92 protein-coding genes and 1 riboswitch (1 of these 93 running past the window's edge) are annotated in these 91,510 nt (G+C 55.6%); of the genes, 43 read left to right on the top strand and 49 right to left on the bottom strand.

The window, feature by feature from the left end; all coding sequences use genetic code 11:
- The first annotated feature begins 705 nt into the window (after window positions 1-705).
- Window positions 706-2,211 carry a peptidoglycan DD-metalloendopeptidase family protein gene (locus ACOSDR_RS18070; RefSeq protein WP_420732116.1) on the top strand — a complete coding sequence of 502 codons (1,506 nt, stop codon included), beginning with the start codon at window positions 706-708 and terminating at the stop codon, window positions 2,209-2,211.
- Between the two features lie 139 nt (window positions 2,212-2,350).
- Window positions 2,351-2,971, top strand: a complete 621-nt coding sequence (locus ACOSDR_RS18065; protein WP_420725812.1) for a glutathione S-transferase family protein — start codon at window positions 2,351-2,353, stop codon at window positions 2,969-2,971.
- A gap of 43 nt (window positions 2,972-3,014) precedes the next feature.
- Here the strand turns inward: ACOSDR_RS18065 and ACOSDR_RS18060 are convergent, their stop codons facing one another.
- Both ACOSDR_RS18060 and ACOSDR_RS18055 read right to left on the bottom strand, forming a co-directional pair.
- A complete protein-coding gene (locus ACOSDR_RS18060; RefSeq protein WP_420725813.1) occupies window positions 3,015-4,790 on the bottom strand; it encodes an SLC13 family permease in 1,776 nt (591 codons plus the stop codon).
- Window positions 4,787-5,914, bottom strand: a complete 1,128-nt coding sequence (locus ACOSDR_RS18055; RefSeq protein WP_420725814.1) for a M14 family metallopeptidase — start codon at window positions 5,912-5,914, stop codon at window positions 4,787-4,789. Before ACOSDR_RS18055 ends, ACOSDR_RS18060 begins: the two co-directional genes overlap by 4 nt.
- Before the next feature lie 324 nt (window positions 5,915-6,238).
- Here ACOSDR_RS18055 and ACOSDR_RS18050 point away from each other — a divergent pair, with 324 nt between their 5' ends.
- The 5 genes from ACOSDR_RS18050 to ACOSDR_RS18030 all read left to right on the top strand — a co-directional run bounded on the left by ACOSDR_RS18050 (window position 6,239) and on the right by ACOSDR_RS18030 (window position 10,793).
- Window positions 6,239-7,645 carry an MFS transporter gene (locus tag ACOSDR_RS18050; protein ID WP_420732115.1) on the top strand — a complete coding sequence of 469 codons (1,407 nt, stop codon included), beginning with the start codon at window positions 6,239-6,241 and terminating at the stop codon, window positions 7,643-7,645.
- 45 nt (window positions 7,646-7,690) lie between these two features.
- Entirely contained in the window at window positions 7,691-8,065 is a 375-nt protein-coding gene (locus ACOSDR_RS18045) for a TraR/DksA family transcriptional regulator (RefSeq protein ID WP_420725816.1), read from the top strand.
- A gap of 9 nt (window positions 8,066-8,074) precedes the next feature.
- On the top strand, window positions 8,075-9,331 hold the full coding sequence (locus ACOSDR_RS18040; protein ID WP_420732114.1) for an MFS transporter: 1,257 nt from the start codon (window positions 8,075-8,077) through the stop codon (window positions 9,329-9,331).
- Between the two features lie 23 nt (window positions 9,332-9,354).
- Window positions 9,355-9,783: an EVE domain-containing protein gene (locus ACOSDR_RS18035; protein WP_420732113.1), complete on the top strand. Its 429-nt coding sequence runs from the start codon at window positions 9,355-9,357 to the stop codon at window positions 9,781-9,783.
- Between the two features lie 68 nt (window positions 9,784-9,851).
- On the top strand, window positions 9,852-10,793 hold the full coding sequence (locus tag ACOSDR_RS18030) for an alpha/beta hydrolase fold domain-containing protein (RefSeq protein ID WP_420732112.1): 942 nt from the start codon (window positions 9,852-9,854) through the stop codon (window positions 10,791-10,793).
- Window positions 10,794-10,889: 96 nt separating this feature from the next.
- On the opposite strand, the gene ACOSDR_RS18025 is transcribed toward ACOSDR_RS18030, so the two are convergent.
- The 6 genes from ACOSDR_RS18025 to folE form a co-directional block, all read right to left on the bottom strand.
- Window positions 10,890-11,387 (bottom strand): F0F1 ATP synthase subunit B, encoded by a 498-nt coding sequence (locus ACOSDR_RS18025; RefSeq protein WP_420725820.1) that lies wholly within the window; start codon window positions 11,385-11,387, stop codon window positions 10,890-10,892.
- Between the two features lie 4 nt (window positions 11,388-11,391).
- Entirely contained in the window at window positions 11,392-11,985 is a 594-nt protein-coding gene (locus tag ACOSDR_RS18020) for a F0F1 ATP synthase subunit B' (protein ID WP_420725821.1), read from the bottom strand.
- A gap of 73 nt (window positions 11,986-12,058) precedes the next feature.
- Entirely contained in the window at window positions 12,059-12,283 is a 225-nt protein-coding gene (locus ACOSDR_RS18015; protein ID WP_420725822.1) for an ATP synthase subunit C family protein, read from the bottom strand.
- 147 nt (window positions 12,284-12,430) lie between these two features.
- The gene (locus ACOSDR_RS18010; RefSeq protein ID WP_420725823.1) at window positions 12,431-13,162 is read right to left on the bottom strand and encodes a F0F1 ATP synthase subunit A; all 732 of its coding nucleotides are present in this window, start codon (window positions 13,160-13,162) and stop codon (window positions 12,431-12,433) included.
- A gap of 90 nt (window positions 13,163-13,252) precedes the next feature.
- A complete protein-coding gene (locus ACOSDR_RS18005; protein WP_420732111.1) occupies window positions 13,253-13,672 on the bottom strand; it encodes an AtpZ/AtpI family protein in 420 nt (139 codons plus the stop codon).
- Window positions 13,673-13,931: 259 nt separating this feature from the next.
- The gene (folE, locus tag ACOSDR_RS18000; RefSeq protein ID WP_420725825.1) at window positions 13,932-14,528 is read right to left on the bottom strand and encodes a GTP cyclohydrolase I FolE; all 597 of its coding nucleotides are present in this window, start codon (window positions 14,526-14,528) and stop codon (window positions 13,932-13,934) included.
- Between the two features lie 150 nt (window positions 14,529-14,678).
- On the opposite strand from folE, the gene ACOSDR_RS17995 reads away from it, so the two are divergent.
- The 5 genes from ACOSDR_RS17995 to ACOSDR_RS17975 are packed head-to-tail and all read left to right on the top strand — an operon-like array spanning window position 14,679 to window position 17,725.
- Window positions 14,679-15,137 (top strand): iron-sulfur cluster assembly scaffold protein, encoded by a 459-nt coding sequence (locus ACOSDR_RS17995; RefSeq protein WP_420732110.1) that lies wholly within the window; start codon window positions 14,679-14,681, stop codon window positions 15,135-15,137.
- On the top strand, window positions 15,127-15,375 hold the full coding sequence (yidD, locus tag ACOSDR_RS17990; RefSeq protein WP_420725827.1) for a membrane protein insertion efficiency factor YidD: 249 nt from the start codon (window positions 15,127-15,129) through the stop codon (window positions 15,373-15,375). The genes ACOSDR_RS17995 and yidD overlap by 11 nt, the downstream gene beginning before the upstream one ends.
- Before the next feature lie 6 nt (window positions 15,376-15,381).
- On the top strand, window positions 15,382-16,068 hold the full coding sequence (locus tag ACOSDR_RS17985) for a TIGR04283 family arsenosugar biosynthesis glycosyltransferase (RefSeq protein ID WP_420732109.1): 687 nt from the start codon (window positions 15,382-15,384) through the stop codon (window positions 16,066-16,068).
- The gene (locus ACOSDR_RS17980; protein ID WP_420725829.1) at window positions 16,065-16,673 is read left to right on the top strand and encodes a TIGR04282 family arsenosugar biosynthesis glycosyltransferase; all 609 of its coding nucleotides are present in this window, start codon (window positions 16,065-16,067) and stop codon (window positions 16,671-16,673) included. Before ACOSDR_RS17985 ends, ACOSDR_RS17980 begins: the two co-directional genes overlap by 4 nt.
- Window positions 16,670-17,725 carry a phosphotransferase gene (locus ACOSDR_RS17975; protein ID WP_420732108.1) on the top strand — a complete coding sequence of 352 codons (1,056 nt, stop codon included), beginning with the start codon at window positions 16,670-16,672 and terminating at the stop codon, window positions 17,723-17,725. Before ACOSDR_RS17980 ends, ACOSDR_RS17975 begins: the two co-directional genes overlap by 4 nt.
- Before the next feature lie 5 nt (window positions 17,726-17,730).
- Here ACOSDR_RS17975 and ACOSDR_RS17970 read toward each other — a convergent pair whose 3' ends face one another.
- On the bottom strand, window positions 17,731-18,195 hold the full coding sequence (locus ACOSDR_RS17970) for a MarR family winged helix-turn-helix transcriptional regulator (RefSeq protein WP_420725831.1): 465 nt from the start codon (window positions 18,193-18,195) through the stop codon (window positions 17,731-17,733).
- A gap of 137 nt (window positions 18,196-18,332) precedes the next feature.
- Between ACOSDR_RS17970 and ACOSDR_RS17965 the strand changes: the two genes are divergently transcribed.
- Window positions 18,333-18,758 carry an organic hydroperoxide resistance protein gene (locus ACOSDR_RS17965; protein ID WP_420732107.1) on the top strand — a complete coding sequence of 142 codons (426 nt, stop codon included), beginning with the start codon at window positions 18,333-18,335 and terminating at the stop codon, window positions 18,756-18,758.
- Window positions 18,759-18,933: 175 nt separating this feature from the next.
- Here ACOSDR_RS17965 and ACOSDR_RS17960 read toward each other — a convergent pair whose 3' ends face one another.
- The 3 genes from ACOSDR_RS17960 to ACOSDR_RS17950 all read right to left on the bottom strand — a co-directional run bounded on the left by ACOSDR_RS17960 (window position 18,934) and on the right by ACOSDR_RS17950 (window position 23,067).
- Complete coding sequence (locus ACOSDR_RS17960; protein ID WP_420732106.1) at window positions 18,934-19,752, bottom strand: ferritin-like domain-containing protein; 819 nt, start codon at window positions 19,750-19,752, stop codon at window positions 18,934-18,936.
- Window positions 19,749-20,213 (bottom strand): thioredoxin-dependent thiol peroxidase, encoded by a 465-nt coding sequence (bcp, locus tag ACOSDR_RS17955; RefSeq protein WP_420725834.1) that lies wholly within the window; start codon window positions 20,211-20,213, stop codon window positions 19,749-19,751. The genes ACOSDR_RS17960 and bcp overlap by 4 nt, the downstream gene beginning before the upstream one ends.
- Window positions 20,214-20,316: 103 nt before the next feature.
- Entirely contained in the window at window positions 20,317-23,067 is a 2,751-nt protein-coding gene (locus tag ACOSDR_RS17950; RefSeq protein ID WP_420732105.1) for an Rne/Rng family ribonuclease, read from the bottom strand.
- An 835-nt stretch (window positions 23,068-23,902) separates the two neighbouring features.
- Between ACOSDR_RS17950 and ACOSDR_RS17945 the strand changes: the two genes are divergently transcribed.
- The 6 genes from ACOSDR_RS17945 (at window position 23,903) to ACOSDR_RS17920 (ending at window position 32,238) form a co-directional block, all read left to right on the top strand.
- A complete protein-coding gene (locus ACOSDR_RS17945; protein ID WP_420732104.1) occupies window positions 23,903-25,102 on the top strand; it encodes an N-acetylmuramoyl-L-alanine amidase in 1,200 nt (399 codons plus the stop codon).
- Window positions 25,103-25,270: 168 nt separating this feature from the next.
- Entirely contained in the window at window positions 25,271-27,862 is a 2,592-nt protein-coding gene (locus ACOSDR_RS17940) for a penicillin-binding protein 1A (protein WP_420732103.1), read from the top strand.
- Between the two features lie 155 nt (window positions 27,863-28,017).
- Entirely contained in the window at window positions 28,018-28,998 is a 981-nt protein-coding gene (locus tag ACOSDR_RS17935) for a lysylphosphatidylglycerol synthase transmembrane domain-containing protein (RefSeq protein WP_420732102.1), read from the top strand.
- Between the two features lie 2 nt (window positions 28,999-29,000).
- Window positions 29,001-30,638: a glycosyltransferase gene (locus tag ACOSDR_RS17930; protein WP_420732101.1), complete on the top strand. Its 1,638-nt coding sequence runs from the start codon at window positions 29,001-29,003 to the stop codon at window positions 30,636-30,638.
- Window positions 30,639-30,640: 2 nt separating this feature from the next.
- Window positions 30,641-31,399, top strand: coding sequence for a class I SAM-dependent methyltransferase (locus tag ACOSDR_RS17925; protein ID WP_420732100.1), 759 nt, complete (start codon window positions 30,641-30,643; stop codon window positions 31,397-31,399).
- Window positions 31,396-32,238 (top strand): 23S rRNA (adenine(2030)-N(6))-methyltransferase RlmJ, encoded by an 843-nt coding sequence (locus ACOSDR_RS17920; protein WP_420732099.1) that lies wholly within the window; start codon window positions 31,396-31,398, stop codon window positions 32,236-32,238. Before ACOSDR_RS17925 ends, ACOSDR_RS17920 begins: the two co-directional genes overlap by 4 nt.
- 193 nt (window positions 32,239-32,431) lie before the next feature.
- Here ACOSDR_RS17920 and ACOSDR_RS17915 read toward each other — a convergent pair whose 3' ends face one another.
- The 3 genes from ACOSDR_RS17915 to ACOSDR_RS17905 all read right to left on the bottom strand — a co-directional run bounded on the left by ACOSDR_RS17915 (window position 32,432) and on the right by ACOSDR_RS17905 (window position 36,260).
- Window positions 32,432-34,867: a GcvT family protein gene (locus ACOSDR_RS17915; RefSeq protein WP_420732098.1), complete on the bottom strand. Its 2,436-nt coding sequence runs from the start codon at window positions 34,865-34,867 to the stop codon at window positions 32,432-32,434.
- Between the two features lie 148 nt (window positions 34,868-35,015).
- A complete protein-coding gene (locus ACOSDR_RS17910) occupies window positions 35,016-35,738 on the bottom strand; it encodes a DarT1-associated NADAR antitoxin family protein (RefSeq protein WP_420732097.1) in 723 nt (240 codons plus the stop codon).
- A gap of 3 nt (window positions 35,739-35,741) precedes the next feature.
- Window positions 35,742-36,260 (bottom strand): DarT ssDNA thymidine ADP-ribosyltransferase family protein, encoded by a 519-nt coding sequence (locus tag ACOSDR_RS17905; RefSeq protein WP_420732096.1) that lies wholly within the window; start codon window positions 36,258-36,260, stop codon window positions 35,742-35,744.
- A 213-nt stretch (window positions 36,261-36,473) separates the two neighbouring features.
- Here ACOSDR_RS17905 and ACOSDR_RS17900 point away from each other — a divergent pair, with 213 nt between their 5' ends.
- Window positions 36,474-37,820, top strand: a complete 1,347-nt coding sequence (locus ACOSDR_RS17900; RefSeq protein ID WP_420732095.1) for a M24 family metallopeptidase — start codon at window positions 36,474-36,476, stop codon at window positions 37,818-37,820.
- 74 nt (window positions 37,821-37,894) lie between these two features.
- The gene (locus tag ACOSDR_RS17895; protein ID WP_420732094.1) at window positions 37,895-38,668 is read left to right on the top strand and encodes a class II glutamine amidotransferase; all 774 of its coding nucleotides are present in this window, start codon (window positions 37,895-37,897) and stop codon (window positions 38,666-38,668) included.
- Between the two features lie 7 nt (window positions 38,669-38,675).
- Here ACOSDR_RS17895 and ACOSDR_RS17890 read toward each other — a convergent pair whose 3' ends face one another.
- Window positions 38,676-38,996: an usg protein gene (locus tag ACOSDR_RS17890; protein WP_420732093.1), complete on the bottom strand. Its 321-nt coding sequence runs from the start codon at window positions 38,994-38,996 to the stop codon at window positions 38,676-38,678.
- Between the two features lie 319 nt (window positions 38,997-39,315).
- Between ACOSDR_RS17890 and groES the strand changes: the two genes are divergently transcribed.
- Complete coding sequence (groES, locus tag ACOSDR_RS17885) at window positions 39,316-39,630, top strand: co-chaperone GroES (protein WP_420732092.1); 315 nt, start codon at window positions 39,316-39,318, stop codon at window positions 39,628-39,630.
- A gap of 77 nt (window positions 39,631-39,707) precedes the next feature.
- A complete protein-coding gene (gene groL, locus ACOSDR_RS17880; RefSeq protein ID WP_420732091.1) occupies window positions 39,708-41,366 on the top strand; it encodes a chaperonin GroEL in 1,659 nt (552 codons plus the stop codon).
- Window positions 41,367-41,433: 67 nt separating this feature from the next.
- On the opposite strand, the gene ACOSDR_RS17875 is transcribed toward groL, so the two are convergent.
- The gene (locus tag ACOSDR_RS17875; protein WP_420732090.1) at window positions 41,434-41,985 is read right to left on the bottom strand and encodes a HutD family protein; all 552 of its coding nucleotides are present in this window, start codon (window positions 41,983-41,985) and stop codon (window positions 41,434-41,436) included.
- A 369-nt stretch (window positions 41,986-42,354) separates the two neighbouring features.
- On the opposite strand from ACOSDR_RS17875, the gene ACOSDR_RS17870 reads away from it, so the two are divergent.
- Window positions 42,355-42,996, top strand: a complete 642-nt coding sequence (locus ACOSDR_RS17870; protein ID WP_420732089.1) for a TetR family transcriptional regulator — start codon at window positions 42,355-42,357, stop codon at window positions 42,994-42,996.
- Here the strand turns inward: ACOSDR_RS17870 and ACOSDR_RS17865 are convergent.
- The gene (locus tag ACOSDR_RS17865; RefSeq protein WP_420732088.1) at window positions 42,976-45,636 is read right to left on the bottom strand and encodes an AsmA family protein; all 2,661 of its coding nucleotides are present in this window, start codon (window positions 45,634-45,636) and stop codon (window positions 42,976-42,978) included. The genes ACOSDR_RS17870 and ACOSDR_RS17865 overlap by 21 nt on opposite strands.
- A gap of 114 nt (window positions 45,637-45,750) precedes the next feature.
- On the opposite strand from ACOSDR_RS17865, the gene ACOSDR_RS17860 reads away from it, so the two are divergent.
- The 5 genes from ACOSDR_RS17860 (at window position 45,751) to ACOSDR_RS17840 (ending at window position 49,983) form a co-directional block, all read left to right on the top strand.
- The gene (locus ACOSDR_RS17860) at window positions 45,751-45,927 is read left to right on the top strand and encodes a DUF4169 family protein (protein ID WP_420725851.1); all 177 of its coding nucleotides are present in this window, start codon (window positions 45,751-45,753) and stop codon (window positions 45,925-45,927) included.
- Between the two features lie 48 nt (window positions 45,928-45,975).
- Window positions 45,976-47,559 (top strand): cation:proton antiporter, encoded by a 1,584-nt coding sequence (locus ACOSDR_RS17855; protein ID WP_420732087.1) that lies wholly within the window; start codon window positions 45,976-45,978, stop codon window positions 47,557-47,559.
- Entirely contained in the window at window positions 47,552-48,208 is a 657-nt protein-coding gene (locus tag ACOSDR_RS17850) for a ribonuclease HII (protein ID WP_420725853.1), read from the top strand. The genes ACOSDR_RS17855 and ACOSDR_RS17850 overlap by 8 nt, the downstream gene beginning before the upstream one ends.
- A 176-nt stretch (window positions 48,209-48,384) precedes the next feature.
- Window positions 48,385-49,419: a site-specific DNA-methyltransferase gene (locus ACOSDR_RS17845; protein WP_420725854.1), complete on the top strand. Its 1,035-nt coding sequence runs from the start codon at window positions 48,385-48,387 to the stop codon at window positions 49,417-49,419.
- Window positions 49,420-49,530: 111 nt separating this feature from the next.
- Complete coding sequence (locus tag ACOSDR_RS17840; protein WP_420725855.1) at window positions 49,531-49,983, top strand: BLUF domain-containing protein; 453 nt, start codon at window positions 49,531-49,533, stop codon at window positions 49,981-49,983.
- Here the strand turns inward: ACOSDR_RS17840 and gcvA are convergent.
- A complete protein-coding gene (gene gcvA, locus ACOSDR_RS17835; RefSeq protein WP_420732086.1) occupies window positions 49,980-50,894 on the bottom strand; it encodes a transcriptional regulator GcvA in 915 nt (304 codons plus the stop codon). The genes ACOSDR_RS17840 and gcvA overlap by 4 nt on opposite strands.
- A 128-nt stretch (window positions 50,895-51,022) precedes the next feature.
- Here gcvA and ACOSDR_RS17830 point away from each other — a divergent pair, with 128 nt between their 5' ends.
- On the top strand, window positions 51,023-51,235 hold the full coding sequence (locus ACOSDR_RS17830; protein ID WP_420725857.1) for a DUF1127 domain-containing protein: 213 nt from the start codon (window positions 51,023-51,025) through the stop codon (window positions 51,233-51,235).
- Window positions 51,236-51,317: 82 nt separating this feature from the next.
- On the opposite strand, the gene ACOSDR_RS17825 is transcribed toward ACOSDR_RS17830, so the two are convergent.
- The gene (locus tag ACOSDR_RS17825) at window positions 51,318-52,724 is read right to left on the bottom strand and encodes an FAD-binding oxidoreductase (RefSeq protein ID WP_420725858.1); all 1,407 of its coding nucleotides are present in this window, start codon (window positions 52,722-52,724) and stop codon (window positions 51,318-51,320) included.
- Between the two features lie 218 nt (window positions 52,725-52,942).
- Here ACOSDR_RS17825 and ACOSDR_RS17820 point away from each other — a divergent pair, with 218 nt between their 5' ends.
- A complete protein-coding gene (locus ACOSDR_RS17820) occupies window positions 52,943-53,599 on the top strand; it encodes a DUF2062 domain-containing protein (protein ID WP_420725859.1) in 657 nt (218 codons plus the stop codon).
- A 300-nt stretch (window positions 53,600-53,899) separates the two neighbouring features.
- A complete protein-coding gene (locus tag ACOSDR_RS17815) occupies window positions 53,900-56,116 on the top strand; it encodes a hypothetical protein (protein ID WP_420732085.1) in 2,217 nt (738 codons plus the stop codon).
- Between the two features lie 4 nt (window positions 56,117-56,120).
- Here ACOSDR_RS17815 and ACOSDR_RS17810 read toward each other — a convergent pair whose 3' ends face one another.
- Window positions 56,121-56,915: a tetratricopeptide repeat protein gene (locus ACOSDR_RS17810; RefSeq protein WP_420732084.1), complete on the bottom strand. Its 795-nt coding sequence runs from the start codon at window positions 56,913-56,915 to the stop codon at window positions 56,121-56,123.
- A gap of 54 nt (window positions 56,916-56,969) precedes the next feature.
- On the opposite strand from ACOSDR_RS17810, the gene ACOSDR_RS17805 reads away from it, so the two are divergent.
- Window positions 56,970-57,611 (top strand): hypothetical protein, encoded by a 642-nt coding sequence (locus ACOSDR_RS17805; RefSeq protein ID WP_420732083.1) that lies wholly within the window; start codon window positions 56,970-56,972, stop codon window positions 57,609-57,611.
- Here ACOSDR_RS17805 and ACOSDR_RS17800 read toward each other — a convergent pair whose 3' ends face one another.
- Window positions 57,612-58,310, bottom strand: a complete 699-nt coding sequence (locus ACOSDR_RS17800; protein WP_420732082.1) for a tetratricopeptide repeat protein — start codon at window positions 58,308-58,310, stop codon at window positions 57,612-57,614. It lies immediately after the preceding gene.
- Between the two features lie 70 nt (window positions 58,311-58,380).
- On the opposite strand from ACOSDR_RS17800, the gene ACOSDR_RS17795 reads away from it, so the two are divergent.
- Window positions 58,381-58,536 carry a hypothetical protein gene (locus ACOSDR_RS17795; protein WP_420732081.1) on the top strand — a complete coding sequence of 52 codons (156 nt, stop codon included), beginning with the start codon at window positions 58,381-58,383 and terminating at the stop codon, window positions 58,534-58,536.
- Window positions 58,526-58,978, top strand: a complete 453-nt coding sequence (locus ACOSDR_RS17790) for a hypothetical protein (RefSeq protein WP_420732080.1) — start codon at window positions 58,526-58,528, stop codon at window positions 58,976-58,978. The genes ACOSDR_RS17795 and ACOSDR_RS17790 overlap by 11 nt, the downstream gene beginning before the upstream one ends.
- A 1-nt stretch (window position 58,979) precedes the next feature.
- Here ACOSDR_RS17790 and ACOSDR_RS17785 read toward each other — a convergent pair whose 3' ends face one another.
- Complete coding sequence (locus ACOSDR_RS17785; protein ID WP_420732079.1) at window positions 58,980-59,777, bottom strand: tetratricopeptide repeat protein; 798 nt, start codon at window positions 59,775-59,777, stop codon at window positions 58,980-58,982.
- Here ACOSDR_RS17785 and ACOSDR_RS17780 point away from each other — a divergent pair.
- Window positions 59,776-60,144, top strand: a complete 369-nt coding sequence (locus ACOSDR_RS17780) for a hypothetical protein (protein ID WP_420732078.1) — start codon at window positions 59,776-59,778, stop codon at window positions 60,142-60,144. The genes ACOSDR_RS17785 and ACOSDR_RS17780 overlap by 2 nt on opposite strands.
- A gap of 10 nt (window positions 60,145-60,154) precedes the next feature.
- On the opposite strand, the gene ACOSDR_RS17775 is transcribed toward ACOSDR_RS17780, so the two are convergent.
- The 4 genes from ACOSDR_RS17775 to ACOSDR_RS17760 all read right to left on the bottom strand — a co-directional run bounded on the left by ACOSDR_RS17775 (window position 60,155) and on the right by ACOSDR_RS17760 (window position 64,073).
- Window positions 60,155-60,847 (bottom strand): hypothetical protein, encoded by a 693-nt coding sequence (locus ACOSDR_RS17775; RefSeq protein ID WP_420732077.1) that lies wholly within the window; start codon window positions 60,845-60,847, stop codon window positions 60,155-60,157.
- 315 nt (window positions 60,848-61,162) lie between these two features.
- The gene (locus ACOSDR_RS17770) at window positions 61,163-62,191 is read right to left on the bottom strand and encodes a hypothetical protein (protein WP_420732076.1); all 1,029 of its coding nucleotides are present in this window, start codon (window positions 62,189-62,191) and stop codon (window positions 61,163-61,165) included.
- Complete coding sequence (locus tag ACOSDR_RS17765; protein WP_420732075.1) at window positions 62,184-63,119, bottom strand: IS1595 family transposase; 936 nt, start codon at window positions 63,117-63,119, stop codon at window positions 62,184-62,186. Before ACOSDR_RS17765 ends, ACOSDR_RS17770 begins: the two co-directional genes overlap by 8 nt.
- A gap of 144 nt (window positions 63,120-63,263) precedes the next feature.
- Window positions 63,264-64,073: a tetratricopeptide repeat protein gene (locus ACOSDR_RS17760; protein WP_420725867.1), complete on the bottom strand. Its 810-nt coding sequence runs from the start codon at window positions 64,071-64,073 to the stop codon at window positions 63,264-63,266.
- 80 nt (window positions 64,074-64,153) lie between these two features.
- On the opposite strand from ACOSDR_RS17760, the gene ACOSDR_RS17755 reads away from it, so the two are divergent.
- A complete protein-coding gene (locus tag ACOSDR_RS17755; protein WP_420725868.1) occupies window positions 64,154-64,474 on the top strand; it encodes a hypothetical protein in 321 nt (106 codons plus the stop codon).
- On the opposite strand, the gene ACOSDR_RS17750 is transcribed toward ACOSDR_RS17755, so the two are convergent.
- The 8 genes from ACOSDR_RS17750 to ACOSDR_RS17715 all read right to left on the bottom strand — a co-directional run bounded on the left by ACOSDR_RS17750 (window position 64,449) and on the right by ACOSDR_RS17715 (window position 70,815).
- Window positions 64,449-65,258, bottom strand: a complete 810-nt coding sequence (locus ACOSDR_RS17750) for a tetratricopeptide repeat protein (protein ID WP_420725869.1) — start codon at window positions 65,256-65,258, stop codon at window positions 64,449-64,451. The two genes, ACOSDR_RS17755 and ACOSDR_RS17750, sit on opposite strands and share 26 nt — an antisense overlap.
- A 69-nt stretch (window positions 65,259-65,327) precedes the next feature.
- Entirely contained in the window at window positions 65,328-65,978 is a 651-nt protein-coding gene (gene tenA, locus ACOSDR_RS17745) for a thiaminase II (protein ID WP_420725870.1), read from the bottom strand.
- Window positions 65,975-66,946 (bottom strand): ABC transporter substrate-binding protein, encoded by a 972-nt coding sequence (locus ACOSDR_RS17740; RefSeq protein WP_420725871.1) that lies wholly within the window; start codon window positions 66,944-66,946, stop codon window positions 65,975-65,977. The genes tenA and ACOSDR_RS17740 overlap by 4 nt, the downstream gene beginning before the upstream one ends.
- 30 nt (window positions 66,947-66,976) lie before the next feature.
- The gene (locus ACOSDR_RS17735) at window positions 66,977-67,741 is read right to left on the bottom strand and encodes an ABC transporter permease (protein ID WP_420725872.1); all 765 of its coding nucleotides are present in this window, start codon (window positions 67,739-67,741) and stop codon (window positions 66,977-66,979) included.
- Window positions 67,738-68,562, bottom strand: a complete 825-nt coding sequence (locus ACOSDR_RS17730) for an ABC transporter ATP-binding protein (protein ID WP_420725873.1) — start codon at window positions 68,560-68,562, stop codon at window positions 67,738-67,740. Before ACOSDR_RS17730 ends, ACOSDR_RS17735 begins: the two co-directional genes overlap by 4 nt.
- Window positions 68,559-69,383, bottom strand: coding sequence for a bifunctional hydroxymethylpyrimidine kinase/phosphomethylpyrimidine kinase (gene thiD / locus ACOSDR_RS17725; RefSeq protein WP_420725874.1), 825 nt, complete (start codon window positions 69,381-69,383; stop codon window positions 68,559-68,561). The genes ACOSDR_RS17730 and thiD overlap by 4 nt, the downstream gene beginning before the upstream one ends.
- Complete coding sequence (gene thiE, locus ACOSDR_RS17720; RefSeq protein WP_420725875.1) at window positions 69,380-70,051, bottom strand: thiamine phosphate synthase; 672 nt, start codon at window positions 70,049-70,051, stop codon at window positions 69,380-69,382. The genes thiD and thiE overlap by 4 nt, the downstream gene beginning before the upstream one ends.
- Window positions 70,048-70,815 (bottom strand): hydroxyethylthiazole kinase, encoded by a 768-nt coding sequence (locus tag ACOSDR_RS17715; RefSeq protein ID WP_420725876.1) that lies wholly within the window; start codon window positions 70,813-70,815, stop codon window positions 70,048-70,050. The genes thiE and ACOSDR_RS17715 overlap by 4 nt, the downstream gene beginning before the upstream one ends.
- A 99-nt stretch (window positions 70,816-70,914) precedes the next feature.
- Window positions 70,915-71,036: riboswitch (TPP riboswitch) on the bottom strand.
- 125 nt (window positions 71,037-71,161) lie between these two features.
- Between ACOSDR_RS17715 and ACOSDR_RS17710 the strand changes: the two genes are divergently transcribed.
- Window positions 71,162-72,175 (top strand): DUF6925 family protein, encoded by a 1,014-nt coding sequence (locus ACOSDR_RS17710; RefSeq protein WP_420732074.1) that lies wholly within the window; start codon window positions 71,162-71,164, stop codon window positions 72,173-72,175.
- 22 nt (window positions 72,176-72,197) lie between these two features.
- Here the strand turns inward: ACOSDR_RS17710 and ACOSDR_RS17705 are convergent, their stop codons facing one another.
- Window positions 72,198-73,310, bottom strand: coding sequence for a PA0069 family radical SAM protein (locus tag ACOSDR_RS17705; RefSeq protein ID WP_420732073.1), 1,113 nt, complete (start codon window positions 73,308-73,310; stop codon window positions 72,198-72,200).
- 192 nt (window positions 73,311-73,502) lie between these two features.
- On the opposite strand from ACOSDR_RS17705, the gene ACOSDR_RS17700 reads away from it, so the two are divergent.
- The gene (locus tag ACOSDR_RS17700; protein ID WP_420725879.1) at window positions 73,503-73,838 is read left to right on the top strand and encodes a hypothetical protein; all 336 of its coding nucleotides are present in this window, start codon (window positions 73,503-73,505) and stop codon (window positions 73,836-73,838) included.
- A 57-nt stretch (window positions 73,839-73,895) separates the two neighbouring features.
- Here ACOSDR_RS17700 and ACOSDR_RS17695 read toward each other — a convergent pair whose 3' ends face one another.
- The 5 genes from ACOSDR_RS17695 to ACOSDR_RS17675 are packed head-to-tail and all read right to left on the bottom strand — an operon-like array spanning window position 73,896 to window position 80,484.
- Window positions 73,896-74,483, bottom strand: coding sequence for an amino acid synthesis family protein (locus tag ACOSDR_RS17695; protein WP_420725880.1), 588 nt, complete (start codon window positions 74,481-74,483; stop codon window positions 73,896-73,898).
- A complete protein-coding gene (locus ACOSDR_RS17690) occupies window positions 74,480-75,340 on the bottom strand; it encodes a UPF0280 family protein (RefSeq protein WP_420725881.1) in 861 nt (286 codons plus the stop codon). The genes ACOSDR_RS17695 and ACOSDR_RS17690 overlap by 4 nt, the downstream gene beginning before the upstream one ends.
- Window positions 75,341-75,342: 2 nt before the next feature.
- On the bottom strand, window positions 75,343-76,866 hold the full coding sequence (locus ACOSDR_RS17685) for a 6-hydroxynicotinate reductase (RefSeq protein ID WP_420732072.1): 1,524 nt from the start codon (window positions 76,864-76,866) through the stop codon (window positions 75,343-75,345).
- Window positions 76,859-79,618 (bottom strand): molybdopterin-dependent oxidoreductase, encoded by a 2,760-nt coding sequence (locus tag ACOSDR_RS17680; protein ID WP_420732071.1) that lies wholly within the window; start codon window positions 79,616-79,618, stop codon window positions 76,859-76,861. Before ACOSDR_RS17680 ends, ACOSDR_RS17685 begins: the two co-directional genes overlap by 8 nt.
- A complete protein-coding gene (locus ACOSDR_RS17675) occupies window positions 79,615-80,484 on the bottom strand; it encodes an FAD binding domain-containing protein (RefSeq protein WP_420732070.1) in 870 nt (289 codons plus the stop codon). Before ACOSDR_RS17675 ends, ACOSDR_RS17680 begins: the two co-directional genes overlap by 4 nt.
- Window positions 80,485-80,900: 416 nt before the next feature.
- Between ACOSDR_RS17675 and ACOSDR_RS17670 the strand changes: the two genes are divergently transcribed.
- Window positions 80,901-82,652, top strand: a complete 1,752-nt coding sequence (locus ACOSDR_RS17670; RefSeq protein WP_420725885.1) for a putative bifunctional diguanylate cyclase/phosphodiesterase — start codon at window positions 80,901-80,903, stop codon at window positions 82,650-82,652.
- A gap of 24 nt (window positions 82,653-82,676) precedes the next feature.
- Here ACOSDR_RS17670 and phaR read toward each other — a convergent pair whose 3' ends face one another.
- Entirely contained in the window at window positions 82,677-83,294 is a 618-nt protein-coding gene (gene phaR / locus ACOSDR_RS17665) for a polyhydroxyalkanoate synthesis repressor PhaR (protein ID WP_420732069.1), read from the bottom strand.
- Between the two features lie 143 nt (window positions 83,295-83,437).
- On the opposite strand from phaR, the gene ACOSDR_RS17660 reads away from it, so the two are divergent.
- From ACOSDR_RS17660 to ACOSDR_RS17650, 3 genes are all read left to right on the top strand, one after another.
- Window positions 83,438-84,094: a hypothetical protein gene (locus ACOSDR_RS17660; RefSeq protein ID WP_420732068.1), complete on the top strand. Its 657-nt coding sequence runs from the start codon at window positions 83,438-83,440 to the stop codon at window positions 84,092-84,094.
- Window positions 84,095-84,128: 34 nt separating this feature from the next.
- A complete protein-coding gene (locus ACOSDR_RS17655) occupies window positions 84,129-85,187 on the top strand; it encodes an alpha/beta fold hydrolase (RefSeq protein ID WP_420732067.1) in 1,059 nt (352 codons plus the stop codon).
- 133 nt (window positions 85,188-85,320) lie between these two features.
- The gene (locus tag ACOSDR_RS17650) at window positions 85,321-86,496 is read left to right on the top strand and encodes an acetyl-CoA C-acetyltransferase (protein WP_420725889.1); all 1,176 of its coding nucleotides are present in this window, start codon (window positions 85,321-85,323) and stop codon (window positions 86,494-86,496) included.
- Window positions 86,497-86,638: 142 nt separating this feature from the next.
- Here ACOSDR_RS17650 and pufC read toward each other — a convergent pair whose 3' ends face one another.
- From pufC to bchZ, 7 genes are all read right to left on the bottom strand, one after another.
- Window positions 86,639-87,661 carry a photosynthetic reaction center cytochrome PufC gene (gene pufC / locus ACOSDR_RS17645; protein WP_420732066.1) on the bottom strand — a complete coding sequence of 341 codons (1,023 nt, stop codon included), beginning with the start codon at window positions 87,659-87,661 and terminating at the stop codon, window positions 86,639-86,641.
- Complete coding sequence (gene pufM / locus ACOSDR_RS17640) at window positions 87,661-88,632, bottom strand: photosynthetic reaction center subunit M (RefSeq protein ID WP_420725891.1); 972 nt, start codon at window positions 88,630-88,632, stop codon at window positions 87,661-87,663. The genes pufC and pufM overlap by 1 nt, the downstream gene beginning before the upstream one ends.
- A gap of 13 nt (window positions 88,633-88,645) precedes the next feature.
- Window positions 88,646-89,470 carry a photosynthetic reaction center subunit L gene (gene pufL / locus ACOSDR_RS17635; protein WP_420725892.1) on the bottom strand — a complete coding sequence of 275 codons (825 nt, stop codon included), beginning with the start codon at window positions 89,468-89,470 and terminating at the stop codon, window positions 88,646-88,648.
- Between the two features lie 183 nt (window positions 89,471-89,653).
- Window positions 89,654-89,788 carry a light-harvesting antenna LH1, alpha subunit gene (gene pufA / locus ACOSDR_RS17630; RefSeq protein WP_420725893.1) on the bottom strand — a complete coding sequence of 45 codons (135 nt, stop codon included), beginning with the start codon at window positions 89,786-89,788 and terminating at the stop codon, window positions 89,654-89,656.
- Between the two features lie 12 nt (window positions 89,789-89,800).
- Entirely contained in the window at window positions 89,801-90,010 is a 210-nt protein-coding gene (gene pufB, locus ACOSDR_RS17625; RefSeq protein ID WP_420725894.1) for a light-harvesting antenna LH1, beta subunit, read from the bottom strand.
- Window positions 90,011-90,182: 172 nt separating this feature from the next.
- Window positions 90,183-90,419 (bottom strand): hypothetical protein, encoded by a 237-nt coding sequence (locus tag ACOSDR_RS17620; protein WP_420725895.1) that lies wholly within the window; start codon window positions 90,417-90,419, stop codon window positions 90,183-90,185.
- Between the two features lie 82 nt (window positions 90,420-90,501).
- Window positions 90,502-91,510: the 3' portion of a chlorophyllide a reductase subunit Z gene (gene bchZ, locus ACOSDR_RS17615; protein WP_420725896.1), read on the bottom strand. It continues 452 nt past the right edge of the window; only the last 1,009 of its 1,461 coding nucleotides appear in the window; its start codon lies beyond the right edge, outside the window — the gene reads right to left on this strand; it ends in the stop codon at window positions 90,502-90,504.

Genomic DNA, 91,510 nt, shown 5'->3' with positions numbered 1-91,510 from the left:
ATACCACATCCCCGGGGGGAGACATGGCTGATAACGCGCCCAGATATCATCTAAGCACATCCACCTAAGCTCAAAGGGTATTCTCATTGATCCAATCTCACCACCCAACCAGCACCCTAAAGTACCAGCCAAGCAGCTCAAACGTAACTTGACTATTCATCAAGATACACAATCAACCGCAGCCAAAAGACCACCGCCAACCGCGTATCCCTTCCATATATCAACAATGTCAAATAACCGATATTCTGTTCCGATCCGGGTCGCCGTCGCCGCGTTGGCGTCGGTGTTCCCTCGTCGAGGAGGCGGCTTATACGGGCCATGTCCGGGGGTGTCAAACGGTTTTGAGAAACTTTTTTGAACCCAGTGCGTTTTTTTTAATTCCGACCCCGAGACATCGCGGTTTTCCACCCTCTTTTTCAGGCAAGGCTTTGAAATGCCTTAATTCATCAACTTGACGGTTTTCGCACCAACCAGTATCGATAACGGTGTTAAGGCAAATGACCGACAGATATCAGTCGTTTTTTCTTAAAAACCGCTGTTTTTCGCACGTTCGGCCTGATATTTGCTTAGACGAACTGGCGAATCACGATAGAGAATCGGTTTCTGTCACCGTTTTGACGAGGCGAAACCTATTGTGAATATGGGCATTAACGGGCCTGCATCAATGACGATGGTCTTGATTCAGGGAGATGGGAGCAAGGTTTCGTGGAAGTCGACAAGGCGCATTTTCGGGCCCTGCGGGGATCTGCGAGCAGGGCAAAGGCGAGACTGCTGCGTCGCCTGGGCATCCCATCACACACTGATGACCACTATTTCGTCACCCATCGCGCCGGTCACCCCGTCAGTAAACGGCGGCGCTTTATGACCGGCCTGTTGACACTTTCAGGATTGGGATTGGCTGCGGGCCTGGGCATCACCATGATGTCTGAGCCGTCCATTCCAATGAACCGTGCGGTAGCGACAAACGAATCTTATGATGCGCTGTTGCCATCAGCCAGCGGCACGGTTTCTTCCGTGAAGCTGTCAGAGCAATGGGAACTGGCGGCTTTAGGATCCGATTCGACCGCCCATGACGGGTTATTGTCGCAACCCTATACAGTGCATGTGGAGATCGCGCCCGGAAACACCTTCATGTCCGTCCTGTTGGATGTCGGTCTTGACCGCGCGACCGCTTATTCGCTGGTGCAGTCCCTGTCGGAAGCCTTCGACCCGCGCCATTTGCGCCCGGGTCAGACGATGGACGTCACCATGGTGCCCACGGTCGAAGGATCCATTGGTAAAGTCACGGCGCTGGCCTTTCATCCAGACGGATTGCGCTCCATCCATGTGACAGAATCGGAAGATGGCTATACCGCCGTCGAAGACATGCGTGAATTAAGCGATCACATCGTTCGGGCAGATGGGGAAATTGACAGTTCCCTCTATGTCGCGGCCCGTCATGCAGGTGTGCCCAATGCCGTTCTGGGGTCCTTGATCAATATTTTCTCTTTTGACATCGACTTTCAACGGGAAGTGCAACCCGGTGACCGATTCTCCCTGATGTTCCAAGAACGGCGCACCGATGAGGGTGAGACCGTGGATTTTGGCGATATCATGATGGCAGAAATGACGGTCGCTGGCACAATAAAGCGATTCTATCGCTTTGAAGATGATGAGGGGCGATCCGATTACTATGACAGCAAGGGGCAGTCGGTGCGCCGTGCATTGCTGCGTACCCCGGTCGAAGGCGCGCGCATTTCATCTGGCTTTGGTAAACGCTTCCATCCGATCCTGGGCTATAACAAAATGCATAAAGGATTGGACTTTGCCGCCCCGACAGGAACGCCGATCTATGCGGCTGGCGATGGCGTTGTGGAAATGGCCGGCTGGAATGGGGGCTATGGTCGCTATATCCGCATTCGGCACAATGGCACCTATAAGACCGCCTATGCCCATCTGAGTCGTATTGACAGCCGCATCAAAGCCGGCGCCCGCGTCGACCAGCGTCAGATCATCGGCTATGTCGGCACATCTGGACGCTCTACCGGGCCACACCTGCATTATGAAGTCCATGTGAACAACAAGCAGGTCAATCCACAGGGCGTTAAGCTTCCCACCGGCAAAACCCTGAAAGGGGCGGAACTGGCAAGGTTCGAAAGCCTGCGGGACAAGCTCGAATCCCAATATGCTGCGGTCGAGCCCCGTACTCAGGTCGCCCAGGCCATGGAATGATCCTGTCAGGAAATTTACTGGCGCACATTCACATGCTGGACTAAGTCCCAAAGGTGTCCGATGGTAGCAAACAGGGTCGATCGGGATATCGAGCCTGCGCAGTTCCCATGCTCTTCTCAATCCCGTCGGAGACTGAGTCTTGTCCTACACGCTCTACAGCCACAAAGGCTCTGGTGGATTTGTAATTGAGGCCGCACTGACCCTGGCACAAGCGCCCCATTCAGTTGTCGAAATCGACACTCGCGGTGGCGAGCAGTTTTCAGACGAGTTCCGCGCGATCAATCCCTGGAAACAAGTACCCGCACTGAAATTGCCGGACGGCTCCATCATGACCGAATCGGCAGCGATGGTGATCCATCTGGCCGCCGCCCTGCCCGACGCAAAGCTGGCCCCGGTACCGGGAACAGCCCAGCATGCCGCTTTCCTGCGCTGGATCATCTTCATGACCATCAATATTTATGAAAGCGATCTTCGGGTTTATTATCCTGCCCGCTATACCGATGAAATGAACGGACGTGAAGGCGTCAAGCGCGCCGGAATGGATCATTTCCGTCGAGGCCTGCAAACTATGGAAGACTTGCTGGAGTCCGGCCCCTATATCCTGGGAGAGACATTCAGCTTAGCCGATATCTACCTGGCCATGGTCTATGTCTGGTACCCGGAGGAAATTGACCTGCCCCGGCTGCACGCATTGAAAAAACATATCGCGCGGCATCCTGTTATTGGACCCGTCTGGCAGCGCCACTTCGGATCCCAATGACGCCCCTCACCGCACGGTGTGGTGAAAAAACCTCGCAATCGCGCTATAGGGGCCAGAAAATCATGATTGCCGGCACAGCGACAAGGGCAATGAGGATTTCCAATGGCAAGCCGACCCGCCAATAGTCGCTGAAGCGATAACCGCCCGGCCCCATCACCAGCGCATTGTTCTGATGTCCGATCGGCGTCAGGAATGCGCAGGACGCGCCAACTGCCACCGCCATCAGAAACGGATCTGCCGACAGCCCCAGCTCCCGGGCAATGGCAAGGGCAATAGGGGCCATCACCACCGTGGTCGCAGCATTGTTTAAAACGTCGCTCATCGTCATGGTGGCGACCAGAATAACGCCCAGAATCAGCCAGTTTGGCATCCCGCCCGCAATGGACAGAATGCTGTATGCGATCAACCCGGTTGCCCCCGTCGATTCCATCGCTCCGCCGACCGGGATAAGCGCCCCCAACAGCACGATAACTGGCCAGTCGACACTGTCATAGACCTCTCGCAAGGGGACGACACCGAACAGAACAATAGCCACCACGGCGACGCCGAATGCGATTGGCAAAGACACGTATCCCGTCGCCGCAGCCAAAACGGCCCCGGCAAAACACAGCAGGACCGTTGTCCCACGCCCACGACGGCCCAGGCTTAAATCTCGCTCGCGCAGTGGCAGCGCACCGAATCTGGCAACGGCTTCATTCAATTCTTCCGCAGCACCCTGCAAAAGCAAGATATCACCGGCCTTGAACCGAAAATCCTTCAGACGCCCACGATGCGGTTTACCTTGTCGCGCAACCCCCAACAGGGCGACGCGATATCGCGGCCCAAACCGCAACTGAGCGACTGTGCGTCCATCCAGCGGGGACCCCTGCTGAACAACCATCTCCATTGACGCGGCCTCACCCGATTTCAGAATTTCCTGGGGTGTCGGACCGCCGCCGCTAAGTTTTAAACTGAAGTCCGATACGAAACGATCAATCTCTTCTGCCACCCCTTCCAGGATCAGATGGTCGGTCGCATGCAACGGCTCATGTCGGGGGGGAGAGGGATAATTGCGGCCACGCCGGATCAATTTTACGATCACAACGTCCAGGTCCTCGCTCATCGCCTCGATTTCAGTGATCGTTTTACCGTAAATCTTGCTGTCCTTGGATAGCTTAACTTCTGCGGTATAGACTTCCACCCCGAACCGATCAGTATCCTCCTTACCACTGGCCTTCGGTATCAACCGCCAACCAAAGACAATAAGATAAATCAGGCCGATAATTGCCACGACGCCCCCCACCGGAAGGAAGTCGAACATTGCAAAACTGTCCCCGACTGATCGCTCGCGAATGGCGGAGATCAGAATATTGGGGGGTGTGCCGATCAGTGTCAGCATTCCCCCAAGAATGGAGGCGAAGGCAAGCGGCATCAGCAACAGGCGCACGGGGCGTTCCGCCTTACGCGCCGACTGAATCGCAACAGGCAATAACAGGGCCAAAGCCCCAACATTGTTCATAAACGCGCTGAGTAGAGCGGCTGTGCCGCTGAGTCCCCCAATATGCCCGACCGTGGTGCCAGAGCCGCGCTGAACCAGTCTGGCAATCGGATCAATCGCGCCGGATGCAGACAAGGCCCGACTGAGAATCAGCACCAGGGCCACAGTTATCGTCGCGTCATTACCAAAACCGGAAAAAGCATCTTTGGGATCAATCAACCCCAATAGAGTCACCGCCAACAATCCGATCATTGCAACCAGATCATAGCGAAAGCGCCCCCAGATGAAGAGGCCCAGCAACGCACCCAAAACCCCCAGGATTAACCCCTGATCAAATGTCACAGATCATCCAACACGGAATAGAGAGCATCCAAATGTGCCGCCCCCAGCAGGCGACAGCGCGCGATTGACCAGCCATAAAGCGGGTCGGGCGCATTCGCGTTCTCTTTAAAGGGCATTTCCAGTGTCATGCACAAGGCACCAAAACGCTCTGCCAATTGCGATGTACACATTGCAAGATTGGCTTTACCCGGCGCGGCAGCAGGATATCCCACCTCTGACTGAAAATCAGGATTGGCCCGACACAGTGCGGCCTCATAGCGTTTACGCAGATCAATCAGTTTATCGGTTGCAGAGGGAATCGCATCCGCCCCGGCGATGAAGTTATAGGGCAGTCCTTCATCGCCATGCACATCCAGACAGAAGTCCAGCCCGGCCCGATCCATCGCCTGCAGCGTCAGGTAGACCTCTGGGCTGTTCTCCAGTGTAGGGTTCGCCCATTCGCGATTTAAGTTCATACCCTTGGCATTGGTGCGCAGATGCCCCCGACGGCTGCCATCCGGATTCATGTTTGGAATCGCATAAACCGTCGCACGGGACAGAATTTCACGGCTGACCGGGTCGCTGGTATCCAGCAATCGGGTTACCATCCCTTCCATAAACCATTCCGCCATGGACTCGCCTGGATGCTGACGCGCAATGGTCCAGATGCTTTTCTTTGTTTCATCGCTGTCGCCGATGACCAGTAAGTCCAGTTCTTCCCCATCCGTCGTTTCACCCAGAACCGCATGGCGGCAATTGGGGCGCATTTGACAGGCCGCAATCAGATCACGATGGCGTTCCCTGGAATAGGGTGCGAAATAGGCCACATAAAAGCTGTCGAATTCGGAAGTGTGTTCAATTGTCAGAACCTTGCCGTCAAATTCTGTACTGACCCGAAACCACGTTTCCCGATCATAAGAAAGACAGGCGCGGTAGCCTTCCCACCCTTTGACATAGGAAGCCTCTCCCGCATTCATGATATTCAACCGGACCGGTTGTCCAGCAACACCGCTGACACGAAAATGGAACCACTGAAAGAAACCATCCGGCCCAGCATCCTTGCGAATGCGCAATTGGACATCATCCGATGAATTGGCAGATATCACCTCGATATTACCGGAATCAAAATTGCTGGCGATGTGCATAAACCCTCCAATGTGTAACGCTTTCGACACGACCGTGTGATACCGAACCATAACGACTGGGCGGGATACTCAAAAGCCCTGTTATGACCGAGACGTCGCAAACACAAAAATATTGATCTTTCACACCACACTATTATCTAGCGCTCAGATATAGGAACGTGCATAGCAAGCTGCTAGAGCATCATGGGCACGTATATGCGCGCACATGATGCTCTAGCGAATTGCTGTTTCAGCAAATACATCGCCGTAAACGACTCCGTTTGCTCGGGATTTGCTCTATAGTGATGTGCCTGTGCCCTCCTGACGAATGAAAGACGGGTTTCCATGATAAGCGCCTTAAAAGTCAGTTGGGCACTGTTTCTCGGCCTTGGCCTAATCATGGTCGGTAATGGGCTGGGCGGCAGTCTGGTCGGCATTCGCACCCAGGTCGAAGATTTTGGCAACACGCTAACCGGTTTCGTGGTCGCGGGCTATTTCGCAGGGTTCTTTTTGGGGTCGGCAATTGTGCCAAAGATGTTGGCAAAGGTCGGTCATGTCCGGGTTTTCGCCGCACTAGCCGCGCTGGCCTCTATGACGATATTGGTCTATCCGCTGATTATTGATCCTTATGTCTGGATCCTGATGCGCATCCTGACTGGGCTTGCTTATGCCGGTCTGTATATTGTGGTGGAAAGCTGGCTGAACGAAAAGGCGACCAATGATACACGGGGGCAAATCCTGGCGATTTATCTGGTCGTTTCCATGCTGGGTCTCGCCAGCGGGCAATTGATCCTGAATTTGTATGACCCTGCAAATTTCCAACTGTTCACTATTGTTTCGGTAATGATATCAGTGGCGGCCCTGCCGGTTTTGATTTCCGGTGCCCGCGCGCCCGAATTTACCGCCCCGGAATCTCTGGGCCCGATAAAGCTGTTTAAAATCTCCCCCCTGGGCACGGTCGGCATGGTGATGGTTGGTGCAACCGCGGGCATGTTAATCGGTATGGGCCCAGCCTATGCCTATAAGATGTATGGAACGTCTTTCGCGTCACTGTTCATGGTTGCCATCTTTGTCGGGGGTTTCCTGTTCACCTGGCCGATCGGGAAGCTGTCCGATATTTTTGATCGCAGAAAAGTCATTGTATTATCCGCCAGTGCCTGTGTCCTGATCGGAATATTGGGGCTGATATTTCAAGACCCCGGTAACCTGAACAACCTGCAGACCTATCAGGAATTTTATCCGATTGGCGAGGATCTGTTCAGCAACCGGAATCTGTTGTTGCTGATTGCCCTGCTGTTTGGTGGTGTTGCAATGCCGCTCTATTCACTGTGCATCGCCCATACCAATGATTATCTGAATTCCAAACAGATGGTCGCGGCCAGTTCAACGATGATCATGGGCAACGGCCTTGGGGCGATGTTCGGCCCAAACATCGCTGGTTTTGCTATGGATATGTTCGGAACACCTGGCTACTTCTGGTCCCTGATCGCCATCAATCTGATTTTTGTTGGATTTGGTATCTACCGCATGACGCGCAGACCATCCCTTCCCGCAGAACAGCAGGGTCCCTTTGTGGCAATCGATTCCAGAATGTCCGCAGCAGGTGTAACGGCCCTGCGCCCGGATCTGGAATGGCCGGAAACCGATCAGGAGTCGGATCTGATTTATTGCCATCCAGACTTTGAGGTGGATGAAGATGATGCACCCGAGGCGACCGTTCCAGAGGCGAAACCCGCACCGGAAAACCGCTAATTTTCTGCAAAAGACACAGCGATTTTTGCGTGTTATGTTTTCGACATGTCAGATCAATCTTCCCTGGACCTGGACTTTTTCCGCACGCTGCTGAACGACCGATTGGCGGAAATTGAAGCCCTTGCTCACTCCAGCAAGGAATCGCGTGCGCCCGTAACCCTGGATCAGCAATCCGTTGGTCGCCTGTCGCGCATGGATGCGATGCAGGGCCAGGCCATGGCGCTGGCGACAGAGCAACGCCGCAACACAGAACGCCAACGCATCCGCGCCGCCCTGGCCCGCATCGACAGCGGTGATTATGGGTATTGCCTGAAATGCGATGACGAGATTCCGGAAAAGCGATTGCGGCTTGACCCGGCAACGCCGGTCTGTGTCGATTGCGTATCGGGGCCAGGCCCCGCCGGGTTGGGAACGGGATAAGATTTTACAATGCGTGGTGCGATTGATTTTCTGCGGGCTGATCCGCGGTTGGCCTTTTATGGCCTGTTCATGGCGTTTGGGTCCAGTTTCGGCCAAACCTTTTTCATCTCTCAATTCGGGGGGGAAATACGGCGCGATTTCGCGCTCAGTGATGCCGCCTTTGGCACGATCTATGGTCTAGGCACACTGTTATCAGCAGCGGTCATCGTCTATACGGGGGGCATTATTGACCGCGTCGATCTGCGGCGTTGGACGCTGATCCTTCTGCCCGGCTGTGCCATCGCCTGCGCCCTGATGGGGCTGGCTCAAGGTCCTGTCACCCTGTTCCTGGCGATATTCCTGTTGCGGCAGACCGGTCAGGGATTGATGAGCCATACAATGGGGCACAGTCTGGGGCGCTACAGCCTGGTTGGCCGGGGCAAGGCAATCGCCTTTGGTGGCTATGGGTTCCCACTGGGCGAAGCCCTGTTTCCAGTTCTGGGCGTGGCAGTCATAGCCGCCTTCGGCTGGCGCGAGGCATGGTATGGCCTGTCAGGCCTGTATCTGTTTCTTGGCCTGCCGATTGCGCTGTGGCTGTTGCAGGGGCATGACGGACGCTATGCGCTGTATAAGCAGGATCTGGCGGACCAGGACGCCCAGGACCAATTGGCGGAATCGGATTTGAGCCGCCCCCGCCCCGTTCGAAGCTGGCGGCGCAAAGATGTGGTGCGCGATCCACGCTTTTATCTGGCCCTGCCCGGCCTGATGTGTCCCAGCTATATTGTCACCGGCCTGTTGTTGCACGGCGTGCGGATCGCGGAACTAAAGGGATGGAGTCCGGAACTATGGGCCGGCAGTGTGGTCTTTTACGCGATAGGCAGTATTCCAGCCGGACTGATGATGGGAACCTATATCGACAGGAAGGGGGCGGCCAGAGGATTGCCCTTGTTCCTGGGCCCGCTGATCATCGGGTGTATTGTATTGGCCCTAGGCACTGGGGCCTGGACACCGCCCGTTTTTATGCTGTGCTGTGGCATTACCTCTGGCATGACCGCTGTATTGCTGGTCGCGCTGTGGGTAGAAGCCTATGGTCGCCGGTTCCTGGGGGAGATCAAAGCCATGATGACCGCGCTGGCCGTCTTAGCCAGTGCCGCCGCGCCACCGACCCTGGGCTGGATGCTGAATGCGGATTGGTCCGTCGCCCAGCTGTGCCTGTTCTGTGGTGCATTGGCGATGATCGGTTGCAGCCTTTCCCTACCCGCCGCGCGGCGCTACGCTACACCTTAATATGAGCTGAGAGGGAGCCTGAAATGGCACGGAATTATTGGTTGTTTAAGTCAGAGCCCGGCACATGGTCCTGGGACGATCAGGTCAAACGCGCTGATAAGGGCGAAGGCTGGGACGGCGTTCGGAATTACCAGGCCTCAAACAATATGAAGGCCATGAAAATTGGCGATTGGGGCTTTTTTTATCATTCAGTTAATGAAAAGCAGATCGTTGGCATTGTTGATGTGATCGAGGAATATCATCCCGACCCGACCGATGCGAAAGGACGATTTGGAATGGTCACCGTGCGCGCCATTCGCCCATTTGAAAAACCGGTTACCCTGGCGGATATCAAAGCGGAACCGGCCCTGGAAGACCTGTCCCTGATCAAACAATCCAGACTATCGGTGATGCCGATTCCTAAGGAATCCTGGGGTTTGATCTGTAAGATGGGACAGACGAAGGCCGACTGACACTGCCTTTAAAGATTGGACCCTTAAAAATGGGATTGCTCTCCATCACACCGCGCCTGGATCCCCAAATGGCGCACGCATTGAAGATCGCGGCTGAACTTGCGGCGAAGACCAAGGAACGTCACGGCTTGGGTGAGGTTGCGGCAACCGACCTGCCCAATCAGCGCATCCTGTATAATGCCGACCGTGAATTCTGGAACCGGGACGCGCCAGAGATGGGGGAATCGAAGGATATCACCATCGATACGGCAAATGGCCCGCTGGCGTTGCGCCTGCACCGTCCCCAAAATGCCAAATCGCCAAGCCCCGTTCTGATCTATCTGCATGGCGGTGGATGGATTGTCGGCAATCTGGATACGCATGCCCGGATCATGCGCCTGTTGGCGGAAAAAAGCGGATGGTGCGTTCTGGGGGTGGATTATCACCTGGCACCAGAGGCGAAGTTCCCCGTGCCCCAGGAAGATTGTCTGGCCGCCGCACAATGGGTTATCGATCAGGGGACGCAGCACGGGTTGGATGCGGATCGCATTGCGCTGGGCGGTGATTCCGCAGGCGGCAATATGTCAATGGCGACACTACTTGCGCTGCGGGCTCAGGGTCAGCATCACCGTGTGAAAGCAGCCCTGCTATATTATGGATCCTATGGCTTGCGGGATTCCGCATCCCGCAGATTATGGGGCGGCGCCGAAGATGGATTGAGCCCGCAGGATCTGGCTTTTTTCCGCACCTGCCTGATGAACAGCCCGGAAGAGATGAGCGACCTCCGTTTCGACATACTGGCCAATCCGCTGAATGATCTGCCGCCGCTGTACATTCTGGACGTCGCAATGGACCCGCTGGCAGATGACAGTGTTGCGCTGGCCCAGGCTGTTCAGGAAGCGGGGGGAACCGTAGACTATCGGCGTGTGGAGGGAGTCTTGCACGGCTTTTTGCATATGAGTGGCCATGTAGACGCGGCCATGACGGCGCTGACCGAAGGGGCGGCCTTCCTGCGCCACCATGCACAATAGACTTATCAGACAGCCAAAATAAAACGGGCCGCTTCCTTATAGAAACGGCCCATTTTTGAAAACTCAGTCAGACTGAAAGTCAGCCCTGAAACGTGCTCAATGAAGCTTTCCGGGCAGAGCCGAAATCGCATCATCAATGGACTTATCGCCCCCTGCGCCATCCATCGCTTTGGTCAGGACCTGCGTGGTGGCACTGATTGCAATATCAACAGCCTGGTTCTTCACCTCAGCGATTGCATTTGCTTTCGCTTGAGAGATTTTTTCCATGGCCTGTTGTTCATGGCGTTCCATCGACTGTTTCAGACGGGCATCCATGTCCTTCTTCATCATTTTCGTTTCAGTCTTGGCGTTTTCGATAATGGACGCGGCCTGTTCGGTGGCTTCCCGTTGGGTGCGCTTCATTTCCGCCAAAGCAGACGTGGCCTCTTCTTTAAGGGCTTCAGCCTGTTTGATTTCATCGCGGATGCGATTAATCCGTCCGTCAATTGCATTCAGAATGATCGAACGACCCTTCCAAACAACCAACACAACGAAAATTGTGAAAGATACAAGAACCCAAAGGTCTGTCGATTGGAGGATTGATTCATGTTCCATGATCTCAGACCCCTTTCGCCGCCGCGTCTACGGCCTTGGTCACATCCGCCTTGGATGCCGCCTTGCCTGACAGTTTCTCAATAGAAGCCGCAGCAACTTCCTGTGCGACTTCACGGATTGACGCCATGGCTTCCTTGCGGGCTTCATCGATCGACGCTTCCGCATCGGTCATTTTAACCGCCAGATCGGCATCCAGCTTTTCCATTTTCTTGGCATGGTCCGCGACAAGCTTCTCCTGCGCTTTACGCAAGATATCCTGTGCTTCTGACCGGGCCTCGGACAAAGCCTTCTCGACAGAGGCTTCCGCCTCTGCAATTTCAACACGCAGTTGTTCGGCCCGTTCCAGATCGGCACGGATCTTTTGTTCCCGTGACTCGATCACGTCCCCAACACGGGGCACAGCGACCTTCCACATCAGGATAAACAGCGCTGCAAATGTCACGGCCAACCAGAATATCTGGCTGGAGAAAGAACTGGTATCCAATTGCGGCATGCCGCCTTGGTGTTCCGCCTCAGCTGCATAAGCGCAAACAGGGCCAATCACGGAAATCACCGCGACGGCTGAAAGCTGAAGGCCCGATTTTAGAACCTGGTTCATCCTTGAAACCCCTTTCACTTGGATCCGGTGAGGGGCAGCCCTAAACAGACTGCCCCCAACTTGGCCCAGAGAATTAGGCGAAAAGGATCAGGAAGGCGATCAGCAGCGCATACAGCGCGACGGCTTCAACCAAGGCGAAGCCCAGCATCGCCAGACCGAAAACCTGGCTACGGGAAGCCGGGTTGCGGGCGACTGCGGTGATCAGAGAAGAGAAGATGTTACCGATACCAAGACCCACCCCAAAGAGACAGATAACGGCCAAACCGGCGCCAATCATTTTTGCTGATTCGAGATCCATTTTACGCTCACTCCTTCAATAGGCACGGTCACAGCCGCGCTTCCGTTAAGGGCCGGACGGGGGCTATTTTGGCCCGCCCGCACCCGCGAAACTCTCAAAAACCGCCCGACCTGAGCCAGACGGGCACGCAAGATCAGACCGCCGCTATCAATGCAGATGCAGGCTGTCGTTCAAATACAGGCAGGTCAGAACCGTAAACACATAGGCCTGCAGGAAGGCGACCAGGACTTCAAACCCGGTCAACGCCACCATCAATGCGATGGGCAGGATGCTACCGACGCCAAAGGTCAATGTTCCGATCCCAAACACGAAGCCTGCAAAAACCTTCAACATCGTGTGGCCCGCCATCATATTGGCGAACAGACGAACCCCCATGCTGACCGGACGGGACAGATAGGAGATGATTTCAATTGGGATCATCAGGGGATACAGCCAAACAGGCGCCCCGGTTGGCACGAAAAAGCTGAAGAAATGCAGACCATGCTTCAACAAGCCAACGATTGTCACCATCACGAAAACAAAGGTCGCCATGACCAAAGTCACAATGATGTGGCTGGTGAAGGTGAAGCTGCCTGGAAGCAGACCCAGCATGTTGCCAAACAGGGTGAACATGAACAGCGTGAAGATGAAGGGGAAATACTTCCGGCCTTCATCGCCGACATTCTCTTTGATCAGCCCGCCAACGAATTCGTACATGGATTCCGACATGGACTGCCAACGGCCCGGCACCATGGCGCGGCGGGACATGCCCAACACCATAAAGGCGGTGACCACGACAACCGTCACCGACATCCACAAGGCAGAATTGGTATAGGCCACTGAATCCACAGGACCTTCGACGATAGGCTTAATGATGAATTGTTCGAGCGGACCAGCCACGGCGAACCCCTTCTCGCTGTTAGTCCGGGCCTAGCGGCCCGTTTCCCAAAACCGTTTTACGCATAGGCCCGACTCTGAGCCAAATTCCAATTACTTTTTTCCGCGATCTTCCCGATCTCCATCTGCGTCGCCTGTTTCAGCGCCACCAGAATGGGGTCCAGATCGCCCCCCGATACGTCGCCATCCGACGGTTTGGTCCATGCCCATCGACAGGCGGTACACATTTAACACCCCGGCTGCCCCGCCGAAGAAGAAAAACAAAACCATCAACCAGGGCGTGGTTCCAAGCCATTGATCCAGGCCATAGCCGACACCGACCCCGATGCCAATCGCCGCGACCAGTTCGGTCCCCAGGCGCATGGCGAACCCAATCCCTTTCATCCCGGAGTCCGGCGCATCCCCCTGTTCCTGTGACCTGGAAGACCCCGTCCGCCCGTCATACGCATCCCGCGCCGCGCGCAATCGCGCATCGAAATCCGCTGACGAAGACTTTTTGTCATCCCCGGTCATGATCGACCTTGCAGAAAGGCCAACATCACAGTGAGCACCCCTTCATCCTTGCATGCCAATCCGGGGCAAAAGCACCCTTTCAAGCATGCGCGCGGACCATAATCAGACTGCCTGAGAGAGTCAAGAAAAGCCACGCGAAAATTCCGCGATGCAGCATCCTTTTCTGACAATCAGGAAAAGGTTAATTTTTATGGAATCTCAGATCAGTGGGGCAGACTCGTGACCGACTGCTTACAAACGGCCTTCAACAGCTTGCGTTCTAGATCATCGCCAGGAATTCACGGCGCATCTCCGGGTTTTCGCGGAAGGCACCGGTCAGGTGGGTGGTGATCGTGCTGACGCCCGGCTTTTGGATGCCGCGTGTGGTCATGCATTGATGTTCCGCATCGATCATAACAGCCACGCCGCGCGGGCTGAGCACCCGGGAGATGGTGTCGGCGATCTGGACCGTCATGGTTTCCTGTGTCTGCAGACGACGGGCATAAATATCAACCACGCGCGCCAGTTTGGAAATGCCCACAACGCGGCTTTGCGGCAGATATGCCACATGCGCCGTCCCGATGATCGGGACCATATGGTGTTCGCAATGACTGTGAAACGGGATGTTGCGCAGCATCACCATCTCGTCATAGCCTTCGGTTTCTTCGAAGGTGCGGCGCAATTCTTCTTCGGCGTCAACCGCATAGCCGGCGTAGAATTCCTCATAGGAACGCACGACGCGGCTGGGCGTATCCAACAGGCCCTCGCGGGTGGGATCATCGCCAGCCCAGCGCAACAGGGTGCGCACAGCGTCTTCCGCCTCTTCAAAACTGGGGCGAGCGGCGACAATCTTGGGGCGTAGCGCCTTGTCCGACATGACAAGCAACCTCATACCAATGCGTTTTAGCGGACTATCCGCGAACGCGTGAATGCGGGTATATCATTGCAATGACCGGTGAAGTCAACAATATCAGGGGCGACATTTGTTATTAGTTTTGTTCCATTCCGGCAACAAAGGGTGAATTTCATGGCAGAGCAAAGCCCGACCAATGCCCATGAAGCGCTGTATAATGCGCGTATCCTCAGCCTTGCCGGTGGCCTGAATAAAGAGGACCGATTGGCCCATCCCGATGCCAGCGTCCAAATGGACAGTCCCCTGTGCGGCAGTCGCATTCGTGTCGATGTGACAGTGGATTCCAACGGACTGGTGTCTGCATATGGACAACAGGTGCGCGCCTGCGCCCTGGGCCAATCTTCCGCCGCGATCATGAAGGCGCATGCCGTGGGGAAAAGTCTGAGTGAATTGACCCACATCCGTGATGCCCTGGAAGACATGTTAAAGCGCAACGGGCCAGTGCCTCAGGGGGAGTGGGCTGATCTGGCGGTGCTGGAACCAGCACAGAGCCATAAATCCCGCCATGCTTCCATTCTATTGCCCTTCAAAGCAGTGGTGAAAGCGGTGCAGGAGGCCCTGAATGCCCGCTGAGCAAGGCACCCCCCGAATTGGTTTAGCGGCCCGTCTCCTGCTGGGGCTGATCTATTTATACCGCTACACCCTCTCCTACTTCCTGGGTCGGCACTGTCGCTATCTGCCAACCTGTTCAGACTATGGGCTGGAAGCCATCCGGCGGCATGGTGCACTTAAAGGGGGGCGGCTGACCTTGCGGCGGATAACGCGCTGCCATCCGTGGGGTGGGTCTGGCTATGACCCCGTTCCGGATTGATTGCTGATGGCCTCCCCCCCAACGCTGAGTGTTATCATACCCACCCGCAATGCAGCCCGGCCGCTGGCGCAACTTTTACCACAGCTGACCACGGCGCGGTTGGACCTGGACGTCATTGTCAGTGATGGCGGGTCCCAGGATGACAGCGTGGAAATCGCCGCCCGCCATCAGGCGCGCGTCACCCAGGCGGAGGGGGGACGCGGACCGCAGCTTCGCGCGGGCCAGGATCTGGCATTCGGCGATTGGCTGTTCTTCCTGCATGCGGATTCGACCCTGCCACGGGGGTGGGACGCCTATATCCTGGCCTTTATCACCGATCCGGCCCGCTGGAATCAGGCCGCCTATTTTCAATTCCAACTGGACTCCGACTCCGCATCTGCACGCCGTTTGGAGCGCATGGTCGCCTGGCGATGTCGCACCTTTGGATTGCCCTATGGCGATCAGGGGTTGCTGATTTCCAAAGAATTTCTGGCGCGCCTGGGCGGCATACCGGATCTGGCGCTGATGGAAGATGTCGCGCTTGTCCGGAAGATTGGCAAGGCGCGTCTTGTCGCCCTGGACGCCCCCCTGCTGACCGCCGCCGATAAGTTTCAGCGCGATGGTTATCTGTGGCGCAGCGCAAAGAATCTGACATGCCTTTTCCTGTATTTCTGTGGCGCACCAAATCGATTGCTGCGATGGATATATCGATGAACCAAAGGCGAAGACACCTGATTTTGTTTGCCCGCGCCCCTCGTCTGGGCGTCGGGAAAAGCAGACTGGCCAGGGATATCGGCAGGTTACAGGCGTGGCGCTTCTATCGCGGCACTCTGCAAACCATGATCCGGCGCTTACAGCCGGGCCCCTGGACCCTGACAATCGCGGTTGCCGCCCAGGATGATGGGACCCATCCAGCTTTTGCCGGATTGCCCGTATTGGTACAGCCTCGCGGCGACCTTGGTGCCCGCATGAGCGGGGTTCTGCGCCATATGCCGCCTGGTCCGGCGATCATCATTGGCACCGACATACCTGGCATTCAGCCTTGCCATATTCATCAGGCCTTTCACAAACTGGGCACCAACGATGCCATTTTCGGCCCTGCGGATGATGGTGGCTATTGGTTGGTCGGCCTGGCACGACGACGACCGGTGCCCTATGCTTTCATGCGAAATGTCCCCTGGTCGACGCCCGATGCCCTGACGGCAACGCTTGCAACGCTGCCAGCAGAGATGTGTGTTGGCTTCCTGGACCCGCTGTCGGATGTGGATGACGGGGCCAGCTATGCAGCCTATTTGAAAGAAGGGAGGCGCGCGCGATGACACAGCTAAGCGACCAGATCCCGGCACTGCATGCAGCATTGACAAAAATGCAGGGATTCCAAGATATCTCGCTGGACTCGCTGATCCCTATGCCGACATCCGGCCTGGCCCATGATCATGTCATCCTGTCCGGGCGCGACCTGCTGTTGCGGGTGCCCAGACAAAGTCAGATGCGCCTGGATGCCGAACGGAACCTGCGTTATCAGGCGGCCTGCTTTCAACGGATGGAAGCCAGCGGCCATACCCCGAAATTCCACGGCTATCTGTCGCCCAGCAAGACCGTTCCTATGGGGGCGTTGATCGTCGAACATATTCACGGCACCGCTTTATCTGCACCCAATGACTTGCCAGCCGCTGCCAAAGCCCTGGCCGCGATCCATACCTTGCCCCTGCCCGAGCGCACAGAACGCCCGCCACTGATAGATCAAACCGATCCGATGGCGGAAACATTGACAGAAGTGCAAGGCCAGGCCGCTTTCCTGCCCCAGGCCGAATTGGACGCCGACAGTCTGCGCATGATCCGGGAAGAACTGCGCGCCGCCGAACAGGATATCGCCTCTTTACCCAAGGCCCCGGTGGCCCTGATATCCTTTGATGCCCATCCCGGTAATTTTCTGGTCAAGGATGATGGCACTGCCATTCTGGTAGACTTGGAAAAGGGGCGCTATGGCGGGGCGGGGTTCGATTTGGCCCATGCCACGCTTTACACATCCACAACCTGGGATGTCGCGACCTATTCAGAGCCCAGCCGTGACGAGATCGCACACTTTTATCATTGCTGGCGCGCTGCCCTTCCGATGGCATTGGGGGATGCACTGTCCCCCTATCTGATGCCGATGCGGCGTTTGATGTGGCTGTGGTCTATCACCTGGTGCGCAAAATGGCGGGTAGAGAGCGCGAAACAAATCCGCGCGGCAAAACATCAAGTTCAGGACACCGAAGACTGGTCCGCGGAGAATACCAGCGCCCGTCTGATCGATCATGTCCGGGGCCGTGTGGACCTGTATCTATCGCCAGAGATTATCGAAAGAGTCCGGCAGGACTGGTCCTGAATGGATTATTTATCCTGGTCGAATTGATCCAGGTGTGTCCGTAGCCTGGTAATCTCTTTTTGCAATCGCTGAAGCTCTGTCAGTTCCATTCCCGTTACCTGTTTGACGCATTCAGGAATACGTGCAGCGCGCTTCCGCATTTCCTTTCCAGTCCCGGTCAGCGCCACGCGCACCTGGCGTTCATCCTTACTGTCGCGCTGGCGCTGCAGGATACCCATCGATTCCAACCGCTTGAGCAAAGGCGTCAAAGTATTGGATTCCAGATGCAGCATTCGTCCCAGCCCCCCAACGGTCTGGTTATCCTGTTCCCACAGGGCGACCAGCACAAGATATTGCGGATAGGTCACCCCCAGATCATCCAGAAACGGCTTGTAGATACGGGTGATGGCATGGCTGGCAGAATAAATCGAAAAACACAAAAGGTCCGAGATTTTCGGATATCTTAAATCATCCAAAGTGTCATGCGTCACAACGTATCTCCTCTCTAGAAAGTGTAATATAAATCGCGCACGATCTAATCGCAAGCGCTTGACAAACTCGTCTCGGTTTCTAAATATCGTATGCGATTTAATCGTAAGCGATATAATATCCTGAAAGGAACACCCTTATGTCTGTAGATGTCAAATACCGCACCTCGGCCCGAGCCACAGGCGGACGAGATGGAAAAGCAGAAACGCTGGATGGGAATTTTAATGTCACCATGGCAACACCTAAGGAATTGGGCGGTGCCGGCGGGGAAGGCGTAAACCCGGAACAGCTTTTCGCAGCCGGCTATGCCGCGTGTTTTATTGGGGCAATGAAGTTCGTCGCCTCGCAGGGGGGCACGAAAATACCGAATGATATGACGGTCACCACCACCGTTGGCATCGGTCCCCGCTCAGAAGGCGGTTTTGGTCTGGAAGTTGAATTGGAAGTTTCCCTACCCGGTGTGGAGAAAGAGAAGGCGCAAGAACTGGTTGAAAAAGCCCACCAAGTCTGCCCGTATTCCAATGCGACCCGCAACAATATCGATGTGCAGTTGACTGTCGTCTAAAGCAAATTCAGATCATTCTTGATCGCGCTGACCGAGAGGTTTTCAGGCTGGAGCAGGAGCAACTTGCCGCGCGTAGCGGGGCTACGGGCAAAAGCTGCGACGCACGCCAGCCTGAAAACATCCGGCCGGAACAATGCGACCCAGTCGGAGACACTCCGATCCGGGTCGCGCCATTTTACGCCTCAAAAACAGCGTAATAGTGTTCTGGGAATCCTGCCAGATCACGGCTGGTCGTGTTAAAGGGTGGTTTTAATCCCCCCTTAAAATGCTTGCGCACCAGATCCTGCCAGGCGGCGACAGGATCGGTTAATCCGCGGGTGGCGCAAACATGATCAAACCATCGTTTTCCAACCGCAACATGGCCGATTTCATCATCGTGAATAATGGTCAGGGCCTCTGCGCTTTGCTGGTCCCCTGCCGCGTGGAGGCGTTTGATCATATCAGGCGTCACATCCAATCCCCGTGCCTCAAGAACCATGGGCACGATGGCCAGCCTGGCCAGCAGATCATGGGCGGTTTCCATCGCTGCCTGCCACAAACCATCATGCGCCGGCAGGTCTCCATAGGCCCCACCAAGCTCTTGCAGGCGATCTTCAAGCATCAGGAAGTGGCGGGCCTCGTCGTCTCCAACGGCGATCCAGTCATCGAAAAAAGCTTCGGGCATATCCTGGTCAGAAAATCGCGCAATCATATCAAATGCCAGATCAATGGCATTCAATTCGATATGGGCAAGGGCATGCAGCAAGGCAATTCGCCCTGCCACACCGGCATTGATTTTCCGGCGGGGGACATCGCGGGGCAGCATCAGCACCGGGTGATCCGGCCGCGCCGGGCGATCCGGTACCGGTTCGGTCGCTGCTACAGCTCCCAATTTCCGGCACAACCATTCTCTGGATACAGCCCGTGCAACAGTCGCTTTCTGGCGAGCATCGGCGGTGCTCAACACCTGAATGGCCGCATCCCCCAGACTCATCTTGTCAAACGTGAAGGTCACAGATCCTTCAGGGCCGCCTGAACAGCCTCAACATGGCCGGGAACCTTCACCTTGCGCCAGATCTTTGCCACTTTCCCATCCGCATCAATCAGAAAGGTGGCGCGATCAATGCCCATATATTTGCGGCCATACATGCTTTTCTCGACCCAAGTGCCATAGGCCTCACACACTGTGCCATCTTCATCCGCAGCAAGGGGGAAATTCAGTTCATACTTGGCCTTGAATTTATCATGCTTGGCGACGCTGTCTTTTGACACGCCAATTACCGTCGCCCCAACGCCGGAGAAGTCCGCCTGCGCATCGCGAAAGCCACAGGCTTCCTTGGTGCAGCCGGGGGTATCATCCTTGGGATAGAAATACAGAACGACGGGTTTACCCTTCAACGCAGAAAGTGAAATGCTATCGCCGCCATCAGTGGGAAGGGTGAAATCAGGGGCGACATCGCCTTCTTCAAGTGCCATGGAATTCTCCCATATCTCAGTTTGGATCGTCTCTGAACAGAGTTAAGGCTGGATCGAAGGATCGCAAGGCCGCATCCCGGATTGGAATGCGGCCCATGCGATTTTATCCAATTACCTTATTCCACCAGCCGCGCTTTTTCTTCTTCGGTGGTTCGTCAACAATGACCGGTTCCGGGGTGGGTGATGCAGGGGGGACATCCGTCATCCCTTCATTCGCAGCGGCCATCACCTGGTCCCTGGCGGGCTCAGCAGGTGTCGACGATGGCGGAATCGTATCTTGCACAACGGTTTCGCCTGCCGTGGCTTCCGCCTTCGCAGGTTTAGGTTTTGCCGGGGCTGCCTTCTTGCGGGACCGCTTTGTCGGTTTTGCTGCTTTTGCATCGTCACCGCTGGTCTCAGTCGGTGCCGCCTCTTCCGTCACAGAATCAACGGCTGGCGCCGCTTCCGGCTTTGCCGCTGCCGCCTTCTTACGGCTGCGTCGTGCCGGCTTTACCTTCGCCTGAGGTTCAGATGTTTCGGGCCCGGCATCCGCACTGTCATTCGCGGCATTTTCAGGTACGAATTGCGGACCGTCCTGGGAGGAGGATGCCGCTTCTGCCGATGGCTTGCGTCCGCGACCCCGTCCGCGGCGCGGTGGACGTGACTTTTCATCCCCGTCGTTGCCCGCCTCAGAGGACGTGGTCTCGGATCCGTCTTGTGGCATCTGGTTAGAATTCTCCGACCCGCTGTCAGCCTGGCTTTGACCATCTGGCATATCAGACTGACCTTCACCATTCTGACCTTCACCATTCTGGCCTTCACCATTCTGACCTTCTGCGGCCTGACCATCTTCCCGACCGCGATTCCGGCGGCGACCGCCACGACGGCCCCGCTTGCGACGACGGCGGGTCTTATCCTCGCCATCGCCTCCTTCAGCGGCGTTGCTTTGGTTTTCCTGGCCGTTGGAATCAGAATTGACTTCGGCGACAGCGGTGTCGTCGTCGTCAGCATCGGTGTTGGTCTGTGCGGTTTGATCTTCGACCGTTGCATCCGCCGATTCTTCATCGCGACGCCCCCGACGACGCCCGCCACGACGGCTGCGTTTACGACCGCTGCGGTCTTCGTTGCCTTCTGCAGCAGGGCGTTGTGGGCGCTCATTACTGCGAGGCGCAGACGCGGTTTCACCGGACCGATCAATTGGACGATCCGGAACACGTTCAACAACCTGCTCCGCCCCTTCCTCACCTTCGCCGGCACCAGACCGCGTCAGTTCATAGTGCGGCGGCAACATGCCATCGACCGCTTCCAGGGTAACGGTGATACCATACCGGCCTTCCATCTCCATCAAGCTTGCACGCTTGTGATTCAGGACATACAGCGCAACCGATCCTGGTACTTTTGCTGTGACCTGGGTCGCCCGGCGACGCAGGCACTCTTCCTCAATCGCGCGGGTAACCATCAGGGCCGCAGATTCTGTCGAAACAATGTATCCAACACCACCACAGGTCGGACAGGGTTGGCTCATCGCCTCAATCAGGCTGGGGCGCAGACGCTGGCGGGACATTTCCATCAAGCCGAAGCTGGAAATCCGCCCGACCTGAATACGGGCACGATCCCGGCGCAGCGCCTCTTTCAGCCGTCGCTCAACCGCTGCATCATTGCGATTTTCATCCATGTCGATGAAATCGATGACGATCAGCCCGGCCAGATCCCGCAGGCGCAATTGGCGCGCCACTTCATCAGCGGCCTCCAGATTGGTCTTCAATGCGGTTTCTTCGATATGCCGTTCCCGCGTTGACTTGCCGGAGTTCACATCGATGGCGACCAGAGCCTCGGTCTGGTGAATGACAATCGATCCGCCCGAGCGTAACTGCACCGTTGGCTCATGGATCTGGGCCAATTGCTGTTCCACCTGATAGCGGTGCAGCAAGGGAATGCCCTGATCATCCTTATAGGGTTGGACCTTTTTGGCGTGGCTGGGGATCAGCGCGCGCATGAAATCCTTGGCGACGCGATATCCTTCATCGCCGGCGATCAGCACTTCTTCGATATCCTTGGTATAGACATCGCGGATGGCGCGCTTGATCAGATTGCCTTCCTCATGAATTAAGGAAGGAGCAGAGGATTCCAGCGTCTTTTCGCGGATATCGTCCCATAACTTCATAATATAGTCGAAGTCGCGCTTTACCTCCGCCTTGGAGCGTTCGGCCCCGGCGGTGCGCAGGATGATCGCCATGCCTTCCGGCACATTCAGTTCCGCCAGGATTGTCTTCAGACGCTTCCGATCCGCCACATTGGCGATCTTGCGGCTGACCCCGCCGCCGCGCGACGTATTGGGCATGACAACGCAATAGCGCCCGGCCAGCGAAAGATAGGTGGTCAGCGCAGCACCTTTATTGCCGCGCTCTTCCTTCACGACTTGAATCAACATCACCTGACGGCGCTTGATCACTTCCTGAATTTTGTACTGGCGGCGCAGACGCGGGCGGCGCAAGGACGCTTCCTCAACCGCTTCATCAACGCCTTCACCCGCCCCCATATCCTCAACGCCATCGCCATTATCGGCGGTTTCGTCATCATCGTCCTGGGAATCATGATCATCGTCGACCAGTTCTTCACGGTCACCGACGGGAATGCGGTAATAGTCGGGATGAATTTCTGAAAAGGCCAGGAACCCATGACGGTTGCCGCCATATTCAACGAAAGCAGCCTGCAAGGATGGCTCAACCCGCGTTACTTTCGCGAGGTAAACATTCCCTTTTATTTGCTTCTTTGTCGTTGTTTCGTAGTCAAATTCCTCAAGCCGGTTGCCATTTACCACGACGACCCGGGTTTCTTCCGGGTGGGTCGCATCGATTAACATTCTGCGTGTCATATAATCCTACCTCGACGTCTCCGGCCCTTATCGCGCGGATCGTCGGCAGCCGTTGCGCAAGCATCACCGTTCCCACGCAGCGCCGATATCGGGTCGCGCGAGCCGGGCGCGTTGCGGATACGGGGATTGCGTTACGCAGTCCCTTTTCCGTCTCGCTTATGCTCACTGGTTTCATTGTGTCGCTTTCGCGTTGCTTCTAATACGTCATTTACTATATCCGGCGGCGCCGGGCGGTTCAGTACCGGCCAGGCCGGGGTAATTCAAAATGCGGCACTGTGGTTCGGGTGAATAGGTCGATCCTGAAATCGTCCACCGAGCCAGACGCGCCGATGAGTCTGTTAGCCTGTGTTTCCGGCCCTTTCGTCAGAAAAGCCGTGGACACAAAGCAGCAGAGCGTCACGCCCGGCAACGACGAGACATCGAACCCAATCCCAGAATGTCGACTTAGCGCCCTTTGCGAAAAGGGTCCTCGAACTCTGCGACGAACGGCGTGCCCCGGATCGTTCCGACCTGTGCCCGGCCCGCAAAGGAAACCAGCGGCGCGCCGCTTTTCGGCGCTGCCGTTCGCCCCCTGCGGCGGACACGAAACGGACTCTCTCAAGCGAGAGACTATCTGTGCATGGCGCGTTGCACAATCTTAAACCGAAGATAAATTCAAGATACTTATAAATTTACTGTCCTTGTGCTTTGAATTTCCTGACGACTCACGGCATATCTACTATGAAATTCTGGACGGGACTTGCCGAGTCAGGAGCGGCACGGAATGCGTCAGGCGTGCACGGGGTGCCTTAAGCCCCTCATAAATCACTTGTTTCAATCGGTCGTGCTTCGCGCGATGCTTTTACTCGTCGGCTCAATATTACTGGTACCGCAAATCAGCAGTGCACAATCATCCGGTCCCGTGCTGTCCGACGCCCGTATTGGAGAGCGCGAGGGCGAGACCAGATTTGTTTTAGAATTTGATCGCGCCGTCCCCTACAAAGTGTTCACACTGGCCGGCCCAGACCGCGTGGTGATTGATTTGCCATCTGTTGACTGGAAGGGACCTGGACTGGACGAAGTGCGGGGACGGGGATTGATTGGCGGATATCGCCACGGTCTTTTCAAGCCCGGTATCACCCGCGTTGTCATCGACCTTTCCGCCCCGGCGACCGTAATGCGCCATTTTGCTCTGGACGCCGCGAACAATTCCGGCCCACGGGTGGTGATTGATCTGGGACCGGTCTCTAAGACCACCCCGTCCACTGTGGCGATGGAATCTGCGGGTTGGGGTGCCTATGCGCAGGAATTGGCGCGGTCTTCCCCGGCGATTGCAACACCAGGACCACCGCCGGGCTCTAACAAGCGCGTCGTGGTGTTGGACCCTGGCCATGGGGGGGTCGATCCAGGTGCCATCAGCACCAGTGGCGTCTATGAAAAGAAGGTCGTTCTGTCCTATGCCAAAGCATTGAAAAAAGCGCTGGAGGCAACGGGGCGGTATGATGTTGTCCTGACCAGGGATCGTGACATCTTTATTCCCCTGCGGGATCGGTATCAGATTGCGCATGAGGTGAATGCCGGGCTGTTCATCTCCCTACATGCGGATTCCCATAACTCGTCCAGCCTGCGGGGACTGTCTGTGTACACCCTGTCTGACAAGGCGTCCGACAAGGAAGCCGAAGCGCTGGCGACCAAGGAAAACAGGTCTGACCTGTTGGCGGGGACGGATTTGACCGGGTATGAAGCCGATGTAACATCCATACTGATCAGCCTTGCACAGCAAAGTGTTAAGCAAAGCAGTGCCTATTTTGCAGAGATCCTGGTGGATGAAATGCAGACATCGGCGCGCTTGCTGCGTAATCCGCACCGCTTTGCTGGCTTTGCGGTACTAAAATCACCTAATATACCCTCCGTCCTGATTGAGTTGGGTTATCTGTCGAATAAGTCGGACGAGGCCAGCTTAATGTCAGCATCGCATCAGGCAAAAATGGCCGATGGGATGGTGCGGTCGATTGATCTGTATTTTGACAGAAAAGAGAAATTGGAGCGGTCCTGAGATCCTGAAATCTGAGATGCACCGCAAACCTTTAGCGAATTTGCCGCAATTGGACCATGGAATCGCCCAATCTGAACGTGTAGACTTTATATGCTACCGCGTGGCACAAATCTGTCCGACCTTATGGTAGGCAGCAGTACACCTGTGATGTTTGTTTAGGGAGTCCCTATGCGTTTTGTCGGCCGTGCCTTTTTGTATCTGTTTTTCCTGGGGTTGCTGGTCGGTGTTGCCGGGCTGGGCGTCGTTGGCTGGGCCTTCTGGCATTATGGTCAGGGCCTGCCAGACTATAAGCAATTGGCGGATTATGAACCACCGACATCGACGCGTGTCCATGCAGGCGATGGCCGCCTGTTGGCGGAATTTGCCGTTGAATCGCGGGTTTTCGTTCCCATTGATGCAATTCCAAAACGTGTTTCAGAAGGTTTCATCGCGGCAGAAGATCAAAATTTCTACAAACATTTTGGCGTCGATATTCAGGCGCTTATCCGGGCTGTCGTCACCAATATTGTCAACGTCACTCAGGGTCGCCGTCTGGTTGGAGCGTCTACTATCACGCAGCAGGTGGCAAAAAACTTCCTGCTAACAAATGAAGTATCCATTTCCCGCAAAGTGAAAGAAGCAATCCTGGCGCTGCGCATCGAACGCGCGCTGGATAAAGACCGAATTCTAGAATTATATCTGAACGAGATTTATCTGGGCTATCGGTCTTATGGCGTTGCCGCCGCCGCCTTGAACTATTTTGACAAAAGCCTGGATGATCTGACGATTGCAGAAATCGCCTATCTGGCAGCTTTGCCAAAAGGTCCAAACAATTATCACCCGATCCGGCGGAAAGAGGCTGCGATTGCCCGCCGGAACTGGGTGATCGACCGTATGCTGGAAGAAAACTTCATCACCGCAGAAGAAGCCGCCGTCGCAACAGCATCGCCCCTGGTCGTTAAAGATCACGCCGACGCGGATCTGGTTGATGCCGGGTATTTTCTGGAAGAAGTCCGGCGTTCCCTGGGGGATCGCTTTGGCGAAGACGGCCTGTATTCCGGCGGGCTGTCGGTGCGGACCTCGCTGGACCCGAAGCTGCAGGAAATGGCCCGCCAGTCCTTGCGGGATGGATTGATCGCCTATGATCACCGTCATGGCTATCGCGGGCCCATCGGGCGGGTGGGCGACGATGAACCCTGGCTGGAAGCACTGATCGCCTTCGAAATACCCGCAGGTGCCTTGGATTGGGTGCCCGCCGCTGTCCTATCCGTAGACAAGGACGCCGCAACGATTGGCTTGCGGGACAAAACCACAGGAACAATTCCCTTGGATGAAGTTCGTTGGGCCCGCATCGCACGTGGGGGAGAAAACCGCACTGTTGGGCCGTCCATCAAATCGGTTGGCGATGTCCTGACTGTTGGGGATATCATTCTTGTCGCCCCGGTTACCCAGAGCACGCCAGATAAAGAAGGCGAAACGCCAAAACCCTATCCAAAAGGCACCTATGGCCTGCGCCAGATACCGGAAGTCAATGGCGCCATTGTCGCCATGGACCCCCATACCGGGCGCATACTGGCCATGTCCGGCGGATGGAGTTTCGAAACCAGCCAGTTCAACCGGGCAACCCAGGCCTATCGGCAACCAGGGTCGGCGTTTAAGCCCTTTGTGTATCTGACCGCCCTGGAAAACGGCTATACGCCTGCCACGATCATTCTGGATGCACCCTTCGTCATTGATCAAGGGCCGGGTCTGGGGAAATGGAAGCCGTCAAACTTCTCCAATGAATTCTATGGCCCATCCCCCATGCGCGTCGGGATTGAAAAATCCCGCAATCTGATGACGGTGCGTCTGGCCCAGGCGATTGGTATGGATAAAGTGTCTGAAACGGCCGAGCGGTTCGGGATCGTCAAGAACATGCCGCCACAATTGGCCATGGCGCTGGGATCTGCGGATGTGCGCCTGATCGATATGGTTGCGGCCTATGGTGCACTGGTCAATGGCGGGAAGAAGGTTGAACCGACATTGATCGACCGAATTCAGGACCGTAACGGTAAGACTGTGTTCCGGCATGATGATCGCACCTGCCCTGAATGTGATGTCAAATACTGGGACAATCAGCCGGTGCCGATCCTGCCAGACAACCGGGTGCAACTGACGACACCAACGTCTGCTTATCAGATCGTGACCATGCTGGAAGGCGTGGTGCAACGCGGGACCGGTCGCCGCATCGCCGAACTGGGCAAGCCGTTGGGTGGCAAAACCGGAACCACGAATGATTCCCGGGATACCTGGTTTGTCGGATTTTCTCCTGATCTGGTCGCCGGGATCTTTATTGGTTTCGACACTCCAATTCCCTTGGGCCGCCAGCCCTGGGGAGGCCAAGAGACCGGATCTTCGGTTGCGGCCCCGGTTTTCAAGGAATTCATGGGCCAAGCCCTGGCCGATAAACCCGCCATTCCCTTCCGGACGCCGCCTGGCATTCGCATGGTGCGCATTGATGCCGAAACCGGAAAACTGGCCAGTCCTTCCAGCAATAAAGTCATTGAGGAAGCCTTTAAGGCCGGAACCGAACCTGGCGCCAATTCCGATAGTGTTATAATCACAGGCAATGGCGCGCCAATTCTTCCAATCGTCCAATCAGGCGAGCCAAGCGGTCAGACCGAGGACGAGGCCGACCCCACTTCATCCAGTGGGAGTAATGGCCTGATTCCCTTACCAACAAACAACGCCCCGACAGGCAACAATCCGAATTCTCCCGCAGCGCCCAGCGGTATTTATTAATCGGTCAGTGCCCCCTAACCCGAAAGGCCCGCGAACTAATAGAGACTGTGCAATGGCCGATTGGTTGCCATAATACCAGGAAGGCGCTATGCAGCGCCCAATTCGGGGCGAGGTTGGCCCTGATCCGTCGTCAGCCAATTGGGAACGCAAACCGAATGCCCCTTTCCCCTGTTCAGAGAAAAGGTGTTTTCACGGCACTGAAAATCGCTGTGACCCTGGCATTGTTCTGGATGATCGCGTCCAAGCTGGACCTGTCTGATATCGCAAATCGTCTCAGCACGGCACAGCCCATGGGGTTAGGCCTGGCGACCGTGCTGATCTTTTTCCAACTGACATTAAATTCTGAACGTTGGCGCAGACTGTTGCGGATGGATCAGGTCACCCTGCCCTATCGGCTGAGTTATCGGTATTATCTGGAGGCCATGTTCTTCAATCAGGCCCTGCCCGGCGCCGTGGGCGGGGATGTGATGCGTGTCTATCGCATTCGGAAATTTTGCGCTTCCGTAGGACAGGCACTGACCAGTGTATTATTGGATCGCATCACCGGCCTGATCGGGTTGTGTCTTCTGATCGCCATTGGCCTGCCGATGTTGATGCAACGAACCGGCGATCACAGCATCCTGAAGGGGTTTCTGATAATCGGTCTGGCCGGCATGATCGGCATCGGGATTGTGGTCCTGATCGCACGGCAATCGGAACAGGGTCGGGGCGGTCGCATCCGTGCTTTTATTGTTAAGCTGTCGCGTGTTTTTGTGCGGTTGATCAGCCACCCCCGCGAAGCTGTACCCATTCTGCTGCTTGCGCTGGGGACACATTTGACCATTGTGCTGACGGCCTATATCTCTGCACAGGCCTTGGCATTGCCGTTCACATACTGGGATTGCCTGATTATCGTGCCAACGTCTATCCTGATCGCAACATTGCCAATCTCGCTTGGTGGATGGGGTGTTCGTGAGGGTGCGATGGCAGCCGGATTCGCCCTGATCGGCGGCGATGCCGGGGGGGCGGTTGCCCTGTCCATTGTAATGGGACTGGAAATTCTGGCCGTCGGACTGGTTGGCGGCATTGTGTGGTTTATGAGTGGCACCACCCGCGCGGATGCAGAAGCCCTGACCCTGGTGGAAAAAGGAGAGTGAGTGTGGCAAAGACGGCGACCGTAAAGAAAGCGACAGCGAAGAAAGCTGCAGCCAAAAAGGCGGTTTCAAAGAAAGGCACCGCCAAAAAGGGGAGCCCTAAGAAAGCGGCGCCCCGCAAGACATCCCGAGATACAACCACAACTCCCTTGTCCATCCCTCGGCGAAATGGGTGGCAAAACACGCTATCTGCCCGAAAAACAGCAATCCTGGAATACAATCAGCAGATGGCGGCCAAGCGGGATGACTGGCGCGCCAAGAATGCCGGTTTCTATGACGATGATATGGCCTTCCTGAAATTCCTGATCCCGGAAGGGTCGCGCATCCTGGACCTGGGCTGTGGCACCGGCGCACAATTGGCAGGCCTAAAGCCGTCCTTTGGCATGGGGGTCGATTTCTCCGCCAATATGGTCGATGTCGCGCGCAGCACGTATCCTGAACATGAATATCCCGAACTGCAGTTTCGCGTCGGCGATGTCGAACAGTTAAACAGCCTGCGCCAGGACTTGCAGGGTCCGTATGATTTTATCCTGCTGTCCGATACGCTGGGCTTTGTCGATGACTGTCAGGCGATGCTGGAACAGATTCACGACCTGTGTGATGAGGAAACCCGCATCGTCATCACCTATTACAGTCATTTGTGGGAACCGGTGCTGCGCGCTGGGGAGGCGACGGGCCTGAAAATGCCCCAGCCCGAAGTGAACTTCCTCAGCCCCGCCGATATCAGCAACATTCTGGGCCTGTCGGATTTCGATGTAATCAAGACCGAATGGCGCCAATTGGTGCCCGCCCGCCTGTTTGGTGTGGGAACCGCAATCAATCGCTATATCGGGACATTGCCCCTGATCCGCAAACTCTCGCTGCGCCATTTCATCGTCGCCCGCTCCCAGCGCAAGGCGAAGCGCAAGGATTTGTCGACCACGGTTCTGGTCCCCTGCCGAAATGAGAAAGGCAATATCGAAAGCGCCATCACGCGCCTGCCACGCTTCTGTAAAGATATGGAAGTGTTGTATGTCGAAGGCAATTCGTCAGACGGGACATTCGAGGAATGCGAACGCGTGCGCGATCACTATGCGAAGCCTGAAAATGGCGCCTGGGACATCAAGGTCTTCAAGCAGCCGGGCAAGGGCAAGGGCGATGCCGTCCGCAAGGGCTTTGACGAGGCGCGTGGCGATATCCTGATGATTCTGGATGCCGACCTGACCATGCCGCCGGAAGAACTGCCAAAATTCTATGAGGCCATCGCCACCGGCAAGGGGGAGTTCATCAATGGCTCCCGCCTGGTCTATCCCATGGAGAAGGGGGCGATGCGCTTCCTGAATTATTGGGCCAACCGGACCTTTGCGATGATCTTTTCTTTCCTTCTGAACCAGCGTTTCACCGATACGCTGTGCGGCACGAAGGTTCTGACGCGTGCCGACTATCACAAGATTCAGGCAGGCCGCAGCTATTTCGGGGATTTCGATCCGTTCGGCGATTTTGACCTGATCTTTGGCGCAGCAAAGCAGAACCTAAAAATCATAGAGATTCCGATGCGCTATGCGGACCGCACCTACGGTGAGCCGCAGATCAGCAGGTTCCGCGATGGCTGGTTGTTGCTGAAAATGGTCGTCTTCGCCTGGCGCAAGCTGAAGGCCTTCTGATTGTGAGCATCGATCCCCGCCTGGTCGCCCATGGCAAGGTCTGGTCTAAAAAGGCCGGGCTGCGCGCAGTCTATGGCGACTATTATCGCCGCATGCTGGCCGCCCTGCCCCAAGGTGGGGCCTATCTGGAGGTCGGCGCCGGGTCCGGGCACAGCCGGGATTTCACAAAGGGCATGGACATCACCCGACTGGACATCCTGCCAGCGCCCTGGGTCGATACTGTGGCCGATGCCCATCAGCTGCCCTTTCCGGATGATGCCTTTGACGGGATATTCATGGTCGACGTGCTGCACCATCTGGCCGATCCAAAGACATTCTTTACCGAAGCAGCACGGGTGCTGAAGCCCGGTGGCAAGATCGCGCTGATCGAACCGGGCATCACGCCGTTGAGCTGGGTCTTCTATAACTATCTGCATGAAGAGCCCGTGGATATGTCTGTCGACCCGATGGTCAAACAAGAGTATGGCGCAACAAAGGACCCGTTTGAGTCCAACCAAGCCATTCCCACCCTTCTGTACCGGCGCGAAGAACACCGCATATCCCTGTCCGAAGGGGTGCCTGCCTTGCGCACCGTCAGCCGCCAGTGGTTGAGCCTGTTTGCCTATCCCCTGTCTGGCGGGTTTAAGGCCTGGTCCCTGTTGCCCGCGTCCCTCGTCGACCCCTTACTACGCCTGGAGGACAAACTAATCCCCTGGATGGGCAGCCTGATCGGGTTCCGACTGTTCGTGGTGATGGAAAAGCGGCACACAGCAACGCCATGAATTACCGCCACGCCTTTCATGCGGGAAACTTTGCTGATGTACACAAACACTGGGTCCTGACCCTGTTGCTGGAGCGTCTGTGTGCGAAGGACAAACCCTTCTTCGTGCTGGACAGCCATGCCGGGGCGGGCTTCTACGACCTTGCCCGGGAAGAAACTGAACGCACCGGCGAAGCGGCACAGGGCATCGCCCGGTTTCTGGATGCAGAGCCCCTGCCAGACTGTTTTGAAGCCTATGCAAAGACCATCCGCGACCTGAACCCAGACGGCGGATTGCGCTGGTATCCGGGATCCCCCTGGCTGGTCGCCCAAGCCCTGCGCCCAGGGGACCGCTTCATCGCTGTGGAAGCCCATCCAGAGGAAGCCCGCCTGTTGCGCGAAACCCTGCGCCAGACCCGTGCTGCCCAGGTTCTGCAGCGGGATGGTTATACGGTGATCCCGTCAACCCTGCCACCCAAGGAACGACGGGGCCTGGTTCTGATCGATCCCCCCTATGAGACACCTGACGAAATCGCCCGCATCGTCAAAGCTGTGGTCGACGGCATGGTGCGATTCCCCAGCGCCAGTGTCGCCATCTGGTATCCTATCAAGACCCGCGCGCTGGGCGATGTGCTGACTCATAAATTGAGTGAGGCGCTGCCCGCCACAGACCGGGGACGCCTGCGCTGTGAAGTGTGGGTCACTGCGCCCGACCGCGAAGAAGCCGGCCTGACCGGCAGCGGATTGCTGTTGCTCAATCCGATCTGGCCCATGGAAGAAACCCTGAATATCGGCATGCCGTCGCTTGCCCATATCCTGGGTCAGGACGCCCAGGCCGGATCACGGGTGGATAGGTTCTAAGCCTGCCACCCTCTTTTGCCTTAGCGAGGAAGCCCCATATCTTACTCCTCCCCCCTTGAGGGGGGGAGGTTGGGAGGGGGGTGCTCTCTCCTCCGCAATTCAGCTATCTGCAGGGAAAGGCCTTGCGGCCTATCACCCCCACCCCAACCCTCCCCCCTCTAGGGGGAGGGAGAAAAGTGACCTATTTATACCCCTAACCGCGCATGCGCTCAGCCTTGGGGTCGAACAATGGTTCTGACAGGATCGTGGCTGGCAGCATTTCTCCAAACACCTCAACCCGGAAGAGGTCGTCGCTGAACTCCTCTGCCATCTCGGCGGGGATATAGCCCATGGCGACGGACTTGTCGGCATGATGGGCATACATGCCCGACGTCACATAGCCGACAATCTTGCCGTCACGATAGATCGGCTCGTTGCCCATCACATCGATTTCTTTTGCTTTCAGGGTGAAAGTCACCAGCCGTTTTGCGGGCCCGTCCTGCAATTCCTTCATCGCTGCTTCTCGACCGATAAAGTCGTTCTTTTTCAGGTCAACGAACCGGCCCATCGCCGCCGCATAAGGACCGTAGATCGGGCGGTATTCCGTCGCCCAGGAACCGAATCCTTTTTCCAGGCTCATGGAGCGCATCGCGCGGGACCCAAACAATTTGATCCCATAATCGGCCCCAGCGGTCAGGATGTCATCGAACAGGCGGGTGTGGAATTCCGGCTTTACCCAAAGCTCGTAGCCCAGATCCCCGGTGAAGGAGACCCGCCCGACCATGGCAGGCACCATGCCCAATTCCATCTTTTTGAAATCCAGGAACTTGATGGCATCATGGGAGACATCGGCGTCGGTTAATTGAGCCAGGACTTCGCGGGCTTTTGGACCAGCAATGGTCAGGCCGACAAGGCCCAGGCCATGAGCCTTGATCGTTACACTGCCGTCCTCTGGCAAATGCGATTCAAACCAGCGCATGTGATAAGCTTCGCCCGCGCCGGACCCGAAGATGAAAAATTGCTCGTCAGCCAGTTTGCCAACCGTGAAATCACCAATGACTTTGCCCTTTTCGTTCAACATGGGCGACAGGGTCAGCCGGCCCTGGCGCGGCATTTTGTTGGCCAGCATATGGCTCAGCCAGCTTTCCGCCCCCGGTCCGGTGATTTCATATTTTGCGAAGGACGAAATATCGGCCAGTCCGACTCCATTTCGGACGGTCTGACATTCCGCCTTGATATGCGGGAAAGCGTTGGACCGCAGGAAGGTGATGTTTTCCACCGGCTCCATGCCCTTGGGTGCGTACCACAGCGCCTGTTCCATGCCATAGGCGACACCAAACACCGCATTCATGGCCTTCTGGCGCTCATAGATCGGGGTGGTGCGCAGCGGGCGGGCGGCGGTCAGTTCCTCATTCGGGAAGCGGACCTTGAACCGGCGGGAATAGTTTTCCCGCACCCGGGCATTGGTATAGGCCATGGTCGTCCAATCGCCATAGCGCGACACATCCATGCCCCAGATATCAAAGCCCGGATCGCCGTTGATCATCCAGTTCGACAGCGCCAGTCCGACCCCGCCGCCCTGGCTGAACCCTGCCATAACGCCACAGGCGCACCAGTAATTCTTCAAGCCGCGCACTGGACCCACCAGCGGGTTGCCATCCGGCGCGAAGGTGAAGGGACCATTGATGATCTGTTTGATCCCGGCACGCTGGAACGGTGGGAAGTGACGGAAGCCCACTTCCAGCGATGGCGCGATACGATCGATATCTTCCTGCAACAATTCATGGCCGAAATCCCAGGGTGTCTCTTTCGGGGACCACGGCACGCAGGCCTTTTCATAAGTTCCCATCAGCATGCCCTGGCGTTCCTGGCGCATATAAATCTCGCCATCAGGATCAACGACGTGCAGCACTTCCTTGCCGGTGGATTTATTGATCTCCGCCACTTCGGGCATGTCTTCGGTGATCAGATACATATGTTCCATGGCCAGAACCGGCAGTTCCAGGCCAACCATGCGCCCGACTTCCCGCGCCCACAGGCCGCCCGCATTGACCACATGATCGGCCTGCATGGTTCCCTGTTCAGTGATCACGGTCCAGGTGCCGTCCGGATTCTGCTGCAGGTCGGTGACGCGGTTTCTCAGGTAAATCTCCGCCCCGCCCAGCTTGGCCGCCTTGGCATAGGCATGGGTCGTGCCCGATGGATCCAGATGCCCATGCAGTGGCGTCCACAATGCCCCCAGAAATTCCTTGGGATCCATGATCGGCAGGATCTTTTCCGCCTCTTTCGGGGTCAGCAATTCGGTTTCGATGCCCAGCAGCTTCTCCTGGCTTTGCATCACTTTCAGCAGTTCCAGGCGCTCTGGCGTCGCGGCCAGGAACACCCCTTCGGTCAGGTGGAAACCGGTCGACTGGCCGGAAATCTCCTCGATCTCTTTATACAAATCAATGGTGTAGGATTGCAGCTTCGCGACCTGCGGGTCGCCATTGATGGTGTGAAAACCGCCCGCCGCATGCCAGGTCGACCCGGATGTCAGTTCGGATCGTTCGATCAGGACCACATCTTTCCAGCCCAGCTTGGTCAGATGATACAGTACCGAACATCCAACAACCCCGCCCCCGATTACCACCGCCTGTGCATGCGACTTCATATGACCAACCCTTTTAAATGAGAAATAAGCACCTAGCGCAGACAATCGCGCGTCTTTATCCCGCGCGACAATCGCCCAGCGACTTCAACTGTCCCATTTTCGCCAATCGTGTCGGTATCGGAAAAGTTAGATAAAACTGAGGTAGTTGCTAAATTAGGTTGGGTTCTAAATTATAATCTTTTGAAACAATATCATTTTTTTGAGCGCAATTTTCAGATTGACGCATTAGTTCCTGCAAATATGAATACGATCGACAAGCATTTTTTAACTCGTTGCGATAATCAAGTGACGCAAAAATGCAAAAAGCTTCTGCTTGGCAATTTAATGACTTTTCTGGATTAAACTCTATATCGGAAAAGGCTCTATAGTAAGAATAAACTTTCCTAATAAAGGAAGTGTAATCGTGTAGCGCGTTGATATATAGCCAAGTATAAAATGCAGTCTTGGGCTCATTTGAGAATTCTTTATCAAAATATTTAAAACCAATAATGTTTCCAGAACTTTTAATTCTTTGATCTTTTTTCGCATCGCGCGAAGAAACATTGTACAGGTCCTGATACGGCCCACCATTTTCAAAAACTTTACTTCCCTGAAATGCACTTTCAATTGAAATCGTAGCGTTATGAATATTGAGTGAAAAGGCACTTAGCTTTTTTCCAGTTTCACTACTTGATTTTGTGGATATTTCTAAGATTGGCGAAATACCTTTATTTTTTGCTTCATCATGCAAAAATTTAATATTTTTTTCTTTCTGCTTTTGAGAAAAACCTGGATTCCAATCAAAGTTTATCCATATTTTTTTAACTAATAAATCATTCTTAGTGAGAGTATCATTATTAATGTTAGGTAAATAAATAGGTCGATTTGCCATTAGTTAGAACCTTATATATTCCAAAGGAACGTGATCTGGAATTAAAACCTCATACTTTTTTGTTTTCTGCATTCGCGCATTAATCAAGGGATCTTTCCAGTTTGATCGCTTGAAGAGGACATCGCAATCAAACGTATCCAGAGCTTCTTCCGGTGTTAACAACTTTACACCACTTTTGTTTGATACATCATTTGTGAACTTAACACCCATAATGTTAAGTACGTCAGGGTTGATTTTCAAGAAGGACGTTTGTTGTAATCGACCAGCTTGGCGCGCGATATATTCCATAGGATGCTCCGACCAGAAACATAGGTGAACAAATTTTTTTAATCCTGAATAACCATCCGCATCGTGACTCCAATCGTTCCCACCGGTAACGATATTGCTGATATGAAACTTATTTGCTCCTTCAAATGACAAAATCCCATGTTTTTTTATCGAAAGTAAATTTCTTTGGTCAGTAAAGTGATACAGGTAACCATTGAATGCCTTAACTCCGTTTATAATTTTCAAGATACTCATTTTCGAAATCCTTATATAAATTAACGGCAATCAATTTTTAACATTGTTTTGTATTAGATTACAACTTTGGTATTACGGGTCGCATCCCAGCCAATTTCCGGCATTTCACGCCGCTATTAGAATTGACGGAAAATCAAAACCGGGATCAAGCTTATCGCCAGAGATAACCTGGAATGAGCGCTGTTGCGCCATCCATTCTGAAAGCTACAGGCCATGCCATATGATCCCTATGTCCTTGGGTCCAATCGCAAGATCGATCCGACGCGCCGCCCTTCCTCGCTGACCGAATTCCTGCCGGATGGGACACCCAATGATGGTGACCGGGTAGAGATCGGGCCGACGGATCTGGCCTTCGCGGAATGGGCGGCACTGGGGCTGACAATACCGGATATGCCCTCGCTGCGGGACTATCGCCTGTCGCGGCTGGTGGAACAGGTCAATAAGCATGATCTGGGCGGGCTGTTGATGTTCGATCCGCTGAACATCCGCTATGCCACCGACACGACCAATATGCAGATCTGGGTGATGCATAATTTCTGCCGCGCCTGTCTGGTGCTGCCAGATGGGCATATGGCGCTGTGGGATTATACCCCGGCGCGCCATCTGTCTGCGCATCTGCCGCTGGTGAAGGAAGTGCATCCCGGCGCCGACTTCTTCTATATGGATGCCGCCCAACGGGCGGAAGAACGCGCCGCCCTCTTTGCACAACAGGTCGATACCATCGTGCGCGCCCATGCGGGAGATAACCGCCGCCTGGGCCTGGATAAGAGCGAAATCGCAACCTATTGGGCGCTGGAGAATATCGGCTTCAAGATCAGGATCGGTCAGGAAATGACCGAACATGCCCGCAAGGTGAAGAACGAGAATGAGCTAAACGCCATGCGTTGTGCGATTGCCGCCTGTGAATCTGCGATGGCGGAAATGCAGGCCGCCGTAATCCCCGGCATGACCGAAGTTACCGCCTGGGCAGAACTGCAAAAGGGCAACCATATTCGCGGCGGGGAATGGATCGAAACCCGCATCCTGTCCTCTGGACCCCGCACGAATCCTTGGTTCCAAGAATGCGGTCCCCGGATCATGAAGGAAGGGGATATCCTGGCCTATGACACGGATCTGGTCGGCCCCTATGGATACTGCGCGGACCTGTCGCGCACCTTCAAGATCGGCGATGGCAAGCCCAGTGATGCAGAGCGTGAGGTCTATCAAGTCGCCTATGAGCAGATCCAGAACAACATGCAGCTGCTGAAACCCGGCGCGTCCTTCAAGGAATTGATGCAAGGCGCCAAACCCCTGCCGGAGAAATTCCGCGCCCGGCGCTATAGCGTCATGTATCACGGCGTTGGTCTGTGCGACGAATATCCCGCCGTGATGTATCCGGAAGACTGGGAATCGACTGGCTATGATGGCATGTTAGAGCCTGGCATGTGCGTGTGTGTAGAGGCCTATGTCGGCGAAGTCGGCGGCACCTGTGGTGTGAAGCTGGAAGACCAGGTGGTGATCACCGAGACCGGATTTGAAAATCTGACCAGATATCCGTTTGAGCAACGCTTGCTGAGCTAGAGCCTTGCAGAATAGGGCAACGCAGGCTGTATTGAACCCATCGTAACCGCGAATGAAGACTGTGGTCGTTTGTTATGTGCCGATGGCTTGCCTATTGGGGTCCACCCCTGTTCATGGAAGAACTGGTCACCAAACCGGATCATTCCCTGATTCATCAAAGCCTGCATGCAGCCGAGGCGAAATCCGAAACCAATGGTGATGGCTTTGGCATCGGCTGGTATGGGGAGCGGCCAGAGCCGGGCCTGTACCGCGAAATCCTGCCCGCCTGGAACGATGATAACTTAAAGCATCTCTCCGCACAGATTCGGTCCCGCCTGTTCTTTGCCCATGTCCGGGCGTCCACAGGTACATCGACGACGCGGTCCAACTGCCACCCCTTCACCCATGGACGATGGCTGTTCATGCATAATGGTCAGATCGGCGGCTATGCGAAGATCCGGCGCAAACTGGAGCAGATGCTACCGGATTCGCTGTATTGCGGTCGCCAGGGCACCACGGATTCCGAATTGATTTTTCTGCTGGCCTTGTCCCTTGGATTGGACGACGACCCGATCAGCGCGATGCGAGAGAGCCTGTCTTTAGTGGAACGGGAAATGATCGCCGCAGAGGTCGAAGACCCCTTGCGCTTCACCGCCGCCCTGTCCGACGGCACTCGATTGATCGCCTTCCGCTATTCCAGCGATCCCCATGCGCCGACCCTGTACCATACAGGTTCAGGCTCAGGCGCGTTAACCGTTGTATCAGAACCTTTGGACACCGACCGCGCCCGCTGGACCGCCGTCCCAACCCAGCACGTGCTCAGCATCTATCAAGACGGCCGCATGGTGACGGAACCACTCACCCTTTAGAGCACATTCAGTGCAACCGCATCCAGGCATCGACATGCCGGCTGTTGCCCGGTGTCACCAGATCATACCGCGCCACATGGACAGAATGTAGCGAACCTTCTATTTCCTCTACCCAGAAATCCAGGAATTTATGTAATTCCGGATATTTAGGGGCGATATCCAGGTGTTGCCACAGAAAGGATTGCAAAACTGCAGGGTGGTCCGGCATGTGATAGATAATCTCTGCTGTGGCGAGACGATAGCCCTTTAACTGTTGTGACAGGCCATCCTGTGGCACCTCTGATGCGTCATAAGCCGAGGAACGAGGGGTTGAAAAAGACTGAGTCATAAACAATCTCCTTAACAGCAAGAGCAACACATTGCGGAGAGCGCCCAGGACCAATCGTCGGGTCGATTCTCAGTGGTCACAGACGCATCCCTTGAGGTGAAAGTCTGCCACTGATTTTCTTTGCACTGCAATAAAAATGTTATAATTCAGTGCATTAGCAGCAATTAACCGAGAGCGCTGATAAAAATCAAAACTCCCTCTTGAAAATTTTGACCGATTTTAATACATCCACCGGACGAGGGTTGGCACTCTCATGCCAAGAGTGCCAACCTTAATTACAGCGTGACAAACCTTTGTCTAAAATTGAGGAGGTTCAATCATGGCATTCCGTCCCCTGCACGACCGCGTTGTTGTGCGCCGCGTAGAAGAAGACACCAAAACCGCTGGGGGCATCATCATCCCCGAAACCGCCAAGGAAAAGCCGATGCAAGGCGAAGTCATTGCCGTTGGTAATGGCCAGATTCAGGAAGACGGCAGCGTCCGTACCCTGGATGTGAAGGCGGGCGACCAGGTGTTGTTCGGAAAATGGTCCGGTACGGAAGTAAAGATCGACGGGGAAGACCTGTTGATCATGAAGGAAAGTGACATTCTGGGCGTGATTGAAACGAAGGCTGCGTCCAAGAAAGCCGCTTAAAAGCGAAGGCTGCCTTTTCGGGGTCTTCCATAATCCCGTTACTGCCACATTAAAACACGACAAATGGAGTAGCGACTATGTCAGCTAAAGATGTAAAATTCAGTTCTGATGCCCGTGAGCGGATGCTCAAAGGCGTCGACATTCTGGCCAATGCGGTCAAGGTGACCCTGGGTCCCAAGGGCCGCAACGTGGTCATCGACAAATCTTTCGGCGCGCCGCGCATCACCAAGGACGGCGTCACGGTTGCCAAGGAAATCGAACTGAAAGACAAGTTCGAAAATATGGGCGCCCAGATGCTGAAAGAAGTTGCCAGCAAGACCAATGATCTGGCAGGCGACGGCACCACCACCGCGACGGTTCTGGCCCAGGCCATCGTCCGCGAAGGCGCGAAAGCTGTTGCTGCGGGCATGAACCCGATGGATCTGAAACGCGGCATTGATCTGGCTGTCGAAGCAGTTACCGCCGACATCGCCAAGCGCGCTCGCAAGATCAAACAGAACAGCGAAGTTGCCCAGGTCGGCACAATTTCCGCCAATGGCGACAAGGACGTCGGCGAGATGATCGCCAAAGCCATGGAAAAGGTCGGCAATGAAGGCGTGATCACGGTTGAAGAAGCCAAGTCACTGGATACCGAGCTCAGCGTCGTCGAAGGCATGCAGTTCGACCGTGGCTATCTGTCCCCGTATTTCGTGACCGATAACGAGCGTATGCAGGTGGAACTGGAATCCCCCTACATCCTGCTGCACGAAAAGAAACTGTCCAACCTGCAGGCCATGCTGCCGGTGCTGGAACAGGTCGTGCAAAGCGGTAAGCCGTTGTTGATCATCTCTGAAGATGTCGAAGGCGAAGCCCTGGCGACCCTGGTCGTGAACAAGCTGCGCGGTGGCCTGAAGGTTGCTGCTGTGAAGGCCCCAGGCTTCGGCGACCGTCGCAAGGCAATGCTGGAAGACATCGCGGTCCTGACCGGTGGTACCGTGATCTCCGAAGATGTCGGCATCAAACTGGAAGCTGTGACGCTGGACATGCTGGGTACGGCGAAGAATGTCTCCATCTCCAAGGATGAGACCACCATTGTCGATGGCGCTGGCAAGAAGAAGGAAATCAGTGCCCGCGTTGCCCAGATCAAACAGCAGATCGAAAACACCACCTCCGACTACGATCGTGAAAAACTGCAGGAACGTCTGGCCAAATTGGCTGGCGGTGTTGCCGTGATCCGTGTTGGTGGTGCAACTGAAGTCGAAGTGAAAGAGAAGAAAGACCGCGTCGACGACGCGCTGCACGCAACCCGCGCAGCCGTCGAAGAAGGCATCGTCCCTGGTGGCGGCGTCGCGCTTCTGTACGGTCTGAAAGCCTTGGATGGCCTGAAGGTCACCAATGACGATCAGAAGGTTGGCGTTGAAATCATCCGCAAGGCCCTGACCGCCCCGGCCCGTCAAATTGTTGACAACGCGGGTGCAGATGGTGCCGTGATCGTCGGCAAACTGCTGGAATCGAAGGATACCGAATGGGGCTATAACGCCCAGACCGGTGAATTCGTGAACCTGATCAAGGACGGCGTGATCGACCCTGCGAAGGTCGTACGCTGTGCCCTGCAGGATGCGGGCTCTGTTGCTGGCCTGTTGATCACCACAGAGGCCATGATCGCCGATAAGCCCGAGCCGAAGGGCGAAGGCGGCGGCGGCATGCCCGATATGGGTGGCATGGGCGGCATGGGTGGCATGGGCGGCATGATGTAACCATCCCCGCTCAGCCCCGCGCTGAGATCAGAAAGGGCGGCCTCCTGCGGGAGCGCCGCCCTTTTTCTTATCCGACGATGGCGAGGTGGATGGAAAGTATCGCTGTGTCACCCGGCACCGCCAGCGCCAGGCCAGGCCCCGTATCCCAAATTGCGGTTTCCCCGGCGCGTATCTCCTGCTGATCCAGTTTCCCTGCCCCGGAAAGACAATATACCGCATTCAGACCTTCGGGCGGTGACAGCGCCGTATCATCGCGCAGAACCCGGACCTCCGCCTTCACGCGCAGGGGATCGAACATAACGTTGAAATCCTGGATGGGACCTGCCAGCAATTCACTGTCGATTCCCTGATCGCCGCGAAAATCAATCGGCCTTTGGGGCAATGCCTCAATCACAGCGCCTGTCTGGCGATCTTTCAGCCGCATCCCGATACCTGCAACCACGGTTAAAATCCGATGCCGGTCCGGAAAGCTGGAAAACGGGCCGTCCGTGCGGACGTCGGCAATGCTCAGCCGCCACAAAAAACCGTCCTCATCTTCCTTAAGGGCGATTTCCCGCGTGATCCCGCCACCATTTTTCCATGGTGTTTCCTTATAATCCTGCGCTTTGAATATTTTCATGCGCGAGACCCTAGTGTGGTGCGCGGTTATTTGGAATCACCAGGATCCCTTTATCGGCCTGTCGGCTAGAAGAGAGCGTGCAGGCGATGTGGTTCATCGTCAAACGCTCTCGACGCCGTCCGACGGGCCGATAAAGGGACCAAAGGCGCTGTTTGCGGCGCTTCGGGCCGCGTCGCCTTCCGCTTGCGATGCCCGGCATCGCTTCGCGAAACGCTCCTAACCGGAGCACCGCAAACAGCGTCCTAGTCGATCCCAAATAACCGCGCACCACACTAGCACAGGGTTTGTCACAATTTGTAATGAAAATCGAACCCTTGCCTTCACAGACAACAGGCCCCACTTCAAGCAATGAAACCAGGAAAGATCGGCATGGTACAGAAAACGGAAAGAGACTTGGACGCTGCCCTTATTGAGGCGGCAATGGCGCTGTTTTCAGAACGCGGCTATGCGGCCGTTCGATTGCAGGACATCGCAGACCGCGCCGAGATGGATTTGGGCGCATTGCGCCAACGTGTCGCCAATAAGCTGGATATCCTGAAACTGTTCCTGCGCCGCCTGGACGCAGATGTCCTGGGCGAGGATGCCGGTTTCGGACCAGAGGAGACCGTGCGCGACCGTCTGTTCGACCTGTTAATGCGGCGCTTCGATGCGCTGACCCCCTATCGCCCCGCCCTGCGGGCGATACTGCAGGACGTGGGACGAGACCCCGCTGCCCTGCTATGCCTTGCCCCCCATGGCATGACGGCATTGGGCTGGTATCTTGAGGCTGCAGGAACGTCCGCCGACGGACTGCGCGGGGCCATGCGGATTAAAGGCTTGTGTGTCGTCTGGCTGCACTGCCTGCGGATCTGGGAAAAGGATGACAGCGACGACCTGGCAAAGACGATGAAAGCCCTGGACAAAGCGCTGGGCCAGGCGGAGCGCCTTGCGACATGGATGCAATCAAGCCCCCACCGCCGGGCGTCGCCCAATGATGTAGAGGCCGACCCATCACTGGGCGCGCAGCCATGATCCTTTCAGGCGCACACTGGGGGCACCGACTTCCCCAGTGGCAGTAAGCGATAACAGGGCCCCGGTCTCCTTCGGGTTGTTGACTTTCATGGAGGCATTCAGGGTTTCCAGTCCGAGGGACAGTCTGGCCTGCCCTTCGGCAAATACCCCATCATTCCCCTGCAATCTCAGATTTGTGCTCAGCCCGTCCGGTGCCAGGACAATCTGTCCGTTCAACAGGCCAGGCTGACCAAAGGCCTGCCGAATATAGCGCCGCAGACGGCCCACATTGCCGATCTGTCCACCCCCACGGGACCGCAGCACAAGGGATGCCGTACCGGTCACATCGATGGTCCCCGACAGGGTCGCAATGGCGGCATCCAGCGCCGCGCCCGTTCCAACCAGATCCCCTGTCAGGATCGCGGACCCATCGGGCACCAGCGGCAACCCTGCCCGCGCCGAAAACAGGCCCAAATCCACCATGCTTTCTTGCAACGCCACTGTCACATCAACCGCATCGGTTGTGCGTGCGGCGGTCACGTCGCCGGTTACCCTCAATCCCGGCATTGCGGCGCTAGCACTTTTGCACATAAAACCACCGCCGCCATCGCCATCGCATCCGGCAGCCAAATCAAACAGGGTCAGATCATACCCTCCTATGCTGCCATTGAAACTGCCATCACTGATCGTCAGCCTGGGGACTAAGCCCGGCGTATAGACACCGTTCACCCGCGCGTCACCGCCCGTGCCCATGGCCTCAAAGGCATATCCGACGCCCCGTTCTGGAGCCAGGGAAAGGTCCAGTGTCACCGATGTTTGTCCGAAGGAGGCAAAACCGGCCGCACGGCGCGCCGCGACGCCAAAGGCCCCTAAAATGCGATCCAGCGCAGGAATTTCCGCCGCCAGCTGCGCTTGACCCGCCTGCGCCGCATTCAGGGAAATCTGTCCCATAACCTGTGCCCCGGCCAGATCCGCGATCGCCAGAGCCCCTTCAATGCCATCGATATCCTGTTGATTGCTGCGCAGATCCAGCGTGATGCCGGTTGCGGGAACACTGTTGAAGATCACACGGTCCAGATACAGGGTGACGCTTTGCGGGCCACGTCCCAACAGCGCCAAAATCTGAGATATCGCATCGACCCCCGTTCCGGACGCCCCGTAACGATCTAAATTCAGGGCGTCCCCCTGCAAGACTGCTTGCACTGATGGGCCATCCCCGACCCGGGAAACCGATACTGCACCTGCCCAAACGGTATCGTCCAGGCGCCCCTTAATTTCCGTCAATTCAAAGCCACCATTTGAAATCAACATCTTGGCGGTCGCATCGACGGCACTGAACCGATCCGGCGGCAGGGTATCCAAAAGCGGTGTTAGTTCCGGCACCCGCCATGCCAGAACAGGGCGAATATCGCGGGCGACCAGGCCGGCCTCCCCTTCGAACTGCCAGGCGTCTTCTTGTGCCTCGAACGTGCCCAGCACACTGAGATCCGCATCACCCGGCAGCGCGATACTGGCACGATCAACAACCGCAATTCCGCCACCCGATGCAAAAGACACTGTCGCCTGACGCAGGGTCTGATCCTGAAAGGCTATGGATCTTGCCCGAATAAGGCTGGTGATATCCACACCTGAAAACAAACGAACGCCCTGCATGAAATCAGTGATTAAATGGCTGCCATAGGTACCAGCCTGTGCCGGGTCCAGCCCTGTCATATCTACCCGGGACAGATCCAGCTTGATGTCCAGGGCCGGTCGTGACCCGGAAACCAGCGTCACAGTGCCGGCCCCGGTCACTTGACTGCTTTGCACATTCTCCAGGGTGATGCTTAGGACATTATCAGCGCTGGAGTCGATGCGGGTATCCAGTGTTGCGGCTCCTTCCCCCAACAGACGGGTGATCGCATCCGCCTTCAGGGTAGACAAAAAGCCAACTTCTTCCAGCACCAGGGTTGCCTTGCCCGACCACCCACCATTTTCCGTCGGGCGCCCCTGGATTGCCAGATCGCTGGCGCTGGGGCCATGCCCAACCGACAGGCTGACCGCGCCATCCATGCGACCTTCCACCGAAACCCCCAACGGTTCATTCAGAACCCGCGCTTCACCATCAAAGGCATAAAGCCGGTTGGGGGCGGTCTTCGTATCTGCGCCAAGCGTTAAGCGCCCATTCACTGCCTCCAACTGATCGGGCAGCCAATCGGGCCCATCCTGGAACCGCAGACGCCCTTCCTCAATAACAACGGAGGTTGCGCCATCATACCGCCCGGTCGCGGCAAGACGCAGGGGAAATTCCAGATCGGCCTCGACCAGTTCTAAATCCTCTGGAATCAATCGACCAAACAGCAAGGCGCGGAGATTTAAGCTACCGCGCAACCATCGGATCGCCCCGGTTACAGACTCGCCGGTAATAGCGATATCGGCGGCGGTAATGCGCGGTTGGGGCAGTAACTCAATCTGTAATCCGCCCCGCAAAACGACCGTCACCCCCAATTGTTTCGAAATCAAGGATGCAACATCCGCTTTATAGGGGCTCCAATCAACAAAGCGCGGCCCGGCCCACAGCACCGCAATGACTGCCACGACAATCGCACCGGCCAACCACAGCCTGATGCGACCCCTGCGCCTGCTTTGACCGCGCTGTGGCGTATCTGCACTCTCCGCCATTTACCAAAGGCCCCCTTTACCCAAACCGCAATACCTTTCGCAGGTCTGCCTAGACGTGGTCAATAGGAAGCGATTAAACTAAGCCTGTGACCAATGGATAAAAAAGGGCATTCAATGGCTGATATCGTTAACTTGAGAACCGCCCGCAAACAAAAAGCCCGTGCTCATAAAGAAGCGACAGCAGATGCAAACCGGGCAAAACATGGCATATCGACAAAGACCCGAGGTCAGGACGCCGCAAAGAAGGCCCGCGAGTCGCATCAGCTGGATGGAAAAAAGCTCGTGGATTGAAGGATTTAACGCTATCGCCTCAGTAAAAGCGTGCTAAGCTGAGACATTATGCACGGAATTTCTGATATCACCGGAATTGCAATTGTGGCCGTTGCCGCCATGCTGTGTGGCATGGCCATGGTGCGCCTGCGCCAACCAGCCATCATCGGTTATATTTTTGCTGGTTTGATCCTGGGGCCAAACGGTCTGTCGCTTGTAGAAAACCGCGAAACCATCGATTTATTGGCCCAATTGGGCGTGATCATGCTGCTGTTCTTCATCGGCATGGAACTCAGCCTGCGCAGCTTTCGCACAATCTGGAAGGTTGCCATCATCTCGGCCCTGGCCCAGATCGGCTTGTCCGTGGGTGCACTATACATCCTGGGTGGGTTGTTTGAATGGCCGGTTGAATGGGCCATATTGTTTGGTTTCTGCCTTGCATTGTCTTCCACCGCCGTTGCGGTAAAGGTTTTGGAAGAAACCGGGGAGTTGCGCAACAATACCGGGCGCCTGACAGTCGGCATCCTGATTGCCCAGGATCTGGCGGTCGCCCCCATGCTGGTTGTGATCTCCAATATGTCCGCTCAGAAGGAAGGCGGTTTGATCCACATGATTGTGGAAGTATCGCTTTCCATCGGGATACTGCTGGCAATCATTCTTTTTCTGACGCGGCGATCCAAGGTGAACCTGCCTTTCCACAAGATTGTCAGCCCCAATTCAGATCTAAAGCCACTGGCGGCGCTGACCTTTTGTTTCGGCTTCGCAACAATTGCCGGGGTCATTGGCCTGTCGCCCGCCTTTGGGGCTTTTCTGGCTGGCCTTATTGTCGGTAACAGTGCGCAGCGACAAGAAGTGCATGAGAATGCAGGACCGATTCAAGCCATCCTGATCATGGTCTTCTTTCTGTCCATCGGCCTGTTGATCGATCTGCCCTTCGTTTGGGATAATATCTGGCTTATCCTGAGCCTGTTGCTGTTTGTGATCATCTTCAAGACAGCCCTGAATGTTCTGATCCTGAGGCTACAGGGGCAAAGCTGGCAGACCGCCTTTTCCGTTTCTCTGGTCATCGGACAATTGGGGGAGTTTTCCTTTGTCATGGCGGCGCTGGCCTCGTCCGTTGCTGTAATCAGCGACGAAATCCACAAGATGATCGTCGCGTTGACGGTGATTTCTTTGATTGTCAGCCCCTTCATGTTCGACCTGAACCGTCGAATCAAACATCGTGCCGCCAGCCGCATCTCTAGCCTTAGCGGCCTCTTCCGCTTCGCCTATTTCCGCGAATGGCAGGTCACCAAACAAGCCTCTAAGGCCTGTTATAGCGGGGCGTTCCAAGTTGCGACCTGGACTCAATTGCGGCTGGAAAAACTGCGGCGGGAAGTTGGTAAAAAGTTGGATGCCGGTGATGCGCAAAATCGCATTGGCGGCACCATAGATGGCGCTGCCACCACTGTCATTGCCGATGCAGAAATGGATGAAACCCTGCCTGCGAACAAAAAAACATCACCGCAGGGCGCAGCCAAAGCAAAGGCGTCTCGACCAAGTTCAACAACATCAAAAACGACAAAAACAAAATCCGATAACAAGGCCAGCCCTGCAAAGACGGTACAACCTTCTGCACGCACATCATCGGATCCAGATCAGGACGATGCCTGATTTATCCTTTGAACGCGCCCTGATTGACGATATTGGTGTGTCCGGCCCCTGCCCCATTGCAGGCCTGGATGAGGTCGGTCGTGGTCCCTGGGCCGGGCCGGTGATCGCCTGTGCCGTTATCCTGCCGGATCCGATGGCGGATGATGCGGGACTGCCGCTGTCAATTGTATCAATGATCGACGATTCCAAGAAACTGACGGCGGCGCGCCGGGACGCGCTGTATGATTTGTTATGCGCGACCGTCCCTTATGGTCTTGGGTCCGCCAGCGCCCCGGAAATCGATACGTTGAACATTCTGCAAGCCAGCCTACTGGCCATGCGACGTGCCTTATCGGCTTTACCCGTGCCGGTCATGGGTGCGCTTGTCGATGGCAATCGAGACCCCAGGCTGTGCCTGCCGACCCGCCTGATTGTGAAAGGGGACAGTCATTCTCTATCCATCGCGGCGGCATCGATCATCGCAAAAGTCCACCGTGACAGATTAATGGGGAACTTGGCGCGGGACTATCCCGGTTATGGCTGGGATCGGAATATGGGCTACGGCACAAAGGCGCATCAGGACGGGTTGAAAACACTGGGTGTCACACCGCACCATCGCAAATCCTTCGCCCCGATCCGCGCACGATTGGAAAATGATATCAAGATATAGAGTCCTCGACGCGAGGCATGACTCTACATGTAGAAAAATTCAAGTAGAATCAATTACTTGTTGACCGCGAGTCCTTAAAGAATCATGATTCAGGTCCTGGCAAACACATAGGCACATGAAGAATCATGGTAAAACTTCCTCAGAATCAAATTCTGAAAGGGGACTGTATTGAACACATGCGGTCACTTCCAGAAAACTCCGTAGATATGATCTTTGCGGACCCGCCTTATAACTTACAATTGGCCGGTTCTCTTTACAGACCCAACCATTCCAAAGTGGATGCGGTGGACGATGACTGGGATCAATTTGATAATTTCGATGCATATGATCGTTTTACACGCGACTGGCTGGCAGCGGCGCGGCGTATTCTTAAGCCCACGGGCACGATCTGGGTCATCGGCAGCTATCACAACATTTTCCGCGTCGGCACGGCCTTACAGAATATCGGCTTCTGGATGCTGAACGACGTGATCTGGGTGAAAACCAACCCGATGCCAAATTTCAAGGGCCGCCGTTTCACCAATGCCCATGAAACCATGATCTGGTGTTCGAAGGATAAGGATGCCCGCTATACCTTCAATTACGAGGCCATGAAGGCCCTGAATGAAGACCTTCAGATGCGCAGCGACTGGACCATGCCGATCTGTACCGGTGGTGAGCGCCTGAAGGACGAAACAGGGTCAAAAGCGCATCCGACGCAAAAACCAGAAGCCCTGCTTCACCGCGTCATTCTGGCATCGACCCAGCCGGGTCAGGTTGTGCTGGATCCTTTCTTCGGCACCGGGACGACCGGGGCTGTGGCAAAGCGTCTGGGCCGTCGTTGGATCGGGATTGAGCGGGAAGACAAGTACATCAAGGTCGCAACCGCGCGTATCGCCGCTGAACCGGAAGCATCCGACAGCGAGGCCATCGCCCATACGACGCCCAAGCGCAAAGAACCGCGCATACCATTTGGCCTGTTGGTCGAACGCGGCCTTTTGAGCCCCGGTACGGTGCTGGTGAGCCCCTGTAACCGTCACACGGCAAAAGTACGCGCCGATGGCACGATTATCTCTGCCGACCATCGCGGCTCCATCCATCAGGTGGGTGCCCTGGTTCAAGGGGCACCGTCCTGTAATGGTTGGACCTATTGGCAGGTCAAATCCGACCTGAAAAAGGCCGCCGTTCCGATTGACGCCTTCCGTCAGCGTATTCGTGCAGAGCTGCACTGATCGCCGATACCCGCATGGTCTTGGGCACCCGATGCGATCCGCCTCGGTGTGATCTAAGACCATGCGCGCCTGCGTATACCCTGACAGTATGATGCAATTGGGATACGACACATGGCTGTTCGGCGGTTGGTATACTTTTCACGGTCCATGACTGGACCATCCGAAAAAGACATCGCCACAATTCTGGACGTCAGCCGGCGCAACAATCGGCGGGATGGTGTGACTGGCCTGCTCTTGCACTTGCAAGGCGTATTTGCTCAAGTGTTGGAAGGGACGCCGGGGAAAGTCGACGCGGCCTTGCGACGCATCACGGCAGATCCCCGTCATACCCATTTAACGATCCTGACAGATGAAACCGTTGAGTATCCGGTTTTTACAGACTGGTCGATGGCGTATATCGATACCAATGTATCGGAACTGCTGTCCATTGCGGGTCTAAAAGGCGTAGAGGACGCGATGGAGGCCTTTGCAAACTGCAGCCCAAATGCAACGCCTGCGGTTCTGGATCAAACGCTCAACGGCCTTTCTCTTCAACTGCACAACACGCCCCCCAGTCAGCCTTAAAAGTCAGGGGGGGTCTTGCCCAACTCTTCATACAGCCAATTGCGAAACGTCGCGATCTTAGGATCGGCTATGGCGCCTTTGCGCATCAACAGGCGATAGCGCATCAATGATTGTTGTGGCATCCCAAAGGGGGCAACCAGAATACCCGCGTTCAGCTCATCTTCGATCAGAACCGACCGCCCAATCATTATGCCCCGGCCCGCGATACAGCTTTGCACAATCATGTGACTGTCGCTAAAGCGCGGGCCACGGGTTGCATCAATCCCCGTCACCTTTTGCTTATCCAAAAAACCTGTCCATTCTACGGAATGCCCTGGCAGTGCATGGGCATCATGCAACAAGACATGATGCGCAAGATCCGCATATGATTTCAGAGGGTATTTGGGATGATTCAATACTTCCGGGCTGCACACGACCCCCAGATTGTCCTCACCCAATTCTTCAACATGAAGGTTGGGGTAGTCGCCCTTGCCATACCGAATGGCGATATCAACATCCTCTGTTTCCAAATCAACAGTTCTATCAAATGTCGCCAACAAGACATCGATACCGGGATTGGCCGCATAAAAGCGATGCAGACGCGGTCCCAACCATTGCGCCCCAAAGGAGGACAGGCAGGTTACCGTTAATGTGCGGTTTGTCTGACCAGAGGTGATCGCCCGGGATGCCTGATCAATGATATCCAGTGCCTGCGTTATATGAGGCAGGTAACCCCGCGCAATATCGGTCTGCATCAAACCCTGGGGCAGGCGCCGAAACAAGGGCTGGCCCAGCCAGGCTTCTAATTGTTTAATCTGCTGACTGATCGCAGAGGGCGTCACCGCCAATTCATCTGCTGCCGCGACGAAGCTGTCATGCCGGGCCGAGGCCTCAAAGGCGCGAACCGCTTTCAGGGGGGGAAGTCGCCGCATCGCACATCTCTTCAATAAGTTTTTCTAAGCCTAAGGGTTCGATCTTCGCGTTTGCGGGCACGCAGAGCAACCCCTATTTTGTTCTTCAAGAGAGCACGAAATAGAGATTTACAAACGGAGTGAAGATCATGAGCGATGCTTTATATCACACCACCTATACCGGCTATGCCCATCAACTGACGCGGGATGGCCTGACCCTGGGCGGCCTGATCAAATTGTGGCATTTCCGCTGGAAAAGCCGCCGTCAGCTGGAAACCATGACCGATGAGCAATTGGCAGATATTGGCCTCAGCCATAAGGAAATGCTGGTGGAAGCGGTCAAACCATTCTGGGTGAAATGAGGCACAGGCGGCCCCCTATCCGCCGTGAACTCACATCAGTCAGACAGGCCGGGATTAACATCCCGGCCTTTTATTTGTTCCGTCACAGACTTAGAATTTTTCCAGGGTTCATGATGTTATCCGGATCCAGCGCTTTCTTCATCTGGCGCATCACCGCCACCGCTTCCCCATGTTCCGCGGTCAGGAAATGCATTTTTCCATAGCCGATGCCATGTTCCCCGGTACAGGTGCCGCCATAAGAGATCGCCCGGTGGTTCATCCGTTCCACCAGCGCCTTGGCCCGTCCCAATTCTTCCTGATCATCCGGATCGAACATCAGGCACAGGTGATAATTGCCATCGCCAACATGCCCGACAATCGGCGCATACAGCCCGGAATCCTGAATATCCCGTTTAGTGTCCAGAATACAGTCCGCCAGTTTTGAGATCGGCACACAGGCATCCGTCGCCATGCCCTTTTTGCCGGGCACGGCGGCACAGGCGGCATAAAACGCATTGTGCCGCGCCTCCCACAGGGTTGTGCGTTCTTCCTGGGTCGCGGCATATTGAAAGGCGCTGCCGCCATGTTCTGCGGATATTTCCTGAACCTGCTGTGCCTGTTCATGGGTGCTGGCCTCTGTTCCATGAAATTCAAAGAACAAGGTTACCTTCGCCTCGAAATTTTCCAGTTTGGAATAGCGGATACAGGCATCCATCTGGACCTCGTCCAGCAATTCAATCCGCGCGACGGGAATGCCCAACTGGATGGTCAAAATCACAGTATTGACCGCGCTTTCCAGATCCGGAAATTGACACACAGCCGAACGGATGGATTCCGGAATGCCATACAGGCGCAATTGCACCTCAGTGATGACGCCCAGGGTTCCCTCTGCCCCTACGAACAGACGGGTTAAGTCATATCCAGCCGCAGATTTGCGCGCCCGCCCCCCGGTCTTGATGATCCGGCCATCGGCGGTCACCACCGTCAGGCCCATCACGTTTTCCCGCATCGTGCCATAGCGCACCGCATTGGTGCCCGACGCACGGGTGGACGCCATACCGCCCAAAGACGCATTGGCGCCGGGATCGATGGGGAAGAACAGTCCGGTATCGCGCAGGTCTTCATTCAACTGCTTGCGCGTCACACCGGCCTGCACGCGGCAATCCAGATCTTCCGCATTCACTTCCAGCAATTTATTCATGCCAGACAGGTCCAGGCTGACGCCGCCTTTCAGGGCCGCGACATGGCCTTCCAAGGAGGTGCCAGTACCGAATGGGACCACAGGCACTTTATGCTCCGCACAGATTCGAACCACCTCTGCCACGTCTTCTGTGGTTTCGGCAAAGACAACCAGATCCGGCGGTGCGGACGGATACCAGCCCTCCCCCCGGCCATGCTGGTCACAGATTGCCTGACCGCTGGTGGCGCGCTCTCCAAAGCGCTGTCGCAGAATATCCAATGCGGGATTGTCGCTAAACCCGCTGCCGATCCGTTCCATTGCGGTTGCCATATCCATCCCCTTAGAAAAATTTTTGAGCATCGTGTTCTTGCACGACAGGGGGCAGCTATACCATGTAACAGGCAGGCCGACAAAACCGAAACAAGCGGTAACTTGAGACCCTGCGACACATCAACCGTTGTCACATATCAAATTCACGATAAGGTGCTAATCTTTCGTGACGCGCGACCTCGTGCTTTCAAAAACCCTGGTAAACCGCACAAGACTGTATGGCAGAGATCGAGCCCACAAACCACACTTCCCCGCCCGGCCCAGAGCCAAAACCACGCCGCGTGAAGGGGCTGGCGCGCCTGTTACGCTATCGCTTGATCATCCCTATTGCCAGGGGCCGCCATAATGGCCTCGTCACAGCGCGCGGGACCGCCATTGGCCTGTTCTTTGGCCTGACCCCTACGGTTGGCATCCAGATGCCCATGATCCTGATTTTCTGGGCCTTGGCAAAATGGCTGAAGCCGAAATGGAAGTTCAATCTTCTGGTCGCCCTGGCCTGGACCTGGCCGACCAACGTGCTGACCGCACCAGCCTATTACTATCTGTGCCTGATGACAGGGCGACTGCTAATGGGCGACACGACATCACTGGGCTTTGATGCGTTCCGCGCCCATATCGAAGGCGTTTTGGCCCAGGATTCCAGTTTCCTGGATTCACTATGGGTTTATACGGTGGAGATCTTCCGTACCTGGGGTGTGCCGCTGTTTCTGGGATGCATACCCTGGACCATCGCTGGAACCTGGGCGGGCTTTGTCCTGACGATGAAGTTCACGAAAAAGCTGCGCGCCCAGCAACGCCGCCAGACCCTGAAACGGCGACAGCGTCTGGCCCGCAAACGCGCGGCCCAAGAGCGCGCCCGCGCGGCCCAGCTTTAAACATGCGCGCCCGCGCGGCTCAATTGTAAACATGCGCGCCCGCGCGGCCCAGCTTTAAACATGCGCACTAGGGCAGCCCCGTGACTATCATAAATTAATTCTTGACATGTTCTCTTTAATGGATAATATATGTCTCGGGATTGGGCCACAATTGCGTCCAAATTCGGACGGGCTCCCTTTCCATTAAAACTCAGGCAACTCAATCCAACTGAGACTCTGGTCACGCCACGATACGGTGGGGATATCCTCCCCGCCTGTCGATGGCTGTCCGGGGTCTTTTTACTTTTAAGGAGACCCATCATGGGAACCAGCAGCACCACAGCCACCGATCTGTTACCAAAAGGCACGCCGACATCCGCCACGCCCTCTGGGGCGAACCTGCCCTCTGGGCCATCTAACTTGCCCCCTGGGCTTTCCTATGGGCCATCTAGTCTGGGTGATGCGGGCACTGGCCCAGCATCAACGCCCCCGCCCACTCCGACGCCCATGCCGTCCTATACGCCTCCGGATGCGGCAATCCAGCATTTGCCTTTCCTCGATCCTCCCAGCCCTTCCTCTAATGAACTGCCCTCAACCGGCACCGGCAAGGGGTCAGAGGTTCATAATCTCTGGCAGCCCCATAAAAATGAACCTGTATCGTTTACCAGCACCCAACCGGACAGCCCCAGCGCCGCACAGACCAGCCGCGACCAAATCCAGGCCTGGAAATCCCGCGTTGAGGCTCAGACTCAGCAACAGGCAAAGGCCGCTGCGCCCGCACCGACGCCAAAACCAATGTCCGTGACTCCGAAACGCCCGTCACCCCTGTCTGCAGAGGCGCGCGCCTCCAATGGACGCTTGGCGGAGGCGATGGCGCGGGCATCGGATCCGACACAAATCCTGCCAATCCTGAAAGATGCACAGGATATCGACCCGGTCCAGTTCAAGGCGGAATTCCAGGATATCTCGGATCAACTGTGGCAGAACCTGCCAGCCCATCGCCGGGAAGCGGCGCATCAAGACTTCATGACCCAGGCAAAGCGCGCCCTGGGCTGGGATCAGGCCCAGACCCGGGACACCGGCCCGACACAAAGCCCCCATCCAGAGGCGAAGGATCCCACCCAACGGGTCGGCCAGGTGGCACAGCAGCCCGCATCGGCGGAAGCTCAGCCGACCACCGCCACGACGCCTGCACAACAGACAACACCGGGGACCCCTCAGGGCGCGGCGTCAGGGGACCAAACCACAGACCCGTCTCAGCCACCCGCATCCAATCCACAGTCGGACTCCGTCCCGAAATCCTATGAGGTGCAACGCAACCCGCATACCGGTGACGCCTATCTGTATGATGCCAAAACCAGAGACCTCGTCCGAACCGCCGACGGCACCCCTGCCACTATCGGGGATGTTGCAATGCCCGTCACAGAAAATGACGTGAAAGCAACGCAACACCGCGATCAAGTGATGACGGATGTTTTGGCGCGTTTAAGGGACACCAAAATTCTCAAGCCGGATGAAGCACAAGAGCTCTTGCAAAAGGTGGCAGAAACGTATCCTTACGCCCCCGCTATCCAGGAAAAAATAGACTACATGCTGAAGGCGCATCAGACGTCAATTTCCAAGGATAACAAAGATGTCTCAGTTGATACCTTCGAACGCCTCCATCAACAGCTGAAAGACCCGTCCTTCCAGGCGAAATATGAGCAGAACAGGAAGTTTTTGGAAGACACTGCTCAAACCTATGAGGGCGGCGTTGGAAAATACATTAGTGACCGTGGTCATGCCGTTGAGACCATGGATGAGGCAGCAATTTCTGTTATTGAAATCCTTGGAGAGATTCAAGAACACGACGCCAAATCTGTGAAGGACAACGCCCATTCCCAAAAATCGGCACAATTGGAAAAGCGTCTGAAAGAAAGCTGGGACGAACTCGTCCCTCGCGTGGATGAATTAGGAGAGTTCCTGAATCTGCCCCATCCCGACGCGGCACTTGGGATGGAAAATGAGTTTAAGGCGGCGGAGACCGCCGGGCAACGGAGACAGGACCTGTTGCAAGACCTTGTCCTCACCGGAGCCGGTTTCGGTGCGGGGTCGCTTGCCACCCGCGCGGCGGGGCGGCTTCTTTCGGGGGCGGGACGATCTGCGGCAACGGCGGAAATTGGTGGAATAGGAGCGGGCCTACTCGCCTCTGGTGCTGCAACCGCTGCAGATGTCGTGACCGCCTATCGGTCTTCCATCCAAGACAGCTATACGAAAGTGTTGCAGTCCGTAAAGAACCCGGACGGCACCCTTCCGGACCTGTCGAACAGTAAGGTCCGCCAGAAAATACTGGCAGAAAACCCGGACCTCAGAAAACAGGCGGCCCAAACCGCCAGCATGAAAGCTCTCGCCACCTTGCTGGGCGACAGACTTGGTGCCCTCTCCGGCACAATCGCAAGGGTGATTAAGCCGGAGATAGGCAATTTTGGAGAGTTCGGTGTAAATGAAATCTTTAGCAGATCACTGGAACAATCCCTAAATCGCTCATCAAAAGACTAAGCGATTAGTGGAGACATTTGAGGCGAGCTTGTGGGCTAATTTTTTTGGCCCATAGGCTCGCCTCACGTTCTAAAATCGAAATCTGGCTTGCAGCATACTCATCTCCTTTTTGCTCACGCATCGCAGTTCGTGTTCCCTCCAAAATTTTCGAAGCTTCTTCATTGCCGCTTCGTGCAGCAATGAATATCCAGTATGAAGTTTTTATCTTGGCTGCATAATCAATATCCCTGCCAGATTTGCTTATTTCTTGAGCATTAACAATACCAGCTTCAATATATGCTTCAGTGACTCCTGCGAAAGCAGCGGCCTCAAGTAGTTGGAGTGCGTGGACATAATCCAATGGAACCCTTTCTCCCTTAGCATATTCAAGCCCTAATTCATAGTTCGCCAATGGCATCCCGCAATTTGCGGCCTCTTGGATATAGCCAATCGCCTCCTGCGCCTGCGCGTCGGTCGGCTCATTCTCTAATATCCATTTCCCCAGGAAATACGCCGCCCGCATATCGCCTGCCTCTGCGGCACGGCGGCGGAGGGTCAGGCCTTTGTCGATGTCTTGGATGCTGTCTGGACCGTTGATATAGGCATCGGCCAGCAAACCGTTGATGCGGGGATCGTCTCGGTCAGCATAGGGCTGGGCCAGAGCCAGCGCGTCCTCCCAGCGATCCGCATCGGCGGCGGCCCGCCCGGCCTCATAGGCCTGTGTCAGATCCTGCTGACGCCACCACGCATAACCACCCCCGACCGCCCCTGCGATCAAGACCAGCCCCCACACCCAGATGATCGCCGTCTGCCTCTTCATGGTTGTAAAATACGACCCATTCTGGGTCCTGGCAATTCTCAAAAATCAGCGCAATTGGAAAAGCATCTGAAAGAAAGCTGGGACGAACTTGTCCCCTGCGTGGATGAATTAGGAGAGTTCCTGAATCTGCTCCATCCCGACGCGGCACTTGAGATGGAAAATGAGTTTAGGGCGGCGGAGACCGCCGGGCAGCGAAGACAGGAACTGTTGGAAGACCTAGTGCTCACCGGAGCCGGTTTAGGTGCGGGGTCGCTTGCCTCAGGCATAACTGGACGGCTTCTTTCAGCGGCGGGACGATCTGCGGTAACGGCGGAAATTGGTGGAATAGGGGCAGGCCTACTCGCCTCGGGCGCTGTAACCGCCGCAGATGTCGTGACCGCCTATCGGTCTTCTATCCAGGACAGCTATACGAAAGTGTTGCAGTCCGTAAAGAACCCGGATGGCTCCATTCCGGACCTGTCGAACAGTAAGGTCCGCCAGAAAATACTGGCAGAAAACCCGGACCTCAGAAAACAGGCCGCCCAGACCGCCAGTATGAATGCCCTGGCCACCTTGCTGGGTGACAGACTTGGGGCCTTCTCCGGAACCATCGCGAAGGTGATTAAACCGGAGATGAGTTACTTGGGAGAAGTTGGTATAAGTGAAGGCGTTTCCAAATTCACCAATGAATCTTTGAAACAATCCGCAAAAGAATAATCACTTGGAGCAGTTGAATTCGGCCAATGGGCGAATGTTTTTTGCCCATTGGTCCGTTTCTTTTTCCAGTATCTCAAACCAATTTCTGGCATATTCATGGCCTGCCGAGTTTTCGATGCTTTTTTGTATTTCCACAAGTAACCTGCTGGCGTCAGCATCTCCTTTTCTTTTCGAAACCAAGAGCCAATACATAGATTTAGGCCCAGCCGTTTTCATTAATGAGGGATCAGTCGATGCTAACCTAGAATACACAATTCCTGCATTCCAAGCAGCACCAGAAACTCCAGAGACCGCAGCAAACTCCAAGTATGGTATTGCCAGGTTGTAGTTTCTTGTAACATAGGTATTGCTTGAAAAAATCGTACCTAACTCGTAGTTCGCCGCTGGCATTCCACAGTCTGCAGCCGCTTGGATATAACCAATCGCCTCCTTCGCCTGAGCATCAGTCGGCTCATGCTCCAAGATCCATTTCCCCATGAAGTACGCGGCCCGCATATCGCCTGCCTCGGCAGCACGGCGACGGAGGGTTAGGCCTTTGTCGATGTCTCGGATGCTGTCCGGACCGTTGATATAGGCATCGGCCAGCAGGCCGTTGATGCGGGGATCATCTCGCTCGGCATAGGGCTGCGCCAGCACCAGAACCTCTTCCCATTTCTGCGAATCCGCCAAGGCCCGTCCGGCCTCATAGGCCTGTGTCACATCCTGCTGACGCCACCACGCGTAACCACCCCCGACCGCGCCCGCGATCAGGACAAGCCCCCACACCCAGATGATCGCCGCCCGCCTCGTCATGGTTGTAGAGTATGGTCACGACCAATTTCTGACAATCCTGAAAGATGCACAGGATATCGACCCGGTCCAGTTCAAGGCGGAATTCCAGTTTAACCCGTCCAGAAACAGCGCAACAACGTCATTTGGACAATAAGACAAATCTTGCACTCTCCATACTGGGTGTTGTTCCTCCTTTGAGAGCGGCATCAACTCTTAACACCATAGAGAGCAACGTTGCGCCCACGATGCTAGATCGCGCCAAAGCTCTTGTGGGATTTGTGAGTGGTCCAGGTGCCGAGGCGGCCTCTGTTGTGAAAGGCCTCGATACAGCCGAAAAAAACGTCATGCAATCCATGATAAGGAAACACGGCCTGTCGACCAAAGACGTGATTGGGATACAAAATTACATGATAAAAAATCCCACATTCGTAGACGAACTCGCGACAAAAACACGAAACGCCCAAAACGCCGTTCTTGCAGGAGCGATAGCTGGTTATGCCTCTGGCAAAGCGGCTGGTAAACTTGCCCCTGGGACAGAACCCATTTTCATACCAATTGGAGAAAAAATCGGCAGAAAGCTGATTAGCAATGAGTGACCTAAGATCCTAGCTTGGAACATGAGAGTCCATCGAGGTTTTTAATTCTTTTTGAAAACTCGATGGACTCTCGTTCTAAATCCTTGAACATTTTCAAAATTTCGCCTTGTTCATTTTCATTTACCTCCTTCAAAAATTCATCGAGGACATCTTTTGCGTCAGTCAGGCCATTTTTAGATGCTATGAAAATCCAATACAGCATGGCTTTTTCTCGTTCCTCAGCCGCGGGATTAGTCTCTTGGTAATATCTCCCATAAGCAATTGCAGCATTTGACGCCGCTTTATAGACTCCAGCGAATGCAGCTCGCTCTGAGTATCTTATAGATAGTGGATAGTTTCTCTTAACATATTCCCCTTTGCTATATAACGCTCCCATAAGATAATTCGCCATTGGCATGCCGCAATCCGCAGCCTCTTGCAGAAAAACAACCGCCTCCTTGGCCTGCGCCTCTGTCGGCTCATGCTTCAATATCCACCTTCCCATGAAATAGGCAGCCCGCATATCGCCTGCCTCTGCGGCGCGGCGGCGGAGGATTAGACCTTTGTCGATGTCTTGGATGCTGTCTGGCCCGTTGATATAGGCATCGGCCAGTAGGCCGTTGATGCGGGGATCATCTCGACCGGCATAGGGCTGCGCCAGGGCCAGAGCCTCTTCCCATTTCTGCGAATCCGCCAAGGCCCGTCCGGCCTCATAGGCCTGAGCCACATCCTGCTGACGCCACCACGCATAACCGCCCCCGACCGCGCCTGCGATCAGGACCAGCCCCCACATCCAGATGATCGCCGTCTGCCTCGTCATGGTTGTAGAGTATGGTCACGACCAATTTCTGACAATCCTGAAAGATGCACAGGATATCGACCCGGACTGCTTCACCGCGGTGGATGTATTCAATTCTTATCGATCCTCTATCCAAGATACCTATACAAAAATTCTGCAGTCCCTAAAGAACCCGGATGGCTCCATTCCGGACCTGTCAAATGTTGCGGTTCGTCAAAGAGTACTGGCGGAAAACCCGGACATTAGAAAAAAGGCCGCCCAGGCCGCCAGCATGAACGCCCTGGCCACCTTGCTAGGCGATAGAATTGGGGCCTTCTCCGGAACCATCGCGAAGGTGATTAAGCCGGAGATTAGTGAGATAATAAAATTTGGGGAACTATATACCTAGCTAGCCAAGATCATTCTGTGATCGTTGGCCAAAGCGCCGCAATGGTTTCACAGGCATCTTGAAGATCGCGAAGCCGTTGTCTGGTGGATCGCACTCCCTCAAAAAAAGTTTGGCTTCCTACATCTACAACGGAACATAATTGTCCACTGATCTCACCATCTTCATGCATGTGAACTTGCGCCCACTCTTGCAGCATAGCTGAAATGTATCCGGCTGAGTGCTCGTTCATTGGATGTGTTTTGGGAAAGTGTATCTTCATCGCCCCAACAATTGGCCCGTTGCGATTTTCAGACCTTAGAATAATTTCAGGTCGAACCGAAACAGATACGTTCCGTATCATGAGTTTAGGCGCGTCGTTCCCTCCCAGCGACGGCGTCGCGCCAAAGAGATTTACTTCATCCAGCATATTCAGAAAACCTTCCAGTGCATCAACATTGGAAGCCAGGCGCCGTTGAGTCCCAACTGTCTCTGGTGCTTGCTGATTCAAAATGTCTATCTGCCGTTCTACCGCAGCAGTGTCATCAAGCTGTGATGCTATGCACAAGGACACGGCCTCTTGAGCCTCTCGATAGTAAACGCGCAAGAAGTCGCTTGGGAACTTTTGGTCCCTTATTATGCGCCGTTGACGGGGAATTGAAGCAGTCATAAACTCGCAGAGTTTGTTCAAGCTTATGCGTGGTGAGTTTTCTGGGCGTCTCGCCATGGTGGTGCTCCTATAATCCGAGGTGGAAATGTCAGAGCTATTCAGCGGAATTTCAGTCAGAAATTCAAGAGTTCTCTGCGTTGGCGGGGTAACGAACAAAGAAGCAAAAGAAGCTGCTGCATCAGGTATCGATGTGGATCCGTCCTGTTACTATCTGTATTTGGCATCCGCAGATGATCCGAGTTCACCAATAGAGATTCTGGCTCGTTTCTTCTCTGCAGACCAAGCTGAGCGAGTTGCCGAATTACTGCCTTCCAGAGGCTGACTATTGGGATCATGAACGCCTTTAACGACTAGTCCGATCAACCGGTATATCTAACCCTCAATCTGCTTCTGATCGTAAATGGCCGCAATCTTTTCCGCCTCCTGCTTCCCGCCTGCCAGTACGTGCGCCTTCTTTAGTATATAAGGAGGGAACTTGGTTGGGAGATACTCATGCCGCAACCAGCGCCGAAACAGAGGCAACGCTGTGTCTGGATACGCCCAGGGAGACTGCGGATTACTTGCGGATTGGGGGTAATATTCTGGATAGTAGTGGTCCCATTTTACCCGCTGACCATACTCAGCATCTAAGCCTCCAGCGTTCCAATATGCACCCCATGCCTGACCAACACTAATATCAGGGATCGTTTTGTCGTTAACGCTTAGACCCGCATTTATGAGATCAACAGCAATGCCCGTAACTTCATTGAATATAATGAAATATCCGTCCGGCGCAGATTCTTTAAGGAGAGAGACGCGATCACGGAAATACTTCCACTTATCCTCTGGATGATAATCGAGGGCTTTGTAAATAAACTGCTGTAATCCAAACCGGGCCAGCCTGCGGTAATTCTCGACAGCGGTGTCATTGGTTTTTTGTGCCTCAAAAGCAAAGTACTCTACGAACGCCATGCACACCACGTCTGGGTAAGCATAGTGGGGTGATCCATTCTTTGATATTTCAATAAATAAGCGGGGTTCATCATAGTCATTGTTGAGCAGATAATCTTTAAAAAATGCCATTCGCCCGCGTGGAGTGATACCACTCGCCTGCATTCCTTCCCATTCTTGCGTTATCTCAAAAAGTGTTGCGCGCGCCGCGCCGCACATGATGGCCAAACCACGTTGAGTGAGGTAAGGGATGCCATTTTGGAGCACCCCCATCTCAATACCGCCCACAACCTTTTCGACCTCTATACCGAGGTCCAAAGATAACTGCATCGGGGTGGCCGGACTTTCATCTGATTGTTCTTTCAAGCCATTGTTTCCCTTCTCTTTTTTGGTGGCCGGACTTACGATGGAATTAACAACGTCATCAAATGATGCGTCAATTGGAGCGATTGTGCTTGGCTTTTTAGACATGAATAAGACCTTTGTATGTTAGGCGCTTGCCAATCATGCGGGCGATGGTCGCTTCAATGAATTCCATAGTTCCAAACTGAGCGGTATTCTGGCGGAACGCAAATTCGTTGACATAGCGGTGCAGATGCTTGGAGCTCATAAAGTGGTAAATGCCGTAATGCCCCCGCTTCAACAGCGCCCAAAAACTTTCAATGCCATTCGTATGAATGCAATAGTGCCGAACATACTCGCCAGCGCTGTGATTAATTGTGTGATGAATGTAGCCTTTGCTGTCAAGACCGCGATAAGCTGCGAATTCATCGGTTACGACAGAAGCACCCTCTTGAACATTAGCAGCAATATAGCCCTGCAACGTTGGTGCGGAAGTGTCAGGGACTGGGGTTGCCCGGACTTGTGAAGTGTTCCCCCGAATTCCGACAATAGCTGTTTTACCAACAGCCCCGCGACCGGCGCGCAATTTTTTGGAGTCGTGCTTGTTCTTTTCTTTACCGCCGATATAGGTTTCATCAACTTCAACATGATTGCCCATGTCAGTGTCAGAGGCGTTCATCCAGGTTTCGCGGATTCGCTGAGCAAGGAACCAAGCTGATTTTTGCGTAATACCGAGTTCCCGTGCCATCTGAGTGCTTGGGATGCCCTTGCGGGCGCTGGTGAGCATGTAGATGGCGAGAAGCCACTTTTGAAGGGGAAGGCGGCTCTCAGCAAGCACAGTGCCTGTGCGAACGCTGAAATGCTTCCTGCAATCCTTGCAGCGGTAAGGCATCGGCTTGTGGTCTTTGCACTCAGCTACGTTAAGAGACCCGCAGTGCCCACAAACAGGATCATCACCCCAGCGCCGCGCTTCAAAGAAGTTTCGGGCGGATTCCTCATTAGGAAAACGCTGAAAGAGTTCAAACGTCGAGATGGTTTCTGGCTTGTCTTGTTGCATTAGCGTCTTCCTTTGTTACAGGAAGATAACTAGCCACTACTAAGGAAAATTTCAAGGGATTTTTTGGCTAGTTAAATATATAGTTCCCAAAATTTGGGTTAGAAACGGGCGCAAGCAATTCATCCCAAAAGGCCTTTGAAGGGCTCACCAAGCGCCCTGATAAATAGTATTGCAAGTAAAGGCATTCGCTGGGTGAATTTTCTTTACCCAGCGAACTGCCATTCTGTGAAACTCTTGTATCCACAACTCTCCGTATTCGTTAAATTTATCAATTGTTCTATCTTCGATTACTTCTAAAATACGCTGAGCTTCTGGATTTCCATTTTTGGCCTCCCAAAAAAACCAATACAACATTTTTATATTTGATTCATTCTCAAGGAAACTCTCATCCTGACCCGCAAGACGAGCGTACCCAATGGCTGCATTCCAAGCCGCACTTTCAAACGATGCGAGTGCGGCAGCTTCAGAATGTTGAATAGATTTCGGGATATCAATGTCTATAAAAACACCGTCCGCGAAGAGGACACCCAAGTCATAGTTCGCACTTGGCATTCCACAATCGGCAGCATTTTGCAGAAACCCAATCGCTTCCTGCGCCTGCGCCTCTGTCGGCTCATGCTCCAATATCCACCTCCCTAGGAAATACGCCGCCCGCATATCACCAGCCTCCGCGGCACGGCGGCGGAGGGTTAGGCCTTTGTCGATGTTCTGGATAGAGGCCGGGCCATTGATATAGGCATCAGCCAGCAGGCCGTTGATGCGGGGATCATCGCGATCAGCATAGGGCTGGGCCAGGGTCAGCGCGTCCTCCCAGCGATCCGCGTCGGCGGCGGCCCGTCCGGCCTCATAGGCCTGGGCCACATCCTGCTGGCGCCACCACACAAAGCCGCCCCCGACCGCGCCTGCGATCAAGACCAGCCCCCACACCCAGATGATCGCCGCCTGCCTCTTCATGGTTGTAGAATAACGCCACCCACAAATGCTGGCAATTCTCAAAGCGCATATAGTTAGGCTTTCAGAGCGTACCCATTACAGTGTTGTGGGCAAAACAGGTCGACACAATCCTGGAACAGGCCAAAGGTCCTGACGGCACCCCCATTGACCTGACCGATCCCGTCGCCCGACATCAATTCCTATCAGACACGCGCAATGAAAACCTGATGCGTCGAATAACCCACAAGGCCTTCTCTGACACCTTCTCAGAATTCCTGGGCAGCAAGGCCGGCGCACTCACCGGTAAAATCGCTGATGTTGCGGCGCCGGGGATGAATCCGATTATCCGGTACATGGGTGAAAATGCCATTTCCAATACAACAAAGGATGCACTTATTAATTCGCATAAAACGGATCAGTAACATTGCACTTGAGGCCGTCCATATTCTGAATTCTCGAAAAGATTTGGTCGGCCTCATTTGCGATCTCCAGATAGGTCAGTTCTCCTTGCGAACCAAACTTTGCAACCGCTTTCTTCCGAACTTCTGCTGCAATTGCCTTTGCTCTTTCTTCTCCATTTTTTGACGACACCAACAGCCATTGAATAGATTTAGTATATCCTAAACCTTGCGAAATGGACCCGCTCTTGGTGAGCAGACTATAAACAATGTAAGTGTTCCATGCCGCTCCATTAAATCCAGAATATGCTGAACGCTCGAAATATCCGACGGATTTTTGGTAGTCCGCGTTTAACCATTTCCCATCGACGTAAATTAGCCCTAGATGGTAATTCGCCGCTGGCATTCCACAGTCTGCGGCCGCTTGAATAAAGCCAATTCCCTCCTTCGCTTGCCCCTCTGTCGGCTCATGCTCTAATATCCATTTCCCTAGGAAATACGCCGCCCGCATGTTTCCAGCCTCTGTGGCGCGGCGGCGCAGGGTCAGGCCTTCGTCGATGTCTTTAATGGAGTCCGGGCCGTTGATATAGGCATCGGCCAGCAGGCCGTTGATGCGGGGATCATCTCGCTCGGCATAGGGCTGCGCCAGCACCAGAACCTCTTCCCATTTCTGCGAATCCGCCAAGGCCCGTCCGGCCTCATAGGCCTGTGTCACATCCTGCTGACGCCACCACGCAAATCCGCCCCCGACCGCCCCTGCGATCAGAACAAAAACCCACACCCAAATGATCGCCGTCTGCCTCGTCATAGTTGTAGAGTAAACTATGTGTTCAGGGGCAGGCAATATTCTGTCGAGCCGGGCAGCGGCGTGCCGTTTTTAGGCTGCGTCCAATCCCATCTGCCAGAAGTCGATTTCAAGGCGCGTCGCCTGAGAGAATGTTTTTGCAAGTTCCGTGCGACGGGAAACGCTGAGCGCAGACCCCGCCAAATCATCCAGATACAAGCGCGTCTCGCGGCATGCCTTTTGATAATTCATGCCGGAATACATATTTATCCAATCGGCATACGGGTTATCCGGGGAGGTGGGAGAATGAGCGAGGCCGATTTCGCCATAACCCAGGATGCAGGGGGATAGTGCTACATAGAGATCCAGCAGATTTCCGGCCATTCCGCGTTCCAGAACATACCGCGTATAGGCCATGGTCGGGGTTTCTTCCGGTTCCCTTTCCAGATCCGCAAGCGTTATTCCCCATTTCTTGCAATATTTTCTGTGCAGATCCAATTCGATATCCAGAATGGCCTGCATCCCTTCTTTCGCGCGGTATAAATCCTCCAAGGAGCGCGCCTTATATCCCGCAAGGGCATAGGCGCGGGCAAACTGAATCAGGAACAGGTAATCCTGTTTCAGATAATGACGGAACGCCGCTTCTGGCAGGCTGCCATCGGCCAACCCCTGCACAAATGGATGATGGGTATAGGCGTGCCACTCTGGGGAGCATTGGGCTTTAAGGTCGTTGAAGAAGGTCATGGCAACGACACCTGCACCGCATAGCTGTCCAGTGGTGGTACCGTCTGGATCAGGCCCGCCTGCCTCATGAACACCGCGAAATCCTGATATCGTTCTCGATCCAAGCCAACGGGGTCTGCCGCCAGTAAAGGCACGGTGTCACGCCAGGCCCGTTGGTTCAGGTCATCATCCAGCGAGGGGTCGGCTTGAATAAAAATCTGCCAGGCCGCCTCCGGGTTGCTTTGAATAAAGGCTGTCGCATCCCGCAAGGCTGCGAGAAAACGCGGCAGTCTGGGGTCCCCGGCTGCAACCGTGTCAGGATGCGCCAACAAGATCAATTCATCATACAGGGGGACACCATGATCTTCCGGCAGAAAGGCCCGCCCAGGATATCCTTCCAGATCCATCTGATTGAGTTCGAAATTTCGAAACGCCCCAATGACAGCATCGGTCTGACCCGCGATCAATGAGGGCGACAAGGACCAGTTCACATTGATCAGAGTGACATCATCCATTGTCAATCCGGCCTGATGCAGCATTGCCCCCAACAAGGCGCTTTCAAAACCGCCAACGGTATATCCTATACGTTTTCCTTTTAAATCCGCCAGCGTCTGAATGGGTCCATCCGCCAGAACGACAAGGCTGTTCAGGGGGGAGGAAATCAATGTGCCAACCCGCATCAGGGGCAAGTCCTGATCCGCTGCCATATGCAAATGCGGCTGATAGGAAACCGCGATATCCGCCTGCTTTGCCGCGACCAGCTTGGGCGGGTCATTGGGATCGGCGGGCGCAATCAAGTCAACATCCAGATCATACTGGGCAAAAAACCCCTTATCCCGGGCGATAATCAGGGCGGCATGATCTGGATTAACAAACCAATCCAACAATACGACCAGCTTGTCTTGGGCATGGCCGGGGGACGGGGCCAACAGGGCGGCAAGCATGCAAAGCAGCGCCAATGAAGCGACTTTGATCTTTTGTATTCTCATCAACTAGGTCTCCGTATGGAAGATTGAAGGTCAGGCATAGCCGTTTTCTGACTGCCAATTGGTCACCAGACGCAGCCCATGGTCGACCAGGGTATAGAGCCCAAGAGCCATGACTGCCAGTACCAGCAGTGCTGCGAACATTAAGTCGGTCTGCATCCGCCCATTGGCGTGCAGCATCAGATATCCCAGACCGGCGGAAGACCCGACCCATTCCCCCACCACCGCGCCAATCGGGGCTACTGCCGTTGCCACTCGCAGGCCAGAGCCAAAGGCGGGCAAGGCGGCGGGCAGGCGAATGCGCAGCAGTACCGACCTGCGGGGCAGGCCATTGGGACCCGCCATGACCCGCGCCATGTCCAGCCAACCTGGATCAATTCGGCGCAGCCCGTCGTAAAATGCCGCCGTGACCGGGAAATATATGATCAGAACGGCCATCGCGACCTTGGACATCAGGCCATAGCCAAACCACAACGTCAGCAGCGGCGCGAGCGCGAATACCGGTAACGCCTGACTGGCAATCAGGATGGGCATCAGCCATTGTCTCAGAGGAGCAAAGAGGATCAGACTGATGGCGGAAACCCCGCCCAGAACAGTGCCACACACCAACCCCAACACAATTTCCATTGCCGTAATTCCGGCATGGGGCGCGATAAGGGTCCAATGGGTTATCAATGACTCTGCGACCCGCATCGGGCCCGGCAGAATGAATTTTGGGACACCGCTGATCCAGACGACACATTGCCATATCAGCAACAGGCCAAGCGCGATTGTGATAAGGCGCAGGGCTTGGGTCATGCCACCCCCTTCTCAACAGGAGCACGTGTGTCCTGACGGGTCGCATCCTGAAGCGCCAATTGCTGTAACAGTCCGGCCGCCCGTTCTGCCATACCAGGCGCATCCAGTGGCCGGGGTGTGGCGACATCGGGCAGGCGGCCCGCATCTGTCAGTTGAACGGGCAGTCCCGCCAACAGGGCAATCCGATCCGCCAAGCGCAAGGCTTCCGACGGATCATGCGTCACCAGCAGAACAGTCCGGCCCGATAACAGCCGGGCGGCGGTCTCCTGTAAGCGAAACCGCGTCACGGCATCCAGGGCTGAAAATGGTTCATCCATCAAGACAAGCGGGCGGTCTTCCATCAGCGTGCGCGCCAGGGCAACCCGCTGGCGCATCCCACCCGATAATGCCGACGGCCTGTCCTTGGCCCGCGCAGCCAAGCCAACCTGATCCAAGAGGTGCAGGGCTTTCTGGCGATCCTCAACACTGGTTCGATGATGGCGCAAGCGGTGTCCGATTAATACGTTATCGATGATCGACAACCATGGCAGCAATAAGTCACGCTGTGCCATATAGGCGATCCGCCCTGCCAAAGGCTGACCATCGCTGGCCCGGACTGTGCCAATTGTCACGCCGCCATCTTCCGGCAGGCCCGCGATCAGCCGCAGCAGGCTGGTCTTGCCGACGCCACTGGGGCCCAGCAAGGCAGTCCACTCCCCAGCCTTTAAAGTCAGCGATACATCCTGAAAGATCAGGCGTCCGGCAAAGGACAGGCCGGCGCCAGCCACATCAACCCCAATTGAGGCCTGCGCTTCCGGTGCAGCCGCAAGGGCAATCGTCATCGACCCCGCTCCGCCCATTGCGCATGGAAATGGTGAACAGGTCCGTGCCCCTGGCCAATTTTCAGTCGATCTGCCGCCAATATGGCGTTGGAGATATAGGCCTTAGCGGATTTCGCCGCTTCTTCCAGATTCTTAGCCAAGGCCAGATGTGCGGCGATGGCGCTGGATAAGGTACAGCCTGTGCCATGGGTGTTTTGGGTTTCAATTCGACGTCCGGGTAACCATGTACTGCCATCGGCTGTGACCAACAGATCGGCGGAGTCCTGTCCGCCCATATGTCCGCCCTTCAGCAGGACCGCTTTTGGCCCCAAAGCCAGCAAACGTTCCGCAATTGATACCATCGCATCAGGCGATTCTATTTCACCGTCAAAACCCAACAGAGCGGCCGCTTCCGGCAGATTGGGTGTGATAATATCGGCCAGGGGAATAAGGTCCGACAGCAGGGTCGCCACCGCTTCGGGTGCTAATAGGGCATCACCACTTTTGGCGACCATCACCGGATCCAGCACGATCCAGCGCGGCTTGTAGGTCTGCAACCCGTCGCGCACCGCGCGGATTAATTCGGCATCACCCAACATGCCAATCTTTACCGCATCTACTGCGATATCACTGAACACTGCGTCCATTTGGGCGCGCACGAAATCTGGTGGGATTGGGAAAATCCCCGTGACCGCGCGGGTGTTCTGGGCCGTCAGCGCCGCGATGACAGAACAGCCATAGACACCAATCGCTGAAAATGTCTTCAAATCCGCCTGAATGCCTGCGCCACCGCCACTGTCAGACCCTGCAATGGTCATGGCTATCGGGGTTTTGTTGGTCATACAAAGGCCCTTTCGTGAAGACGCTTGGCGCGGTCGACCACTGCACGCAACTGGGCGGCGGCAGCGTGCGGATCAGCGGCTTTGGTTATGGCGCTGATCACGCAAATCCCATCCAGACCCGTTGCCATCACCGTTTCTGCGCGGGTCGCATCAATGCCTGCTATGGCGCAGCGTGGTAATCCAGGTGCCCCTGCGGTCAAGGCCGCGACACAGTCTTGCAGGCCCGTTAGACCAATTGGTGCATCTGGATTGTGTTTGCTGCCGGTTTCAAAAACCCCGCCGATAGATGCGTAATCGACGATGCCCGGATCGATTGCCCGCACCTCATCGAGTGATTTGACCGTAATCCCCAATATGTGATTTGGACCCAATATCCGTCGCGCATCCTGGGCCGAGATATCCTCTCGTCCAACATGAACACCGTCTGCACCAGCAGCCAGGGCAACATCAACACGATCATTGATCAACAAGGGCACGCCTGTACCAGCCAGAACCTGTTTCAAGGCACGGGCCTGTTCGATCATTTCGCGGGTACTGGATGTCTTGTCGCGCAACTGCACCAGACTGACGCCCCCTGCCACAGCAGACCGAACCAATGAAATACGGTCACCCGTATCATGAGAAGGCCCAACAATGAGATAGAGAGATAAATCCAAGAGTGCCTTCATGCTCTGCGCTCCACCCGTTCTACATGCAGCGCCTCGATACTATGTTCAATGAACTCAGCGGTCAGGTTTGGGAAAGCATCCAACAGGGCGACAGCGAAACTGCCGGGCCCCTGGGCACGTTCCCCGGCATAGGCGCCGGCCGCGCCAAAAGCTGCCAGTGCAGCCAGGGTTGCCTGGAACCGATCCTCCCGATGGCAGGCCAGAAAGGCCGCGACCACAGCGGATAAGGCACATCCTGTCGCCGTCACCTTGGGCAGCAATGGATGGCCAACAGTTAGGCTGGCCTTAAAATCATGCGACCGGAGGCGATCCACCGCACCGGTCCCAGCCAGGATGCCTGAAAATTCTTCCAGGGTTTCTGCCAGGGTCGACGCTTCACCCGCGTTACAGCGCACTACGGTCGGTTTCAGTTTAATCATACGGATGGCCTCTGCCCGGCGTATGCCAGACCGGTCCACCATCACCGGGTCCAGAACCCAGGGCATTCCCATATTGTTTGCCGAACTGGCAGCCATCCGGCGCGCCAGAAAGCGGTCCGTACCGGGCGTGCCCAAATTCACCATCAAAGATTGGGCCGTGCGCAGAAAGTCCGGTATTTCATCCGGATCTGATGACAGGCTGGGAACAGCGCCAAGCGACAGCAACACATTGGCTGTGATTGGCTCAGCAACAGTATTGGTCAGGCAATGCACCCGCACCTTCTGTTCTGCAATCTGTTGCAGCACACTGTAAGAGAATTCAGATAAATCTGATACTGACATCATGTCTATGCAACGCTCCAAAGTGGCGCAAGCCACCCACAATGGACGGATATCAGCGTTAAAAGGGAATTTTGCACAGGCAAGGCCGCATATTGGAGCAGCCAAAATTGCGATCCCCTTCCCTACGCCGGTCCGAACCGGGTCAGGTTCCACGGGTCGGCGGGCTTCCCGCCTCTCAGCCTAAGACCCGCTTGCGCGAACCCTGAGCACCCCGAGGAGATTTCAACACCAACCCTACGCCATCATCACCTTTGGTCAAGCCCCTGATCGGCGCGCGTTCATTTATATCGCTTGTTTTGCGGCATGACTGTTTTGATAGTGTACCGCCTGATACTTTGGAGAAGCCCGAATGCCCGATGAGTCTGACATGCCCCCATCCGACCTTGTGGTCTTGATTCATCAATACTTAGCTGATCCGGAGTCGACATGGAGTATCGCATCCTTCGGCGCCATTGCTGAATTTCATGCTGATGCAGGTTTCATCAAGAGTGAAGCACAGGATCGCGGGGGGGAGGTGATAACCCAAAGTGGCGGTTTGCGAATCGCCTTGACCAGCGACGCGCAATTTATCCCCTACGAAATCCTGTCCAAGCGTCAGGCCTATTGGATGCAGGGCGGTAACTTCTGTTTACCCAAAGCGCGCGCCACCCGACACCGAAGAACGACTTTGACCGAATTGGGTCCAGACAGCGATGCCATGCGTGACCAAGATAAGGACGGCATCCTTTTTGATCTGGGTCTTGGCCTGGAATGCGTGACCGCCATGGTGCGCATCAGCGATCCCGACCTGATCAGGCAATTGAGAGAATTTGATGGCCAGGCGCTGCTGACTCCAAGCGGTCGCGGCCACCATGCCTTCGCGCTTCTGATACAGGAAAGCCCGAACCGGGTGTTTGAAAGCCAGTTGGGGCGGATCGAAGTATATTCCCCAATTCCAGCCCCGGAAGGTCAGACCGGCGCAGGCTGTCACACCCATATCCTGCCGGACCTGCTGGCGGCCGGCCAAACCCATTCCGCCAATGTACCCGTGCCTGATGACCTGCGCCCCTGTTTTCAGCTTTTTCCACCCAACCCGATCCTGACAAAAGGCGGAGATGCGCGCCCCTATTTGGATCGTGATCGGTTTGAAATGTTTCAAAAGCTGTTGCACCGCTATGGCATGCCAGAGCTGATCGCGGCCAAAAAATTGGCTCGTCTTGGTATCAATACCAAAACATCACCGCCCGACGGAAATTCCTTTAGCCGGTCACAGCGAACCGCCATTCGCATTGCCTTGCGCCAGATGGCTTTCGAAGACCCAAACAATCCCCATATTATGCAATGGATATCCGTCTTTGAACCCAGAACCCCTGAAAACCAATAGGGTCCTGCTAATAACGTTCTAATCAAAGCAAGGACAATTGTGCACTGGGCTTTCGCGGTGGCGTAAAGGCCGTGCAATCCATCATCGCCAAAGTCCTGCGATCCAGGCCCAGCTTTTTACGGGCCAACTTCATCCGCGTGGCGATCATATCCGCATAAGGGCCTGAACCACGCATCCGCTCGCCAAATTTTGACCGATACAATTGACCCCCATGACTTTGACGGATCAGGGACAAAACCCTTTCTGCGCGGTCTGGCATATGGGTTGCCAGCCATTCCTTGAACAAATCCTCAATTTCCAACGGCAGGCGCAGCAAGACATGCCCGGCCGATGTCGCCCCGGCCTCCGCAGCACGGGTCACAATCTCCTCAATCTCGTGATCATTGACGGCCGGGATGATTGGCGCGACCAGCACACCGGTTGGTACCCCTGCGTCACTGAGCCTGCGGATTGCGTCCAGGCGTTTCTCCGGTGTGCTGGCTCTGGGTTCCATCTTATTGGCAAGCCCCCGATCCAGTGTCGTGACCGATACCATGACACGCGCCTGATTGGCCTGCCCCGCCGGCGCGATCAAATCCAGGTCCCGGCAAATCAGGGCATTCTTAGTGACAATCGAAAAGGGATGCGAGCAGTCCCGCAGGACCTGCAACAGCCCCCGCATGGCAAAGGTTTCCCGTTCAACCGGCTGATAGGGATCCGTATTGGTTCCAAACGCAATGGGGCCACAGCGATATTTGGGTCTGGCCAGTTCCACGGTCAGCAATGCGGCTGCGTCAGGTTTCCAGAACAACTTGGTCTCAAAATCCAGACCTGGCGACAGCCCCAGATAGGCATGGGTTGGTCGGGCGAAACAATAGACGCATCCATGCTCACACCCCCTATAAGGATTGATGGACCGATCAAAAGGCACATCCGGGCTGGTATTGCGGGTAATCACACTGCGGGCGGCATCAATTCCCAATTGCGTGCGCAGGCGCGGGCGGTCGCCCAGATCCTCTTCCAGCAGCCAGCCATCATCAATGCGGGCCCGTTGCTCCCCCTCAAACCGGCCAGATCGATTGGATACCGATCCGCGACCCTTTATGGGGCGGTCCGGCAAAATGCTGTCATCACCTTCTGTCCATGATATCGTCATAGCATGGATCATAGGGTAAAAACAGGAACAAATAAATATAATTCCTATTATGTTCTCTAAATTACATACACACAATTTCGCTGAAATACGCGGCAACAGCTGTTGCGAGTGACTGCGCATCTTCTTACAGTATCCGACAGGCTGAATTATACTGATCACTGCAGCACGATAGTCACGGTTAGGACGCACCGAATGCCCTATGTATCACGCGATGATGATGGAAAAATCAATGGGATTGGCGACCGCCCCGCCCCCCACGCCAAGGAATTCCTGGGCAATGATCATCCCGAAGTGATCCGCTATCTGCGCGGCGCAAGCCCCGGCGCAATGATGGACCGCCTGAACCGGACCGATACCGAAATGGCGCGTATCACAGAAGATTTGATCGATGTTCTGGTCAGCCGAAATATTCTGAACTTCACGGATTTCCCAGTTGAAGCCCAAAAGAAACTGATGGCCCGCCAGAAGCTTCGCAAAAGCCTGTCAGCGCTCAGCAATCTGGTTACCGACGAAGACGATATCATCTAACAGTCATAGTGCCGTCCCCCGGATGGAATCCAGGGGACGACAGCATCTGCACTTTTGCTAGCGCTGACCGTCACCAACGCTGATCTGATCCTGGGTCAGTCCCCCCATGCGGGCATGAATGCGCCCACCGTCTGCCATAGCAATGACGAACATCAGCTCCCTGGCACGCGGCGCATCGGGAACAAACACCGTGACCGTGGAAAAATGACTGCGCACATAGGCGGCGTTGATATGGTGCAGCGGCACATCCAATTGTGTACCCGGCACACCCATTTTCTTGCTGGACGGGACAATCGCCTTTGCTGAGCCCAGCAGGCGGCGCATGGCATATCCCCCCGGCACATGCCACAGCGCGCCGTGTTCCAATTCACCATCCATCCCGACAAGCGATCCTTTGCCATAGGCTTCCACCGCTTCAGGCGGGCAACCCAATGCCTGGCGCAACGCATCGGCCATCTCGTCGCCCATGGGCTTCAAGGCCTCCATCCCCGCTTCCAGATCTGCGACATAGCCACCCGCATAGGGATTGGCAACAATGGCCGCAGCCCATGCAACCACCAGGGGGCGGTCCGGTACAGGACCAAATTCATGGCGGATTTCTTCACGATGGGTCACCAGTTTACGGATCGGAAATGTCGGGGTCATGCGGAAACCTCCTCAAGGAATTCTGATTGCGGCAAGGGGCCGACGATGCGGCTTTGCCCCTGTAGAGATAAATAGGCTGATTCAATCAAACCTGCCTGATAGTAACGCTGTGCCACTGTCGTTCCATGCGCCAGTGCCCCAGCGCAGACAGTCGGCGGCAATGTCCCTACAGCGGTTGTGACCAGGCGATCCCCAAGGTCACTATCAGGATCCAAACTATTGGCGGGCTGCCTGCAGATGGCCGGATGATCCCAGGTTACCGCATTGGCGATCATTGTCGCCGCCGCATCCGCTGTCGCTGCCGAATGGGCAAGAACGGTCACAGAGTCTGCAATCCCCAGAGAGAAGGACCGCCCCCCCTGACCGCTGGTTGCGATACCTCGCACAGCGCTGGTTGAGTCAATACGCGCCATCGCCACCGCTTTGGGGGCCTGCACTATGTCGATAATCCCGATATCCATCGATTGTCCGGGTGCCAGATAAAGCGCAATATCACCGCCATTATTGACATAAGCGCGCTTTAAGGGGGCGACTGTCACCATTGCGTGAAGCATATGATCCGCGACAGATCCCGCCACGGCAGCCATCGGCGTGATGAACTGACTGCGGGCAAAAGGCCGACAGGCACGGGCCATACGCTGCGCGATAACCCCTTTGAACTGCCCCTCCCCCGATTGGCGCAGTCGGGGTAACTCCTGCACCAATCCTGGCAGCACATCGACAAAGACATCGACCGCCGCGTGATACGCCATTTCAACCGCCTGAACCTCCCCGAAGGCCTGAATGATCAGGTCGATGGGGCCATGCTGTAAATGCAGACGATTTCCCGGCAACCGCGCGCTGATAGGCCCTGGCATCGTCAATCCTCCTGCTTCTGAATGGGGGAAAGAGGCCAGGGATTTTCAGGCGACCATGGTGCCATACGCATCTCTGTCCTGGACCGCGCAAGACCTTCCAGGGTGGTGATAGAGCCCATATGACCGCCCAATCGTTCAAAATCCGCCAAGGGCAATGTGAATTCCAAGGGCGCTACCAGAGCAGGCGTGGGCACCGACCCGAAACTGTTTTCGGGCATGCGCAAGACATCGACCATCACGGTAATGCCACCGCCGGGCCAGACATAACAAGGCGCACCGCCCATAGTGACCCGGGTCAGACTGTCCTGTACAGACCGGGTCAGCCGCACAGGATTTTCCGTAACGCCCGCGCGCAAGCTGCCCCCCGCGCCTGCTACAAAGACGACCGAGCATAGGGCGGGTTCGCAATTTTCTGCGATACGATCGACCACGACCTGCAAGGGGGCGGGCATAGGGTGTATTTGTGGCATCAGATCTTCATCCAATTCACAATACAGCGAATCTTCACCGGTCGTACTAACCAGCAACAGACGCAATCCAGGCCAGGCTTTCTTTGGGTCGATTTTTTGGATGATCGACAGGGGGTCAGTGATATTCGTCCCCCCCCATCCTGATCCAGGCTCCGCGACCTTAAAATACCGCCCGGGCGTGGATTTTCGACCCTGAACACGAATGCCCGCCGGTTCCATCCCCAGATAAGCACCCGCCTGATGTTCGCTTAAAACACCGGTGATATGGTCATCCACGACGATCACCTCGTCGACATGCCCATGCCATTGCTGGGCAAAAATCCCAATAGTGGCCGACCCGCACCCAACGCGCATACGTTCTTCCCGTTTGCCGTCGATAACAGGGGCACGCCCGGCCTGCACATTTATCCGCGCACCGCCCTCAATTTCAAAATCAACACCTTGTTTATTACACAATTTAAGCATTGATTCACATGTGGTGACGCCTTCCTTTTTCGACCCCCCGGTCAAGTGCCGCACGCCGCCAAGGGATAGCATCTGGGATCCATATTCCGCCGTCGTCACATGGCCAACAGGTTCTCCATTATACAGAACGCTGGCCTGTTCCGGGCCGATATGACGATCGGTATCAATCTTCACCTTAACCGAACAATAGCTGAATATGCCCTCTGTCACGACAGTGACCGTATCCACGCCCTGCCACTGCCCCGATACGATAAACGGGGCGGGTTTATAGTCTGGATAGGTGGTCGTTGCCCCAATACCCGAAACAAAGACCGGGGACTGGCTGGTCAATTTCCCATCCCACGGCACGTCCCCTGACAGAAATGGAACAAGCGCACCATCTTCCGACGCAACAGTCTGGCTCATCAAAACCAGGGGATCCGTTCGGACCAGCGTTCCACCGTGATTGGCATAGCGATCACAGGCGCCGCTGCGCCCGTCACGAATACGGCATAGTACCGGACACGCATCACACCGAATGATATCCCCGTCCTTATCGGAAGGATCTATGGCTTGGGCTTCGACCGCAGGTGCTATTCGGGTTTCAGTCATTTCGCGCAGCCTTGATCGCCGCTAACACACGATGCGGCAAGGCAGGTACCTGAGTCATACGCGCGCCGGTCGCGTGGCGTATCCCCCCCAGAATTGCCGGAGCGGTTGGAATAAGCGCTGGTTCCCCTATCCCCTTCGCCCCGAATGGTCCTTCAGGGTCTTCGTCTTCAATCAGGATACACTCAATTTCCGGCATATCCCCAAAAGTTGGAATAAGGTAATCATGCAGATTTTCTGTTCGTCCCGGCAGATATTCCTCCATCAGGGCAAGGCCCAACCCCTGCGCAATTCCGCCATGGATCTGTCCCTCCACCAGCATTGGATTAATCGCCGTGCCGACATCATGGGCCGCGACCATGCGCAGGACTTTGACCGTTCCCAGTTCAATATCCACAGCCACTTCTGCAATCTGTGCCGCATAGCCATAGGAGATATAGGGAATACCCTGGCCATCCGCATCCAGCGCGGTTGTCGGCGGGTCATAGGTCCCCTGTCCCTCCAGCACCATTCCGGCCTGGTCGGCAGGAAGAGATGTCAGATCCAGATGGCGCACGCTGCCATCCTTTTCTTCGATCATCAGTTGGGATCCGTCTGGAAAGATTTGCGCCTCAGGCCCGGCATTACAATATCGCAGTATTTCGGTCCGCAAGGCTGCCCCAGCTGCCTGGGCTGCGCGCCCGGAAACCAATGTCTGACGCGATGCGGAAGTCTTTCCCGCATCCTGAGTTAAATCTGTATCCCCGACCACCTGGTGCAACAGATCAACAGAGATACCCAGCGCATCCGCACAGATTTGTGGCATAATCGTATAGCTGCCCTGACCAATATCCACCGCCCCGTTATACAGGGTGAACCGCCCCTTTTGATCCAGTGTCACCCGCATTTTAGACGGATTGGACATAGACGTATTGCCACAGCCATACCACATACAGCCAATGCCAACGCCGTGGCGAATGGGACCCTTGGTTGTCTGGTTGAAGCCTTCCGCCGCCGCGCGCCAGTCACGCCAGGCAGGCGCAACCGCCTCTAGACACTGCACCAACCCGGCCGACGCCCCCAAAACCTGACCGGTGGCTGTGGTATCGCCCGGCCCAATTGCGTTCTTAAGGCGAATTTGCAGGGGATCTAAATGCAGCTGTGCGGCCAGATCATCCATCAGTGTTTCCGTCGCGATAGCGGCCTGGGGCACACCAAAACCCCGAAAGGCGCCCGATGGAGGATTGTTGCTGTGCAAGGCACGGCTGGTCGCCAAAACATGGGGAATGCGATAGGGACCCGTGGCATGAACCGGCACCCGGCCGGCAACTGTCGGTCCCCAGGAGGCATAGGCCCCGGTATCAAAATCAGCGTGGAAGACCATCGACCGCAACGTGCCATCTGCCTCTGCTGCCAGGGATGCCTGAACAATAGCGGGATGACGTTTGGTGCTGGCCCGCATCGATTCCGGACGCGAATAGACCGTGCCAACGGGCCGCCCCAATATCCAGGCCGCAACCGCAATGATGGGCTGTACCCCAACATCCAGTTTGCCGCCAAAACCACCCCCACAGGTCACCGGCACGATGCGCACGGCATCATCTGGAATACCCAGAACATCGCGCACTTCTTCCTTGTCCATATAGGGGGCCTGGGTGGAGGCATAAACCTCGATCCGATCACCGACCCGTTTGGCATAACCGGCCTCAGGTTCGATATAGGCATGTTCGACAAAGGCGGTTCTAAAGCCGCCACTGGCAAGTGCGGCAGCCCCCGACAACGCAGGACCTGCATCCCCACGGGACACGCGCCCTCGGATCAGCGTATTTTTCTCTGCCTGGCCCGGATGCAATATTGCGGCACCGGGGTCGCAGGCCATTTCCATACTGGTAACGGCCGGCAATACGTTCCATTCGATCGGCAGATCAGAATCCGGCAAGGCTTCAATCGTTTCCCGATCCCCAACCACTGCAATCACCGCATCGCCACGATACAAGACCCTGCCGTCCGCCAGAACCGGCTGATCCTTGATATGAGGATAGATCCCATAACCATTGCGCCCCGGAATATCCGCTGCTGTCAGAATTCGATGCAAACCAGGCCACACCTGATAAACCGGCGCGAAATCCCCCAGCGTGAAGGTCGCATGGGCATGGGGCGAACGAACAACCCGCAACCACAGGCAATCGCTGGGCCATCCATCGGCCCCATAGGGCTGGGTCCCGTCCAGCTTATGGGCTGTGTCCAGGCGCAACAGGCGTGCCCCAACGGCACGACCTGCAATCGGTTCAACGGGATCCGCCCCACCAGTAACATCCAGTACGGCATCGATAATTTTAACATAGCCCGTACAGCGGCACAGCACGCCGCCCAGCGCATCCATCACCGATTGCCGGTTAGGCGGGCTGGGCTGATTGCGCAGCAGATCCATCGCTGCCATCAACATACCGGGCGTACAAATCCCACATTGCGCCGCCCCGTGCCGGTCGAACGCTGCCCGCAATCGCACCAGCATCGGGTCATTCGACTCTGCGGCCGTTTCGATTTTCTGTCCGGTAGCTTGTCCTGCGGGCACGAGGCAAGAGCAGACCTGCTGATCGTCCAGCAGGATCGTACAGGCCCCGCAATCGCCTGCGTCACAGCCAACCTTAACCGACGTAACACCACACTGATCCCGCAGCACCCGGCTGAGCCGTTGCCCCGGAGGTCCGGCAATCTGATGGACAACCCCATTGATTGTCAGGTCCAGTGTCTCTGTCATCGTGATATCATTCATGCGGCGACATCCATGCGACATTTCAAGGCAAGTGCGTTTAACAATCGCACAACAAGGATCCGCGCCGCCTCACGCCGATAGGCGGCGCTGGCGCGGGCATCATCTATTGGCTGCAAATCCGAAAAATAGGCGGCCGTCACAATCTGTGAGAAATCAACATCCAGGGGTAATCCCACCAACGCCGCCTCCAGTTCTGATAATCTTTGCGCGACGGCAGAACATGCCCCAATGGCCAGTGATACTGACGCGATCCTGCCGTCAGAAGTCGGGACTAGTATTCCAGCCACCATTGCAATCGAAATCACCAGATAATGCCTGGCCCCCAATTTAAGAAACGCGCTTTGTGCAGTCGGGTCTGGCTTTGGGATCGTGAATCCCGTCACAATCTCACAAGGCTGCAGCACTGTCTGGCGGTAACCGGTGATAAAATCCTGCAAGATGACAGTCCGCTCCCCCGCCGGGCCTGCTACGACAACCCGGCTGTCCAGCGCCAGCAGCGGCGGAATGCCATCGGCAGCTGGGGACGCATTGCATATATTGCCAGCCACGGTCCCGCGATTCTGAATCTGTACCCCGCCAACCTGAACGGATGCTGCTTTCAGGGCATCAAAAGCGGATGGCAAATTTGCGCGCTTCACATCAGACCATGTCGTGGTCGCGCCAATCCGGATACCCTGCGCATCCTCCGTAATTCCGCGCAATGCATCGATTCCAGTGATATCCAGAACAGAAACAGCAGGTGCCGGGGCGACACGGGCGGGGAAAAAATCGGTTCCACCGCCCAAAATGGTCAGTGTCGGGTCTTCCCGAAGGCAATCAATTGCCTGTGAAACCGTCGTCGGCCTGTGATAATTTCCAATGCTCATCAACCCCATCCATTCCACAAATGTCAAAATGGTTAAATTTCTATAATCATTTGTGTACGTATGAAGTGTGCGCCGGTTCATGATTGCTCGCAACAAAGAATTTTGTTGCTCCATAAATCAGAGCCCGCGCCGGAAATTCTGGTAAAATTTCGTTAGCAAGTTTGTGTGACCCTATGATGGGCACAGTAAAAACATATACGACAAGTAAAAATTGAATAGAGAAAGGAACGCCCGCGTCATTTATTCGTAACAATATGCAACAAGAAGCACCAAGAACAACCTGTTGATTTCAATTGTAAAAATAAATAAACGAGGATAGCATGATCACTAACAAGATGGAATTAGTAGTGGGGGGAACCGCTTTCCTCTTGGATGACGGGGCGCAGACTGTTGCGCTATGAGGCGACATTAGGGGAATGGCTTCTGTAATGGACAGCGCCATCAACTTTGAAAAATCTCTCGCCGCCCAAGCGCTGCTGGCGTCTGGTGACCTAGCCTATTGCTGGAACCTGAAGGATGACAGCATCGCCTGGATTGGCAAACCAAAGCCTGTTTTGGGCACAGATACATTTTCAGACATATTAAGTGGCGAAGCCTTCAGCGAACGCCTGAATCCAGAAGACCTGGCGCGGCGCTTACAGGTTCTCAATCGCCATTTTGCTACCACCAAGCCCTATGACTGTGAATATCGGATTCGCCGTAAGGATGGCGCATTCTGCTGGGTTCACGATCGGGGCGGCGCCGTCTATGACGACGTTGGAACGCCGCATTTCATGTATGGCACCTTGCGGGTCGTAACAGGACGAAAACAGCAGGAAAGCCTGTTGGAACACCGCGCCAACTATGATGACCTGACAGGGCACCTCAATAAAGTCCGCCTGCGGGAAGCCTTGCAAAACGCCTTGTCCTATAACGAACGCTACAAGGTTTCCGGTGGATATCTGGCTGTTGGGATCGATAAACTGTCGATGATCAATGACGGGTACGGGCATGAAGCCGCCGATGCGGTCATCATCGGCGTTGGACAGCGGATTGAGCGCTGTCTGCGTGTAACCGATGTGATCGGACGCATCGGGGGGGATCGCTTTGGCTGCGTCCTTTCGCATTGTGATGAGAACGGGTTGACGATTACAGCAGAGAAAATTCTGGATTCCTTCCGATCAAGCCCCATCGAAACGCCCAGCGGGCCCGTGCATGTCACTGTCTCAGTTGGGGGGTCCCAGATTCCCGGTTTCATCCGCACGGCACTGGACGCCATGACCGGCGCGGAAAGCGCGCTGGCGGATGCCAAGGCGCAAGGCCGCAACTGCTTTGTAGCCTATCGGGTCACAGAAGAGCAACGCCTGCGCCAGCGCACCAATATCTCCCTGGGTGAAAAAGTCATGAAGGCCCTGGACGAGGGGCGCATCGTGCTGGCCTATCAACCGGTCGTCGACTCACAAACCCGGAAAACCAGCTATTACGAAACATTGATCCGCATGATTGATGAAGTTGGCGATATCATCACTGCGGGACAGTTCATTCCAATTGTTGAAAAGCTGGGTATGATCCGCCCTCTGGACCTTAGAGCCCTGGAGCTTGCTGTCACAGATCTGCGAGAATACCCGGATGTGCGATTGGCTGTGAATGTGTCCAGCCTGACCGTGACCGACCCGGCCTGGCTGCGCACCCTGGTCAGTCTGATCAAAGGCCGTTCTGACGTTGCAAAGCGCCTGACAATTGAAATCACGGAAACAGCCGCGCTGGAAGATTTTGACGTAACCGCTCGTTTCGTTAGCTCGGTTCGGGATCTGGGGTGCAAGGTGGCATTGGATGATTTTGGCTCCGGCTATACCTCTTTCCGGCACATGAAATCCCTGACCGTGGATGTGGTGAAAATCGACGGCGCCTTTGTCACCGATGTCGCGACCAACCGCGAAAATCAGATGTTCATTCGCACATTGTTGGGGCTGGCAGAGGGATTTGGGCTGCAAACGGTCGCTGAGTGTATTGAAACAGAGGAAGAAGCGGCCATCCTGACAAATGAAGGCGCAAATTTCCTGCAGGGCTGGTATTTTGGCCGCCCGGAAGTCAATCCGGCCTGGCGGAAGGCACCGAAAAAGAAACCCCTGAAAAGTGCCGATATTCTGACGATGAAGAAAAAAGTCCGTAAGGTTGGCAACGAGTAAGCCGATTCTGCAGCGGGTGTTGTATCAGCCCTTACGCAAAGCCTGCAGTTTTTTCTGCATTTCAGCCAATTGTTCCTCTAATTCTGAAACTTTTTCCGCGCCGCCTTGGGATGATGATCCTTTGCTGTCCGGCGGCGACTCTCCCGTCGGGAAGGGGGAAAACATCTGCATCGTGCGTTCAAACATTTCCATATTCTTTTTGCCCATCTCTTCCAGCGGGCCAAAAGGGAAGACAGTGCCGAAGGTTCCCTGCATATAGTCGCGCATCTTTTCCTGGTTTTCTGAGAAAGAGCGGATCGACAGGTCAAGATATTGCGGCAGCATCATGCGGTGCATATTGTCCCCATAATAGCCAATCAAACTGCGCAGAAAGCTGATCGGCAGCAGGTTCTGACCGGTCTTGCCTTCTTCTTCCACAATAATCTGTGTCAGGACAGAGCGCGTGATATCTTCGCCGGATTTCGCATCAAACACGGCGAAATCCACACCCTCCCGCACCATCTGGGAAAGATGATCCAGCGTAACATAGCTGCTGGTCGCAGTGTTATAAAGGCGTCGATTGGCGTATTTCTTAATCGTGATCGGATCCCCTTCCGACCCACGAGACGATTTACCGCTTTCCTGCTTTTCCTGGCTCATCATCACCAACCTTACCAATAATGCGCATATGGCCAACCCAACGCGCTTCAATAATATGCCTAGAAAGTGTGCACCTGTCAGCGCTGCAGCGCAATAGGCGCAACAGTGTTTTCGTTCCGGCCTGTAATCCCTATAGTGTTGGCACGATGACAACACACAAAAACACCAATCAGGGTCAGGGGTCGAAACAGGCCGAAACGCCAGCCCCGGATGCCCTGCCGGAAATCGCAGATCTGGCCCGGGACTTTGCCGATCTGTGGCAGGAACAACTTTCCGCCATGGCGGCCGATCCTTCCCTGGCAGCGGGCATGACCGAAACAATGAAGCTGTGGCAGCAAGGCCTGGCGATGATGGGCGGCACCCCGCCAAAGACGCCCGATCAAGCGGGACTGACCCAGGCATGGGGCGCTATGAATGCCGCCATGCAGGATGCGATGACCACCGCGCTGAGCGCCTGGACGCCACCGCAATCCAATGCAGCCAAGGGTACAACTGGTATGCAGGCCAGTGGGGGAACGGAAAAAAATGGCGATAAAGACCAAACCGCACCAAAGGCTGGGGCCGCGCCCACTGCCCATCCATCTGATGGCAGCGAACGCCTATTACATGAGCTTGATCGCCGCTTCGCTGACCTTGAAGGGCGGATCAATCGTCTGGAGTCCCGATCTGAAGCTGCGCGCGCGGGAACTGATGGGGCGGCTGGAAGCCCTGGCCCCGCACCCTCAAAAAAAGCCAAATCAAAAAAAGCCACCGCCAGAAAATCAGCCGCAAAAAAAATCCACGCGAAAAAGCCAGCACGCTGACGCTGAGGCACTGCGGCAAGAGCCGAGCATTGATGTGCTTTTCACTCAGGCCGTAGAAGCTGAAGCGCGCCAACGATTGGGCGCGATGTTGAAGGGCATAAATGCCTATCGCCATCATCCCTATCATCGATCGGTTTCAGAACCTGATATTCTGTGGCGGGAAGGCACCAGCCAATTGCTGGACTATAGGCGTTTTCGCACAGAATCTAAAAACAACCGTCCCGTATTGTTGATCCCGTCCCTGGTCAATCGCGCCTATATTATGGACCTGCAACAGGACCACAGTTTCGCACGTCATTTGGCGCAGGCTGGTCATTCCGTCTTTCTGTTGGATTGGAATGCGCCGGGGGCAATAGAACAGACATTCGATCTGGGGGATTACATCGCCAGAACACGCCGTGCGATTGATGCCTGTGCGGCGCAATGCGGCACCCCAATTGCCGCGATCGGATATTGCATGGGGGGAATTTTGGCGCTTGCCGCTTCGCTTGGCATTCAGGACCGTGTCGATGCCTTGATCCTGATGGCGACACCCTGGGATTTTCACGCCGAACGGCCGGATCAGGCCAAAGCACTGGCGGCCTTGCTACCAGGATTGGAACCCGGCATGACACAATCAGGTGAACTGGCCGTCGATGTGTTGCAAGCCTTGTTCGCCGGATTAGACCCAATGCTGGCTGTTCGTAAATTCATAACCGTCGCCCATCACGACACAAACAGCACCGCGGCCCGGTCCTTTGTCGCCCTGGAAGACTGGCTGAATGATGGCGTGGCCCTGGCGGCGCCCGTTGCGCGCGACTGTATCGCCGGATGGTATGGAAGAAACGCCACCGCACAGGGCACATGGCGCGTCGATGGATTGCCTTGCGACCCATCACAATGGTCTAAACCCACCCTGGCCCTGATTCCCGCGGCTGACAGAATCGTCCCCCCCGCATCTGCCCGTGCTTTGGCAGCGACGTTACCACGGTGCCTTGAACTGACGCCGCCAGTCGGCCACATTGGTATGATGACAGCGCGCAACGCACGAGCAGCAGTATGGGACCCCGTGCTAGAGTTTTTGTCGGACCCGGAAGGGTCGATGCCACTATAGTGAAACGCATCCCTTGATCCATTGCAGCACACAGGAGTATTGTGCGTTGCACAAAACACGCGCGATGAAAAAGGCGAAGATCCATTCCATCGCATCATGATCGCGAAACAGACTTTATTGGAGGAGCACCCCTATGACAGATATCGTAATCGTCAGTGCCGCACGGACCCCGGTCGGGTCATTTAATGGCGCGCTAAGCGGGGTTTCTGCCTCGCATCTGGGCGCGGTGGCCATTAAGGAGGCATTAAGCCGCGCTGGCGTGGCCCCGGAAGAAGTTGATGAAGTGATCATGGGCCAGATCCTGATCGCCGGTACCGGTCAGAACCCGGCCCGACAGGCTGCTGTAGAGGCGGGCATCCCCTATGATAAAACGGCGTATCAGATGAACCAGCTTTGTGGTTCTGGCTTGCGCACCGTGGCGCTGGGCATGCAGTCCATCCTGGCCGGTGATGCGACTATCGTCGTCGCCGGTGGTCAGGAAAGCATGAGCCAGGCCCCCCATGCCGCGCATCTGCGCAACGGCCAGAAAATGGGCGACCTGAGCTTCACGGATACGATGATCAAGGACGGCCTGTGGTGCGCCTTTAACGGCTATCACATGGGCAATACGGCGGAGAATGTCGCCCGCCAATGGCAATTGACCCGCGAGGAGCAGGATCAGTTTGCCGTTGCCTCTCAGAACAAGGCTGAAGACGCTCAGAAGGCCGGCCGCTTCAAGGATGAAATCGTGCCCGTCACGATCAAAACCCGGAAAGGTGAAGTCGTCGTTTCCGATGATGAATACCCCAAGCACGGCACCACGATTGAAAGCCTGGGTAAGCTGCGCCCGGCTTTTGATAAGGAAGGGACCGTCACAGCCGGGAATGCATCGGGCATTAATGATGGGGCTTCCAGCGTCGTCCTGATGACCGCCGCCGAAGCCGCCAAGCGCGGGCTTACTCCCCTGGCGCGGATCGCCTCCTGGGCGACGGCGGGGGTTGATCCTGCAATTATGGGGACTGGCCCCATTCCCTCCTCTCGTAAAGCACTGGAAAAGGCTGGCTGGTCTGCCGACGACCTGGACCTGATCGAAGCCAATGAGGCCTTTGCCGCACAGGCCCTGGCCGTGAACAAAGACATGGGCTGGGACACGTCCAAGGTAAACGTGAATGGGGGGGCCATCGCCCTGGGCCACCCGGTCGGGGCGTCCGGCAACCGCGTGTTTGTCACGCTGCTGCATGAAATGGTCAAACGCGACGCCAAAAAGGGACTTGCGACCCTGTGCATCGGCGGCGGCATGGGCATTGCGATGTGTGTAGAGCGCGAATAAGTCGAAAGACAGATACAACAGCAAAGGCCCCGTCGGATATCCAGCGGGGCCTTTTCTTTTTAGCATCTCAAAAAAGGGGGGAGACAGCAGCGCTATCTCCCCCAATTTCACTCAGCGATGGTGCCTGGCCTCCTTCAGGCTCTCAGTCGGAGGCCACGCCAAGTGTGGGATGATCTGTCAGCATCGGCGCACCATATAGGGGCTTGCTTACACCCTGGTGGCAGGTATTGCAGGAAACCTTGCCAATGTCGCCTTGTGGGCCCAGATGGGCCTCCGGCAACAAGGGCTGCAAGGGCATGACAAAGGTATTGTTAATGTCACGCGCCATGCGAATTCCATACCACGCCTTGGTCCGGACCGGGTTGCTTTGCTCCCAGTTCCCAAGGGCGCGGGTATTGTGACAGAATGTACAGTTCTGACCCAAAGAGTCAGACATATGCATCATCAACGAATAAGTGCTTTCAGTGGCTTGCAGGCCAACGCCGGGCTGTCCGGCGATCGGCAAGGCACTGGCACTTTGTACCCGGATGTTACCATCTTCGACCAATAACTGCTCCAGGGCTGTATAAGGAAGGGATGTATAACCTGCCCGTTCCGTCGCTACATTCTGGCCCTGACGTTTGGCAATAAAGCCACCCGCAGACTCGGCGGGTCCACTTTCCAGGAACCAGGCCTGCTGAGGGACCGGATTGCCCCGGTGACAGGTGTAACAGTTCACGCCCGTGTCAGCGACGTGATCCTTCCATTTGCTATTGATGGTCTTGGTCATTTGCAGCATGCGCCGCGCCACCTGCTTGGCATAGACTTCTTCCGAAGCCATATTCTCAACATTGTGACAATAGGCGCAGCTTTGATCCGGCGAGACCCAGGCGGTGATGGAGATCATCAAAGCCGTGAACTCATCTTCCGTCAGATCGCCCAGAACCTCAACATTCTGATAGATTTCTGAGGCTTTGGGCCCGCCTGGCTCCGTTGGGCCATAAGAGTCCGGCGCTTGATTGGCTTCTACCAGTTTTGCCTCGGTACGCGGATTGACACCTTCTTCCATACCGGTTCCGCGAAACCCTTGCTGAACGGTATCGATGGGGGGACGTTCGAAGCTGACGATAAGCTGAACACCAAGCAATGCAGCAACGATCAGTACGATTGGAATGAGCGCTTTCATCAGTTGCCTCCCATCTGTGGGTCAACGGCAGCGGGATCCCAGACCGGTGGATAGGCTGGTGCAACCCCGTGCTTCACAGCCCACAGGTACCAGTTATCAACCACGGTCCCGGTCAGCAGTATGCCGATACCGCCTACCAATGTGGTAAGGACGGCAAACCACCATGCCCAGCGGTGAATACTTTCCATCGAGGCGTTGAAGCCCATCGTCCAGCGCCAGAACAAGGCGGCGCGTTCAGAGGCCGTACCCCGATCCACGATCTGTTCGATTTCCCGATCACCGCCATAGCGGGTCACGGCCAGGATGGTCGCCCCGTGCATGGCAAACAACAGCGCAGATCCATACAGGAATGCGATGGAGAGCATATGGAACGGATTGTAGAACAGGTTGCCGTATCGCAGTGAGAAGGCCGCCGTCCAGTCCAGATGCGGGAAGATGCCAAAGGGTACCGCCTCACTCCAGCTGCCCATCAGCAAGGGTCGAATGAACCCAAGGACCAGGAACAACCAGATCGCGGAGGCGAAGGCCCAGGCAACATGCGTACCCATCCCATGGGCCCTGGCCCGTGTATAGACCCGCACCCACCATAACATCACAGACAGGGTCAGGAAGAACCCGGCCATCAGCCACCATCCGCCTTCCGCCAGGGGCGGAATCGACAGACCGTATTCCGGCGCAGGCGGCTCCAACCCCAGCCAGAAAAGCTGGCGTATGAATTCTATCGGATCCCAGTTGACCGAGGCCAGCATGTTAAACCCGATAATCATGAAAGAGGTCAGACCCGCTGCCAAAGCAGCCACCCCGGTAAAGCCGAGATAGAAGGGACCGATCTGCGCGTCCCCGATGCGGCCCATCAACGTGCTCTTGCCCGTTGTTTTGCCACGCCACAGGGGGCTGTCTCCCGCCTCTACGCCCAGATCCGGTGCTCCGTGGACCTGAATGCGCGTGAAGATGTTTTGATACTCAACCATGGTTCGTCCCTCCTCAAGACCAGAACGGCAGGCTCAGCCACCAGTTCCACCATTCAGGCCAGCCCCGTGTCCAAAGCGGGCCGCTGATAACAATACAGACCGCGCTGAAGAAGACCGCCGCCAAAGCCAGAAACAGGCCGAGGCGGTGAATGCCCAAGGTTCCAATCGAATAGCCGATGCTGTCGCGGAAGAAGGAGTTTTCATGCTCCGCCGTGCGTACTGTTTCGCCTTCCTTCGGATTGACCGATGACAGGATCAGCGCGCCGTGCAGGGCAAGCGCCAATGCCGTTGTAAAGAAGAACGAAACCGCGATCATATGGGCTGGATTGTAGTGGAAGTGCAGGTATTGATACCCAACGTTAGATACCCAGTCGAGGTGGCTTAGGATACCATAGGGGAAACCATGTCCCCAGGCGCCAAGCAACAGCGGCCGGACCACAACAAGTGTGATATAGGCTCCGATAGCAAATGCGAAGGCGATTGGAACGTGGAGCCCAATCCCAAGCTTTCTGCAAATCTCGACCTCTCGTAACGCCCAGGAGATAAAGGACCCGATGGCACAGATCGTCACGATCTGCCATAGCCCGCCCTCCATCAATGGCGCGAAACCCAGACCATAAGACAGGTCTGGCGGTGCAATGTTAATTTGCCATGGGTTCCAGGTTCCTCCCTGAGAAGCCCCGTACAGTATAAGAACGGTGCCCAGCCCGGCGAAGAACGCCGTCGTCACGCCGAAGAAGCCGACGTAAAAGGGTCCGACCCAGAAATCGAACAAGTCTCCGCCGATCAGGGTTCCACCGCGGACGCGATATTTTTTTTCAAAGTTGAGCATAGACATCGCTCAATCCTCCGGGCCGTTGCCACGATTAGTGTTGGTCGGTTCAGCGGGCGGGCCAATGACCCTTTGGGTAAGACCTGCGGGAGTTGCCCCGCCCGTTGATCCAAGTCGGTGCCCCGCCGCCCGAACGGGGTCGATAGCTCGACCGCGTCCGGGGCAGGCGGTGCCCCAGCTGAATTGCCCTTACGGGTTCATCAGCCAGTTGAAGCGTTCGGTGCTCAGCAGGACGAAGTGAATCATCGCAGCCAAGGCGAACAGGAAAACCCCTTGCGCAACCATTACGCGGCGGGGATCGAAAAGCAGCCAAATGCGCCACATTGGTCTCTCCTCCTATCCGATAACGGAAGTTAGGGTTAATGCCGCGGTATGCAGCCCGTCAGAAACGGACGCCATGCCGTCACCTTGTAACCAGGGGCGCCATGCCCAGACCAGGATGTGAGCAACCACAGCCACTGCCACGAAGAGGAAGAACCCCTGCATGTAGTATTTGTGGAACTCTTGAGCTTCCTGTTCTGACAGGCCAGACATGGAATTTGCCATATCAAAACCTCCCTTACTTAGGCCCGAAGGCCGTTACCACGTTGCCTACGTGGCGAGGTACTATCGATGCCGAATTTTACTTCGACACCGACGCTCCACCCCCAGCCTCTGTCCGGTAACCCGGATCAGAATTCGAGGAGTGAACCCAGTCGCTGCGCTTACAAGCCGTGGCCTAGCGCATGAAAGCGAAGGGAACCGTCCCGTTCGCGCGAATTCGTGCTTCCTCAAAAACCGATCGGACCTGGCCTTGGCCGCCGAACATCTGCCAGCGCCAGGGCAAAAGGCGGGCGATGATCCCGGCCCCCAGAAATGCCGTGAACCCGATGGAATAGAGAAGCTTGTATTCCAGTCTTTCCCGCTGCGCATCGCGCGCTGGGACGAAACTTGCGTCTTCAAGACCGATTGCCATTTTTAGTCCCTTCCAAAATCGGCCCCGAGGGACCGTCTTGCCGCAGCCCATTCGCCGCGGCGGTAAACTTCCAAACGCTGACCTAAGCCGCCCGCCCACTCATCAACTGGGTGCGGGCACGTACCAAATCGTCTATCGAGACCGTATTGCGATCCGCCTGCTGCGCTGTTGCTTCTGCGCGATCACGCAGAGACTTTGCTGCTGAAATTCGACTGATCACCGGATACATCTCAACCGCCTTGTCCAGCGCCACACGGGCGTCTTCATCCCAGGGCATGTCACGGCGCAGGCGGGTTGGCGTCGATTCCGCCATATCCAATTGCGATCCAAGAGGGATGATGTGGAACAAGGTGTCGAACAGGGCGTTGCAGATTTCCTGCACCAGATAGGTTGCACCGGAATAGCCCATATAGGGGGATCCGGTATGGCGCCGAATGAAGGTGCCGGGGAAGCTGGCCGGGACAAAGGTCGCGCGGCTGTTCACTTCGGCCATATACATGCGCTCGTTAAAACTGCCGAAAACCACCATGGGGGTCTTTTCCTGAACCAGCTTGCGCACGGCATTGTTGTCGGTTTTCTTACCCGCCAGCCGGGATACTGCGAAGTGACAGGGCAGGCCCAGATCATTTTCCAGGAAGTTGCGGATGCCACGGGAATAGGTTTCTGGTGCGACGATGCCAAAGCTGGCCGTGCCAAAGAAATCCTGCGTAACCGACCGCCACAGATCCCATAGCGGTTTGATGGTCGTGTGCTTTTCCCGCTCAATAAAGGGCTCAGGATCCAGCGACAGTAACTCTCCCAGCTTACGCAGGAATTTCGTTGTGCTGTCCAGGCCAATGGGCGCTTGCAGATAGGGCTTTTCCAAACCTTCGCACAACAGCCGCCCGAATTCGCGATACAAGCAGATATTCACATCCGCATCGACCAAGCGGCCAACATCCGATAGATGGCTGCCCAGGGGGAAGACCATATTGATTTCTGCCCCAATGCCTTCGACCAGACGGCGGATTTCCGCGAGGTCAGAGGGCATATTGAACATGCCATAGGCGGGCCCGATAATGTTCACGCGGGGTTTTGCATCCGCAGCGCGC

This window comes from Hwanghaeella sp. 1Z406 (assembly GCF_048892425.1).
Taxonomy (GTDB): Bacteria; Pseudomonadota; Alphaproteobacteria; order UBA8366; family Aestuariispiraceae; genus Pacificispira.
The sequence above is the reverse complement of the archived record's forward strand: the minus strand, read 5'-3'. Positions and strand labels throughout refer to the sequence as shown.

Excerpts from the sequence above, each read along its gene's own strand:
- ACOSDR_RS18055 (WP_420725814.1), bottom strand. The coding sequence starts at position 5,914 with ATGCACATCGCCAGCAATTTTGATTCCGGTAATATCGAGGTGATATCT.
- ACOSDR_RS18050 (WP_420732115.1), top strand. The coding sequence starts at position 6,239 with ATGATAAGCGCCTTAAAAGTCAGTTGGGCACTGTTTCTCGGCCTTGGC.
- ACOSDR_RS18045 (WP_420725816.1), top strand. The coding sequence starts at position 7,691 with ATGTCAGATCAATCTTCCCTGGACCTGGACTTTTTCCGCACGCTGCTG.
- ACOSDR_RS18040 (WP_420732114.1), top strand. The coding sequence starts at position 8,075 with ATGCGTGGTGCGATTGATTTTCTGCGGGCTGATCCGCGGTTGGCCTTT.
- ACOSDR_RS18035 (WP_420732113.1), top strand. The coding sequence starts at position 9,355 with ATGGCACGGAATTATTGGTTGTTTAAGTCAGAGCCCGGCACATGGTCC.
- ACOSDR_RS18030 (WP_420732112.1), top strand. The coding sequence starts at position 9,852 with ATGGCGCACGCATTGAAGATCGCGGCTGAACTTGCGGCGAAGACCAAG.
- ACOSDR_RS18025 (WP_420725820.1), bottom strand. The coding sequence starts at position 11,387 with ATGGAACATGAATCAATCCTCCAATCGACAGACCTTTGGGTTCTTGTA.
- ACOSDR_RS18020 (WP_420725821.1), bottom strand. The coding sequence starts at position 11,985 with ATGAACCAGGTTCTAAAATCGGGCCTTCAGCTTTCAGCCGTCGCGGTG.
- ACOSDR_RS18015 (WP_420725822.1), bottom strand. The coding sequence starts at position 12,283 with ATGGATCTCGAATCAGCAAAAATGATTGGCGCCGGTTTGGCCGTTATC.
- ACOSDR_RS18005 (WP_420732111.1), bottom strand. The coding sequence starts at position 13,672 with ATGACCGGGGATGACAAAAAGTCTTCGTCAGCGGATTTCGATGCGCGA.
- folE (WP_420725825.1), bottom strand. The coding sequence starts at position 14,528 with ATGTCGGACAAGGCGCTACGCCCCAAGATTGTCGCCGCTCGCCCCAGT.
- ACOSDR_RS17995 (WP_420732110.1), top strand. The coding sequence starts at position 14,679 with ATGGCAGAGCAAAGCCCGACCAATGCCCATGAAGCGCTGTATAATGCG.
- yidD (WP_420725827.1), top strand. The coding sequence starts at position 15,127 with ATGCCCGCTGAGCAAGGCACCCCCCGAATTGGTTTAGCGGCCCGTCTC.
- ACOSDR_RS17985 (WP_420732109.1), top strand. The coding sequence starts at position 15,382 with ATGGCCTCCCCCCCAACGCTGAGTGTTATCATACCCACCCGCAATGCA.
- ACOSDR_RS17980 (WP_420725829.1), top strand. The coding sequence starts at position 16,065 with ATGAACCAAAGGCGAAGACACCTGATTTTGTTTGCCCGCGCCCCTCGT.
- ACOSDR_RS17975 (WP_420732108.1), top strand. The coding sequence starts at position 16,670 with ATGACACAGCTAAGCGACCAGATCCCGGCACTGCATGCAGCATTGACA.
- ACOSDR_RS17965 (WP_420732107.1), top strand. The coding sequence starts at position 18,333 with ATGTCTGTAGATGTCAAATACCGCACCTCGGCCCGAGCCACAGGCGGA.
- bcp (WP_420725834.1), bottom strand. The coding sequence starts at position 20,213 with ATGGCACTTGAAGAAGGCGATGTCGCCCCTGATTTCACCCTTCCCACT.
- ACOSDR_RS17950 (WP_420732105.1), bottom strand. The coding sequence starts at position 23,067 with ATGACACGCAGAATGTTAATCGATGCGACCCACCCGGAAGAAACCCGG.
- ACOSDR_RS17945 (WP_420732104.1), top strand. The coding sequence starts at position 23,903 with ATGCTTTTACTCGTCGGCTCAATATTACTGGTACCGCAAATCAGCAGT.
- ACOSDR_RS17940 (WP_420732103.1), top strand. The coding sequence starts at position 25,271 with ATGCGTTTTGTCGGCCGTGCCTTTTTGTATCTGTTTTTCCTGGGGTTG.
- ACOSDR_RS17935 (WP_420732102.1), top strand. The coding sequence starts at position 28,018 with ATGCCCCTTTCCCCTGTTCAGAGAAAAGGTGTTTTCACGGCACTGAAA.
- ACOSDR_RS17920 (WP_420732099.1), top strand. The coding sequence starts at position 31,396 with ATGAATTACCGCCACGCCTTTCATGCGGGAAACTTTGCTGATGTACAC.
- ACOSDR_RS17915 (WP_420732098.1), bottom strand. The coding sequence starts at position 34,867 with ATGAAGTCGCATGCACAGGCGGTGGTAATCGGGGGCGGGGTTGTTGGA.
- ACOSDR_RS17910 (WP_420732097.1), bottom strand. The coding sequence starts at position 35,738 with ATGGCAAATCGACCTATTTATTTACCTAACATTAATAATGATACTCTC.
- ACOSDR_RS17905 (WP_420732096.1), bottom strand. The coding sequence starts at position 36,260 with ATGAGTATCTTGAAAATTATAAACGGAGTTAAGGCATTCAATGGTTAC.
- ACOSDR_RS17900 (WP_420732095.1), top strand. The coding sequence starts at position 36,474 with ATGCCATATGATCCCTATGTCCTTGGGTCCAATCGCAAGATCGATCCG.
- ACOSDR_RS17895 (WP_420732094.1), top strand. The coding sequence starts at position 37,895 with ATGTGCCGATGGCTTGCCTATTGGGGTCCACCCCTGTTCATGGAAGAA.
- ACOSDR_RS17890 (WP_420732093.1), bottom strand. The coding sequence starts at position 38,996 with ATGACTCAGTCTTTTTCAACCCCTCGTTCCTCGGCTTATGACGCATCA.
- groES (WP_420732092.1), top strand. The coding sequence starts at position 39,316 with ATGGCATTCCGTCCCCTGCACGACCGCGTTGTTGTGCGCCGCGTAGAA.
- groL (WP_420732091.1), top strand. The coding sequence starts at position 39,708 with ATGTCAGCTAAAGATGTAAAATTCAGTTCTGATGCCCGTGAGCGGATG.
- ACOSDR_RS17875 (WP_420732090.1), bottom strand. The coding sequence starts at position 41,985 with ATGAAAATATTCAAAGCGCAGGATTATAAGGAAACACCATGGAAAAAT.
- ACOSDR_RS17870 (WP_420732089.1), top strand. The coding sequence starts at position 42,355 with ATGGTACAGAAAACGGAAAGAGACTTGGACGCTGCCCTTATTGAGGCG.
- ACOSDR_RS17865 (WP_420732088.1), bottom strand. The coding sequence starts at position 45,636 with ATGGCGGAGAGTGCAGATACGCCACAGCGCGGTCAAAGCAGGCGCAGG.
- ACOSDR_RS17860 (WP_420725851.1), top strand. The coding sequence starts at position 45,751 with ATGGCTGATATCGTTAACTTGAGAACCGCCCGCAAACAAAAAGCCCGT.
- ACOSDR_RS17855 (WP_420732087.1), top strand. The coding sequence starts at position 45,976 with ATGCACGGAATTTCTGATATCACCGGAATTGCAATTGTGGCCGTTGCC.
- ACOSDR_RS17850 (WP_420725853.1), top strand. The coding sequence starts at position 47,552 with ATGCCTGATTTATCCTTTGAACGCGCCCTGATTGACGATATTGGTGTG.
- ACOSDR_RS17845 (WP_420725854.1), top strand. The coding sequence starts at position 48,385 with ATGCGGTCACTTCCAGAAAACTCCGTAGATATGATCTTTGCGGACCCG.
- ACOSDR_RS17840 (WP_420725855.1), top strand. The coding sequence starts at position 49,531 with ATGGCTGTTCGGCGGTTGGTATACTTTTCACGGTCCATGACTGGACCA.
- gcvA (WP_420732086.1), bottom strand. The coding sequence starts at position 50,894 with ATGCGGCGACTTCCCCCCCTGAAAGCGGTTCGCGCCTTTGAGGCCTCG.
- ACOSDR_RS17830 (WP_420725857.1), top strand. The coding sequence starts at position 51,023 with ATGAGCGATGCTTTATATCACACCACCTATACCGGCTATGCCCATCAA.
- ACOSDR_RS17825 (WP_420725858.1), bottom strand. The coding sequence starts at position 52,724 with ATGGCAACCGCAATGGAACGGATCGGCAGCGGGTTTAGCGACAATCCC.
- ACOSDR_RS17820 (WP_420725859.1), top strand. The coding sequence starts at position 52,943 with ATGGCAGAGATCGAGCCCACAAACCACACTTCCCCGCCCGGCCCAGAG.
- ACOSDR_RS17815 (WP_420732085.1), top strand. The coding sequence starts at position 53,900 with ATGGGAACCAGCAGCACCACAGCCACCGATCTGTTACCAAAAGGCACG.
- ACOSDR_RS17810 (WP_420732084.1), bottom strand. The coding sequence starts at position 56,915 with ATGAAGAGGCAGACGGCGATCATCTGGGTGTGGGGGCTGGTCTTGATC.
- ACOSDR_RS17795 (WP_420732081.1), top strand. The coding sequence starts at position 58,381 with ATGATCGCCGCCCGCCTCGTCATGGTTGTAGAGTATGGTCACGACCAA.
- ACOSDR_RS17780 (WP_420732078.1), top strand. The coding sequence starts at position 59,776 with ATGGTTGTAGAGTATGGTCACGACCAATTTCTGACAATCCTGAAAGAT.
- ACOSDR_RS17785 (WP_420732079.1), bottom strand. The coding sequence starts at position 59,777 with ATGACGAGGCAGACGGCGATCATCTGGATGTGGGGGCTGGTCCTGATC.
- ACOSDR_RS17775 (WP_420732077.1), bottom strand. The coding sequence starts at position 60,847 with ATGGCGAGACGCCCAGAAAACTCACCACGCATAAGCTTGAACAAACTC.
- ACOSDR_RS17770 (WP_420732076.1), bottom strand. The coding sequence starts at position 62,191 with ATGTCTAAAAAGCCAAGCACAATCGCTCCAATTGACGCATCATTTGAT.
- ACOSDR_RS17765 (WP_420732075.1), bottom strand. The coding sequence starts at position 63,119 with ATGCAACAAGACAAGCCAGAAACCATCTCGACGTTTGAACTCTTTCAG.
- ACOSDR_RS17760 (WP_420725867.1), bottom strand. The coding sequence starts at position 64,073 with ATGAAGAGGCAGGCGGCGATCATCTGGGTGTGGGGGCTGGTCTTGATC.
- ACOSDR_RS17750 (WP_420725869.1), bottom strand. The coding sequence starts at position 65,258 with ATGACGAGGCAGACGGCGATCATTTGGGTGTGGGTTTTTGTTCTGATC.
- tenA (WP_420725870.1), bottom strand. The coding sequence starts at position 65,978 with ATGACCTTCTTCAACGACCTTAAAGCCCAATGCTCCCCAGAGTGGCAC.
- ACOSDR_RS17740 (WP_420725871.1), bottom strand. The coding sequence starts at position 66,946 with ATGAGAATACAAAAGATCAAAGTCGCTTCATTGGCGCTGCTTTGCATG.
- ACOSDR_RS17735 (WP_420725872.1), bottom strand. The coding sequence starts at position 67,741 with ATGACCCAAGCCCTGCGCCTTATCACAATCGCGCTTGGCCTGTTGCTG.
- ACOSDR_RS17730 (WP_420725873.1), bottom strand. The coding sequence starts at position 68,562 with ATGACGATTGCCCTTGCGGCTGCACCGGAAGCGCAGGCCTCAATTGGG.
- thiD (WP_420725874.1), bottom strand. The coding sequence starts at position 69,383 with ATGACCAACAAAACCCCGATAGCCATGACCATTGCAGGGTCTGACAGT.
- thiE (WP_420725875.1), bottom strand. The coding sequence starts at position 70,051 with ATGAAGGCACTCTTGGATTTATCTCTCTATCTCATTGTTGGGCCTTCT.
- ACOSDR_RS17715 (WP_420725876.1), bottom strand. The coding sequence starts at position 70,815 with ATGATGTCAGTATCAGATTTATCTGAATTCTCTTACAGTGTGCTGCAA.
- ACOSDR_RS17710 (WP_420732074.1), top strand. The coding sequence starts at position 71,162 with ATGCCCGATGAGTCTGACATGCCCCCATCCGACCTTGTGGTCTTGATT.
- ACOSDR_RS17705 (WP_420732073.1), bottom strand. The coding sequence starts at position 73,310 with ATGACGATATCATGGACAGAAGGTGATGACAGCATTTTGCCGGACCGC.
- ACOSDR_RS17700 (WP_420725879.1), top strand. The coding sequence starts at position 73,503 with ATGCCCTATGTATCACGCGATGATGATGGAAAAATCAATGGGATTGGC.
- ACOSDR_RS17695 (WP_420725880.1), bottom strand. The coding sequence starts at position 74,483 with ATGACCCCGACATTTCCGATCCGTAAACTGGTGACCCATCGTGAAGAA.
- ACOSDR_RS17690 (WP_420725881.1), bottom strand. The coding sequence starts at position 75,340 with ATGCCAGGGCCTATCAGCGCGCGGTTGCCGGGAAATCGTCTGCATTTA.
- ACOSDR_RS17685 (WP_420732072.1), bottom strand. The coding sequence starts at position 76,866 with ATGACTGAAACCCGAATAGCACCTGCGGTCGAAGCCCAAGCCATAGAT.
- ACOSDR_RS17680 (WP_420732071.1), bottom strand. The coding sequence starts at position 79,618 with ATGAATGATATCACGATGACAGAGACACTGGACCTGACAATCAATGGG.
- ACOSDR_RS17675 (WP_420732070.1), bottom strand. The coding sequence starts at position 80,484 with ATGAGCATTGGAAATTATCACAGGCCGACGACGGTTTCACAGGCAATT.
- ACOSDR_RS17670 (WP_420725885.1), top strand. The coding sequence starts at position 80,901 with ATGGCTTCTGTAATGGACAGCGCCATCAACTTTGAAAAATCTCTCGCC.
- phaR (WP_420732069.1), bottom strand. The coding sequence starts at position 83,294 with ATGATGAGCCAGGAAAAGCAGGAAAGCGGTAAATCGTCTCGTGGGTCG.
- ACOSDR_RS17660 (WP_420732068.1), top strand. The coding sequence starts at position 83,438 with ATGACAACACACAAAAACACCAATCAGGGTCAGGGGTCGAAACAGGCC.
- ACOSDR_RS17650 (WP_420725889.1), top strand. The coding sequence starts at position 85,321 with ATGACAGATATCGTAATCGTCAGTGCCGCACGGACCCCGGTCGGGTCA.
- pufC (WP_420732066.1), bottom strand. The coding sequence starts at position 87,661 with ATGAAAGCGCTCATTCCAATCGTACTGATCGTTGCTGCATTGCTTGGT.
- pufM (WP_420725891.1), bottom strand. The coding sequence starts at position 88,632 with ATGGTTGAGTATCAAAACATCTTCACGCGCATTCAGGTCCACGGAGCA.
- pufL (WP_420725892.1), bottom strand. The coding sequence starts at position 89,470 with ATGTCTATGCTCAACTTTGAAAAAAAATATCGCGTCCGCGGTGGAACC.
- pufA (WP_420725893.1), bottom strand. The coding sequence starts at position 89,788 with ATGTGGCGCATTTGGCTGCTTTTCGATCCCCGCCGCGTAATGGTTGCG.
- pufB (WP_420725894.1), bottom strand. The coding sequence starts at position 90,010 with ATGGCAAATTCCATGTCTGGCCTGTCAGAACAGGAAGCTCAAGAGTTC.
- ACOSDR_RS17620 (WP_420725895.1), bottom strand. The coding sequence starts at position 90,419 with ATGGCAATCGGTCTTGAAGACGCAAGTTTCGTCCCAGCGCGCGATGCG.